This is a genomic window from Inquilinus sp. CA228 (genome assembly GCF_052078665.1).
In the GTDB taxonomy this organism is placed as follows: Bacteria; Pseudomonadota; Alphaproteobacteria; order DSM-16000; family Inquilinaceae; genus Inquilinus.
This window is the reverse complement of sequence record NZ_JBQJIK010000007.1, coordinates 1-111,616: the sequence shown is the minus strand read 5'-3', so window position 1 is coordinate 111,616 and position 111,616 is coordinate 1. Positions and strand designations below refer to the sequence as shown.

Annotated in this window: 101 protein-coding genes (1 of these 101 cut by a window edge); 51 read left to right on the top strand and 50 right to left on the bottom strand. The window is 69.5% G+C overall.

The window, feature by feature from the left end; genetic code table 11:
- The 4 genes in view from deoC to ACTOWL_RS05125 are tightly spaced (at most 28 nt apart) and all read left to right on the top strand, a layout consistent with a single transcriptional unit that may run on beyond the window.
- On the top strand, positions 1–254 hold the 3' end of the coding sequence (gene deoC, locus ACTOWL_RS05140) for a deoxyribose-phosphate aldolase (RefSeq protein WP_441320120.1). Its footprint begins 757 nt before the window's first position; only the last 254 of its 1,011 coding nucleotides appear in the window; the start codon falls outside the window, past its left edge; it ends in the stop codon at positions 252–254.
- A gap of 12 nt (positions 255–266) precedes the next feature.
- Positions 267–2,660 (top strand): aldehyde dehydrogenase family protein, encoded by a 2,394-nt coding sequence (locus ACTOWL_RS05135; protein WP_441320119.1) that lies wholly within the window; start codon positions 267–269, stop codon positions 2,658–2,660.
- Positions 2,661–2,681: 21 nt separating this feature from the next.
- Positions 2,682–3,410, top strand: a complete 729-nt coding sequence (locus ACTOWL_RS05130) for a 4'-phosphopantetheinyl transferase family protein (protein WP_441320118.1) — start codon at positions 2,682–2,684, stop codon at positions 3,408–3,410.
- 28 nt (positions 3,411–3,438) lie between these two features.
- Entirely contained in the window at positions 3,439–3,807 is a 369-nt protein-coding gene (locus ACTOWL_RS05125) for a VOC family protein (RefSeq protein ID WP_441320117.1), read from the top strand.
- Positions 3,808–3,811: 4 nt separating this feature from the next.
- On the opposite strand, the gene ACTOWL_RS05120 is transcribed toward ACTOWL_RS05125, so the two are convergent.
- Complete coding sequence (locus ACTOWL_RS05120) at positions 3,812–4,546, bottom strand: SDR family oxidoreductase (RefSeq protein ID WP_441320116.1); 735 nt, start codon at positions 4,544–4,546, stop codon at positions 3,812–3,814.
- 87 nt (positions 4,547–4,633) lie between these two features.
- On the opposite strand from ACTOWL_RS05120, the gene msrB reads away from it, so the two are divergent.
- Complete coding sequence (gene msrB, locus ACTOWL_RS05115) at positions 4,634–5,041, top strand: peptide-methionine (R)-S-oxide reductase MsrB (RefSeq protein ID WP_441320115.1); 408 nt, start codon at positions 4,634–4,636, stop codon at positions 5,039–5,041.
- 48 nt (positions 5,042–5,089) lie between these two features.
- Here msrB and ACTOWL_RS05110 read toward each other — a convergent pair whose 3' ends face one another.
- From ACTOWL_RS05110 to ACTOWL_RS05080, 7 genes are all read right to left on the bottom strand, one after another.
- Entirely contained in the window at positions 5,090–5,314 is a 225-nt protein-coding gene (locus ACTOWL_RS05110) for a hypothetical protein (RefSeq protein ID WP_441320114.1), read from the bottom strand.
- Positions 5,315–5,418: 104 nt separating this feature from the next.
- Positions 5,419–7,650 carry a molybdopterin cofactor-binding domain-containing protein gene (locus tag ACTOWL_RS05105; RefSeq protein ID WP_441320113.1) on the bottom strand — a complete coding sequence of 744 codons (2,232 nt, stop codon included), beginning with the start codon at positions 7,648–7,650 and terminating at the stop codon, positions 5,419–5,421.
- Positions 7,647–8,153: a (2Fe-2S)-binding protein gene (locus ACTOWL_RS05100; RefSeq protein ID WP_441320112.1), complete on the bottom strand. Its 507-nt coding sequence runs from the start codon at positions 8,151–8,153 to the stop codon at positions 7,647–7,649. The genes ACTOWL_RS05105 and ACTOWL_RS05100 overlap by 4 nt, the downstream gene beginning before the upstream one ends.
- Positions 8,154–8,162: 9 nt before the next feature.
- Positions 8,163–9,545, bottom strand: coding sequence for a c-type cytochrome (locus ACTOWL_RS05095; RefSeq protein WP_441320111.1), 1,383 nt, complete (start codon positions 9,543–9,545; stop codon positions 8,163–8,165).
- 137 nt (positions 9,546–9,682) lie between these two features.
- Positions 9,683–10,393 carry a peptide-methionine (S)-S-oxide reductase MsrA gene (gene msrA, locus ACTOWL_RS05090; protein ID WP_441320110.1) on the bottom strand — a complete coding sequence of 237 codons (711 nt, stop codon included), beginning with the start codon at positions 10,391–10,393 and terminating at the stop codon, positions 9,683–9,685.
- Positions 10,394–10,626: 233 nt separating this feature from the next.
- Positions 10,627–10,914, bottom strand: a complete 288-nt coding sequence (locus ACTOWL_RS05085; protein ID WP_441320109.1) for a hypothetical protein — start codon at positions 10,912–10,914, stop codon at positions 10,627–10,629.
- A 117-nt stretch (positions 10,915–11,031) separates the two neighbouring features.
- On the bottom strand, positions 11,032–12,519 hold the full coding sequence (locus tag ACTOWL_RS05080; RefSeq protein WP_441320108.1) for a PBSX family phage terminase large subunit: 1,488 nt from the start codon (positions 12,517–12,519) through the stop codon (positions 11,032–11,034).
- Positions 12,520–13,449: 930 nt separating this feature from the next.
- On the opposite strand from ACTOWL_RS05080, the gene ACTOWL_RS05075 reads away from it, so the two are divergent.
- Positions 13,450–14,088 carry a hypothetical protein gene (locus ACTOWL_RS05075; RefSeq protein ID WP_441320107.1) on the top strand — a complete coding sequence of 213 codons (639 nt, stop codon included), beginning with the start codon at positions 13,450–13,452 and terminating at the stop codon, positions 14,086–14,088.
- 248 nt (positions 14,089–14,336) lie between these two features.
- On the opposite strand, the gene gyrB is transcribed toward ACTOWL_RS05075, so the two are convergent.
- The 5 genes from gyrB to rpsT all read right to left on the bottom strand — a co-directional run bounded on the left by gyrB (position 14,337) and on the right by rpsT (position 21,543).
- Positions 14,337–16,796 (bottom strand): DNA topoisomerase (ATP-hydrolyzing) subunit B, encoded by a 2,460-nt coding sequence (gene gyrB / locus ACTOWL_RS05070; protein WP_441320106.1) that lies wholly within the window; start codon positions 16,794–16,796, stop codon positions 14,337–14,339.
- 14 nt (positions 16,797–16,810) lie between these two features.
- Positions 16,811–17,995 (bottom strand): DNA replication/repair protein RecF, encoded by a 1,185-nt coding sequence (gene recF / locus ACTOWL_RS05065; RefSeq protein ID WP_441320105.1) that lies wholly within the window; start codon positions 17,993–17,995, stop codon positions 16,811–16,813.
- A gap of 63 nt (positions 17,996–18,058) precedes the next feature.
- The gene (gene dnaN, locus ACTOWL_RS05060; RefSeq protein ID WP_441320104.1) at positions 18,059–19,192 is read right to left on the bottom strand and encodes a DNA polymerase III subunit beta; all 1,134 of its coding nucleotides are present in this window, start codon (positions 19,190–19,192) and stop codon (positions 18,059–18,061) included.
- Positions 19,193–19,378: 186 nt separating this feature from the next.
- Positions 19,379–20,770: a chromosomal replication initiator protein DnaA gene (gene dnaA / locus ACTOWL_RS05055; RefSeq protein ID WP_441320103.1), complete on the bottom strand. Its 1,392-nt coding sequence runs from the start codon at positions 20,768–20,770 to the stop codon at positions 19,379–19,381.
- Between the two features lie 512 nt (positions 20,771–21,282).
- Positions 21,283–21,543: a 30S ribosomal protein S20 gene (rpsT, locus tag ACTOWL_RS05050; RefSeq protein WP_441320102.1), complete on the bottom strand. Its 261-nt coding sequence runs from the start codon at positions 21,541–21,543 to the stop codon at positions 21,283–21,285.
- 165 nt (positions 21,544–21,708) lie between these two features.
- On the opposite strand from rpsT, the gene ACTOWL_RS05045 reads away from it, so the two are divergent.
- The 4 genes from ACTOWL_RS05045 to ACTOWL_RS05030 all read left to right on the top strand — a co-directional run bounded on the left by ACTOWL_RS05045 (position 21,709) and on the right by ACTOWL_RS05030 (position 24,923).
- Positions 21,709–22,815 (top strand): PA0069 family radical SAM protein, encoded by a 1,107-nt coding sequence (locus ACTOWL_RS05045; protein WP_441320101.1) that lies wholly within the window; start codon positions 21,709–21,711, stop codon positions 22,813–22,815.
- Positions 22,816–22,829: 14 nt separating this feature from the next.
- The gene (locus ACTOWL_RS05040; protein ID WP_441320100.1) at positions 22,830–23,054 is read left to right on the top strand and encodes a hypothetical protein; all 225 of its coding nucleotides are present in this window, start codon (positions 22,830–22,832) and stop codon (positions 23,052–23,054) included.
- 81 nt (positions 23,055–23,135) lie between these two features.
- Positions 23,136–23,756 (top strand): ribonuclease HII, encoded by a 621-nt coding sequence (locus ACTOWL_RS05035; RefSeq protein WP_441320099.1) that lies wholly within the window; start codon positions 23,136–23,138, stop codon positions 23,754–23,756.
- 48 nt (positions 23,757–23,804) lie between these two features.
- A complete protein-coding gene (locus ACTOWL_RS05030; protein WP_441320098.1) occupies positions 23,805–24,923 on the top strand; it encodes a site-specific DNA-methyltransferase in 1,119 nt (372 codons plus the stop codon).
- Between the two features lie 95 nt (positions 24,924–25,018).
- Here ACTOWL_RS05030 and ACTOWL_RS05025 read toward each other — a convergent pair whose 3' ends face one another.
- Positions 25,019–26,122, bottom strand: coding sequence for a DmpA family aminopeptidase (locus tag ACTOWL_RS05025; protein WP_441320097.1), 1,104 nt, complete (start codon positions 26,120–26,122; stop codon positions 25,019–25,021).
- Between the two features lie 152 nt (positions 26,123–26,274).
- Here ACTOWL_RS05025 and ACTOWL_RS05020 point away from each other — a divergent pair, with 152 nt between their 5' ends.
- Positions 26,275–27,873 carry an ABC-F family ATP-binding cassette domain-containing protein gene (locus ACTOWL_RS05020; protein ID WP_441320096.1) on the top strand — a complete coding sequence of 533 codons (1,599 nt, stop codon included), beginning with the start codon at positions 26,275–26,277 and terminating at the stop codon, positions 27,871–27,873.
- A 197-nt stretch (positions 27,874–28,070) separates the two neighbouring features.
- Here ACTOWL_RS05020 and cysK read toward each other — a convergent pair whose 3' ends face one another.
- From cysK to ACTOWL_RS04985, 7 genes are all read right to left on the bottom strand, one after another.
- On the bottom strand, positions 28,071–29,045 hold the full coding sequence (gene cysK / locus ACTOWL_RS05015) for a cysteine synthase A (protein ID WP_441320095.1): 975 nt from the start codon (positions 29,043–29,045) through the stop codon (positions 28,071–28,073).
- A 93-nt stretch (positions 29,046–29,138) separates the two neighbouring features.
- Positions 29,139–29,597 carry an RrF2 family transcriptional regulator gene (locus ACTOWL_RS05010; protein WP_429227651.1) on the bottom strand — a complete coding sequence of 153 codons (459 nt, stop codon included), beginning with the start codon at positions 29,595–29,597 and terminating at the stop codon, positions 29,139–29,141.
- 3 nt (positions 29,598–29,600) lie between these two features.
- Entirely contained in the window at positions 29,601–30,059 is a 459-nt protein-coding gene (dut, locus tag ACTOWL_RS05005; protein WP_441320094.1) for a dUTP diphosphatase, read from the bottom strand.
- A gap of 10 nt (positions 30,060–30,069) precedes the next feature.
- Complete coding sequence (gene coaBC / locus ACTOWL_RS05000) at positions 30,070–31,299, bottom strand: bifunctional phosphopantothenoylcysteine decarboxylase/phosphopantothenate--cysteine ligase CoaBC (RefSeq protein ID WP_441320093.1); 1,230 nt, start codon at positions 31,297–31,299, stop codon at positions 30,070–30,072.
- Between the two features lie 125 nt (positions 31,300–31,424).
- Positions 31,425–31,742, bottom strand: a complete 318-nt coding sequence (locus ACTOWL_RS04995) for a CcdB family protein (RefSeq protein WP_441320092.1) — start codon at positions 31,740–31,742, stop codon at positions 31,425–31,427.
- A gap of 8 nt (positions 31,743–31,750) precedes the next feature.
- Positions 31,751–31,996, bottom strand: coding sequence for a type II toxin-antitoxin system CcdA family antitoxin (locus ACTOWL_RS04990; RefSeq protein ID WP_441320091.1), 246 nt, complete (start codon positions 31,994–31,996; stop codon positions 31,751–31,753).
- Between the two features lie 94 nt (positions 31,997–32,090).
- Positions 32,091–32,867, bottom strand: a complete 777-nt coding sequence (locus ACTOWL_RS04985) for a class I SAM-dependent methyltransferase (protein ID WP_441320090.1) — start codon at positions 32,865–32,867, stop codon at positions 32,091–32,093.
- 47 nt (positions 32,868–32,914) lie between these two features.
- On the opposite strand from ACTOWL_RS04985, the gene mutM reads away from it, so the two are divergent.
- The 4 genes from mutM to ACTOWL_RS04965 all read left to right on the top strand — a co-directional run bounded on the left by mutM (position 32,915) and on the right by ACTOWL_RS04965 (position 36,268).
- The gene (gene mutM, locus ACTOWL_RS04980) at positions 32,915–33,745 is read left to right on the top strand and encodes a bifunctional DNA-formamidopyrimidine glycosylase/DNA-(apurinic or apyrimidinic site) lyase (RefSeq protein ID WP_441320089.1); all 831 of its coding nucleotides are present in this window, start codon (positions 32,915–32,917) and stop codon (positions 33,743–33,745) included.
- Positions 33,746–33,784: 39 nt separating this feature from the next.
- Positions 33,785–34,564 (top strand): enoyl-CoA hydratase, encoded by a 780-nt coding sequence (locus ACTOWL_RS04975; RefSeq protein ID WP_441320088.1) that lies wholly within the window; start codon positions 33,785–33,787, stop codon positions 34,562–34,564.
- Between the two features lie 35 nt (positions 34,565–34,599).
- A complete protein-coding gene (locus ACTOWL_RS04970; protein ID WP_441320087.1) occupies positions 34,600–35,349 on the top strand; it encodes a hypothetical protein in 750 nt (249 codons plus the stop codon).
- Positions 35,350–35,521: 172 nt separating this feature from the next.
- Positions 35,522–36,268, top strand: coding sequence for a hypothetical protein (locus tag ACTOWL_RS04965; RefSeq protein ID WP_441320086.1), 747 nt, complete (start codon positions 35,522–35,524; stop codon positions 36,266–36,268).
- A gap of 7 nt (positions 36,269–36,275) precedes the next feature.
- On the opposite strand, the gene ACTOWL_RS04960 is transcribed toward ACTOWL_RS04965, so the two are convergent.
- From ACTOWL_RS04960 to ACTOWL_RS04910, 11 genes are all read right to left on the bottom strand, one after another.
- Positions 36,276–37,157 carry an RDD family protein gene (locus ACTOWL_RS04960; protein ID WP_441320085.1) on the bottom strand — a complete coding sequence of 294 codons (882 nt, stop codon included), beginning with the start codon at positions 37,155–37,157 and terminating at the stop codon, positions 36,276–36,278.
- Entirely contained in the window at positions 37,154–38,203 is a 1,050-nt protein-coding gene (locus tag ACTOWL_RS04955; protein WP_441320084.1) for a stage II sporulation protein M, read from the bottom strand. Before ACTOWL_RS04955 ends, ACTOWL_RS04960 begins: the two co-directional genes overlap by 4 nt.
- Complete coding sequence (locus tag ACTOWL_RS04950) at positions 38,200–39,513, bottom strand: DUF58 domain-containing protein (protein ID WP_441320083.1); 1,314 nt, start codon at positions 39,511–39,513, stop codon at positions 38,200–38,202. The genes ACTOWL_RS04955 and ACTOWL_RS04950 overlap by 4 nt, the downstream gene beginning before the upstream one ends.
- Positions 39,510–40,466, bottom strand: a complete 957-nt coding sequence (locus ACTOWL_RS04945; RefSeq protein ID WP_441320082.1) for an AAA family ATPase — start codon at positions 40,464–40,466, stop codon at positions 39,510–39,512. Before ACTOWL_RS04945 ends, ACTOWL_RS04950 begins: the two co-directional genes overlap by 4 nt.
- The gene (locus tag ACTOWL_RS04940; protein WP_441320081.1) at positions 40,456–41,691 is read right to left on the bottom strand and encodes a DUF4350 domain-containing protein; all 1,236 of its coding nucleotides are present in this window, start codon (positions 41,689–41,691) and stop codon (positions 40,456–40,458) included. The genes ACTOWL_RS04945 and ACTOWL_RS04940 overlap by 11 nt, the downstream gene beginning before the upstream one ends.
- Positions 41,688–42,398 carry a DUF4129 domain-containing protein gene (locus ACTOWL_RS04935; protein ID WP_441320080.1) on the bottom strand — a complete coding sequence of 237 codons (711 nt, stop codon included), beginning with the start codon at positions 42,396–42,398 and terminating at the stop codon, positions 41,688–41,690. Before ACTOWL_RS04935 ends, ACTOWL_RS04940 begins: the two co-directional genes overlap by 4 nt.
- Positions 42,399–42,529: 131 nt before the next feature.
- Positions 42,530–42,934, bottom strand: coding sequence for a DoxX family protein (locus ACTOWL_RS04930; protein ID WP_441320079.1), 405 nt, complete (start codon positions 42,932–42,934; stop codon positions 42,530–42,532).
- 100 nt (positions 42,935–43,034) lie between these two features.
- On the bottom strand, positions 43,035–43,931 hold the full coding sequence (gene iolE, locus ACTOWL_RS04925) for a myo-inosose-2 dehydratase (protein WP_441320078.1): 897 nt from the start codon (positions 43,929–43,931) through the stop codon (positions 43,035–43,037).
- 34 nt (positions 43,932–43,965) lie between these two features.
- Positions 43,966–45,819 (bottom strand): 3D-(3,5/4)-trihydroxycyclohexane-1,2-dione acylhydrolase (decyclizing), encoded by a 1,854-nt coding sequence (iolD, locus tag ACTOWL_RS04920; protein WP_441320077.1) that lies wholly within the window; start codon positions 45,817–45,819, stop codon positions 43,966–43,968.
- Positions 45,820–45,833: 14 nt separating this feature from the next.
- Positions 45,834–47,753 (bottom strand): bifunctional 5-dehydro-2-deoxygluconokinase/5-dehydro-2-deoxyphosphogluconate aldolase, encoded by a 1,920-nt coding sequence (locus ACTOWL_RS04915; RefSeq protein WP_441320076.1) that lies wholly within the window; start codon positions 47,751–47,753, stop codon positions 45,834–45,836.
- Entirely contained in the window at positions 47,746–48,564 is an 819-nt protein-coding gene (locus ACTOWL_RS04910; RefSeq protein ID WP_441320075.1) for a 5-deoxy-glucuronate isomerase, read from the bottom strand. Before ACTOWL_RS04910 ends, ACTOWL_RS04915 begins: the two co-directional genes overlap by 8 nt.
- Before the next feature lie 137 nt (positions 48,565–48,701).
- On the opposite strand from ACTOWL_RS04910, the gene iolG reads away from it, so the two are divergent.
- The 3 genes from iolG (at position 48,702) to betI (ACTOWL_RS04895) (ending at position 51,381) form a co-directional block, all read left to right on the top strand.
- Positions 48,702–49,688 (top strand): inositol 2-dehydrogenase, encoded by a 987-nt coding sequence (iolG, locus tag ACTOWL_RS04905; protein WP_441320074.1) that lies wholly within the window; start codon positions 48,702–48,704, stop codon positions 49,686–49,688.
- 373 nt (positions 49,689–50,061) lie between these two features.
- Entirely contained in the window at positions 50,062–50,640 is a 579-nt protein-coding gene (locus tag ACTOWL_RS04900) for a cold-shock protein (RefSeq protein WP_441320073.1), read from the top strand.
- Between the two features lie 42 nt (positions 50,641–50,682).
- Positions 50,683–51,381 (top strand): transcriptional regulator BetI, encoded by a 699-nt coding sequence (betI, locus tag ACTOWL_RS04895; protein WP_441320072.1) that lies wholly within the window; start codon positions 50,683–50,685, stop codon positions 51,379–51,381.
- A 3-nt stretch (positions 51,382–51,384) separates the two neighbouring features.
- Here betI (ACTOWL_RS04895) and ACTOWL_RS04890 read toward each other — a convergent pair whose 3' ends face one another.
- A complete protein-coding gene (locus ACTOWL_RS04890) occupies positions 51,385–52,419 on the bottom strand; it encodes an alcohol dehydrogenase catalytic domain-containing protein (protein ID WP_441320071.1) in 1,035 nt (344 codons plus the stop codon).
- A complete protein-coding gene (choX, locus tag ACTOWL_RS04885) occupies positions 52,419–53,345 on the bottom strand; it encodes a choline ABC transporter substrate-binding protein (protein WP_441320070.1) in 927 nt (308 codons plus the stop codon). The genes ACTOWL_RS04890 and choX overlap by 1 nt, the downstream gene beginning before the upstream one ends.
- A 158-nt stretch (positions 53,346–53,503) precedes the next feature.
- Between choX and betI (ACTOWL_RS04880) the strand changes: the two genes are divergently transcribed.
- On the top strand, positions 53,504–54,112 hold the full coding sequence (betI, locus tag ACTOWL_RS04880; RefSeq protein ID WP_441320069.1) for a transcriptional regulator BetI: 609 nt from the start codon (positions 53,504–53,506) through the stop codon (positions 54,110–54,112).
- Here the strand turns inward: betI (ACTOWL_RS04880) and ACTOWL_RS04875 are convergent.
- The gene (locus ACTOWL_RS04875; RefSeq protein ID WP_441320068.1) at positions 54,109–54,972 is read right to left on the bottom strand and encodes a LysR family transcriptional regulator; all 864 of its coding nucleotides are present in this window, start codon (positions 54,970–54,972) and stop codon (positions 54,109–54,111) included. The two genes, betI (ACTOWL_RS04880) and ACTOWL_RS04875, sit on opposite strands and share 4 nt — an antisense overlap.
- Positions 54,973–55,077: 105 nt before the next feature.
- Between ACTOWL_RS04875 and ACTOWL_RS04870 the strand changes: the two genes are divergently transcribed.
- Positions 55,078–56,112, top strand: coding sequence for an aldo/keto reductase (locus ACTOWL_RS04870; protein ID WP_441320067.1), 1,035 nt, complete (start codon positions 55,078–55,080; stop codon positions 56,110–56,112).
- A 65-nt stretch (positions 56,113–56,177) separates the two neighbouring features.
- Here ACTOWL_RS04870 and ACTOWL_RS04865 read toward each other — a convergent pair whose 3' ends face one another.
- Positions 56,178–57,200, bottom strand: coding sequence for a substrate-binding domain-containing protein (locus ACTOWL_RS04865; RefSeq protein WP_441320066.1), 1,023 nt, complete (start codon positions 57,198–57,200; stop codon positions 56,178–56,180).
- 213 nt (positions 57,201–57,413) lie between these two features.
- On the opposite strand from ACTOWL_RS04865, the gene ACTOWL_RS04860 reads away from it, so the two are divergent.
- From ACTOWL_RS04860 to ACTOWL_RS04780, 17 genes are all read left to right on the top strand, one after another.
- On the top strand, positions 57,414–58,685 hold the full coding sequence (locus ACTOWL_RS04860; RefSeq protein ID WP_441320065.1) for an extracellular solute-binding protein: 1,272 nt from the start codon (positions 57,414–57,416) through the stop codon (positions 58,683–58,685).
- An 11-nt stretch (positions 58,686–58,696) separates the two neighbouring features.
- Positions 58,697–59,629 (top strand): carbohydrate ABC transporter permease, encoded by a 933-nt coding sequence (locus ACTOWL_RS04855; protein WP_441320064.1) that lies wholly within the window; start codon positions 58,697–58,699, stop codon positions 59,627–59,629.
- A gap of 1 nt (position 59,630) precedes the next feature.
- A complete protein-coding gene (locus tag ACTOWL_RS04850; RefSeq protein WP_441320063.1) occupies positions 59,631–60,482 on the top strand; it encodes a carbohydrate ABC transporter permease in 852 nt (283 codons plus the stop codon).
- Positions 60,483–61,994: an argininosuccinate lyase gene (gene argH, locus ACTOWL_RS04845; RefSeq protein ID WP_441320062.1), complete on the top strand. Its 1,512-nt coding sequence runs from the start codon at positions 60,483–60,485 to the stop codon at positions 61,992–61,994.
- Positions 61,994–63,085: an ABC transporter ATP-binding protein gene (locus tag ACTOWL_RS04840; protein WP_441320061.1), complete on the top strand. Its 1,092-nt coding sequence runs from the start codon at positions 61,994–61,996 to the stop codon at positions 63,083–63,085. Before argH ends, ACTOWL_RS04840 begins: the two co-directional genes overlap by 1 nt.
- Positions 63,086–63,458: 373 nt before the next feature.
- A complete protein-coding gene (locus ACTOWL_RS04835) occupies positions 63,459–64,679 on the top strand; it encodes an aromatic ring-hydroxylating oxygenase subunit alpha (RefSeq protein WP_441320060.1) in 1,221 nt (406 codons plus the stop codon).
- Positions 64,680–64,710: 31 nt separating this feature from the next.
- Positions 64,711–66,339 (top strand): phytoene desaturase family protein, encoded by a 1,629-nt coding sequence (locus ACTOWL_RS04830; RefSeq protein WP_441320059.1) that lies wholly within the window; start codon positions 64,711–64,713, stop codon positions 66,337–66,339.
- Between the two features lie 34 nt (positions 66,340–66,373).
- On the top strand, positions 66,374–67,414 hold the full coding sequence (locus ACTOWL_RS04825) for a hypothetical protein (RefSeq protein WP_441320058.1): 1,041 nt from the start codon (positions 66,374–66,376) through the stop codon (positions 67,412–67,414).
- A 38-nt stretch (positions 67,415–67,452) separates the two neighbouring features.
- Positions 67,453–68,226 carry a transporter substrate-binding domain-containing protein gene (locus ACTOWL_RS04820; protein ID WP_441320057.1) on the top strand — a complete coding sequence of 258 codons (774 nt, stop codon included), beginning with the start codon at positions 67,453–67,455 and terminating at the stop codon, positions 68,224–68,226.
- Between the two features lie 10 nt (positions 68,227–68,236).
- Positions 68,237–68,950: an ABC transporter permease gene (locus ACTOWL_RS04815; protein ID WP_441320056.1), complete on the top strand. Its 714-nt coding sequence runs from the start codon at positions 68,237–68,239 to the stop codon at positions 68,948–68,950.
- Positions 68,951–68,953: 3 nt separating this feature from the next.
- Complete coding sequence (locus ACTOWL_RS04810; protein WP_441320055.1) at positions 68,954–69,700, top strand: ABC transporter permease; 747 nt, start codon at positions 68,954–68,956, stop codon at positions 69,698–69,700.
- Between the two features lie 99 nt (positions 69,701–69,799).
- Positions 69,800–70,633, top strand: coding sequence for a transporter substrate-binding domain-containing protein (locus ACTOWL_RS04805; protein ID WP_441320054.1), 834 nt, complete (start codon positions 69,800–69,802; stop codon positions 70,631–70,633).
- A gap of 4 nt (positions 70,634–70,637) precedes the next feature.
- A complete protein-coding gene (locus tag ACTOWL_RS04800) occupies positions 70,638–71,627 on the top strand; it encodes an amino acid ABC transporter permease (protein ID WP_441320053.1) in 990 nt (329 codons plus the stop codon).
- Between the two features lie 176 nt (positions 71,628–71,803).
- Positions 71,804–73,090: an ABC transporter substrate-binding protein gene (locus ACTOWL_RS04795; RefSeq protein ID WP_441320052.1), complete on the top strand. Its 1,287-nt coding sequence runs from the start codon at positions 71,804–71,806 to the stop codon at positions 73,088–73,090.
- Positions 73,091–73,115: 25 nt separating this feature from the next.
- Positions 73,116–74,420, top strand: coding sequence for an ABC transporter substrate-binding protein (locus ACTOWL_RS04790; protein WP_441320051.1), 1,305 nt, complete (start codon positions 73,116–73,118; stop codon positions 74,418–74,420).
- A 27-nt stretch (positions 74,421–74,447) separates the two neighbouring features.
- Positions 74,448–75,095, top strand: a complete 648-nt coding sequence (locus tag ACTOWL_RS04785; RefSeq protein WP_441320050.1) for a ThuA domain-containing protein — start codon at positions 74,448–74,450, stop codon at positions 75,093–75,095.
- Positions 75,092–76,993, top strand: coding sequence for a DUF2264 domain-containing protein (locus ACTOWL_RS04780; RefSeq protein ID WP_441320049.1), 1,902 nt, complete (start codon positions 75,092–75,094; stop codon positions 76,991–76,993). Before ACTOWL_RS04785 ends, ACTOWL_RS04780 begins: the two co-directional genes overlap by 4 nt.
- Before the next feature lie 46 nt (positions 76,994–77,039).
- On the opposite strand, the gene mdoH is transcribed toward ACTOWL_RS04780, so the two are convergent.
- From mdoH to ACTOWL_RS04760, 4 genes are all read right to left on the bottom strand, one after another.
- Positions 77,040–79,121: a glucans biosynthesis glucosyltransferase MdoH gene (gene mdoH / locus ACTOWL_RS04775; RefSeq protein WP_441320048.1), complete on the bottom strand. Its 2,082-nt coding sequence runs from the start codon at positions 79,119–79,121 to the stop codon at positions 77,040–77,042.
- Between the two features lie 22 nt (positions 79,122–79,143).
- On the bottom strand, positions 79,144–79,632 hold the full coding sequence (locus ACTOWL_RS04770; RefSeq protein WP_441320047.1) for a hypothetical protein: 489 nt from the start codon (positions 79,630–79,632) through the stop codon (positions 79,144–79,146).
- Positions 79,633–79,652: 20 nt separating this feature from the next.
- Positions 79,653–81,185, bottom strand: a complete 1,533-nt coding sequence (locus ACTOWL_RS04765) for a glucan biosynthesis protein (protein ID WP_441320046.1) — start codon at positions 81,183–81,185, stop codon at positions 79,653–79,655.
- Between the two features lie 333 nt (positions 81,186–81,518).
- On the bottom strand, positions 81,519–83,177 hold the full coding sequence (locus tag ACTOWL_RS04760) for a sulfatase-like hydrolase/transferase (RefSeq protein WP_441320045.1): 1,659 nt from the start codon (positions 83,175–83,177) through the stop codon (positions 81,519–81,521).
- A 118-nt stretch (positions 83,178–83,295) separates the two neighbouring features.
- Here ACTOWL_RS04760 and ACTOWL_RS04755 point away from each other — a divergent pair, with 118 nt between their 5' ends.
- From ACTOWL_RS04755 to ACTOWL_RS04730, 6 genes are all read left to right on the top strand, one after another.
- Positions 83,296–84,432 (top strand): peptidase C39 family protein, encoded by a 1,137-nt coding sequence (locus tag ACTOWL_RS04755; protein ID WP_441320044.1) that lies wholly within the window; start codon positions 83,296–83,298, stop codon positions 84,430–84,432.
- On the top strand, positions 84,429–85,892 hold the full coding sequence (locus ACTOWL_RS04750; protein WP_441320043.1) for a RimK family protein: 1,464 nt from the start codon (positions 84,429–84,431) through the stop codon (positions 85,890–85,892). The genes ACTOWL_RS04755 and ACTOWL_RS04750 overlap by 4 nt, the downstream gene beginning before the upstream one ends.
- A 26-nt stretch (positions 85,893–85,918) precedes the next feature.
- Positions 85,919–86,512 carry a DUF4893 domain-containing protein gene (locus tag ACTOWL_RS04745; RefSeq protein ID WP_441320042.1) on the top strand — a complete coding sequence of 198 codons (594 nt, stop codon included), beginning with the start codon at positions 85,919–85,921 and terminating at the stop codon, positions 86,510–86,512.
- A 147-nt stretch (positions 86,513–86,659) separates the two neighbouring features.
- A complete protein-coding gene (locus ACTOWL_RS04740; protein WP_441320041.1) occupies positions 86,660–87,415 on the top strand; it encodes an SDR family oxidoreductase in 756 nt (251 codons plus the stop codon).
- A gap of 117 nt (positions 87,416–87,532) precedes the next feature.
- Entirely contained in the window at positions 87,533–88,729 is a 1,197-nt protein-coding gene (locus ACTOWL_RS04735; RefSeq protein ID WP_441320040.1) for a low temperature requirement protein A, read from the top strand.
- Positions 88,730–88,738: 9 nt separating this feature from the next.
- Positions 88,739–90,829, top strand: coding sequence for a mechanosensitive ion channel domain-containing protein (locus ACTOWL_RS04730; RefSeq protein ID WP_441320039.1), 2,091 nt, complete (start codon positions 88,739–88,741; stop codon positions 90,827–90,829).
- Positions 90,830–90,839: 10 nt separating this feature from the next.
- Here the strand turns inward: ACTOWL_RS04730 and ACTOWL_RS04725 are convergent, their stop codons facing one another.
- From ACTOWL_RS04725 to ACTOWL_RS04715, 3 genes are all read right to left on the bottom strand, one after another.
- Entirely contained in the window at positions 90,840–92,372 is a 1,533-nt protein-coding gene (locus tag ACTOWL_RS04725; protein ID WP_441320038.1) for a SpoVR family protein, read from the bottom strand.
- Positions 92,369–93,679: a YeaH/YhbH family protein gene (locus ACTOWL_RS04720; protein WP_441320141.1), complete on the bottom strand. Its 1,311-nt coding sequence runs from the start codon at positions 93,677–93,679 to the stop codon at positions 92,369–92,371. Before ACTOWL_RS04720 ends, ACTOWL_RS04725 begins: the two co-directional genes overlap by 4 nt.
- A gap of 179 nt (positions 93,680–93,858) precedes the next feature.
- On the bottom strand, positions 93,859–95,805 hold the full coding sequence (locus tag ACTOWL_RS04715; protein WP_441320037.1) for a PrkA family serine protein kinase: 1,947 nt from the start codon (positions 95,803–95,805) through the stop codon (positions 93,859–93,861).
- A 594-nt stretch (positions 95,806–96,399) separates the two neighbouring features.
- Between ACTOWL_RS04715 and ACTOWL_RS04710 the strand changes: the two genes are divergently transcribed.
- The 3 genes from ACTOWL_RS04710 to ACTOWL_RS04700 all read left to right on the top strand — a co-directional run bounded on the left by ACTOWL_RS04710 (position 96,400) and on the right by ACTOWL_RS04700 (position 98,410).
- Entirely contained in the window at positions 96,400–97,281 is an 882-nt protein-coding gene (locus tag ACTOWL_RS04710; protein ID WP_441320036.1) for a LysR family transcriptional regulator, read from the top strand.
- 78 nt (positions 97,282–97,359) lie between these two features.
- Positions 97,360–98,091 carry an AzlC family ABC transporter permease gene (locus ACTOWL_RS04705; protein WP_441320035.1) on the top strand — a complete coding sequence of 244 codons (732 nt, stop codon included), beginning with the start codon at positions 97,360–97,362 and terminating at the stop codon, positions 98,089–98,091.
- Positions 98,084–98,410: an AzlD domain-containing protein gene (locus tag ACTOWL_RS04700; protein WP_441320034.1), complete on the top strand. Its 327-nt coding sequence runs from the start codon at positions 98,084–98,086 to the stop codon at positions 98,408–98,410. The genes ACTOWL_RS04705 and ACTOWL_RS04700 overlap by 8 nt, the downstream gene beginning before the upstream one ends.
- On the opposite strand, the gene ACTOWL_RS04695 is transcribed toward ACTOWL_RS04700, so the two are convergent.
- On the bottom strand, positions 98,407–100,095 hold the full coding sequence (locus tag ACTOWL_RS04695) for a thiamine pyrophosphate-binding protein (protein ID WP_441320033.1): 1,689 nt from the start codon (positions 100,093–100,095) through the stop codon (positions 98,407–98,409). The two genes, ACTOWL_RS04700 and ACTOWL_RS04695, sit on opposite strands and share 4 nt — an antisense overlap.
- Positions 100,096–100,228: 133 nt before the next feature.
- Here ACTOWL_RS04695 and ACTOWL_RS04690 point away from each other — a divergent pair, with 133 nt between their 5' ends.
- Complete coding sequence (locus tag ACTOWL_RS04690) at positions 100,229–101,239, top strand: serine hydrolase domain-containing protein (protein WP_441320032.1); 1,011 nt, start codon at positions 100,229–100,231, stop codon at positions 101,237–101,239.
- Between the two features lie 10 nt (positions 101,240–101,249).
- Here the strand turns inward: ACTOWL_RS04690 and ACTOWL_RS04685 are convergent, their stop codons facing one another.
- The gene (locus ACTOWL_RS04685) at positions 101,250–101,903 is read right to left on the bottom strand and encodes a TetR/AcrR family transcriptional regulator (RefSeq protein WP_441320031.1); all 654 of its coding nucleotides are present in this window, start codon (positions 101,901–101,903) and stop codon (positions 101,250–101,252) included.
- Between the two features lie 138 nt (positions 101,904–102,041).
- Between ACTOWL_RS04685 and ACTOWL_RS04680 the strand changes: the two genes are divergently transcribed.
- Together ACTOWL_RS04680 and ACTOWL_RS04675 are read left to right on the top strand one after the other, a co-directional pair.
- The gene (locus ACTOWL_RS04680; protein ID WP_441320030.1) at positions 102,042–103,295 is read left to right on the top strand and encodes a lipase family protein; all 1,254 of its coding nucleotides are present in this window, start codon (positions 102,042–102,044) and stop codon (positions 103,293–103,295) included.
- A gap of 179 nt (positions 103,296–103,474) precedes the next feature.
- Entirely contained in the window at positions 103,475–103,924 is a 450-nt protein-coding gene (locus ACTOWL_RS04675) for a Dps family protein (RefSeq protein WP_441320029.1), read from the top strand.
- Between the two features lie 56 nt (positions 103,925–103,980).
- On the opposite strand, the gene ACTOWL_RS04670 is transcribed toward ACTOWL_RS04675, so the two are convergent.
- Together ACTOWL_RS04670 and ACTOWL_RS04665 are read right to left on the bottom strand one after the other, a co-directional pair.
- Positions 103,981–105,555: a calcium-binding protein gene (locus ACTOWL_RS04670; protein ID WP_441320028.1), complete on the bottom strand. Its 1,575-nt coding sequence runs from the start codon at positions 105,553–105,555 to the stop codon at positions 103,981–103,983.
- Positions 105,556–105,728: 173 nt separating this feature from the next.
- Positions 105,729–106,628, bottom strand: a complete 900-nt coding sequence (locus ACTOWL_RS04665) for a LysR family transcriptional regulator (protein WP_441320027.1) — start codon at positions 106,626–106,628, stop codon at positions 105,729–105,731.
- 124 nt (positions 106,629–106,752) lie between these two features.
- Between ACTOWL_RS04665 and ACTOWL_RS04660 the strand changes: the two genes are divergently transcribed.
- The gene (locus ACTOWL_RS04660; protein WP_441320026.1) at positions 106,753–107,583 is read left to right on the top strand and encodes an oxidoreductase; all 831 of its coding nucleotides are present in this window, start codon (positions 106,753–106,755) and stop codon (positions 107,581–107,583) included.
- 132 nt (positions 107,584–107,715) lie between these two features.
- On the top strand, positions 107,716–109,128 hold the full coding sequence (locus ACTOWL_RS04655; protein ID WP_441320025.1) for an APC family permease: 1,413 nt from the start codon (positions 107,716–107,718) through the stop codon (positions 109,126–109,128).
- Here ACTOWL_RS04655 and ACTOWL_RS04650 read toward each other — a convergent pair.
- Genes ACTOWL_RS04650 through ACTOWL_RS04640 form a run of 3 tightly spaced genes read right to left on the bottom strand, consistent with a single transcriptional unit; the run spans position 109,125 to position 111,553 of the window.
- The gene (locus tag ACTOWL_RS04650; RefSeq protein ID WP_441320024.1) at positions 109,125–109,466 is read right to left on the bottom strand and encodes an ArsR/SmtB family transcription factor; all 342 of its coding nucleotides are present in this window, start codon (positions 109,464–109,466) and stop codon (positions 109,125–109,127) included. The genes ACTOWL_RS04655 and ACTOWL_RS04650 overlap by 4 nt on opposite strands.
- A gap of 36 nt (positions 109,467–109,502) precedes the next feature.
- Positions 109,503–110,309: an ABC transporter permease gene (locus ACTOWL_RS04645; protein WP_441320140.1), complete on the bottom strand. Its 807-nt coding sequence runs from the start codon at positions 110,307–110,309 to the stop codon at positions 109,503–109,505.
- A gap of 11 nt (positions 110,310–110,320) precedes the next feature.
- Positions 110,321–111,553, bottom strand: a complete 1,233-nt coding sequence (locus ACTOWL_RS04640; RefSeq protein ID WP_441320023.1) for an ABC transporter permease — start codon at positions 111,551–111,553, stop codon at positions 110,321–110,323.
- Between the last annotated feature and the right edge of the window lie 63 nt (positions 111,554–111,616).

The following is a 111,616-nucleotide window of genomic DNA, read 5'->3' as shown; positions in this document are numbered from 1 at the left end:
TGATGGTGCGCGCCATCCGCGACTACCAGGCCCGCACCGGCGAGCGCGTCGGCTTCAAGCCCGCCGGCGGCCTGCGCACCGCCAAGGACGCCATCGCCTGGCTGATCCTGATGAAGGAGGAGCTGGGCCGGCCCTGGCTGGAGCCGGAGCTGTTCCGGATCGGCGCCTCCTCGCTGCTCGCCGATGTCGAGCGCCAGATCGAGCATTTCGTCACCGGCCGCTACTCGGCCGGCTTCCGCCACGCTTCCGCCTGAGGAGCCTCACTTATGCCCCGGATCGCGGAGATTCTCGACACCATGGAGTACGGCCCGGCGCCCGAGGACAGCGGCATCGCCCGCGACTGGCTGGCGCGGCATGAGACGGGCTTCGGCCATTTCATCGACGGCAAGTTCGTCGCCCCGGCCGAGGGCGAGCGCTTCGAGGTGCTGAACCCGGCCACCGGCAAGAAGCTGGCGCAGGTGGCGCAGGGCACCGCCAAGGATGTCGACGCCGCGGTCAAGGCCGCGCGCCGGGCCCAGAAAGGCTGGGCGGCGCTGCCGGGCCATGAGCGCGCCCGCCACCTCTATGCCCTGGCCAGGCACGTCCAGCGCCGCGAGCGGCTGCTGTCCGTGATCGAGACCATGGACAACGGCAAGCCGATCCGCGAGAGCCGGGACATCGACATCCCGCTGGTCGCGCGGCACTTCTACCATCACGCCGGCTGGGCCTCGCTGGTCGAGACCGAGTTCCCCGGCTATCGCCCCGTCGGGGTCTGCGGCCAGATCATCCCGTGGAACTTCCCGCTGCTGATGCTGGCCTGGAAGGTGGCGCCGGCGCTGGCCGCCGGAAACACGGTGGTGCTGAAGCCGGCCGAGTTTACGCCGCTGACCGCGCTGCTCTTCGCCGAGATCGCGCAGGAGGCCGGGCTGCCGCCGGGCGTCCTGAACATCGTCACCGGCGATGGCTTGACCGGCGCGCTGATCGTCGAGCATGCCGATGTCGACAAGATCGCCTTCACCGGCTCGACCGAAGTCGGGCGCCGGATCCGCGAGGCGACCGCCGGCACCGGCAAGAAGCTGTCGCTGGAGCTGGGCGGCAAGTCGCCCTTCATCGTCTTCGACGACGCCGATCTCGACGCCGCGGTCGAGGGCGTGGTGGATTCGATCTGGTTCAACCAGGGCCAGGTCTGCTGCGCCGGCTCGCGCCTGCTGGTGCAGGAGAGCGTGGCCGACCGGATGTACGACAAGCTGAAGCGCCGGATGGCGACGCTCCGGGTCGGCGATCCGCTCGACAAGTCGACCGATATGGGCCCGATCGTCGCCCAGGTGCAGCTCGACCGGATCAAGCATTACGTCGAGCTGGGCAAGAAGGAGGGCGCGGCCTGCTGGCAGGACTCGGCGACGCTGCCCAAGGGCGGCCTGTACTTCCCGCCGACGTTGTTCACCGAGGCCGAGCCGGCCTCGACCATCGCCCAGGAGGAGATCTTCGGCCCGGTGCTGACGGCCTCGACCTTCCGCACCGTCGACGAGGCAGTGAGCCTGGCCAACAATTCGCGCTACGGCCTGGCGTCTTCGGTGTGGTCGGAGACGGTGAACCAGGCGCTGCATGTCGCGGCGCGGCTGAAGGCCGGGGTGGTCTGGATCAACTGCGCCAACATGTTCGACGCCGCGGTCGGCTTCGGCGGCTACCGCGAGAGCGGCTTCGGCCGCGAGGGTGGGCGCGAGGGCCTGTACGAATACCTGGTGCCGGGCTGGGAGAAGGACGCGCCGGCGCTGAAGCCGGTGGCCGCGGCGCCGCTGGCGGCCGTGCCGCTGGGCGGCGACCACGACCTGCCCTCGATCGACCGCACCGCCAAGCTCTATGTCGGCGGCAAGCAGGCGCGGCCGGATGGCGGCTACAGCACCACCGTGCTCGATCCGAAGGGCCGGGCGCTGGGCCAGGTCGGCCTCGGCAACCGCAAGGACATCCGCAACGCGGTCGAGGCGGCGCACAAGGCCACCGGCTGGAGCGGCATGGCCGGGCACAACCGCGCCCAGGTGCTGTACTTCCTGGCCGAGAACCTGGCGGCGCGGTCCGAGGAGTTCGCCCGCCGGATCTCCTCGATGACCGGCGCCACGGCCAAGGCCGCGGCGGCTGAGGTCGAGGCCGCGGTGCGGCGGATCTTCTTCTATGCCGGCTTCGCCGACAAATATGACGGCCAGGTGCATGACGCCCGCGCCCGCCAGGTGACGCTGGCGATGAACGAGTCCTGGGGCGTGATGGGCCTGCTGTGCCCGGACGAGGCGCCGCTGCTCGGCTTCGTGTCGCTGGTGGTGCCGGCGATCGCCATGGGCAACCGCGTGGTGGTGGTGCCGTCGCCGCGCCATCCGCTGGCGGCGACCGACCTGTACCAGGTGCTCGACACCTCCGACGTGCCGGACGGGGTGGTCAACATCGTCACCGGCGAGCGCGACGTGCTGGCCAAGACCCTGGCCGAGCACGACGACGTCGCCGCCCTCTGGTATGTCGGCCCGGCCGAAGGCGGCGCGGCGGTGGAGAAGGCCAGCGCCGGCAACCTCAAGGCCACCTGGACCAACCAGGGCCGCCGCCGCCACTGGCTGTCCGACGCCGAAGGCCAGGGCCGCGACTATTTGCGCCGGGCCACCCAGGTGAAGAACATCTGGCTGCCTTACGGGGAGTAGGGCAGAGGCAAGGAGGGGGCGATGTCCGACACCTGGACGATGCCGTCGGGCTTCCCCGACCTGCCGCCGGGGCAGGTGCAGGTCTGGCGCCTGCGCACCGACCGCGACCCGGCGGCCGGCCTGGCCGTGCTGTCGGCGGAGGAGCGGCAGCGCGCCGACCGGTTCCGCACCGACCTGCTGCGGGCCCGCTACGTCGCCGCCCATGCGGCGCTGCGGCTGCTGCTCGGCCGCGCTCTCGAGGCGCCGGCGGACCGGCTGCGCTTCCGCCAGAGCGCCTGGGGCAAGCCGGAGCTGGCGGAGGGCGACCTGCGCTTCAACCTCTCGCACAGCGGGCCCTGGGCCGTGGTGGCGCTGGCCCGGGGAATCGAGGTCGGGGTCGATGTCGAGACGGTGTCGCATCCGCCGCCGTTGGAGGTCGCCGGCATCGCCTATTCGGCGGCGGAGCGGGCGACGCTCGCCGGCCTGTCCGGCCCGGCGCTGACCGCGGCCTTCTACGCGGTCTGGACCCGCAAGGAGGCGCTGTCCAAGGGCATCGGCCGCGGCTTCTCCTTCGACTTCACCGGCTTCACCGTCAGCGCCGACCCGGCCGAGCGTGTGAGTCGGCCGATGCTGCCGCCGGACCTCGCCGGCGCCGACTGGCACCTGCACGATCTTCCGCCGATCGAGGGCGCTGCGGCGGCGCTCGCCGTCCCGGCCGCCGGCCTCGGCGTCGCCGCGTGGCGCTTCGAGCCGGGGCTGTGGGGGCTGTAGGATAGGGACACAGGCAGGGAAGGTGCTCATGCTGGATCACGTCACCATCCGGGTCGGCGACCTCGATCGATCGAAGGCCTTCTACGACCGGCTGCTGGCGGCGCTCGGCATCGCCCGCCTCTATGCCGATGGCGAGAGCTTCGCCGGCTACGGCGTCGGCCGCCGGGCGTTCTTCTGGATCGGTCAGCAGGACGGCGCCCTCACCGGCACCCATGTCGCCTTCGCGGCGCCGGACCGGGCGGCGGTCGACCGTTTCCACGCGGCGGGGCTGGCCGCGGGCGGCCGCGACAACGGCGCGCCCGGGCTGCGGCCGCACTACCATCCGGACTATTACGGCGCCTTCCTGCTCGACCCCGACGGCCACAATGTCGAGGCGGTGTGCCGAGAGGCGCCTTGACCCGTCAGGTGGCGAGGAAGCCGCCATCCACCGGCACGATGGCGCCGTTCATCATCGCCGAGGCGTCGCCGAGCAGGTACAGGATCACCTCGGCGACCTCCTCCGGCTGGGCGAAGCGGCCGAGCGGGATGCGGCCCAGCATCGGGCCGGACTTGGCCGGGTCGCTCCAGGCCTTCACCGCCATCGGCGTCAGCGTCACCACCGGGTTGACGCTGTTGGTGCGGATGCCGTGCGGCCCCAGCTCCACCGCCATCACCCGGGTGATCTCGTCGAGCGCGCCCTTCGAGGCGCAATAGGCGGTGTGGTCCGGCAGGCCGATCATGGACGACACGCTCGACACGTTGACGATGGCGCCCGTCCGGCCGCGGCGGATCAGGTCGCGCGCCACCATTTGGGCCACGATCATCGGCGCCCGGGCGTTCACCGCCATGATCTGATCGAAATTCTCGGCCGAGGTGTCGAGGAAGGATTCCAGCGTGGTGGTGCCGGCGCAGTTCACCAGCGCGTCGACCGGCAGCGCCTCGATGGCCGCCCGCCGCGTCGCCTCGGCGTCGCCCAGGTCGACGGCGATGGTCTTGCAGCCGGTCTCCTGCTTCAGGCTCGCCAGGTCCTCGGGGCTGCGGGTGGCGGCGATCACCTCGGCGCCGCGCCGGTGCAGCATGACGGTCGTGGCCCGGCCGATGCCCTTGCCGGCGCCGGTCACCAGCACCCGCCGCCCGGCGAAATCCTGCCCGCCCATGCCGCCCTCCCTATGCTCGACTGGCGTCGCCACCTATATCAGGGTCGAGGCGCCGGCGCCTCCCCGGACCGGCCCAGGAGATCGAGCATGCCCGAACCCTATCCCGTGACCCGCAGCGACGCCGAATGGCGCCGGATCCTGACGCCCGAGCAGTACCAGGTGATGCGGCAGCACGGCACCGAGCGGCCCGGAAGCTGCAGCCTGCTCAGCGAGCACCGGCCGGGCGCCTTCTGCTGCGCCGGCTGCGGCAGCAAGCTGTTCGAGTCGAAATGGAAGTTCGAGAGCGGCACCGGCTGGCCCAGCTTCAACGACCCGGTGCCGGAATCGGTCGAAACCACGGTCGACCGCAGCTGGGGCATGACCCGCGTCGAGGCGCATTGCGCCACCTGCGGCAGCCATCTCGGCCATGTCTTCGAGGACGGCCCGCCGCCCAGCGGGCTGCGCTATTGCATCAACGGCGTGGCGCTGGACTTCCAGCCGGAAGAGTCAGCCTGACGGCAGAACAGCCCCGCCGGGGCGGGGCTGTCTCGTCCTGTCGGTCTATCAGCAGCGTCCGACGGCACGGCAGTTCGTCAGGCCGCCGATGGCGGCGCCACCGACACCGCCGATGATCGCGCCGGTGCCGATATTGCCGCCGGTGATCGCGGCCGTGCCGGCGCCGAGTCCTGCGCCGAGCGCGCCGCCCGAAAGGGCCCGGGTGCCGGGGTCGCGGCCGCATGCCGCGAGCGACAGTGCCGCGACGACAATGATCATGGCTGGCTTCAGCATTGCGATCTCCGTGCCTGTTTCCGAAACTCAGACAGGGAAACAATGCGGAGCGCGTGGTCGTTCCCGCTCGCGGTGGCAAAGACAATAGGTGTGGCATGGAAGCCTCACACCCCGATCGCGGCCTTCACCTTGGCGGCGGTCAGCGGCAGGTCGCGCAGCCGCCGGCCGATGGCATCGGCGATGCCGTTGGCCAGGGCCGCGCTGGCCGGGCCCTGGCCGGTCTCGCCGCAGCCCAGGAAGGGCGCGCCCGGCCGGTCGACGATGCGGATTTCGACGCTGTCCGGCACCGCGTCGAAGCGCAGGATCGGATAGGTCGACCAGTCGACCGAGGTGATCCGGCCCCGGTCGAAGCCGACGCTCTCATACAGCGTCCAGCTCATCGATTGCAGCACGGCGCCCTCGATCTGGTTGCGCACCCCGTCGGGATTGACCACCTGGCCGGTGTCGACCGCGGCGACGATGCGCGGCACGCGGACCTCGCCGGTCTCGCGCTCGACCGCGACCTCGACCGCCACGGCGCAATAGGCGGCCAGGTTCTTGTAGCGGGCGAAGCCGAAGCCGCGGCCATGCCCCGGTGCGGCCGGGCGGCCCTGATTCCAGCCGAAGGCCTCGGCGGCGGCGGCGATCACGTCGCGGCCGCGCGGGTCGTCCAGATGCTGCAGCCGGAATTCCACCGGGTCGGCGCCGGCGGCCAGCGCCAGCTCGTCCATGAAGCTCTCGATCGCGAACACGTTCATCTGCGCGCCGAGCGAGCGCAGGGCCGAGATGCGCAGCGGCATGTCCGGCAGGAAATGGTGCACCACCCGGGCGCTGGGCAGGGTGTAGAGCGGGATGGCGTTGCGGTCGCCGCCGCCCTCCGGCTGCGGCAGCGGCCGCGGCGCCGGCACCGGGAAGGGCTTGGCCAGGTGGCGGGCGGCCAGCAGGCTGCCGGCCGGGCCGGGCCGCATCGAATGGGTGTTGCTCCACACCCCGTAATCCCAGTCGGCGATGCGGCCGGTGTCGTCCAGCGTGGCCCGGGCCTGGGCCACCATCGCCGGGCCGTAGGGCTCCCAGGCATGCTCCTGCTCGCGCATCCACTGCACCCGCACCGGGCGGCCGGGCAGGGCGGCGGCCAGCAGGGCGGCATCGGCCGCGGCGTCGTCGGCGCCGTTGTGGCCGTAGCAGCCGGAGCCCTGGACATGGATGCAGCGCACCTGCTCGGGCGGGCGGCCCAGCATCTCGGCGATCGCCTTGCGGTCGGGAAAGACGCCCTGGGTGTGGGTCCACACCGTCAGCAGCCCGTCCGGGTCCTGCTGCGCCACGGCGCAGGACGGGCCGATCGACCCGTGCAGCAGATAGGGCCGGGAATAGCGGGCCTCCAGCGTCCGGCCGGCGGGCGCCGCGGCGTCGCGCCGGTCGAGGATCGGGAAGTCCCTGGCCGGCAGCGCCAGCAGCGCCTCCGGCAGCCGGGTCTGGTCCGGCAGAGTCGTGTCCTCCTGCCACTGCGCCGCGGCCGCCAGCAGCCGCATCGCCTTGACCGCCTGGAACTCCTGCTCCGCCACCACGGCCAGGAAGTTGCCGTCGCGCACCACCTTCACCACCCCGGGCAGGGCCTCGACCGCGCTGCTGTCCAGCGCCGTCAGCCGGGCGCCAGTGCTGGGCGGCCGCACGATCCGGCCGTGCAGCATGCCGGGCAGGCGCAGATCCTGCACATAGGCCTCGCCGCCGGTCACCTTGGCCGGGATGTCGATCCGCGGCAGCGGCCTTCCCATCACCCGGAAGGCGGCGGGGTCGGTCAGCCTCGACTCCGGCTGCGCCTGGACATGCAGCGACAGGCCGGCCGCCAGCGCGCCGTAGGAGCGGCGGTTGCCGTCCGGCGCCAGCACAGTGCCGGCCTCGAGCCGCAGCTGGTCGGCCGGCGCGCCCATCTGCCGCGCCGCCTCGGCCAGCAGGATCTCGCGCACCTGGGCGGCGGCGTGGCGGATGGCGGTGCCGCTGTCCTGCATCGAATGGCTGCCGGCGGTGTAGCCCTCATTGGCGGTCCGCTCGGTGTCGGCGGTGACGATGGTCGGCGCCTCGAAGGCCAGGCCCAGCTCCTCCGCCGCGATCTGCTGCAGGGCGGTGGCGATGCCCTGGCCCAGCTCGGCCTTGCCGGTGAAGACCGTGACCGCGCCCTTGGCATCGACCCGGATCCAGGAATCGAGGAACGGGGCGTCCTCCAGGCTGCCGGGCAGGGCACCGCCCAGTTGCGGCGTCTCGGCCGCCTGCTGGGCCAGGCCGGCGGGGGCGAAGGCGAAGCTGACCACCAGGCCGCCGGCGCCCTGCAGCACGCCGCGGCGGGACAGGCCGGCGCTCACAGCACCGACTCCCGCGGCGCCGTGCCCAGCGGCTCGGCCGAGGCGCTCCGCATCTCCTGCGCGGCGCGGCGGATCGCCCGCAGGATCCGCATATGGGTGCCGCAGCGGCAGAGATGCGGCTGCAGGGCCTGGCGGATCTGGGCGTCCGACGGGGTCAGGGTCTTCCGCAGCAGCGCATGGGCCCTAATCATCATGCCGGGGATGCAGTAGCCGCACTGCGCCGCCTGCTCGGCGATGAAGGCGCGCTGCAGCGGGCCGGGCTCGTCCTCGGTGCCCAGCCCCTCCAGCGTCGTCACCTCCTTGTTCTCCGCCAGCAGCACCGGGACGACGCAGGAGAACGCGACCTCGCCGCCGACCAGCACGGCGCAGGAGCCGCACTGGCCCAGGCCGCAGCCGTATTTGGCGGCGTTGAGCTGCAGCTCGCCGCGCAGCACGTACAGCAGCGGCGTGTCGGGATCGGCGGCGATGCTCTGCCGGCGGCCGTTGACCCTGAGCTCGATCATGACCTCTCCCTAATGGCTGCCCATACTTGAGGATGCCGCCGAAGCCGCGACCTCGCTGTCCCTGGCGGCCTGCACGGCGTCGCCCAGGCCGGTCCAGCCCGGCCGGTCGCTGAAGCGGCCGCGCAGATAGGCCAGCAGCGTCCCGAGCTGGCGGTCCGACAGGGCGGCGGCGAAGGCCGGCATGATCGGGCCGCGGGCGCCGCTCGCCGCCGGGACGCCGTGGCGGATGATGCGGATCAGATTGGCCGGGCTGTCGCCGGTGATGGCGGAGCTGAGCCGGAGGTCAAGCCCGCCGAAGGGCGAGGGCCGGCCGCTCTCATGGCAGGCGGCGCAGGTGCCGGCATAGATCGCGGCGCCGGGGTCCTCGGTCGGGACGGCGGCGGCGATGGTCTGGCTGCCGGCCGATTGCGGCCGGGTGCCGGGACCGCCCGGGTTGGCGGTGGCCGCCGCCAGGGCGTCGCCGCGACGGCGGGCATCCGCGTCCGGCAGCCCCATCACCGAGGCGACATAGGCGGCGATCGCCTGCACATCCGCCTCCGGCACCGCCGCCAGGCTGTCGGCCACCGGCGCCATCGGCCCCTGCGCCGTGCCGTGCTGCCCGTGCCAGCCGTCGCGCAGGTAGTGGAACAGCGACTCCCGGGTCCAGGGCACCGGCGCCGGCGACCCGCTGCCGATCGGCACGGCGTGCCAGCCCTCGGCGTCGCCGCCGGCGAAGCGGCGGTCGGTCTCCTCGGCGCCGAACCGGTTGCGCGGCGTGTGGCAGGCGCCGCAATGGGCCAGCCCCTCGGCCAGATAGGCGCCGCGGTTCCACTGCGAATCATGGGTCGGGTCGGGCGTGTAGGGGCCCGGCTGCAGGAACAGCAGCTTCCAGCCGGCCAGCACGAAGCGCTGGTTCAGCGGGAAGGGCAGGTCGTTGGCCGGCGCCCTTGCCGCGACCGGCTGGCGCGTCATCAGGAAGGCGTAGAGCGCCCGGTTGTCCGCGTCGGTCACCAGGGTGAAGTGGTCGTAGGGGAAGGCCGGGTAGAGGTGCCGGCCCGCGCGGTCGACGCCCTCGCGCATCGCCCGGCCGAACGCCGCCTCCGGCCAGCGGCCGATGCCGGTCTCGGGGTCGGGGGTGATGTTGGTGGTGTAAACGGTGCCGAACGGCGTCGGCAGCTTCAGGCCGCCGGCGAAGGGCTTGCCGCCCGGCGCGGTGTGGCAGGTGCCGCAATTGCCGATCGAGGCCAGCTCGGCGCCCGTCTCGACCAGCGCCGGATCGAAGCTCGCCGCTGCCGGCGGGTCGACCGGGTCGATCACCGGCCGCCAGGCATAGGCGGCAAGCCCCGCCGCGCCGCCGACGATCAGCAGCAGCCCGACTCCCAGCGCGATGCCGCCGGCGCGCAGCAGCCCCATGGAGATCCGTCCCCTGTCCGCCGGCCGGTCCTCTCACGGGCCTTCAGCCGGCACATTCCTGGTTATGCAAGGGTCGGACAAGACGGCCGTCCTGGCCAGGGGCGATTTGTCGCCGCGAACCGGACCGGGGCGGCCGCTCAGTTGGTCTGGGCCGAGACCAGCACCGGGTCGGTGCGGTAGGCGTCCGGGAACAGCCGCTGCAGAGCCTCGACCTTCGGCAGGTCGTTGATCGCGATATAGGGGCTGGTCGGGTGCAGGGTCAGGTAGTCCTGGTGATAGCCCTCGGCCGGATAGAAGGCGTGGCCGGCCTCGATCCTGGTGACGATCTCCGCGTCGAACACCCCGGCCCGGTCCAGCTGCTCGACATAGGCCTTGGCCAGCCGCGCCTGCTCCGCATCCGCCGGGAAGATCGCCGAGCGGTACTGGGTGCCGCTGTCCGGCCCCTGGCGGTTCAGCTGGGTCGGGTCGTGCGCCACCGAGAAGTAGATCTGCAGGATGCGGCCATAGCTGATCCGGCGCGGGTCATAGGTGATCCTCACCGATTCCGCATGGCCGGTGCCGCCGCCGCTGACCGTCTCGTACTGCGCCGTCCGGGCATTGCCGCCGGCATAGCCGGAGACGGCGCTGGTGACGCCCTTGACGTGCTGGAACACGCCCTGCACGCCCCAGAAGCAGCCGCCGGCCAGCACCGCGGTCTCCGTCGTCGCGCCGGGGGCCTCGTCGACCGCCGGCGGCGGCACCAGCCGCGCCTCCTCGGCCGAGGATTGGGTGACCGCCAGCCCGGCGGCGACCGCGAGCAGCGACAGGGCGCCGGCCAGGGCCGGCAGGGAAGGAAAGCGCTTGATCACGATCCGGATCTCCCGTTCGGGCCCGCGAAGGCCCCGACAGCCGGTTCGCCGAAGACGGCCGCCGGGTTACGGGGGGCCGGCGGAACTCATAATTCGGTGACAGTGCACTTAATGAATTCGGTGGTAGTGCGGGGTGGCGCCAACGCTGTCGCCGAACTTAATTCATGCACTGTCATCGAATTCCCGTCGAAACGACGTCTGCTCCTATTGAGATTGAATCAAATAGGAATTGATCACCGCACCGTGGCTTTGTCGATGAATACGGCGGGCGAATTTCCACCTCCAATGACGATAGAATCGCCTTTCGGCGGCTTCAATGGATAATGCACCGATATCGTGGTGCCCTCTTCCTCCAAATCTCGTGAAAATCGATTTAGATCGATGAATGGATATTTCTGTCTCACATGATTGTCGGCAATGATGACAAAGGTTCTGTAATCGCTAAACTCAAGCCCCTGCGCGGAGGAGGCGATCCAAACGACCAACGCCGCCGCAATGAGCGCCCATTTCCTTGCAAGCATGGTGTCTCCACACAGCAACGCCGATCAGGTCGACGCTACACCACGGCAAGCATCCCACTCCAGGCGCATTCCACGAGCCTCATCAACCCGCCCTCGCGGATCAGCCAGCGATACCCCTCATCGGACCCACTTCATCGATGTGTCGTAACCGCCCCGCCGCTGCCCCTCGACGGCATAGCGCAGGGCATCGATGGCGTGGTTCTCGCGGTCCTCCACCTCGGCCAGGATCACGCCGGTCTTCGGGTGGGTGCGATAGCTGTACAGCGCCAGCTCGTCGATCAGGTGCCGGCAGCGCGGATGCACCACGATGTCGTGCGCCTTCAGGAACTCGATCCCGTCCTGCACCGACCCCGCCCCCTTGGTCGATCCCTTGATGCTGCCGAAGCCGTTGCGCTGCATGTAGCTGATGGTCTCCGGCCGGGCGCTGTCGGCGATGATCTGGCCCCGCCGCGACCCCGGCACGGTGTCGAACAGCGCCGGCGTCCGGTCGATCTCGCAGCCCACCTGATAGGCCTCGTGGTCGACGAACAGCGTCCGGCCGGCCACGAAGCAGCGCACCAGCACCGTCGGATCGCGGGCGAAGCCCCAGTCGGCGCCGAACAGGAAGCTGGCATCGGCCGGGGTCTCGAACGCCTCCACCTTCCAGTTCTCGAACACCCGGGCCTCGCTGAAGGTGCGATAGCCGCCGAGCCAGACATGCTGGTGCTTGTCCGGGTCGCGCGCCCGGTCCCACTCCATCTCCGCCTGCAGCACCTCCGGGAAATGCGGGTTGTCGGAATATTTCACCGGCACCAGCACCGACCCGGGCGGCGGCGTCCCGTCGCGGAACAGCGCGTCGACCGGGTCGTCCGACCGGGTCGGGTTCCACGAGAACCACAGCTCCGATCCCGGCTTGCGGAGGGTCGGCCGCAGCAGGTCCAGGCTGCGGATCGACAGCGCCTGCGCCTCCTCGACCCAGGCGATGTCGTAGCCCTCCAGCGACTTGATCGACTCCGCCGTGTGGTTCTGCATGCCCTGGAAGATGATCCGGCCGCCGCCGGGTGTCAGGATGCGGTCGGCCTGCACCCGGAACGCCGCGCCCACGCCCAGCGCCTGGATCTTGTCCTCGATCAGCCGCTTGACCGACTGGTCGAGCGAGCGCTGCACCTCGCGGATGCACACCGCCCGCACCGGCGCCGCCTCGATGCAGCGCCGCACCAGCAACTCGGCGAAGGCATGCGACTTGCCCGACCCGCGGCCGCCATAGGCAGCCTTGTAGCGCGACGGCTCCAGCAGGGGCTCGAACACGGGCGCCAGGTCGATCGGGGGCAGGATGACCGGCGCGTCCTCCGGCGACTCGTCCTGGAAGTCCCGATACGCCCGCTCCAGCCGCAGCCGGTCGGCGCGGCCGGTGATGGCGCCGGAAAGCAGGCGCGCCTCGGCCGCGTCGGCCAGCCGGCGCATCGGCTCCGGCGGGGGCTCTCCCCGTCGTCGACGCCCGGCCACCGCCTCGAAGCACAGGATCAGGGCCTTGGCCCGATTCGGCATGTCACGGCCCAGCGTCCCGGCGTCGGCGTGACCCGTGAAATGCCTGGCGACGTCGACCCAGCCCAGCTTGGTTCCCATCACATCCATCCGCATTCCGCCCTCGCACGAAAAAGCCCGCCGCGGCGGGACCGGGCGGGCGCAACTCTTCGACTCTGCCTGAATTATGCCGAGTGACGTGCCATCGCGTCAAGAACGAATAGCGAACATGAGGCGTGGCGGCCCAATCCCGTCTGCGTCTTTTTGAGGAGATGCCCCCGCGTGAGCAGCCGGTCGGGAAGCGCGGCCGCGCCCGTCCTCCGGTCTGCTTTCGGCTCGTTGCGGACGATCGCTGGCCTCGCTAGCTCCACGAAGCGGATGTTGCCAGGATTCCATCTCTCCCCGAGACGGGACTTGGCGCACCGGGGGCAGGCGATCATCGATCCCTTTTAGATGATGCGCGTGCGAGGAACAGGGGAAGGCTGCCTCAAGCCGACTCTTGGCCCGATCCGTACGGGCGTGGCCGCATGCTTGCTAGGATCCTTATTTGCGCCGCTGCCCATACCACTCGATTCGCCGACGCGCGAAGTAACGCACAACCAGCCCTACCAGGACCCCGCCCAGACCAGCCGCGAGAAATATACCGCCGTCACCACGGCCGCTCAATAATAGCAGAATCCCGTACAAACAAAAAATCAGTCCAAAAATGATCATGACGTATGCACAATAATATATCACCTTGAGTATTACAAATCTATAGCTGTGACGATACGACCAATTATCACTCTTTTTGATCGGAAGACGATATAGGCGGATCCGAATAACAATCCGTTGACCGCAATATTTTGCCACATGAGGATCATCCAAAATTTGAACCGATGGACGACCGGAATATGCCTCGGAAGCTTTCGCCCCCACAAAGCCTATCCGCAGCCCGTAGCGGCGTGGCGGTCCAGCCTGCCGCCGCCCGGGTCGGAATCGGGCGGGGTCAGTTAACACATTGTTTGCTTGTATTAATCTGCGATAATGTTCATGCTACGTTCTATGGACAAGGCGCAGACCGATTCGATTTCGGAGGCCCCGGCCGCTTCCCGTGAGGAGCGGGCGGCGCAGGATCTGCGCATGCTCGCCCGCGCGGCCGAGATCCAGATGGAGATCATGGAGGCGACCCGCACCGAGGCGGTCGAGGCGCCGCAGCCCGGCGTCGACTATTGCACCCGGATCGCCGTCGTCGCCCGGTCGTTGCGGCTGACCCTGCTGCTGAAGGAGAAGTTCGCCGGGCAGCGCGACGAGCGGCGCAAGGTCGCGGCGAAGCGCGAGGCGGCGCAGGAGGACTGGCACGCGCTGCGGGTGAAGCTGGCGATGCTGGCGGCGGCCTACGACGTGTCCGGGGACCAGGAGGAGGTCGACCGCCGCGCCACCGAAGTGTGCGAGCGGGTGGAGCGGCCGGAGGTGGCGGAGCTGGTCGAGGCCAGCCGGGCCGAGGTCGCGGTGGCGGCCTTGTGCCGGCGCTGGGGCTATCCGCCGAATGTGGAGCGCTGGCTCGAGATGGCCGACGAGGCCATGCAGGAGCTGGGCTTCCTGCCGTCGGAGGAGGACGACCCGCCCGAGGATGCGCCGAAGCCCCGCTCGGCGGCTCCCGCCCGCCGCAAGCCGCCGGACACGGGGTAAGGGCGCGGTTCGTCGGTGAGGTGCCCTGGATTCTAAGAGAACCGAGTGTTTTGCCTCTCCCGTTTACGGGAGAGGTCGGAGGCGCTTGCGCCTCCGGGTGAGGGGGTTTTGTCGAGGCCAGGGCCCGCCCTCACCCGGTCTCGCTGCGCGAGCCCGACCTCTCCCGCCAGGCGGGAGAGGCAACGCAGAAGCCTTCTCGGACCGGGGAACCTCTCCCGACCACGTCTCTCTCCAAAAAAACCGCCGGCTCACACGTCCAGGTTCGTCACCTTCAGCGCGTTCTCCTGGATGAAGTCGCGGCGCGGCTCGACCACGTCGCCCATCAGGGTCGAGAACACCTCCTCGGCGTCGTCGGCGTGCTTGACCTCGACCCGCAGCAGCACCCGGGCGTTCGGGTCCAGCGTGGTCTCCCACAGCTGGTCCGGGTTCATCTCGCCCAGGCCCTTGTAGCGCTGCACCGCCAGGCCCTTGCGGCCCTGCTCCAGCACCCGGTCGATCAGGTCGATCGGGCCGGTGATCGGCCATTCCTGGGCGGCGCCCTTCGGGTTCATCCAGGTCAGCACGCCCGGCCGGCGGTACAGCGCCTGCAACTCCCCGGCCAGGCGGTCGAGCTTGTGCGCCTCGATCGAGCGGATGATGTCGGAATCGATCACCCGGCCCTCGGTCACCCCGCGCAGGGTCCGCCGGAACACCAGCCCGCCGGGCTGGTTGCCCTGCGGCGGCAGCTGCGACCCCTGCCAGCCGCGCTCGAACTCCGGCTCCAGCGCATCCAGGCGATGCGAGACATAGGTCGCCGTCTCCGCGGCCAGCGTCGGGTCGTTGACGATGCGCGACGTCAGTGCGCCGGCGATCGCCACCTGCTCGACCACCATGCGGCTGCCGACCTTGCGGATCAGCGGGGTCAGCTGGTGCTTCACCTCCAGCGCCTGCACGATCCGGGCGCGCAGGTCGAGGCCGGCGACCTGGGCACCGTCGAACGGGGTGAACACCAGGTCGCGCATGCCGCTGTCGATCAGATACCCCTCGAGCGCGGGATCGTCCTTCAGATACACCGCCTCCTTGCCGCGGGCGGCGCGGTACAGCGGCGGCTGGGCGATGTAGAGGTAGCCGCGCTCGATCAGCTGCGGCATCTGCCGGTAGAAGAAGGTCAGCAGCAGGGTGCGGATATGGCTGCCGTCGACATCGGCGTCGGTCATGATGATGATGCGGTGGTAGCGCGCCTTGTTGACGTCGAACTCCTCGCGGATGCTGGTGCCCAACGCCGTGATCAGCGTGCCGATCTCGGCCGAGCCCAGCATCTTGTCGACCCGCGCCCGCTCCACATTCAGGATCTTGCCGCGCAGCGGCAGGATGGCCTGGAACTTGCGATCGCGGCCCTGCTTGGCCGAGCCGCCGGCGCTGTCGCCCTCGACCAGGAACAGCTCCGATTCCGCCGGGTCGCGGTTCTGGCAGTCGGCCAGCTTGCCGGGCAGGGAGGCGAAGTCGAGCGCGCCCTTGCGCCGGGTCAGGTCGCGGGCCTTGCGCGCCGCCTCGCGCGCCGTGGCGGCCTCGACCGCCTTCTGGATCACCCGCTTGGCGTCGTTCGGATGCTCCTCGAACCAGGTCGCCAGCATCTCGTTGACCACCGCCTCGACCGCCGGCCGGACCTCGGACGAGACCAGCTTGTCCTTGGTCTGGCTGGAGAATTTGGGATCGGGCACCTTCACCGACAGGACGCAGCTCAGCCCTTCGCGGGCGTCCTCGCCGGTCAGCGCCACCTTCTCCTTCTTCAGGATGCCGCTTTCGGTGGCGTAGGCGTTCACCTGGCGCGTCAGCGCGCCGCGGAACCCGGCCAGATGGGCGCCGCCGTCACGCTGCGGGATGTTGTTGGTGAAGCACAGCATGGTCTCGTGGTAGCTGTCGTTCCACTGCATCGCCACCTCGACGGTCATGCCGTCGCGCTCGGCGGTCACCGTGATCGGCTCGCCATGCAGCGGCTGCTTGGCCTTGTCGAGATAGGCGACGAAGGCCTTCAGCCCGCCCTCGTAATGCAGCTCGACCACCCGCGGCTCCGGCCCCCGGGCGTCGGTCAGGGTCAGCTTGACGCCGGAGTTCAGGAAGGCCAGCTCGCGCAGCCGGTGCTCCAGCGTGCCGAAGTCGAACTCGGTCTTGGTGAAGGTCTTGGTCGAGGGCAGGAAGGTGATGTGGGTGCCGCGGTTCTCGCCCTGCGGCCCGACCGCGGCCAGCGGCGCCTCGGCGTCGCCGTCATGGAACCGGACGAACCATTCGTGGCCGTCACGGTAGATCGTCAGGTCCAGCGTGTCCGACAGGGCGTTGACGACCGAGATGCCGACGCCGTGCAGGCCGCCCGAGACCTTGTAGGAGTTCTGGTTGAACTTGCCGCCGGCATGCAGCTGGGTCATCACCACCTCGGCGGCGCTGATGCCCTCTTCCTCATGGATCGCCACCGGGATGCCGCGGCCGTTGTCGGTCACGGTGACCGAACCCTCGGCGTTCAGCGTCACCGTGATGGTGTCGCAATACCCGGCCAGCGACTCGTCGATGGCGTTGTCGACGGCCTCGTACACCATGTGGTGCAGGCCCGACCCGTCATCGGTGTCGCCGATATACATGCCCGGCCGCTTGCGCACCGCTTCCAGGCCACGCAGCACGGTGATGGAGCTGGCATCGTAGCCGCCGCCGTCGTTCGCGATCTCAGAATCCGACATACTTCTCATCCATTTCAAACGGCTTCCCGGACCGTCACCCGCGCGTCGTCGACGCCGAAGTGACGGGCCCGGTCCCCGAGCGGCGCGAACAGCGCCGGGTCGGTGCCGGTCATCCAAGCCTGGGCGCCGAGCGCCAGGATCTCCTCGTACAACGCTGCCCGACGGGCTTCGTCGAGATGCGCCGCCACCTCGTCGAGGAGGAGCAGGGGCGGGGCGCCGCGTTCCCCGGCGAGCAGGCGGGCATTGGCAAGAACGATGCCGATCAGGAGCGCCTTCTGCTCGCCGGTCGAGCACTGCGCCGCCGGCATCGCCTTGGCCCGGTGGTGGACGGACAGGTCGCTGCGGTGCGGACCTTCCGTCGCGGCCCCGGCCGCGGCGTCGATGCGGCGATTATCGCACAAAAGGTTACGAAAAGCCTCTTCTGCGTCGACCGCCGGCCGATCCTCAAGCCACGCCTCGATCCGGCCGTCCACGGCCAGTTCGGCGCGGGGAAAGGGGCCTTCCACCATCAGCGACTCGGCGCCGCGCAGCCGCGCCACCAGCTCGCGCCGGGCGGCGGCGGCGGCGGTGCCGGCGGTCGCCATCGTGTCCTCCAGCGCCGCCAGCCAGGCCGGGTCGGCGCGGGGTTCCTTCAGCAGCCGGTTGCGCTCGCGCATCGCCCGCTCATAGGCGCCGAGCTGCCCGGCATGGTCGGGGTGGAAGCCGAACACCAGCCGGTCCAGGAAGCGGCGGCGCTGGCTCGCGGCGTCGCCGAACAGCCGGTCCATCTGCGGCGTCAGCCAGACCATCGGCGCCCGGGCGCCGAACGCCGCCTGGCTCGGCGCCGGCCGGCCGTCGATCTGCACGGCGCGGCGGCCCTCGCCGGGCTCCAGCTGGGTGCCCAGGGCGATCTCGCCGGTCGGGGTCAGCAGCCTGGCCGCCACCGCCCAGCCGGCGGTCCCGGTGGCCTGGCGGCGCGTCACCTCCGTCAACGGCGCCCGGCGCAGGCCGCGGCCCGGCGACAGGAAGGACACCGCCTCCAGCAGGTTGGTCTTGCCGGCGCCGTTCGGCCCGGTCAGCACCACCGGGCGCGGGTCCAGCTCGATCCGCAGCTGGCCGTAGCAGCGGAACTCGGTCAGCGTCAGGCGCGTCACCGCGATCCGGGCGGGACGCCCGGATGAGGCGGCTTCCGCCTGCTCCGGCATGGGGTCCTGGGACATGTGGCTCAAGGCATCCGAAGCGGATGCTTCGCCCCACCCGTCCGCATTGCTCGGTTCAAGCCGTCACACCCGCATCGGCATCAGCACGTACAGCGCGCTGGAATCGGCGGTGTCGCGGACGATGGTCGGCGACCCGGCATCGGCCATGGCGAAGCGGGCGCCGTCGCCCTCGATCTGCTGGGTGATGTCCAACAGGTAGCGGCTGTTGAAGCCGATCTCGATCTTCGCCGCCTCGTAGCTGACCTCGATCTCCTCGGTGGCGCTGCCCTGCTCGGCCGAATTGGCCGACAGCGTCAGCGAGCCGTTCTCGATCGTCAGCTTCACCGCCCGGCTCTTCTCGGTCGAGATGGTGGAGACGCGGTCGACCGCCTTGGCGAACTCCTTGGCGTCGACCTCGAGGATCTTGTCGTTGCCGCTCGGGATCACCCGCTCATATTCCGGGAAGGTGCCGTCGATCAGCTTCGAGGTCAGGACCACGCCGTCGCCCGCAGATCCCGGCAGGGTGAAGCGGGTCTTGGTCTCGGACAGCTCGACCTCGACGGTCTCGCCGCTCTCGTCCAGCAGCTTGCGCAGCTCCATCACCGTCTTGCGCGGCACGATCACGCCGGGGATGCCGTCGGCGCCGTCCGGCAGCGGCATCTCGACCCGGGCCAGGCGATGGCCGTCGGTGGCGACGGCGCGCAGCACCGGCACGGTGTCGGCCTTGGCGGCGTGCAGGTAGATGCCGTTCAGGTAGTAGCGCGTCTCCTCGGTCGAGATCGCGAATTTGGTCCGGTCGATCATCACCCGCAGGTCGCCGGCGGCGATGGTGAAGCGGTGGCTCAACTCGCCGCCCGCCATGCTCGGGAAGTCCTCGACCGGCAGGCAGCCGAGCCGGAAGTTCGACCGGCCGGCGCGCAGCGTCAGCGACCCGCCGTCCGGGTTGGTCTCGATCTCGACCTGGCTGCCGTCCGGCAGCTTGCGGACGATGTCGTAGAGGGTGTGGGCCGGGGCGGTGGTGCCACCCGGGGCCTGGATCTCCGCCGGCACGGATTCGACGATCTCGAGATCCATGTCGGTGGCCGTCAGGCGCAGCGCGCCGCCCTCGGCGCGCAACAGGATATTGGACAGGATCGGGATGGTGTTGCGCCGCTCGACGACGCTCTGCACATGGCTCAGGCCCTTCAGAAGGGCGGCCCGCTCGATGATCAGCTTCATCCCGATTCCACTTCGACGATGCCGGCCGCCGGACTGGGTCATCGGGGCGGGCAGACGCCCGGCCGACGCGGCGGGGGCGCACTATAGCCGAAAGCCGGCGGCGGTGGCGAGAGGCAGGCGCAGGGCCGGACACGGTGCCGGGCAGATTTTCCGGCCGCCGTGACCAGTCTCCGGAGTCGGGAGGGTTCAGACCTGCAGCATGCGGCGCAGCAGCTCGACATCCTCGGCGAAGGAGCGGTCCTCGCTGCACAGCTCTTCGATCCTGCGCACGGCATGCATCACCGTGGTGTGGTCGCGGCCGCCGAACTTGCGGCCGATCTCCGGCAGCGAGCGCGGGGTGAGCTGCTTCGACAGGTACATCGCCACCTGGCGCGGCCGGGCCACGGTGCGGGCGCGGCGGGCCGAATGCATGTCGGCGACCTTGATGTTGTAGTGCTCGGCCACCCGCTTCTGGATCTCGTCGATGGTGACCCGGCGGTCGGAGGCGCGCAGCAGGTCGTGCAGCAGCTCCTGGGTCGATTCCAGGGTGATCGGCCGGTGCACCAGCTCGGCATGGGCGGTGATGCGGTTCAGCGCCCCCTCCAGCTCGCGCACGTTGGAGGTGATCTTGTGGGCCAGGAACTCCATCACCTTGCCCGGGATGTCGACCCGCGCGGTCTCCGCCTTGGCGTGCAGGATGCCCAGGCGCAGCTCGTAGGTGGTGGGGTGGATGTCGGCGACCAGGCCCCAGCCGAGGCGGGAGCGCAGCCGCTCCTCCATCCCCTCGAGGTCGGAGGGCGACTTGTCGGCCGAGATCACCACCTGGCGGTTCTGGTCCACCAGCGCGTTGAAGGTGTGGAAGAACTCCTCCTGGGTGGAGTCCTTGCCGGAGATGAACTGCACGTCGTCGATCATCAGCACGTCGACCGAGCGGAACATCTCCTTGAACGTCATCGTGTCCTTGAACCGCAGGGCACGGATGAACTGGTACATGAACTTCTCGGCGGACATGTAGAGCACGCGCCGCTCCGGGTGCTTCTGCCGGATGTGCCAGGCGATGGCGTGCATCAGATGGGTCTTGCCCAGACCCACCCCGCCATAGAGGAACAGCGGGTTGAAGGTGACGCTGTTGGCCTCCGCCACCCGGCGGGCGGCGGCATGGGCCAGCTCGTTCGGCTTGCCGACGACGAAATTGTCGAAGGTGAAGCGCTGGTCGAGCACGGCGCCGAACTCGGTCGCCGACTCGGGCGGGCGCTCCGATTTTGCCGCCGGCGACCCGGCGCGCGAGGCCGGCGCGGTCGCGGCGGGCGCCGCCGCAGCCGGCTTGGCGGCCAGACGGTCGGGCACCACGATCACATCGACACTGTGGATGTCCGGATTCTCGGAATGCCACAGGTTGCGGATGCGGTCGGCGTAATGGGCGGCGACCCAGTCGCGCATGAAGCGGGTGGGGGCGGCGATGCGGACCTCACCGCCCTCGAGATCGACCACGACGACCGGGCGCAGCCAACTCTTGAAGGCGCCCTCTCCCACCTCCTCGCGCAACCGGCCGCAGACGCGGCCCCATTGCTGCTCGATCGATGCGATGACTCCCCCCATCGACGACATGCTGCGTTCCGTCCCCTCTTCGACTCCGGCGGCCGCGACGCGCTGCCCATCCACGACCCGGACTGTACCCGTTCCCACCATCAGCGGCATCCGATCCCCGCTGCGCGGCTGCCATGCTCCAGAACTCAAACTGTAATAATCACAGTATCACGACCGACACGCAGGAACAATTCCTCGCAGCTACTTATAAAGCCGCGAGTCTGATTAATAGAAAGTGTACGAGTGTTGCTCAGGGACGCTCACGGACTTCTGCCAATCTTCATGATGAAGGCTGGTAGCCGGGCAAGTTGTGTCCTGAGGCGATCTTCAACCTGCCGATAGCAGGCGAACGACGATCATATGCAGGGTGGGCAAGGGCTGGCAACGGAACAAATCCGGACCACCCTAAAACGCAAAAAACGGTCCCGGACCGCGGCAGGTTGTGCCGCATCCACCGTTCCCCTGGACATGAGAAAAGCCGTTCCGCGGCCACCGCCGCGGAACGGCTTCTCGGTGTTCCGGGCTTAGAGAGCCTTGATGCGGCCGGACAGGCGCGACAGCTTGCGCGCGACCGTGTTCTTCTGCAGCACGCCCTTGGTGACGCCGCGATGCATCTCCGGCTGCGCCGCCTTCAGCGCCTCGGCCGCGGCGGCCTTGTCGCCGGACTCGATCGCCGTCTCGACCTTCTTGACGAAGGTGCGGATGCGGCTGACGCGGTTGCGGTTGACGACCGTGCGACGCTCGGTCTGGCGGATGCGCTTCTCGGCGGACTTGTGGTTGGCCATTGTCGGTCCCAGTTCGGGCCCACGACGGCCCCAAGAAAATCGAGGGCGCTTGATAGTCCCTTCGCGCCCGGGCGTCAAGACGAGTCTCGGCGCTGCCTGCGGCCGACATGTGGGGCTGCCCGGGGGGTATTGGCAAGCCGGTTCTTTTGTTCTATATTTGTTCTCATGCCGATCAAGCCCCCCGAACTCGACGAACTGCCGGACCAGCCGCGCAAGGGGCGCGGTGCGGTCAGCAACCACACCGGCCGCTTCGAGGCCGCGACCCGGCACCGGGTCGATGACGGCTGGGCGGGAATGGCGCCGGAGGATGAGGAGGAGCCGCCGCTGCGCACGCAGCTGCATGTCGACACCGCCCGCACCATCATCACGCGCAACGACTCGCCGGACATCATGTTCGACCGCTCGATCAACCCCTACCGGGGCTGCGAGCACGGCTGCATCTACTGCTTCGCCCGGCCGACCCATGCCTGGCTGGGCCTGTCGCCCGGCCTCGATTTCGAGACCCAGCTGTTCTACAAGCCGGACGCGCCAGAGCTGCTGGAGGCCGAGCTGCGGCGCCCCGGCTACGTCCCGGCGGTGATGGCGATGGGCACCAACACCGACCCGTACCAGCCGATCGAGCGCGAGCTGAAGCTGACCCGCCGGGTGATCGAGGTGCTGTCGCGCTTCAACCATCCCCTCGGCATCGTCACCAAATCGGCGCTGATCACCCGCGACATCGACCTGCTGGCGCCGATGGCGGCCAAGGGACTGGCGGCGGTCTGCATCTCGCTGTCGACCCTCGACCGCGAGCTGGCGCGGACGCTGGAGCCGCGGGCGGCGACGCCGCCGCGCCGGCTGGAGACGATGCGCCAGCTGACCCAGGCCGGCATCCCGGTGATCGTGCTGACCTCGCCGATGATCCCCGGCCTCAACGACCATTCGCTGGAGCAGGTGCTGGAGGCGGCGGTGAAGGCCGGCGCCACCGCCGCCGGCTGGACCCTGCTGCGGCTGCCGCTGGAGATCGCCGGCCTGTTCGAGGAATGGCTGCAGGCGCATGCGCCGGACCGGGCTGGCCGGGTGATGTCGCTGATCCGCCAGACCCGCGGCGGCCGGCTCTACAAATCCGGCTTCGGCGAGCGGCATCGCGGCGAGGGGCCGGTGGCCGACCTGATCCGGGCCCGCTTCAACCACGCCGTCCGCCGCCTCGGCCTCGACCGCAAGCGCTGGACCCTCGACACCACCCAGTTCTCCCCGCCGCCGCGGCCGGGGGATCAGATGTCCTTGTTCTAAGGAGGGGCGGTCAGATGTCCGTCATCGAGCTTCTGCGCGCCGTCCGCGCCGACGTGGCGGAGATGCGGTCGGAACAGCGCGAGCAGCGCGTCCGCCTTGCGGCGATCGAGCGGCATCTGGCGCATCTGGAGCGCGATGGCGCCGAGTTCCGCGCCGAAATCGGCGGGCGGTTCGATCGCATCCACGATCGGCTCGACCGGATCGAGCGGCGTCTCGACCTTTCGGATCAGCCCGCTTGAATCGCGGCTGAGCACCGGCCCGACGCTTCGGCCTTGGCTCTTCGGCCCGCCGGCGCTATGCCCTCCACCAGGAGGGTGGGCATGCCGGATTGGAGTCTCGAGATCGAGTGCGGCGCCCCGGTGCGGAGCGTCGCCGGGCTGGATGAGGTCGGCCGCGGCCCGCTGGCCGGCCCGGTGCTGGCCGCGGCGGTGGTGCTGATCCGGCCGCTCGACCCCGATCTCGCTCTCCTTATAGATGACAGCAAGGTGCTGACGGCACAGCGGCGCGAGGCGCTGGTGCCGCGCATCCGGGCGGTGGCGCAGGTCGGCATCGGCTGGGCGACGGTCGAGGAGATCGACCGAATCAACATCCTCCAGGCCAGCATGCTGGCGATGCGGCGGGCGCTCGATGCCCTGCCGGAGCGTCCGGAGATCGCATTGATCGACGGCAACAAGGTGCCCGACGGACTGCCTTGCGACGGCCGCGCGGTGGTCGGCGGCGACGCCCTGTCGCTGTCGATCGCGGCGGCCTCGATCCTCGCAAAAGTTGTGCGTGACCACGAGATGTTGCGTCTGTCCACCCTCCATCGCGGCTATGGGTGGGAACGCAACGCCGGCTACGGCACGCCCGAGCATATCGCCGCGCTCGACCGCATCGGGGTCTGCGAGCATCATCGCCGGTCGTTTGCCCCGGTGCTGCAGCGACTCGCCATAACCGGCTGATTCAAACGGGGGATTGACGGCGACTCCGCGGCGAATCATCGTCGCCCTATGAGCGAATCACCCACCATCACCGAGCGCCTGCCGCCGGGCTGCCGAATCGTCCTCGGCGACTGCATCTCGGCGATGCGATCGCTGCCCGCCGGCTCGGTCGATTGCGTGTTCGCCGACCCGCCCTACAATTTGCAGTTGGGGGGCGAGCTGCGCCGGCCGGACGAGAGCCGGGTCGACGGCGTCGATGCGGAGTGGGACAAGTTCAGCGACCTCGCCACCTATGACCGGTTCACCCGGGACTGGCTGACCGCGGCGCGCCACGCGCTGAAGGACGACGGCACGCTATGGGTGATCGGCACTTACCACAACATCTTCCGGGTCGGCGCCATCCTGCAGGATCTCGGCTTCTGGATCCTGAACGACATCGTCTGGCGCAAGGCGAACCCGATGCCGAACTTCCGCGGCACCCGCTTCACCAACGCGCATGAGACGCTGATCTGGGCCGCCAAGTCGCCCGACAGCCGCTACACCTTCAACTACGACGCCATGAAGGCGCTGAACGAGGAACTGCAGATGCGCAGCGACTGGACGCTGCCGATCTGCAGCGGCGGCGAGCGCCTGAAGATCGACGGCCGCAAGGCGCATCCGACGCAGAAGCCGGAGGCCCTGCTGTGGCGCGTCCTGCTGTCCTCGACCCGGGCGGGGGAGACCATCCTCGACCCGTTCTTCGGCAGCGGCACCACCGGCGCCGTGGCCAAGCGCCTGGGCCGCAGGTTCATCGGCGTCGAGCGCGAGGAGATCTATGCCCGGGTCGCCGCCCAGCGCATCGCCGCGATCGAGTCGCCGGCCGACCCGAGCATGCTCGACACCCTGTCGAAGCGCCAGGCGCCGCGCGTGCCCTTCGGCTGGGTGCTGGAGCGCGGCATGCTGCGGCCGGGCGACCGGCTGTTCGACACCCAGCGCCGCTACGTCGCCAAGGTGCGGGCCGACGGCACGCTGATCGCCAGCAACAGCGAGGGCGACCATGCCGGGTCGATCCACCGGGTCGGCGCGGCGCTGCAGGGCGCGCCGTCCTGCAACGGTTGGACCTTCTGGCACTACGAGGCGCAGCGCGACCGGCTGGCCCCGATCGACCTGCTGCGCCAGAAGATCCGGGCCGAGATGGCGGTGCATTGAATCGTAGGTTGGGTTCGCCCCGCGAACCCAACATCTTGCAGCCTGAACTTGCGTTGGGTTCGCAAGAGCGAACCCAACCTACATCTCACCTTAGTTCAGCTTGCCAGCCGATTGTATTTCCTCAGGATCTCCCGCAGCCGTTCATGCAGGATCGCATGCAGCGTGTTGCCGTCGCGGCCGGTCATGGTCTCGGCCGCGACCAGGGCGTTGACGATCGCCTCCTCGGTCGCCTGGGCCGCGGCCTCGATCAGCCCGTCCATGGCGTCGTTCGGCAGCACCTGCACCAGCCGGCTGTCCTTGCGGCTGAAGGCACCGGGATTGGCCGTTGAAAAGGCGAGGAAGATGTCGCCGCTGCCATTGGCGCCATAGCCTCCGGTGCGGGCGATGCCGACCGGCGCGCGCCGGGCCAGGCGCTTCAGCTGGTGCGGCAGCAGCGGCGCGTCGGTGGCGATGACGACGATGATCGAGCCGGTGTCGCGGTCCGAGGCCGGGTCGGGCAGCAGGTCCGGGATCTCGTGCCCGACCGGCACGCCGGCGATCATCAGGTTCTTGCGGCGGCCGAAATTGCCCTGCACCAGCACGCCGACGGTGTGGCCGCCCTCCTCAGGTGAGAGCTGACGCGAGGCCGTGCCGGTACCACCCTTGAATCCGAACAGCGACATGCCGGTGCCGCCGCCGACATTGCCCTCCGCCACCGGTCCCGGCCGGGCGCCGTCCAGGGCCTCGACCGCATGCTCAGCCGTGACGTGGAAGCCGTTGATGTCGTTCAGGGTCCCGTCATAGGTTTCTGCCACCACCGGCAGGCACCAGTAGATGTCGTGGTCCAGCGGCGCCACCAGCCGGTTTCGGCCCTGCCAGCCGACCACGGCGTCGCGCACGGTGCCGACGCTGTGGCTGTTGGTGATCATCACCGGCCCTTCGAGGAAGCCCGATTCCTCGATCCAGATCGTGCCGGTCATCTCGCCATTGCCGTTCAGCACGGCGGTGCCGGCGAAGACCGGGTCGAACACCCGTCCGCGCGGCAGGATGGCGGTGACGCCGGTGCGGGCCGGCCCGCGCCCGACCTCCAGCCTGCCGTCGCCGGTGATGATGGTGGCGAACCCGACCTCGATCCCGGCGATGTCGGTGATGGCGTTGAGCGGCCCGGGCTCGCCGTCGAAGGGGATGCCCAGCTCCCGGGCCCGCGGCTTATGCGTCATCGTCGGCTCCTCGGCTGCGTCGCCCCTCCGGGCTAGCGCGGCGGCGGCACGCTGTCTATGCTGCCGGCCTCGCACAGCAGGAGGGGCCCCGATGGAACGCAGGACGGAACGGCACTTCACCCGCCCCGTCACGCTGCATCCGTCGAGCCGCCATGCCTCTCCTTGCCGCCGAGTCGCTGTCCCACCACACCCCTGACCATCGCCCGCTGTTCGAGGATCTGACGCTCGCCTTCGGGGCGGAACGGACGGGCCTCGTCGGCCGCAACGGCGTCGGCAAGTCGACGCTGCTGCGCCTGCTGCTGGGCGAGATCCCGCCGCAATCCGGCCGGATCGTGCGCCAGGGCCGCATCGGCCTGCTGCCCCAGGCCGTCCGGGTCATGCCCGGCATGACCGCCGCCGACGCGCTCGGCATCGCCCCGGCCCTGGCCCGGCTCGACCGGCTGCTGGCGGGGCAGGGCGACGAGGAGGACCTCGCCGCCGCCGACTGGACGGTGGAGGAGCGCGCGGCCGCGGCGCTGCCCAGGCTCGGCCTGCCCGCCGATCTCGACCTGCGCCGGCCGCTCGGCACCCTCAGCGGCGGCGAGGCCACCCGCCTGGCCCTGGCCGGGCTGCTGGTCGACCCGCCGGACATGCTGGTGCTGGACGAGCCGACCAACAATCTCGACGCCGACGGCCGCGATGCCGTCTGCGCCCTGCTGGAAAGCTGGCGCGGCGGCGCCCTGGTGGTCAGCCACGACCGCGGAGTGCTGCGCCGGATGGACCGGATCGTCGAGCTCTCCAGCCTCGGCGCTCGCTTCTATGGCGGCAACTGGGACGACTACCGCGCCCGGCGCGAGGCCGATGCCGAGGCGGCGCAGCGCGGCCTGGCGCATGCGGAGCAGGAGGCGGCGCGGCTGGCGCGGGAGCGGCAGGCGGCGCTGGAGCGCAAGGCCCGCAGCGATTCCCGCGCCCGGAAATCCCGCGCCGGCGGTGGCCAGGCCAAGATCCTGCTGGACTTCAAGAAGGAGAAGGCCGGGCAGAGCCAGGGGCGCCAGACCGGCCTGCGCGACCGCCGGGAAGAGGGGGCCGAGGCGGCGCTGGCTGAGGCGCGCACCGCGGTCGAGCGGACCGAGACGCTGGCGGCGTCGCTGCCGTCCACCGGGCTGGCCGCCGGCACATCCGTCCTCGCCTTCGAGCATGTCTCCTGGGCGCCGCCGGGCGCGGCGCGGCCGGTGCTGCAAGACCTGTCCTTCGCCCTGACCGGGCCGGAGCGGGTGGCGGTGACCGGACCGAACGGCGCCGGCAAATCGACTTTGCTGCGCCTCGCGGCCGGGGAGCTGGAGTCCGACGAGGGCCGGGTCCGGCGCTTCGGCGGCGGCATCGCCATGCTCGACCAGCGGGCCGGCGGGCTGCGGCCGGAGCGAACCATCCTGGAGAACTTCCGGGCGATGCATCCAGACGCGACCGACAATGCCTGCCGGGCGGCGCTGGCGCGCTTCCTGTTCCGCGCCGACACGGCGCTGCGCCGGGTCGGCGACCTCAGCGGCGGCGAGACGCTGCGGGCGGCGCTGGCCTGCGTGCTGGGCGGGCCGCGGCCGCCGCGGCTGCTGATCCTGGACGAGCCGACCAACCATCTCGACCTCGACTCGATCGCGGCGATCGAGCGGGCGGTGGCCGGCTATGACGGCGCCCTGCTGGTGGCCAGCCACGACCCGGACTTCCTCGCCGCGGTCGGCATCGGCCGGGTCGTCCCGCTGCCGGGGCACAAATGAGAGCTCGTTCGAGACTGCGCTGGCGTGAGTCGGCTGGTGGTGGTTTCGAGAACCGGCGCGCAGCGGACGTTATAGTCCGTGAGCACCGGAAGCGCAGAAACCGCCATCAGGCGGCCGCGCCAGTAGCAGTATCGGGCGGGCTCGTAAGAAGCGGGCCCGAAGGCCCGCTTCCCCCGCACGCACTGAGAAGGCGGAACTTAATCCAGCCCTTCGAACAGCGCGGTCGACAGGTAGCGCTCGGCGATCGAGGGGATGATCACGACGATCTTCTTGCCCTCGTTCTCCGGCCGGGCGCCGACCTCGAGCGCCGCGGCCAGGGCGGCGCCGGAGGAGATGCCGGCCGGCAGCCCCTCCAGCTTCGCCGCCTGGCGGGCGACCTGGAAGGCGCGTTCGTTCGAGATCCGCACGACCTCGTCGATGATCTTGGTGTTCAGGATCCCGGGCACGAAGCCGGCGCCGATGCCCTGGATCTTGTGCGGGCCCGGGTTGCCGCCGGACAGCACCGGGCTGTCCTCCGGCTCCACCGCGATCGCCTTGAAGCTGGGCTTGCGCTGCTTGATCACCTCGGCCACGCCGGTAATGGTGCCGCCGGTGCCGACGCCGGAGATCAGGATGTCGACGCCGCCATCGGTGTCGTTCCAGATCTCCTCGGCCGTGGTGCGGCGATGGATCTCCGGGTTGGCCGGGTTCTCGAATTGCTGCGGGATGATCGCGTTCGGGATGGTCTGGACCAGTTCCTCGGCCTTGGCGATGGCGCCCTTCATGCCCTTCGGGCCCTCGGTCAGGTGCAACTCGGCGCCCAAGAGCTTCAGCATCTTGCGCCGCTCGACCGACATGGTCTCCGGCATGGTCAGGATCAGGCGGTAGCCCTTGGCCGCGGCGACGAAGGCCAGCGCGATGCCGGTGTTGCCCGAGGTCGGCTCGATCAGGGTGCTGACGCCCGGCTTGATCTTGCCCGCGGCCTCCAGCCCTTCGATCATCGCCAGGCCGATGCGGTCCTTGACGCTGGACAGCGGGTTGAAGAACTCCAGCTTGGCCAGGATGTCGGCCCTGGCGTCGTGCGCCTCGGCCAGCTTCTTCACCCGCACCAGTGGGGTCGCGCCGATGGTGTCGAGGATCGAGTCGTAGATCTTGCCTCGGAACTCGGTCTTCCCGGCGGTGGAAGAGGACATATTACTCTCCAAGGGCGTTAAATTGGCGTTCAACATTTATACGCGCCGGCCCTGGGGAAGGCCAGCCGCTCGGATCAACCCGGACGGTCTCTGTCAGATCGAGAAGTCGACGGGGGCAGCCCGCTCGCGCGGGATGCCCTTCTCGCGGGCCTGATTGGCCAGATCCTCGATGCTCAGCGCGTCGAGCCTCTTGACCGCCTCCTCCTGCAGCTCGGCCCAGAGCGGACGGACGACCTCCTGGCCCAGACGGGATCCCGGCGGCAGCGCCTCCTCGTCATCCGCCGCCGTCTCCAGCGAGCGGATGGCGCGGACGATCTCGCCGACCGTGATCCGCCGGCGCTCCCGGGCTAGGCGATAGCCGCCGCGAGGCCCGCGCACCCCGGTCAGGATGTCGACCCGGACCAGCTGCTGCAGCACCTGCTCCAGATACCGGCGCGGGATGCCCTGGCGTTTGGTGATCTCGGCGCTCTGCACCGGCGTGTCGACGGCGTTGTAGGCGATGTCGAGGACCGCCTCGATCGCGAACAGCATCTTCTTCGGCAGGCGGAACATCCGTCAGGCTCCCGTTCCGGTGGATCCATAGCCGCCCGTACCGCGGGCGGTGGCGTCGAGGTTCGGCCGCTCGTCCCAGGCGACGATCGCGTGGCGGGCCACGACCATCTGGGCGATGCGCATGCCCCGGGTGATGGCGACCGGCTCGTCGCCATGGTTGATCAGCACCACACCGATCTCGCCCCGGTAGTCGGAGTCGATCGTGCCGGGCGCGTTGACGATGGTGATGCCGTGCTTGAGGGCGAGGCCGGAGCGTGGGCGCACCTGCGCCTCCCAGCCGCCCGGCAGGGCGATGGCGATGCCGGTCGGGATCAGCACCCGGCGTCCGGGCGCCACCGTCACCGGCTCCGCCACGGCCGCGAGCAGGTCCAGCCCGGCCGACTGCGCGGTGGCGGCGGTGGGCAAAGGCAGGTCGGCGCCATGCGGCAGGCGGGTGACGGCGATGGAGACGGCTTCGGTCATCGGCTCGGGATCAGCCTTTCTCGAAATGGCGGGCGATCGCGCCGGCCAGGCGGGTGCCGATATCGGCCTTGCTCAAGCGCGGCCAGGTCTGGGCGCCCTCGGCGGTGATCAGGTGCAGGATGTTCGAATCGCCGCCGAACGCCTGGGTGCCGGGCGACACGTCGTTGGCCAGGATCCAGTCGCAGCCCTTGCGGGCGCGCTTGGCCTGGGCATGGGCGATCACGTCCTCGGTCTCGGCGGCGAAGCCCACCACCAGGGCCGGCCGGTCGGCGCCGGGCGCGCTCAGCGTCGCCAGGATGTCGGGGTTCTCGGCCAGAGCCAGGGCCGGCGGCCCGCCGGCACCCTTCTTGATCTTCTGGCCGGAGGGCGCGGCGACCCGCCAGTCGGCCACGGCGGCGGCGCAGACCGCGGCGTCGGCCGGCAGGGCGGCGCGGCAGGCGGCCAGCATCTCGTCGGCGGTCTCGATCGGCACCACGGTGACGCCGTGCGGCGCCGGCTCATGGGTCGGGCCGGCCACCAGCGTCACCCGCGCCCCGGCCTGGCGCAGGGCGGCGGCGATGGCGTGGCCCTGCTTGCCGGAGGAGCGGTTGGCGATGTAGCGCACCGGGTCGATCGGCTCATGGGTCGGGCCGCTGGTGACGATGACGTGGCGGTCCTGCAACGGGCCGCCGGTGCCGAAGCGGTCGAACTCGGTGAAATAGGCCTCGACGGCGGCGACGATCTCCAGAGGCTCGGACATGCGGCCGAAGCCGTATTCGCCGCAGGCCATCTCGCCCTGGTTCGGGCCGACCAGGCGCACGCCGCGCCGCTGCAGCAGCGCCAGGTTGTCCCGCGTCGCCGGATGGTCCCACATGCGGACATTCATCGCCGGCGCCACCAGCACCGGCTTGTCGGTGGCCAACAGGGCGGTGGTGGCCAGGTCGTCGGCCAGGCCGGCCGCCATCCGCGCCAGGATGTTGGCGGTGGCCGGGGCCACCACCAGCAGGTCGGCGTCGCGCGACAGCCGGATGTGGCCCATCTCCGATTCGTCGGTCAGCGAGAACAGCTCGCCATAGACCTTGTCCTCGGTCAGGGCCGCGAGGGTGAGGGGGGTGACGAACTCGGCCGCGGCCTTGGTCAGGATGCAGCGCACCCGGGCCCCACGCTCGCCCAGTCGGCGGATCAGGTCCGGCGACTTGTAGGCGGCGATGCCGCCCGCAATGACCAGCAGGATGCGGCGGTCACGCAGCGTCAGCGTCACGGCAGGTTCCCAAGGCGGCGGAGGGCGAATTACATCGCATGAATGTTCTTTAGGGCGCCCAGCCGGATTCGGCAAGTCCTACAATCACCGCTTGCGACGAAATGCGCGACGAGGGCCGTGAAATCCTACCCAAAACCTCGGTTCATCATCCAGTCGATTGCGGCGACGATGGCGTCGCTCTCGGCGGCGAGGTTGGTCACCAGCGGCCCCAGGCGATCTTTCGGAAGGCTGAGAGTGGCCAAGGTCATCAGGGAGAAGGCCTCGCCCTCGATCTCGAACACCGGATTCAACCGCTCGGCTTGGGGAAGCCTGGCGGTGGTCCGGGTCAGCGGAATGACCACGCGCCGCCGCGACTCCTGGAACAGGCTCGACTGCAGAACGACGAGGTAAGGGAATTCCGCCCTCGTCGTTCCGAGATTCCGATGCACATCGAATTGCGCCATCGGCGGCTTCAGATCTCGCAATACTCGTCGGCAGGCGATCCGTATCGAGCCTCGTGCTCGTTCCAGAACTTCATCAAGGCATCGGTTTCCTCTTGGATCCGCCGGCGCTCGGCCTGTTCGATGGCGGTGAGGAGACCGGCTTCGGCAGCAGCGGAGACATTGATCCCCATGGCCTTCGCCCGAGCCACGAGGTCGCTGTTCATGCTGCAGTTGACGGGCTTCTTCGGAGCGTCTTCCCGGTAGCGGGTGAGCATGTCGTCATCCAATCGATGCGCATAAGGCTGGTGAATTTTATGCGCAGTCTTGGATCAATGCAATCATCGGGCCTGGATTGCCCGATCCGAACCCTCAGATCCGCCAGCCGGTGTGAATGGCGGCGATTCCGGCCGACAGGTTGGTCCAGCGCACCCGCTCCAGCCCGGCGGCCTCGATTCGCTCGGCCAGGCTCGGCTGGTCGGGGAAGCGGCGGATGCTCTCGACCAGGTAGCGGTAGCTGTCCTCGTCCTTGGCCACCACCTTGCCCAGGCGCGGGATCACGGCGCGGGAGTAGAGGTCGTAGGCGCGGTCCAGGCCCGGCAGCACGACCTTGCTGAACTCCAGGCAGAAGAAGCGCCCGCCGGGCTTTAGCACCCGCCGCGCCTCGCGCAGCGCGTCGTCGATCCGGGTCACGTTCCGCAGGCCGAAGGAGATGGTGTAGACGTCGACCGACCGGTCGGCGACCGGCAGCGATTCGGCATTGCCGACCATGTGCAGGATCGGGCCGACCCGGCCGCGATCGATCGCCCGGTCGCGGCCGACCGCGACCATGCCCTCGGTCAGGTCGCAGATGATGGCGCGGGCGCCCCGGCCTGTGCTGTCCACGCCGGCGCGGTCGAGGAAGCGGAAGGCGATGTCGCCGGTGCCGCCGGCCACATCCAGCAGGACCTCGCCCGGGCGGGGCCGGATCGCCGCGATGAACTGGGCCTTCCACAGCCGGTGGACGCCGCCGCTCATCAGGTCGTTCATCAGGTCGTAGCGCCTGGCCACGCTGCTGAAGACGCCGTGGACGCGGTGGGTCTTCTCCGTCGGGTCGACCTCGGTGTCGCCGAACCAGCGGGACTCGGGATTGTGGGGCGCGTCGCTCATGGCCGGGACCATAGCGTCCGGCGCCGGGTCGTGCCAGTGTGCCGGCCATGCCCGAGCTCCCCGAAGTCGAGACCGTTCGCCGCGGCCTTGTGCCCGTCCTGGAAGGCCAGCGCCTGGCCCGCGTCGAGCAGCGCCGCCCCGACCTGCGCTTCCCGCTGCCCGAGCGGATGGTCGAGCGGCTGACCGGCCGCCGGGTCGTGCGCCTGGACCGCCGCGCCAAATACCTGCTGATCCATCTCGATGACGGCATGGTGCTGTTGATCCATCTCGGCATGTCGGGCCGGATGATGGTCACCCAGGGCCGACCGCAGGTCGTCAGCCCGCACGACCATGTGGTGTTCGAGACCGAGGCCGGGTCGGTCGTCACCTTCAACGACACCCGCCGCTTCGGCATGTTGGACCTGGTCAGCCAGAACGCGCTGCACACCCACAAATCGCTGGAGGCGCTGGGGCCGGAGCCGCTGTCGGACGAGTTCGACGCCGCCACTCTCGACCAGGCGCTGGCCCGCAAGATCACGCCGATCAAGGCGGCGCTGCTGGACCAGCGCGTCGTCGCCGGCCTTGGCAACATCTATGTCTGCGAGGCGCTGTGGGCAGCGCATATCTCGCCCCGCCGGGTCGCCGCCTCGGTAGCCGGGGTGCGGGCGGCGCGGCTGGTGCCGGAGATCAAGGCGGTGCTGCAGCGCGCCATCGAGGCCGGCGGCTCGTCCCTGCGCGACTATGTCCAGGTCGATGGCGAACTCGGCTATTTCCAGCATTCCTGGTCGGTCTACGGCCGCGAGGGCGAGCCGTGCCGGACGCCAGGATGCCGCGGCACGGTCCGGCGCCTCGTCCAGTCCGGCCGCAGCACCTTCTTCTGCCCGGTCTGCCAGCGCTGACCGGGCGTTCGATCAATCGAAGATGCGGAGGAGCGTTTCATGACCGCAAGCTACGAGACCATCCTGGTCGAGACCCGGGGGCGGGTCGGCCTGATCACGCTGAACCGGCCGCAGGCGCTGAACGCGCTGAACGACGCGATCTTCCGGGATCTCGGCCAGGCCCTGGCGGCCTTCGACGCCGATGACGGCGTCGGCGCCGTCGTCCTGACCGGCTCGGAGAAGGCCTTCGCCGCCGGGGCGGACATCAAGGAGATGGCGTCGAAGGACTTCATCGCCGCCTATCGCGGCAACCTGATCGAGAACTGGACCTGCATCACCAAGCTGCGCAAGCCGATCATCGCCGCGGTCGCCGGCTTTGCCCTGGGGGGCGGCTGCGAGATCGCGATGATGTGCGACTTCATCATCGCCGCGGACACGGCGAAGTTCGGCCAGCCGGAGATCAAGCTGGGCACCATCCCCGGCTCCGGCGGCACCCAGCGGCTGACCAAGCTGATCGGCCGGTCGAAGGCGATGGACATGGTGCTGACCGGCCGGATGATGGATGCGGCGGAGGCCGAGCGGTCGGGCCTGGTCGCCCGCGTGGTGCCGGCGGCCGAGCTGCTGGCCGTGGCCGTGAAGGCGGCGGAAACCATCGCCGGCTATTCGCTGCCGATCACGATGATGGCGAAGGAGGCGGTGCACCGCGCCGACGAGACGCCGCTGGCCGAGGGCATCCTGTTCGAGCGGCGCCTGTTCCACGCCACCTTCGCCACCGAGGACCGGCGCGAGGGCATGGCCGCCTTCACCGAGAAGCGGCCGGCGCAGTTCAAGCACCGCTGACGGCCGCCGCCGCGGATCGGGGAGGGGCTGCGACCATGGCGGAGTCTGCCGCGGCGATGCCAGCACCGGGCACGAGCCCCTTCCGGGTCGACGACGTGCTCGACCGGGCCTTCGACATCTTCCGGCGCCGCTTCGGCGCCTTCGTCCTGCTGGCCGTGATCGCCCATGTCCCGGTCTATCTCTTCATCGCCGCCCGCCTGGCGGGGTGGGTCGGCGGCGGAGCGGGCTTCGCGATCACGGTCAACACCTTCCTGATGCTGGCCTGCGGCTCGATCGCCCACGGCGCCATCATCTACGGCGTCGTACTGCAACTGCGCCGGCAGCCCTTCTCGGTCGGGCATTCGCTGGAGATCGTCCTGGGCCGCCTGTTTCCGATCATCGGCGTCTCGATTGCCGTGTCGCTCCTGACCGTCCTGGCGGCCGTCGCCCTGCTGGTTCCGGGCCTGATCGTGCTGTGTGCCTTCTATGTCGCCGTGCCGGTCTGCGTGGTCGAGGAGGCCGGGATCCGCGCCAGCCTGTCCCGCAGCCGGCGCCTGACCGCCGGCTCGCGCTGGCGGATCCTCGCCATTGCCGTCCTGCTGTTCGTGGTCGGCGTGATCCTGGGTGCGCTCTTCGGTTTCGTCGCCCGCAGGGCGCTCGGCCCGGTCGAGATCGCCGTTGCCCAGCAGCTCTTGCAGGTCTGCCTGAGCGCCTACGGTGCCGTGGTGGTCGGGGTGGTCTACTATCAGCTGCGCGCGGCCAAGGACGGCGTCGACATCGAGACCCTCGCCGGCGTGTTCGACTGACCCCGCATCAATTCCTCGAATCGATGGCTTCGGAGACAATTTGCCGCAATTCATCCCTGAACTCGGTGTAAGTTTCTGAGGGGCCGGAGCGGGGCGGGCCTATGCGGGGGGGCCGTCTCCGGCAGTCGCGGCGGATCCATCGGATCGCCGCCGTTTGCGAGGGGGAGATGATATGGTCGATCCGTCCGTGGCAATGCCCGACCGGGGCATCGGCGATTTCCGCGTCGGCGACGCGTTCAGCCGGTCGTTCGAGATATTCAGCCGCCATTTTGTGGCCTTCCTGGTGCTGGCGCTGCTGTCCAACCTGCCGGTGTTCCTCTACCTCTTCGTCCTGACCCAGGGGGTCGGCGCAGGCAACCCGGGGATGGCCGCCGGCATCAGTGGCTTCCTCGGCTTCCTCGGCTCGCTCATCGCCAATGGTGCGATCATCTATGGCGTCGTCCAGACGCTCCGGAACCAGAGCTTCTCGGTGGGCCGCTGCCTGACGATCGGCCTGAGCGCGCTGATCCCGATCCTCGGCGTCTCGATCACTGTCGGCGTGCTGGTCATGCTGGGCATGATTCTGCTGATCGTCCCCGGCATCATGGTGTTCTGCGCCTATTACGTCGCGGTCCCGGCCGCCGTCGTCGAGCGGCCGGGCGTGTTCGCCAGCCTGTCGCGCAGCGGCGTCCTCACCAAGGGCCACCGCTGGCGCATCTTCGGCATCCTCGTCGTGGTGGTGATCGCCAGCGCCGCCGTCCAGGCGCTCGCCGAAGTGATCCTGGGGACGATGGGGCTGTACGCCGCCGTCTTCGGCCCCCTGGCGCTGACCTCCATCGTCTCCGCCTTCGGCGCGGTGGTGAACGGGGTCGTCTATTACCAACTGCGGGTGGCCAAGGAAGGCGTCGACATCGAGGAGATCGCGCGCGTCTTCGACTGAGGCGGCCTCAGCCCGGCTGGCTGTGCTTGTCGGCCCGCGCCCGCCCGAACAGCTGCTCCTGTTCGAGATGGGCGCGCTCCGCCGTGTAGAACTCGGTCAGGAAGCGTCGGATCTCCGCGGCCGGAACCGGCGCCGTCCACTCGATCTTGCGGCAGATCTTGCCGCAGACATCGGCCAGCAGCCGGTCGGTGTCGGCCGAGGCCGGCCGGCGCAGCAGCTCCTCCAGGATCTGCAGCTCGAAGGCACCGTAGGCGCCGAGCTGCTGCGGCGTGAACCGGTGGCGCGCCGAGGCCTGGACCAGGTCGGCCAGCAGCATCCGCTTCGGCACGGCGATGACGATGGTGCCAGCGATGAAGTCGCCGCCGCGCATGCGGTCGCGGTTGAACAGCGGCAGGGCCGTGAGCAGCAGCAGCCAGGCGACGAGGAACAGATCCGTCCAGGCCCCGGGGCCGAGCGACAGCACCGCGCCGAGCGGCAGGAAGATCTCGACCTCGCGCGTCAGGTTGCGGGCGACGACGGCGGCCGGCGTCAGCGGCCCGCCGCGCCGGTCGATCACGCGCAGGCCGCAGACCCGCTTGCCCGGCGTGGCGCCGCGCCAGATCAGCTCGAAATAGATGAAGTACAGGTTGCGCACCAGGAAGGCGATGAACAGCACCAGGGTGATCACGATCCCGCTGGCGCCGCCGTGCCGCAGCGCGGCGACGATGACGAGGTACAGCACAATCGTCGTGCACAGCCAGATGACCATGTCGATGGCGAAGGCCGCCGCCCGTCCGCCATGCTCGGCCAGGTCCACCGGCAGGGCCACGCCTTCCGGCGTGACGATCTCGCGCCGGCTGCGTCGCACGCCCTCCAGGAATTCCGAGACGCGGTCGGCGGCGACGGTCATCGCGCGACCTTCCGCCCGGCCAGGGTGAAATAGGCCAGCCAGAGGATCGCGGTCAGGCCGGCGATGGCGAGGCGCGCCGGGGTGTCGGCCACGAGCTGCCGCAGCCCGCCTTCGATCAGCCCGGCGATCAGGAACATGAGGACGGCGCCGACCACCAGCTGCGCCGCGTCCTGACCGCGGAAGGCGACATTGGCCAGCCGCGAGCGACGGCCGGGGAACAGGATGTTCTGTGCGACCACCAGGCCGCCGGCACCGCACAGGATGATGGCGCCGAACTCCGTCACCCCGTGGATCGAGACCCAGCCGACGAAGTCGAGCAGCAGCCCGCGGTCCTGGTGCAGGGCAACGAAGGCGCCGAAGACCAGCCCCTGATACAGCAGCAGCAGCAGGGTCGGGATGCCCGCGGCGATGCCGAGGCCGAAGGTCAGGAGGCCGACCAGCGTGTTGTGCCGGAACAGGAAGTTGGCGAACACGATGAAGGATTGGGTGAAGCCGGGCCAGGGGGCGAAGATCTCGTCCTCCAGCAGCTCCTCGCGCGTGCTGCTCTCGGACCGGCCGCCGGCCAGGTCGCCGGGCACCAGGCTGGAGAACCAGGCAGGGTTGCCCGCCACCAGCAGATAGCCGGCGACGATGCCCAGGGCGATGGCGGCGAAGGCCAGCAGGATCGGCCGGCCCGAAGCGCGCACCCGGGCCGGGAAGCCGCGCCACAGGAAGTCGCGGATGCCCTCCAGCAGGCCATGACGCGGCGCGTGCACCAGCAGGAAGGCGCGCAGCCCGAGATTCTCGAGATACAGCCGCAGATTGCGGTCGAGGGCGATGGCGCGGGCGACGGACAGCGAGGACAGTGCCGAGCGGTACAGCAGCGGCAGGCGCTGCAGCTCCTCGGCCCCGAGGGTGCCGAGGCCATGCCGTTCCGCCCGCTCGACCAGCTCCTCCAGCTCCCGCCAGGCGTCTTCCCGCCCATGCCGGAACTCGCTGCTGCGCAGCACGATCGTCGCCGGGTCGCCGGCCCCCTCGGCCGCGTTGGTGTCGGCGGGCGGCGTCATATCAGGCCGCGCTGCTTGATCAGCAGATAGCGGTTGATCAAGGCGACGGAGATCTCCGTGCTGGGCACGTCGATGCAATGCAGCCCCATGCGCTCCAGCCGCTCGAACACCACGCCGCGGTCGCGCTGGAAGCCCTCGGCGATCATCGCCTCGGCCACCGCGGCGAAGTCCTTCGGCTCGGCATCGACCGCCTGCTGCAGGTCGCCGTCGCGCAGCGTCACCAGAACCACGACATGGCGGTTGGCGATGTATTGCAGGCTCCCGATCATCAGCTCCGCCGTCACCGTGTCGACGAACTCGGTGAACAGGACCACCAGGGCGCGCCGCCGCAGCCGCAGGTTCAGCTCGGCCAGGCCGAGCGTGAAGTTGGTCTCCTCGGTGTTGTAGGACAGCGCCGCGATCGCGTGCTGGATGCTGGCGAAGCGCGACCGGCCGCGGGTCGGCGCCTGATAGCTGCGGATCCGGGCGTCGAAGCCGCAGATGCCGACGAAGTCGCCGGCGCGGAGGCAGATCCAGGCCAGCCGCAGCGCCGCGTTGATGGCATGGTCGAGCCGCGGGATGCCGGCGATCCGCTCGCGCATCAGGTAGCCGGTGTCGAAGGCGAAGACGATCTGGTGGTTGCGCTCGATCTGGAACTCCTTGCACAGCAGCCGACGGTGGCGGGCGGAGTGCTTCCAGTCGATGTGGCGCCGGTCGAGGCCGACGGTGAAGTCGCGCAGGGCCTCGAATTCCGAGCCCTCGCCGTGCTGCTGCTGGGTCTTGGTGCCGAACACCGCCTCGTTCGAGAAGAACTGCAGCGCGCCGGGCTGGGCCCCGCGGACATTGGGCACGACGTCGATGGCCGCGTCGACCGCGAAACGATGCATGCGGCGGACCAGGGCGAGGGGGCCCTGCCAGCGCAGCCAGACGGCATCGATGATGATCCGGCCGCGCTGCCGCGGCGTCAGCACCAGGCGGCCCTGCGCGCCGGTGCCGGATGTCGGCTCCAGCCGGTCGAGCCGGGCGGGGTCGAGCGGGCCGTGCTGTTCCGGCAGGACCTCGAACCGGGTCGTGCGGGTGCGGCCGGTGGTGCCGACGCGGATCTCGGCGACGCCGGTCTCGCCGATATGGATCCGGTCCGGCGCCTGCAGCTCGACCGTCAGGGCGCGCCGCGGCACGGCCAGGAGGGCGTCGGTGGCCATCGCCGCCAGCACCAGGAAGCCGTAGCTGACGCCCAGGCTCCACAGTCGCGGGTCGACCACCACGGCCAGCAGCGCGATCGGCACGCCCAGCGCGAACACCAGCACGGCGAGGGGGGTCGGCAGGGTCATCGCGGCGCGGGGATCTGCTCGAGGATGGCGCGGATCACCTGGCCGCCGGTCAGGCCCTGCATCTCGGCGCCTGGCGACAGCACGATACGGTGCCGCAGCAGCGGCTCGGCCAGCGTCTTCATGTCGTCGGGAATGACGAAGTCGCGGCCCTGCAGGGCGGCATAGGCCCGGGCCGACGTCGCCATCATGTTGGCGGCGCGGGGCGAGGCGCCGGTCTCGATCGCACTGTGCTGGCGCGTGGCCCGGACGATGTCGACGACATAGTCGATCAGCACGTCTGACAGGCGGATCTCCGCCACCGCCCGGCGCGCCTCGGCGAAATCCTCGGGGCGGACCACCGCCGCCAGGTCGAAATCGGCCAGCCGCGGCATCGCCGAGCGGTGACCGTGGCGCGCGACGATCGCCCGCTCCTCGTCGCGCGACGGATAGTCGATCAGGACCTTGAACAGGAAGCGGTCCAGCTGCGCCTCCGGCAGCGGATAGGTGCCCTGCTGCTCGATCGGGTTCTGGGTGGCGACCACCATGAACTCGTCGCCCAACGCATAGTCCTTGCCGTCGATGGTGACGAAGCGCTCGTTCATCGCCTGCAGCAGCGCCGCCTGGGTCTTCGGCGGGGTGCGGTTGATCTCGTCGGCCAGCAGGATCTGGGTGAAGATCGGGCCCTTGGTCAGCGAGAAGCTGTTGGTCTGGAAGTTGAACAGGTTGGTGCCGAGGATGTCGCCCGGCATCATGTCCGGCGTGAACTGGATGCGGCCGAACTGCAGCGCCATGCTGCCGGCGAAGGCCTGGGTGATCAGCGTCTTCGCGGTCCCCGGCACGCCTTCGATCAGCACATGGCCGCCGCAAAGCAGGGCGGTCAGCAGCAGGTCGATCACCTCATCCTGGCCGACGACGACCTTTCCGACCTCCCCCCGGATACCGTCCGTGATGGCCTGGATGCGGCTAAAGTCCATTCAGGATCTCCCGTTTCCAGCGATGGATATCGCTCGTGGCCCGGATCAGCGCTGTGCGGTCGGAGGCCGAGGCGGCCGCCGGGTCGAGACCGGCGACGACGCGCGGCAGGTCGATGGTGACGCCGCGCGCGCGGCCGACCCGGTCGAGCCAGTCGATCAGGGTGCCGCCGGCCAGGTCGCGCGGGGCGTGCAGGCGGCGGGCCACGGTGCGGATGGTCGACTGGACATAGCCGGTGGCCACCACCTCCTGATGGCCGGCGAACTCCAGCAGGTTGGCCACGTTGCGCAGCAGCGGCCGCTTGCCCGCGGCGAACAGTTCGGGGGTGGCGTCCGGCTTGCCGAAGCGCGGCATGGCCGCCCACAGCAGCATGGCGACAGCCGCGAGCGCCAGGAGGGTGACCCAGATGAAGGGGGGTCGGATCAGCAGCCGCAGCAGGTCGAGATCCGGGGCCTTGCCGGCCGCGGTGCCGCGGACGGTGGTGTCGAATACGACGTTGCCGCCGCCACGCAGCCCCTCGACCAGCCGCAGGGCCAGGGCGGCGTTCTCGCCCTTCAGCAGCCCCTGGTTCGACAGGATGTCGGGGTCGGCGACGACCCGGATCAACCGCCCGTCCCGCCGTGTCTCGCCGATCAGGATACCCTGCTCCGCCGCGACGATCGGGGTCAGGTCGCTGTCGGCGATCAGTTGCAGCATCGGCCCGGGGCTGGGCGCCGGGCCCAGCGTGTTGGTGGTCCAGGCGGCGGGCGGCGCGACCCGCACGACATGACCTTCGGCGCCGGCGCGCGCCAGCGTCCAGTCGGCGTTGCCGGGCGGCAGCGGGACGGCATCTTCGATCCAGCCGGCATGCGACTGGCTGGGCAGGCCGCGCCACTTCGGCAGCACATACAGCACGCCGGTCGCCCGGCCGATGGCGAAGCCGCTCTCCTCCGCCTCCGCCGAAGGCTGCGGCTCGGCGATGATGACGACGCTGCCCGGCCGCAGCGTCTCGCTCCGGCCGTTGTTCCGCGTCACCACCGGCAGCCCCAGGCGCTGCAGCATCCCCGCCAGGCCGGCATAGCCGATCGCCGAACGGGACAGCGCGTTGGGCCCGCTCACGACCGGACCGGTGTGGTCGCCGGTCCCGCTGCCGGCGCTCATGAAATAGATCGAGAAGGCGAAGGCGGCCGCGATCGCCGCGACCCAGCCGAGCAGGACCCGCGGCGCGAACACCGAGGCGTCGGTCATGCGCGCGCCCCCTCGCGCAGGGCCTGTCGCAGCGCCTCGTAATGATCGCGGCAGGCGCGGTAGTCCTCCGCCCCGGTCGGGTGAGTGCCGAAATAGGCGCGCTCGACCCGTTCGACGATGTCCTGCAGGGGCCGCTGCGCGCCACCCGGCAGGCCGCCCCGCCGCACGATCTCGCGGCTGGTCAGGGAATCGGCGAAGCGCAGGTCCAGGCGTTTGCGCACGTCGCTCAGGCCCTGAAGCAGCAGCGCGTGGATGGCTTCGGCGAAGCGGCCCTGCTGCGCCAGCTGGTCGGCGGCGGCCGGCACCGCCTCGCCGCCGCGCGGCGCCAGCGGGTCGGCCGCGTCTGCGGCCGTGCCCCAGCGCGACCGCCGGGCGATGCCGCCGCGGGGCAGGATGTCGCTGATGAAATAGGCAAGGACCGCGAGGGCGCAAAGGATCGCGATCCACAGGCTGACGTTGAGGGCCGAGCCTGACAGGCTGAACAGCGCTCCGGCCGGCTCGGGGGGCGGCACGGCGGTGGGCAGCTCGGTCTGGATGTCGTCGGCGCGCACCGCTGCGGCGGCGGCCTGTCCGGGGGTGGCCTGATCCGCGGCCCGGGCGTCTCCGATGCCGATGGCCAGAAGCAGCGCCATGGCGATGGCCAGGCGGAAGCGACCCGGTCCTGGTGCTGCGGCGGGACGGCGCCCCGCCACGCAGCCATCCGACATGAAGCAGGTCCCTTCGGATGGGAAAGACTGCCGCCAGGATAGCGTGGCGGCGGAGCGATGCAATGGACGCCGCCGCAATGCGAAACGGCGGGCCCGGGGACCCGCCGTTCGGTTCGTCGTCGGACGACGCCTCAGTCGCGGCCGGGGCCGACCGCCCAGGCGCCGGGGCCGAAGGCGGTGACCATCAAGAGGCCGCCGGCGATGGCGAGATTCTTCATCGCCATCAGCTGGTTCATCTGCATTTCGGCATCGGCCATGGTCCAGAAATGATGGACGACGACGATGGTCAGCAGCGCGAAGCCGGCCATGATGAAGGCGGCCAGGCGCGAGAACAGGCCGAGGATCAAGAGGACGCCGCCGCCGAGCTCGACCAGGATGGTCAGCGCGGCGAACAGCTGCGGCACCGGCAGCCCGTTCGAGGCGACATAGCCGACGAAGCCCTCGAAGCCGGTCAGCTTGCCCCAGCCGGAGACCACGAACAGGACGGCGAGGAAGATGCGGGCGAAGAAAGCGAAGAAAGAGGAAAAGGCCGACATTTCACCATCCGGGTGAGTTGATTCGATGCGTCACTATGACATCAACCGCTTCGACAGGATGGAGAAATCTGCATAAACAGTGTGTTGACCGATCGAGCCTTCAGCTCTTCACCTCGAAGCCGGCGCCGGTCGCGAACTTCCACAGGTTGCGATAGCCCAGCCGGGCGTAGGTCAGCGGATGCGCCTTGGCCGGGTCCTGCTCGGCCTCCACCACCATCCAGCCGCTGTAGCTCTTCGGCAGGGCGTCGAAGATCCGCGGGAAGTCGACCATGCCGTCGCCCGGCACGGTGAACAGCCCGCCGATAACGCCGTCGAGGAAGCTCCAATCCTCGTCGCGCACTTTCTGTAGCACGTCGCGGCGCACATCCTTGGCGTGGACGTGGTTGATCCGGCTGGCGTAGCGCCGGGCCAGCGCCGCGGGGTCACCGCCCGCCACGGTCATGTGACCGGAATCGAGCAGCAGCCCGACCGACAGGCCGGTGTGCTGCATCAGCAGGTCGACCTCGGCCTCGCTCTGCACCAGCGTGCCCATGTGGTGGTGGTAGGCCAGCCGGACGCCGTGCTTCGCCATGTGGTCGCCGACGGCGGTCAGCTTGCGGCCGAACTCCGGCCACGCATCCTCCGGCAGGGTCGGGCGCTGCGACAGGGACGTGCCGCGGTCGCCATGCACGGCGCCGGAGGTGTCGCAGAACACCATCACCTTGCAGCCGAGCGCGGCGAGCAGCGCCAGATGCGGCTCCATTGCCGCGATCTCCTCCTCGACCGAGCGGTCGAGCAGGTTGGCGCTGTACCAGCCCGAGATCAGGGCCAGACGATGCGCCTCCAGGATCGGCCGCAGGGCGTCGGCCTGGCGCGGGAACTTGTTGCCCAGCTCGATGCCGGTGAAGCCGGCCTCGCGCGCCTCGGACAGGCAGGTCTCGAGCGGCGTCTCGCCGCCAAGCTCCGGCAGGTCGTCGTTGCTCCAGGCGATCGGGTTGGTGCCGAGGGTGACGGTCATCGCGGCGGTCTCGTGCGGTCGGATGGTTGATGGATCAGGCGGAACGCCCGGTGATGGGGTGGCCGGCCAACTGCTCCTCGTAGCCGGCGCGGGCCCGGCGCACCGGGTCGCGGTCGGAGACCTCGGGGACGGCCACGTCCCACCAAGTGCCGCCGGCCTCGGTCGTCACCACCGGGTCGGTGTCGATGACGATGACGTTGGTCTGGTCGGTGGCCTTGGCGCGCAGCAGCGCGCCCTCCAGCTCGGCGATGCCGGCCACCTTCTCCGACGCCGCGCCCATGCTGGCGGCGTGCAGGGCGAAGTCGATCGGCTGGGCGCCTTCGATGTCGCGGAACAGGTTGTTGAACGACGCGCCGCCGGTCGCGTTCTGCAGCCGGTTGATGCAGCCGAAGCCGTGATTGTCGAGCACGACGATGGTGAGCTTGACGCCCTGCTGCACCGCGGTCGCGATCTCGGAGTTCATCATCATGTAGCTGCCGTCGCCGACCAGGACATAGACCTCGCGGTCCGGCCGGGCCAGCTTGACGCCGAGGCCGCCGGCGATCTCGTAGCCCATGCAGGAATAGCCGTATTCCAGATGGTAGCCGCCCGGCGCGTCGGTGCGCCACAGCTTGTGCAGCTCGCCCGGCAGGCCGCCGGCGGCGCAGACCACGACGGCGCCGCGCCCGGCCGCCCGGTTGACCGCGCCCAGCACCTGGGCGTCGGAGGGCAGGGGGGCGTTGCTGGCGGCGGTGGCGCGGTCGACCGACGCGGTCCACTCCGTGATCAGCCCGCGGGTGCGGTCGGACTGGGCCTTCGGCGCGGTCCAGGACCCCAGCGCCTCGGACAGCGCGTCGAGGCCACGCCTGGCATCGGCCACCAGCGGCAGGGCGCCGTGCTTGGCGGCGTCGAACACGGCGGCGTTCAGCTGGATCAGCGTCCGCCCCGGCGCCCGGAACAGGGCGCGGGAGCCGGTGGTGAAGTCCTGCAGCCTCGTGCCGACCGCCAGCACCACATCGGCGTCGACGGCCAGCGCATTGGCAACGCTGGAGCCGGTGACGCCGATCGAGCCGGCATTGGCCGGGTGGTTCCAGGCCAGGCTGCCCTTGCCGGCCTGGGTCTCGGCCACCGGCAGGCCGTGGCGCTCGGCGAAGCCGGCCAGGGCCTTGGCGGCGCCGGAATACAGCACGCCGCCGCCAGCGATCAGCAGCGGCCGCTCGGCCGTCTTCAGCGCCGCGACGGCCTGGGCCAGCTCGGCCTCGTCCGGGCCGGGGCGGCGGATGCGGTGGACCTGGTCCTCGAAGAACCAGGCGGGGTAGTCATAGGCCTCGGCCTGCACGTCCTGGCACAGGGCCAGCGTCACCGGCCCGCATTCGGCCGGGTCGGTCAGCACCGCCAGGGCGCGGGGCAGGGCGGTCAGGATCTGCTCCGGCCGGGTGATCCGGTCGAAATAGCGCGACACCGGGCGGAAGCAGTCATTGGCGCTGACCGTGCCGTCGCCGAAATCCTCGACCTGCTGCAGGACGGGATCCGGCCGGCGGCTGGCATAGACGTCGCCGGGCAGCAGCAGCACCGGCAGCCGGTCGACATGGGCCAGCGCCGCGGCCGTCACCAGGTTGGTGGCCCCCGGGCCGATCGAGGTGGTGACCGCCATCATCCGGCGGCGGAACTTGGCCTTGGCATAGGCGACCGCGGCCAGGGCCATCGCCTGCTCATTGTGCGCCCGCAGGGTCGGCAGATCCTCGCGATGGGCGTACAGCGCCTCGCCCATGCCGGCGACATTGCCGTGGCCGAAGATCGCCCAGCAGCCGGCGAACAGGCGCTCGCGCCGGCCCTCGTCGTCCTCGGTCCATTGCGCGGCGAGGTGGCGCACCAGGGCCTGCGCCATGGTCAAACGCACGGTTCCCATCCCTATCGCTCCCTTCAGGCCGCGGCTTGCGCTGCGGCGCGGGCATTCTCCCAGGCGGCGATCAGGCTGCCATAGCTGGCGGCCATCCGTCTCACCGCTTCGTCGTCGTCGATGCGCCCGGCGATCCAGTCCTCGGCGGCGCGGCCGAAGATGGTTCGGCCGACCGCGAAGCCGCGGCACCAGGGCTGGCGCGCGGCCAGGGCGAAGGCAGCCATCAGCTGCTCCTCCGGCGCCTCCAGCCCCAGCAGCAGCACGCCGCGGCAATGCGGGTCGTGCCGGGCGATCACCTCCTGGATCGCCGCCCAGGCGGCCTCCGAAGGCGGCGGCGGCAGCTTCCACCAGTCCGGATGGATGCCGATGCCGTAGAGATGGTCCAGCGCCCGGGCCACGGTGCGGTCGTCGGCCGGTAGGGTCTTCGGCGGGATCACCTCGATCAGCAGCTCGTGCCGGGTGGCTCGGCTGGCATCGAGCAACGCCAGCAGCTGGCGGTCCTGCTCAGCCCGGATCTCCGGCGGGTCGTCCGGATGGTATTGCACCAGGCACTTGACCACATGCTCCAGCGGCCATTCCCGCAAGGTGACGCCGACATCCGGCCCGCCCTCGAAGCGCAGCGGGCGCGACCCCGGCAGCTCGATCGGCCGGCCGATCCAGGCGCCGCTGCCGGCGGCCGCGAACAGCGCCTCGCTGCCCAGCCGCCCATCGATCAGCACGCCGAAGCCGGGCCGGTCGCCATGCGCCTGCTTCGCCGCCCGCCAGGCCAGCAGCTTGAAGTCGCCGATCCGCTCCGGATCGACGCCGTGGCGCGCCGCCATCTCCTCCAGCTGCGACCGGTGGTCGAAGGCCATGGCGTGGACCTCGGGCCAGTCGCGGATCCGGGTCGTCGCCCAATGCACCTGGTTGAGCGCGGGGTCCTCGCGCAGCCGGTGATGGGCGCTGCCCTGGGCCAGGAACTGCGACAGCTCGGTCCAGCTCGGATAGGACGGAGCGCAGCCGTGCCGCGACACGGCGAAGGCGCCGCAGGCATTGGCGTAGCGGCAGGCGGCCTCGACCGGCTCGTCGCGCAGCCAGCCGCGCAGGAAGCCGGCCATGAAACCGTCGCCGGCGCCCAGCACGTTGTAGACCTCGACCGGGAAGCCGGGGCCCTTCACCCCCTGCTCGATGTCGTCCGGGATCGCACCCGGGAACACGACGCAGCCCATCGGTCCGCGCTTGACCACGATCGTGGCCGTGCTGAGCTCCCGGACCCGGCGCAGCGCCGCCAGCGTGTCGGTGGCGCCGCCGGCGATGTGGATCTCCTCCTCGGTGCCGACGATCAGGTCGCAGTCCGGCAGGATCGCCTGCAGATGGGCGCTGACCGCCGAGCTCTCGACGAAGCGCTCCTCGCCCAGCCCGTGGCCGGTCAGGGCCCACAGCACCGGCCGGTAGTCGATGTCCAGCGCCACCTTGCGGCCATGGGCATGGGCCAGCCGCATCGCCTTCCGGCTCATCGCCGCGACCGAGGGGGTGGAGAAATGCGTGCCGGTGACGACCACGGCGCGGGCCGAGGCGATGAAGGCCTCGTCGATGTCGTCCTCGGACAGCGCCATGTCGGCGCAGTCCTCGCGGTAGAAAATCAGCGGGAAGGTGTGGCGGTCGCGGATGCCGAGGATGACCAGCGCGGTCAGCCGCTTCGGATCGCTGATGACATGGCTGGTGTCGACCCCCTCCGCCGCCAGCTGCTCGCGGATGAAGCGGCCCATATGCTCGTCCCCGACCCGGGTCAGCAGGGCGGTGCGCAGGCCCAGCCGGGCGGTGCCGACCGAGATGTTGGTCGGGCAGCCGCCGACGTACTTGGCGAAGGACGCCATGTCCTCCAGCCGGCCGCCGACCTGCTCGCCATAGAGGTCGACCGAGGACCGGCCGATGCAGATGACGTCGAGGGTGGGCTCAGCCATGACGCGAGACTCCCTCCGGGCGCCAGAACTCGGCCTGGGCGTCCATGGTCCAGCGATGCTCCTCGGTGAACTCCGGTACGGTGTAGGGGTTGCCGGCCAGGTGCCGGATCACCCAGGCGTAGTACATGCCGTAGCCGGGCGCCGCGCATTGCGCATGGTCGAAGCCGTCGAAGATCTTGATGGTGTCGTTCGCGCGCACCTTCAGCACGGTTTCTCCCAGCTCGGCATGGCCGTAGCCGCGCGGATCGGTGAAGCGGTAATGGTAGATCTCCGGCTGCGGGTGGTGGTGCGGCGGATAGCTCGACCAGCGGCCGGGGAAGGTCACCACCTCACCCAGCACCAGCTCGGCATTCGGGTCGCTGTTGCGCAGGTCGAAGATGGTGCGGACGTAGCGGTAGCAAGCGTCGTCGACCTGGCCCTTGCCGCGATGCTCGTTCGGCACGTCCGCCGGCTGGAACAGGCGGGAGGGGAAGGGCTTGGCGTTCCTGGTCTCGTAGACCGTGAACTCGGCCTCGGTCTCGGCCTGGAGGCGCACCCGGGCGCCGGCTGCGACATGCACGGCGCTGGCCGATTCATCGAACAGCGAGGCGCGGGAGAGGCGGACAGACTGGTTGTCGACCGCCACCTCGGCGGCGCCGGACATCAGCAGCCAGGCGGTCTCGTTCGCGGTCTCGATCTCGCGGCTCTCGCCCGGCGCCAGCTTCAGCACGGAAACCGCGATGCCGGTGTCGTCCTCGGGCTCGTCGAAGCGGGTGATCTGCGTCAGCCCCGGGCCGAAGCCGCCGCGGTGGCCGGTCAGATGGCGGGTCATTGGCTGGTCCTCCCCAGGGCGATTTCGATCAAATAGAACAAATATTCCATTTGACTGCAACCTCAGAATTCTGATTTTTCTATCGCGGTCGGCGGACGCCGGGCCGATGATCCGGCGCGTCGCGAGGGAGAGGAACCATGCTCAAGATCTGCCAGTTCGGTGCCGGACGGATCGGAAAGATCCATGCCGACAACATCGCCCGGAACCCGCGGACCCAACTGGTCACCGTGGTCGATGTGCACCGCGAGTCGGCTGAAGCGCTGGCCAAGCAGCACGGCGCCGCGGTCGGCGACGGCCTGGCGGCGCTGGACGGCGCCGACGCCGTGGTGATCGCCAGCTCGACCGACACCCATGCCGACCTGATCGAGGCGGCGGCCAAGGCCGGCAAGGCGATCTTCTGCGAGAAGCCGATCGACCTCGACAGCGCCCGGGTCGAGGGCTGCCTCGACATCGTCGCCCAGGCCGGCGTGCCGCTGGCGCTCGGCTTCAACCGGCGCTTCGACCCCAGCTTCGAGGCGGTCCATGCCGGCATCGCCGAGGGCCGCATCGGCAAGGTCGAGCTGGTGGCGATCACCAGCCGCGATCCGGGCCCGCCGCCGGCCAGCTACATCCGCGTCTCCGGCGGGCTGTTCCGGGACATGATGATCCACGACTTCGACATCGCCCGTTGGCTGCTGGGCGAGGAGCCGGTGGAGATCTACGCGACGGCCAGCAACCTGGTCGACCCGGCGATCGGCGCCGAAGGCGACGTCGATACCGCGGTGGTGACGCTGAAGACCGCGGGCGGCGCCATCGCCCAGATCTCGAACAGCCGTCGCGCCGTCTATGGCTACGACCAGAGGGTCGAGGCGTTCGGATCGCTCGGCATGCTGCGGGCCGAGAACCGGGCCGCGACCACGGTGGAATATGCCGGCGCCGACGGGGTGGTGCGGGACAAGCCGCTGCATTTCTTCCTGGAGCGCTATGCCGACGCCTATCGGCGCGAGCTCGACGATTTCATCGACGCGGTGCTGGAGGGGCGGCCGCCCCGGGCCGGCGGCGAGGACGGCAAGCGCGCCCTCCTGCTCGCCGACGCGGCGTGGGAATCAGTCAAGACCGGCGCCCCGGTGCGGCTGTCATGCTGAGTCATCCTCGAATTGTCCTGCGAAAGATTCTCTCCGACCCGGCCGAACGCCTATGGTCAAGGCGCTCGGCCTGAGGTTATAGTTTGTCCGGGTGTCTTCTGTAGGCTCGGCTGAGGGGTAGAGAGGCGTTACTTCGCCCGCGGGTGGTCATCACGCGCGGGCTGGTTGTCTCTAGGTAACGAATGGTCGTCTCGACAAAAACGTTCAGACCGTCCAGCACCGGCGCAAATCCGGTTGCGAGCGGACAGATTCTGGTTTCCGCTCGCGGAAGCCGCACCCTTGGTCCTGGTGCAGCACTTTCTCTTGGAGTTTCAGTTCAATGATGAACCGACGTCATCCGCCGCGCGTCGGAGGCGGCGAATATCGCCGTGACGTGACGGCAGTGGTCAAGTGGTTCAATGCGACGAAGGGCTTCGGCTTCGTCCAGGTGACGGACGGTTCGCCGGATGCGTTCCTGCACGCCTCGGTCGTGGAACAGTCCGGCCATCGCGAGATGTATGAGGGCACGAAGATCGTCTGCGACATCGCAGAAGGTCAGAAAGGCCCGCAGGTCGCGGTGATCCATCGTGTCGAGGAGCTCGGCGCTCCACCCGCCGGTGGTGGTGCCGGCGCCGGTGGCGGCTTCCGGCCCAACCGCTTCGGCGACCGCGGGGATCGCGGTGGCTTCGGCGGCGGCGGTGGTGGCGGCTTCGGCGGTGGTGGTGGCGGCTTCGGCGGCGATCGCGGCGGCTTCAGCGGCCCGGCGACCGAGGTCGAGGGCACGGTGAAGTTCTTCAACGCCGAGAAGGGCTTCGGGTTCGTGACGCCGGATGACGGCGGCAAGGACGTCTACGTTGCCTCGCGCGCGCTGCAGAAGGCCGGCCTGCCGAGCCTGAACAGCGAGCAGCGGGTTCGCCTGACGGTCCGCATGGGCCAGAAGGGCCCGATGGCGGAAGCGGTCCAGCTGCTGTGACGACGGACGCGGCCCGGGGGCGACCCCGGGCCGTTGCCTTTCGTGGCCGAGCCCCGCTCCGCCTCACCTGATCGCGTGCCCGACGATAAATCAGGGCCGCGCGCGAAGTTTACGCGCGAATTGCCGGCGGTTCGACGCCGGGCGCTGATCGAAGCCACGGCCCGATGCCTGGCCGAACGCGGCCATGGCGCTACATCGGTGCGCGAGGTGTGCGCCCGTGCCGGCGTCTCGCCCGGCTTGGTGCGCCATTATTTCGGCGGCATCGACGCCCTGATCGCCGAAACCTACCGTTCCATCGGCAGCCATGTGGCCGAGACCCTGGCTGTCGCACTGGATTCGGCGGACGCCACGCCCGAGGCGCGGCTGCGCGCCTTCATCGACGCCAGCTTCCGGCCGCCGGTGCTGGACCCCGATCTGCTGTCGATCTGGCTGTCCTTCTGGGCCCTGGTGCGCCGCGACGAGGCGATCCGGCAGATCCACCGCGACGTCTACGCCGCCTATCGCCGCCGGCTCGAAGGGCTGATCGCCGAGGCCGTCGCCTCCCACTCCCGCCGGGTCGATACAGCGGTGGCGGCGCTGGCCTTCACCGCCATGCTGGACGGGCTGTGGCTCGAGCTCTGCCTCGACCCCTCGGTGTTCACGCCGGAGGACGCCGTGCGCATCGCCAATGGCTGGGTCGACGGGCTCCTGTCCGGCAACGCCATGGGGCTGTCCCGGGATGATCCGGCGCCGCGCAGCTAGCGCTCAGCCCAGCGCGAAATCGATCACCAGCCGGCCGTCGACCCGCCCGTCCCGCAGGTCGCGCAGGCCGTCATTGATGTCGGCCAGCGCGATGCGGCGGGTCGGGCTGTGCAGCGGCGCCGACGCATGCAGCGCGATCAACTGCTCCATCTCCCGCCGGGTGCCGACGCTGGTGCCGGTGAGGGTGACGCCGGTCGCCGTCAGCCAGTATGGGGTGACCGGCACGGGCGTCGCCACCAGCGCGGCCGCGACGATCATGCCCCGTGGCCGGACGCCGCCGACCATGGCGGCCCAGGTGGCGTCGGTCGGCGCGAAGTTGATGCAGGCCTGCATGCCGCCCAGGCGTTGCAGCGCCTCGGCCGCCGTGCCGTCCGCGACCACGGCGTGGTGGGCGCCGCAGGCCAGGGCGCGCTCCAGCTTCGCCGGCGACACGTCGAGCGCGACGACGGTGGCGCCGGCGCGGACGGCCAGCTGGACCGCGAACAGGCCGAGCCCGCCGCAGCCGAAGATGGCGCAGCGCGACCCGGGGCGCAGCCCGGCCCGCCGCACCGCGCCATAGGCGGTGACGCCGGCGCACAGCAGCGGCGCGGTGGCGACCGGATCGGCATCGGCCGGCAGCCGCACCGCGTAGCGGGCGTCGACCGCGACGTAGTCCGCGAAGGCGCCGTCGACGTGGCAGCCATGGGCGCGCTGGGCCTGGCAGAAGGATTCCGCGCCGTCCCGGCATTCGTCGCACTGGCCGCAGGTGTCGTGCAGCCAGGGCACGCCGACGCGGTCGCCCGGCCGCCAGCCCGTGACCGCCGTCCCGGTCTCGACCACCTCGCCGACGCCTTCATGCCCGAGGATGAGAGGGGAGGGGCCGGGGGCGCCGTCGCTCCACAGATGCAGGTCGGTGTGGCAGACGCCGCAGGCCAGCAGCCGGACCAGTATCTGCCCGGGCCCGATCGCCGGGACCGGCACCGGCCGCACCTCCAGCTTCCGGCCCGGCGCCTCCAGCACCGCCGCCTGCATCGTCGCGGGGCGCCGCCACGCCTTCATCAGCGAGTCAGCGCCGGCCGCACGGCATCCAGCGCCGGGCGGCCGTCCCGGGTGGTGACGCCGTCGAGCCAGGCGGCCAGCCGGTCCGGACGCGCCTTGATCAGCGCCGCCGCTGCGGCCCGGGCGTCCAGCCCCTGGTCGAGGATCATCTGCATGCCGGCATTCTCGGTGTCGATGTCGAAGGCGAGATTGGCGAAGAAGCGCGCCAGGTTCGGGCAGGCGGCGGCATAGCCGGGCCGGGCGATGGTGCGCACCGTCGAGCCGCCGAAATCGGGCCCGAACTCCTCATCCCCACCGGAGAGGTAGGTGATCCTGTAGTTCAGGTTCATCGGGTGCGGCTGCCAGCCGAGGAACACGATCCACTGGTCGCGGGCGACGGCGCGCTGCACCTGGGCCAGCATGCCCTGCTCGCTGGATTCGACCACCTCCCAGTCCTTCAGCCCGTGGCGGCCGGCGGCCACCATGTCGAGCAGCGGCTGGTTCGAGCCCGGCTCGATGCCGTAGATCCTGCGGCCGAACTTGTCGGCGAAGTGGGCCAGGTCGTCGAAGCCGTGCACCCCGGCCTCCGCCACCTCGGTCGGAACGGCGAGGGTGTATTTCGCCCCGGTCAGGTTGGTGCCCAGCACCTCGACCCAGCTGTTGTCGTAATACGCCTTGAACTCGATGTCCTGCGCCGGGCGCCAATTGCCCAGGAAGACGTCGACCTGGCCGTTCTTCAGGCTCTCATAGGTGATGTTCAGGCCCAGCAGCGTGTTGGTCATCTCGTAGCCCATGGCCTCGAGCACGATGGCGGCCGTGTTGGTGGTCAGGGCGATGTCGGTCCAGCCCATATCCGCGCTGCGGATCCGGGCGCAGGACGCGTCCTCCGCCAGGGCCGTGCCCGACCAGGCCAGGCCGGCCAGCACGGCGACGATCATTGTCTTCATGACAGCCTCCCGATGAACGGGCACGGGGCCGTCTGCGCGGCCTTTGTGCCCCGGTCTCTAGCCAATCACGACGGCATTTTTTGTCAATTCAAAATTTTGTACGTTCATACAAAAAACTGAACGCTAATATAGCGGCACACCCGGAACCCGGAAGGACGATGCGCAAGCCGATCGAGGAAATCCGCCGTCGCGAGCTGATCGAGGGGGCCTATCGCGCCTTCCTGCAGCACGGCATCGGCGGCCTGACCACCGCCCGCATCTGCCGCGAGGCCGGCATGTCGCCGGGCATCCTGGCCTACTACTTCAAGAGCAAGGACGAGGTGCTGTTCTGGATGGTCCGCCACGCCAACCGCGTCGTCATGGACGAGGTGGTGCGGCAGATGAAGGCGGCGGGCAACCGTTGGGACCGGCTGATGGCCATCGTCCGGGGCAACTTCCCGGCCGATGTGTTCGACGGCAACACCGCCCGCGCCTGGCTGTCCTTCTCCGCCACGGCCGGCCGGGACCCCCAGCTCGAACGCCTGCAGCGGCTGTTCCACCGCCGCATGGTGTCCAACCTGGGAAGCTGCGTCGAAGGCCTGCTGCGGGGGGCCGAGCTGACCCGTTTCGTGCTCGGGGTCGGCGTGCTGATCGACGGCGCCTGGCTGCGCAAGGCCGGGCCGGGGGTCGAACTGGCGGCGGACGAGGCAATCGGCATGGTCGAGCAGCACATCCGCAGCGTCCTCGGCGACGGGCGGGTGCGGGCGCTGCAGGCGATGCCGTCCTAGCCGTCCCGGCCTTCTCCGCGGAGCAGCGCCCGGTTGTCCCGCATCAGCCGGACGATGCGCTCGATCACCGCCCGCACCGCGGGGTGGCGGCGCTCGTCCTGGTGCAGCACCAGCCATTGCTGGTGGCGCAGTTCCTCGATCTCCTGCAGCCGGTCGAGCTCCGGGTCGGCATCGCCGACAAAGCAGGGCAGCACCGCCCGGCCGATGCCGCGGCGCAGCAGGTCCAGGATCAGCCGCGGGTCGTTGCCGCGGACCACGGTGGCGGCGGCGTGCCGCTCCGCCACCCAGCGGGCCGAGGGGGTGACCGCGCCGTCGCCGGTGACGCCGATCCAGCGCTCCTCCAGGGCATCGCCGCGCCGGCCATAGACGGCGAAGGCGACGTCGCCGGTGCGCCGCCCGGCCAGCCACGGCTCCTCCGGCCGGCGGTTGCGCACGCCGATATCGGCTTGGCCGCGGGCGATGTCGAGCCGGGCATTGGCGGCGACGAAGTCGATCGTCCAGGGCTCGCCGGGCGCCCACAGCGCGTCGATGTGCCAGGCCAGGAACCAGGAGGTCCAGGTCCCGGCCGAGATCCGCACGGTGCGGCGCGGCGACAGGCCGTCGCGCCAGCGCTCGATGCCGGTGGCCGCCGCCTCCATCTCCTCGGCCTGGGCCAGGAACTGGCGTCCCGGCTCGGTCAGCCGGTAGCCCAGCCGCTCCCTGACGAACAGGCGCTGGCCCAGGCTGCGCTCCAGCGCCGTCATCCGCCGCCCCAGCGTGGCCGGGCTGGAGCCCGCCTGCCGCGCCGCGGCGCTCAACCCCTCGCCGCGGGCCACGGCCAGGAACAGGCGAATGTCCTCCCAGTCGACCGGGCTTTTCATTCCTGAAACGTTCATTTCGATACTGCCTGTTTCAGGGCTGGATCATAGCCGATAGCCTTCCCACCGTTGAGCTACATTCTTTTCGATACTGAAAAGGGAAGTGCCATGACCGACCGATCCGCACCGCATCCGGTCCCGCTGATCCGCCTGTGGGACGGGCGCGAGGTGCCGCGCCTCGGCCTCGGCTGCTGGGCGATCGGCGGCCCGTTCTTCGCCGGCGACACGCCGCTCGGCTACGGCACGGTCGACGACGCGGAATCGACCGCGGCCATCCATTGCGCCGTCGATCTCGGCATCCGCTTCTTCGACACCGCCGACGTCTACGGCGCCGGCCATTCCGAGGCGGTGCTGGGCCAGGCGCTGGAAGGCCGCGACGAAGTCGTGGTCGCGACCAAGCTCGGCAACCGCTTCGATCCCGCCAGCAAGCAGTACGGCGGCAGCATCGAGGAGGGCGACCTGCAGCGCGAGGTCCGCAGCGCGGTGGACGGATCGCGGCGCCGGCTGCGGCGCGACCGGCTGGACCTGGTGCAACTGCACCTCAACACGATGGCGATCGACCGGGCGGGCGAGGTGTTCGACGCGCTCGACGCGCTCCGCGCCGCCGGCGCCATCGGCGCCTATGGCTGGAGCACCGATTATCCGGAGCGGGCGGCGGCCCATGCCGAACGAGCCGGCTTCGTCGCCGTGCAGCACGGCATGAACCTGTTCTTCGACGCGCCGACCCTGTCCGGCGTGGTCGAGCGGCACGGGCTGGTCTCGATCAACCGCTCGCCGCTGGCCATGGGGCTGCTGACCGGCAAGTTCGCGGCCGGGCAGGCGCTGCCGGCCGGCGACGTCCGGGCCAACACCTTCGACTGGATGGATTACTTCAAGGACGGCCGGGTCGTGTCCGGCTTCGCCGAGACGCTGGAGCGGATCCGGCACCTGCTCTCCGCCGACGGCCGCAGCCCGGCCCAGGGGGCGCTCGCCTGGCTCTGGGCCAAGTCGCCGCGGACCCTGCCGATCCCCGGCTTCCGGTCGGTGGCGCAGGTGCGGGAGAATGTCGGCGCGCTGGAGAAGGGGCCGTTGCCGGCCGAGGCTATGGCGGAAATCGAGCGCCTGATCGATCGCCCGCCGGAGGGTGTCGCCCGCGAGCGGTGAGGGCAGGGCGGCGCGCGACCTCCCAGGCATCGCTCCACCGCATAAAGCAGCGAGCGCGTCCGGCCCTATGGTTGCGGCTGCGCCAAGGCTACGGAATCGCGCAGGATGAGTTCGAAGGGCAGGATCTCACGGATAGGTTCCGAGACGTTCTTTTCGATCAGCTCGATCAGGATCAGGGCGAGCCGTTCGCCCGCGCCGCGGATCGAGGTCGCAGTTGCCGTCAGCGGCGGTGCAAACTCGGCTGCGCTGCATCCCCTGACGCCGTCATCATGGCAGACCACCGAAACGTCGGCCCCGATCTTCAGCCCATGCTCCCTTATGGCGCGATAGACGCCGCGGGCTTGAAAGACCGACCCGCAGACAAAGGCGGTCGGCCGCTCTCGGCCGTCGAGCCGGCGCCTTGCGGTCTCGTAGCCCGTGGCTTCCGTCATCGAGACGAACTCGATGGCATCCGGCAGCGGGGTCAGCCCGCGAGCGGCGAAGGCGCGCAGGAAGGCCGCGGCGCGTGCCGCGGCGTAACGGAACTTCTCGAGGCCATTCACGGCCACGATGCGCCGATGTCCGTAATCGAGGAGCAGACTGGTCAAGCGTTCGAACGACGTATCGTTGTCCGTGTCGACGAAGGAATAGGAGTCCTTCACCTCGCTGCGGCCATGCACGACGAAGGGCAGGCGAAGCTGGTTCAGCAGGGCGATGCGCGGATCGTCGACGAGGGGGCGCGTGATGATGACGCCGTCGACGGCCTTTGATGACGCTAGCTTGCGCAGGATAGCCGCCTCATCATCCTCGAACGGCGCCAGCAGCAGGCTGTAGTTGCGGCGCGTGACAGCGGTCGAAATGCCCGCCAACACATCCACGAAATTGGTCTCGGGCAGTTGAAGCCGCTCGAGCGGGAAGACGAGCCCGATCGCCTCGGCCCTGCCGATCGCGAGGCTGCGCGCCCGCGCGTTCGGCCGGTACCCGGCGGCTTCGGCGGCGGCAACGACCCGCCGCCGCGTCGTCTCCGGAATGCTGGGATGGGCCCGTAGAGCTCGGCTCACGGTAGATTGCGAAAGACCCAGCTCAAGGGCGAGCGTCTTCAGATCCATCGTGTTTTGATGCAAGCGCTTGTTTTCCCCATGCACCTGAGCCACTTACGGAATCGGTCTGTGGAAACGGCCAAAGCAGCGACGGATAGCCGGATTTAGCTGATATGGCCTCAGTTGACAAACGCCAATGCTCACGTACGATACCTCGTGCTATGCAAGCGCTTGCCTAAAACGCGAGCAAACGATTCTGGTACGGGAGGAACCCTGATGAGCTTGTCGGCAATCGCCCGATCCTCGATTCGTCGGTCGCTCTTGGCCGCGGTCTTTGGCGTTTTCGCGTTCGTCTCGAGCCCGGTGCACGCGGTCGAGATTCAGTACTGGCAGTACGTCTTCGACACTCGTGTCCAGGCGATGACTGAGCTGATCAAGCAATTCGAGGCCGAGAATCCCGACATCACGGTCAAGCAGATGACCTTTCCCTACGCCGATTACCAGACGCGGCTGATCGCGGCCAAGATGGCCGGGCGCGGGCCTGAGGTGATGCAGCTTTTCTATGGCTGGCTCGACACGTTCATCGCGGGCAGGCTGATCCAGCCGTTATCGAAGGCGGCGTTCAGGGATGAGGAGATCGAACGGGACTTCTTCCCCATCGTCTCGGCGATGAAGCGCGACGGCCAATATTACGGCCTGCCGACGGCGGTGCGCGCCATGGCGCTTTTCTACAACAAGAACCTGTTCCAAGAGGCCGGGCTCGACCCGAACAAGCCTCCGCAGACGCTGGACGAGCTCGTCGCGGCCGCCAAGGCGATCGTCAAGCGCGACGCGGCCGGAAACTACCAGCAGGTCGGCATTGCGCTCGATATTGCGCGGCAGGACCACAATTGGTGGCGCGAGATCCTCGTCCGTCAGTATGGCGGCGAGTCCTATTCGGCGGACGGCAGCAAGGTCGCCTACAACACCGAGGCCGGTAGAAGGTCGCTCGAATTCTACACGGGTCTGCAGAAGGCGCATCACGTCGGCCAAGCTGGTTTCATGGACGAGGGCCAAGCGGCGTTCCGCGCCGGCCTCGCCGGGATGGTGGTCGACGGCACATTCCGCGTCGCCTCCTACAAGACGATCCAGGGCTTCGAATGGGGCGTCGCGGAGCTGCCCACCCATGACGGCAAGCGGGCCAATTTCGGCAGCTATTTCGCCAACGCCATCGGCGCGTCGGCTGAGGGCGAGAGGCTGGCGGCGGCCGAGAAGTTCCTTGCGTTCCTCTCGTCCGAGAAGGCGATGGCGATCTGGCTGGAGAAGGTGGGCGAGCTGCCGGCCCGCCGCGCGGTGGCGCTGACCGAAGCCAATATCAAGGACCCGATCTACGGCCCCTTCATCCGTGCGCTCGACTACGCGGCGACGCCGCTGATGGTCGACGAGGCGGCCCAGCGCCAGGTCTCGATCGATATGATCAACGGCGTGCTGCTGCAGGACCAGCCGATCGACGACGCGCTGAGCGCGGCAGCCGCCCGCGAGCAAGCCATCCTCGATAAGTTCAAGGCGAAGTAGGGGGCGGGTGTATGACCGCGACGACGCTATCGCCCCGGGGCACCGGCTCCAGCGGCATCTGGGGGCGGCTGACCATATCGGCGAAGCAGATCGTCTGGGCCTGGGTGTTTCTCGCCCTGCCCGTGTCCTTCTTCGCCGTCGTCCGCTTCTATCCGACGCTGGAAGCCTTCTACCTGTCGGTGACCGACTGGGACCTGCTGAACGAAGCGCGGTTCGTCGGTTTCGACAACTACCGGAAGCTGTTCGCCGATCCGGTATTCTGGCAGGTCTTCCGCAATACCTTCGCCTATCTGATCTTCGGCACGCCGATCGCGATCCTGCTGTCTTTCGCCATCGCCTATTATCTCGACCGCGTGAGGTTTCTGCACGGTCTGATCCGCGCACTCTACTTCTTGCCGTACCTCACGGCCGCCGCAGCGATGGCCTGGGTTTGGCGCTGGTTCTACCAGCCCCCACCGATCGGCGTCATCAACAGCATCCTCGGATTCGCCGGCGTGCCGGCGCAGCCCTTCCTCCGCTCGGTCGACCAGGCGCTGCCGGCGATCATGCTGACCGCGATCTGGGCGCATCTCGGTTTCCAGATCATCATCTTTATGGCCGGGCTGCGCGCCATCCCGACGAGCTATTATGAGGCGGCACGCATCGACGGGCTGGGCGAGGGGGCGATCCTGGCTCGCATCATCATACCGCTGCTGAAGCCGACCACGGTTTTCCTCGTCGTGTTCTCGTCGATCGGGTTCCTGCGGATCTTCGATCAAGTCTACAACATGACCAGCAATGATCCCGGCGGCCCGCTCAACTCGACCAAGCCGTTGGTCCTGATGATCTATCAGACGGCATTCTCGTCTTATCAGATGGGCTATGCGGCGGCCCAGACCGTCGTGCTGTTCACCATTCTGTTCGCGATCTCGATGGCACAACTCTGGATCCTGAGGAGCCGCTGACTTGAGCAGCGACAACGAGAAGCCCGCTCCCGCCTACGGCGCCGTCCGTCCCGGCCGCATCGTGGCCTGGACGGTCCTGTTCCTCGGCGGCGTCGTTATGATAACGCCGCTCCTGTTCATGTTCTCGACCTCATTGAAATCGGCCGGCCAAGTCTATGACCTGCGCCTGATCCCCGATCAGCCGACACTCGCCAACTACGTCAAGGTTCTATCCGATGGGCGCTTCGGCCGCTGGTTCCTGAACTCGGCTCTGATCGCGACGATCGTCACCCTGTCGTGCCTGTTCTTCGACAGTCTCGTCGCCTACACGCTGGCCAAATTCAGCTTCCCCGGCCGGCGGGTGGTCTTCCTGGCGATCCTGTCGACGCTGATGATTCCGACCGAGATGCTGGTCATCCCCTGGTATCTGATGGCGAGCAAGCTCGGCTGGATCGACACCTACTGGGGCATCATGTTCCCCGGCATGATCACCGCTTTCGGCGTCTTCCTGATGAAACAGTTCTTCGAGACGGTCCCGAACGACTTCCTCGAAGCGGCGCGGGTCGACGGCCTCAATGAGTTCGCAATTTGGTGGAAGGTCGCGCTACCGCTGGTCACGCCCGCGCTTTCGGCGCTGGCGATCTTTACCTTCCTCGGCAACTGGACGGCGTTCTTCTGGCCCCTGATCGTGACCACCGATCAGTCGCTCTACACCTTACCGGTCGGTCTTTCGAGCTTCGCGGTCGAGCAATCCATCCAGTGGGAGCTGATCATGACCGGGGCGGCTCTCGCGACCATCCCGACATTGGTGATCTTCCTGTTTTTCCAACGCTACATCGTGCGCGGCGTGATGCTTGCGGGAGTCAAAGGCTAAATGATGAGCATTCTGCAGGCCAAGGACGGGTCACGCTTCCCCGATCCGGTTTACCGGGAGACCGTGCTGCGGCCGCTGTTCGACGGCGCCCGACGCTACCATGCCGAGGCGTTGCGCCGGATCGACCGGGCTCATCTCGTCATGCTGGTCGAGACCGGCGTCCTCGGCGCGGCACAGGGCGCCGCCATCGCCGGAGCGTTGCAGGCGATGGACCGCGAGATCCGCCTGGACGACCTCGCCTATGGCGGCGACGTCGAGGACTATTTCTTCCATATGGAGCGCGAGTTGAAGGCACGCGTCGGGCCCGACATCGGCGGCCGGCTGCACACGGCCCGCTCGCGCAACGATATCGACCACACCTTTCTCAAGCTCGGCCTCAAGCCCCGCGTCGATCGCCTGCTGGCGGCCTGTCGGAAGCTTCTGGCCACGCTGATCGAGGTGGCCGTTCGCGACCGGGATGTCCTGATCGTCGCCTATACCCACGGCCAGCCGGCCCAACCCACCACCTACGGACATTACCTCGCCGCGATGAGCGAGGTGCTGATCCGCGACATGGAGCGGCTCGAAGCCGCCCGCGCGATCGTCGATCTTTGCCCGATGGGGGCGGCGGCGATCACCACTTCGGGCTTTCCGATCAGCCGGCAACGCGTTGCCGAACTCCTCGGCTTCGCGGCGCCGCAGCTGAATTCCTATTCCTGCATCGCCGCGACCGACTATCTAACGTCGGTCTACAGCGCGATCGTGCTCCTGTTCCTGCATCTCGGCCGCCCGATCCAGGATTTTCAGTTCTGGTCGAGCTTCGAGGTCGGTCAACTCTATCTGCCGAATGCCTTCGTACAGGTTTCGTCGATCATGCCGCAGAAGCGCAATCCGGTGCCGCTCGAGCATCTGCGGCATCTGTCCAGTCAGGCTGTCGGGCGCGCTCGGGCGGTCGTCGACGTGATGCACAACACGCCGTTCACCGACATGACCGACAGCGAGGCCGAGACGCACGAGATGGGCTATCAGGTCTTCGACGTCGCTCAGCGCGTGCTCGATCTCCTGACGGCCACCCTCCAGGCCTGCCGCATCGATTCCGAACGCGTCGCCGCCAATCTAAGCCGGTCCTGCGCCACCATAACCGAACTGGCCGACTGGCTCGTGCGCAGCGAGGGTTTGTCCTTCCGACAAGGGCATGAGATCGCCGCCGAGGTCGCCCGCGCCGTCGTGGCCATGTCGGGCGATCTGCCGACGGACGGCTATCCGGCCTTCGTCTTGGCCTTCGAGCGCCATGTCGGGCGCAAGCCAGTGGCCGATGCGGCCGAATTCGCCCGGATGGTCTCGCCCGAGCACTTTGTCGCGGTGCGCGATCGCTTCGGCGGTCCGGCCCCCGCCGCCATGGACCCGGCCCTTGCGGGCTACCGCGTGGCGCTGGACGCGTTCGCGGCCCGTGCCGCGGCGATCGCCGCGCGGGAGGCCGCTGCGGCGGACGAACTCAAACGCCGCATTCAAGACGTCGCGAAAGGTGGATGATGGCCAGGATCGAACTCGAGAAGATCGCCAAGCGCTACGGCAGCATTAGGACCGTGCACGATATCGACCTTATCGTCGAAGACGGCGAATTCGTCGTGCTGGTTGGTCCTTCGGGCTGCGGCAAATCCACGACCCTGCGCATGATCGCGGGCCTGGAGGCGATTTCCGGCGGGACGCTGCGCATCGGCGGCCAGGTGGTCAACGACCACGAACCCAAGCATCGGAACATCGCGATGGTCTTCCAGAACTACGCGATCTATCCGCATCTCACCGTGGCGCAGAACATCGGCTTCGGGCTCTACAGGTCCAAGCTCCCCAAGGCGGAAAAGCAGGCGCGCATCCGTGAAACTGCCCGAATCCTAAGTCTCGATCCCTATCTCGAGCGCCGTCCCGCCGCGCTCTCCGGCGGGCAGAGGCAGCGTGTGGCCATCGGCCGGGCGATGGTGCGCGACCCCGTGGCCTTTCTGTTCGACGAGCCGCTCTCCAATCTCGACGCCCAATTGCGCGGGCAGATGCGGCTCGAGATCAAGCAGTTGCACCAGCGGCTCGGCAGCACGATCGTCTTTGTCACGCACGATCAGGTCGAGGCGATGTCGCTCGCCGACAGAATCGTCGTCATGCGCGAAGGTCGCATCCTCCAGGTCGGCGCGCCGATGGAGCTGTACAATCGGCCGGCGGATATCTTCACGGCGCGTTTCATCGGCACGCCGGAAATGAACATGATCGAGGCGACGATCGATGGCGGGCAGGTGAACCTCGGAGCGAACGCCGCGTCGGTTCGCCTATCCGAGGTGCCGGGCTTGCCCTCGGACATCGGCACCGGCCGATCGATCGTCCTGGGGGTGAGACCGCAGGAACTCACCCTGCTGGCCGACGGGCAGGACAATTTCCCCATCCGGATCGCGGGCACGGTGCGGGTGGCGGAGCCGCACGGCTCGGAAACATTCCTGTTGCTCGATCTGCCCCAAGGGCACGTCGTCGCTCGCGCGCCTTCGAGCATTGCCTTCAAGCCCGGCGATGCGGTCGCATTCGGTGCGGAGGCCGACTGCCTGCGACTGTTTGATAAGGAGACCGAAAAGCTGATCAATTGAGGCGGATTGGGGAAAGCAATCCGTCGCCGTTTCTGGCAGCGCCTGGCCAGCCCGGCGCGCCGGGCAATGGCTTGAAGGAAATCGCCACAGATTGCCGGTCTCTCTCCCGCAAGCGAGACCTTTCGGAAGAGCTTGAACCCAGAGGGGGAACTCGTTGAGTTTGGGACTTTGTCCCAGATCGGCCTTTGCGATCATTCAGCGGACATTCTGAAAAGGCCTCGCTTGCGGGAGAGGTCATCCGCTCTTCCCAACACGGCGCACGCTTCAAAGCTATTGCTCTGCCCGGCGCCGGTCGGCTTGACGGTTGACCGCCCTTCGATAGCTGTTATACGGTCGTATAATAGCCGGCCTGAAGGCCGCGGGAGGCCAGCCTATGATCGAAGCGATGCACCGGCGCGCCGAGACGCCGCCGTCCGATGCGAGCCTGCCGGATGACGATGTCAGCCTGCCGGCCTGGATCTACCGCGATCCCGAGTTCTTCGCGGTCGAGCAGGAGGCGCTGTTCCGCACCTCCTGGCAGGTGGTGTGCCACCTGAACGACATCCCCGAGCCGGGCGACTTCCACACCTTCGAGTTCCTGGGCGAGAATGTGGTGGTGCTGCGCGGCCGTGACGGGGCGGTGCGGGCCTTCCACAATGTCTGCCGGCACCGCGCCGCGCGGCTGCTCGACGGCCCCAAGGGCCAGTGCGGCAGGCGCATCGTCTGCCCCTACCACGCCTGGACCTATGAGCATGACGGCCGGCTGATCGGCATGCCGCAGCGTTCCAGCTATGGCGATTTCGACTTCGGCAGCCACGGGCTGGTCCCGGTCGAGCACGAGGTGTTCTGCGGCTTCATCTTCATCCGCCTCGCCCCCGGTACGCCGAGCGTGGCCGAGATGATGGGCGGCTATGGCGAGGAGATGGCGGCCTACCGGATCGAGGAGATGGTGCCGCTGGGCCGGGTGACGATGCGGCCGCGCTCGGTCAACTGGAAGAACGTCGCCGACAATTATTCCGACGGGCTGCACATCACCGTCGCCCATCCCGGGCTGACCCGGCTGTTCGGCCGCGGCTATGGCGTCGAGGCCAAGCCCTGGGTCGACAAGATGTGGGGCCAACTGCAGGAGCGGCCGTCCGCCGTGCTGTCGGAGCGGGCCTATCAGCACTTCCTGCCGGAGATCCCGCATCTGCCGCCGGAGCGGCAGCGGCTGTGGACCTATTTCAAGCTCTGGCCCAATGTCGCCTTCGACATCTATCCGGACCAGATCGACTTCATGCAGTTCATCCCGGTCTCGGCGACCGAGACGATGATCCGCGAGATCGCCTATGTCCATCCGGACCACCGGCCCGAGATGAAGGCCGCGCGCTATCTCAACTGGCGGATCAACCGCCGGGTCAGCCTCGAGGACAAGACGCTGATCGACCGGGTGCAGGCCGGCATGGGCTCCTCCAGCTACACCGTCGGCCCGCTGGGCACCACCGAGGTCTGCCTGCGCAGCTTCGCCCGGGCGATGCGCCGGCTGATCCCGGAAAGCCGGCTGCACCGGCCGCCGCCGGCGGGCTGGAGCCTGCGGCGCGAGGCCTCGCAGGCGCCGGCCTTCGCGGCAGAGTAAAGTTCAGCAAGACAGGGCCGGGCGGATCTTCATGGCGAATTCACAGGTCTTCGACGTCGCGATCATCGGCGGGGGCCACAACGGCCTGGTCTGCGCCGCCTATCTGGCGGCCGCCGGGCTGAAGGTGACGGTGCTGGAGCGCCGCCGCGTCGTCGGCGGTGCTGCGGTGACCGAGGAGTTCCATCACGGCTTCCGCAACTCCGTCGCCTCCTACACGGTCAGCCTGCTGAACCCGAAGGTGATCCGCGACCTCGACTTGGCCGGCCATGGGCTGAAGGTGGTCGAACGGCGGCTGTCCAATTTCCTGCCGGTCGACGACCACCGCTACCTGCTGGCCGGGCCGGGCCGGACCAAGGCGGAGATCGCGCGCTTCTCGGCCCGCGACGCCGAGCGCTACGACGCCTATGGTGACCGGCTGGACGTCATCGCCGATGTGCTGCGCGACATCGTGCTGCGCACCCCGCCGAACGTCGCCGCCGGCGGCTGGTCCGGGGCGTTGCCGGAGCTGATCAAGGCCGGGTCGCTCGGCAATCGCCTGCGCAAGCTCGACATGGTGATGCGGCGCGACCTGCTGGACCTGTTCACCAAATCGGCCGCCGACATCCTGGAGGGCTGGTTCGAGACGCCGGTGGTGCAGGCGCTGTTCGGCTTCGACAGCATCGTCGGCAACTACGCCAGCCCGCACCATGCCGGCACCGGCTATGTGCTGCTGCACCACGTCTTCGGCGAAGTGAACGGCAAGAAGGGCATCTGGGGTCATGCCATCGGCGGCATGGGCGCGATCACCCAGGCGATGGCGAAGTCGGCGGCGTCGCGCGGCGCCGTGATCCGCACCGACGCCGCGGTGCGCGAGGTGATCGTCGAGGGCGGCCGCGCCGTCGGCGTGGTGACCGAGGCCGGCGACATCGTCCGCGCCGGCTGCATCGTCTCCAACCTCAACCCGAAGCTGCTCTACGGCAAGCTGGTCGACCCGGCGGCGCTGCCGCAGGATTTCCGCGAGCGCATGGACCGATTCAAATGCGGCTCCGCCACCTTCCGCATGAACGTGGCGCTGTCGGAGCTGCCGGATTTCACCTGCCTGCCGGGCAAGACCCTGGCCGACCACCACACCAGCGGCATCATCTTCGGCCCCAGCCTGGACTACATGGACAAGGCCTATCTCGACGCCAAGGCCGCCGGCTGGTCGAAGACGCCGATCGTCGAGATGCTGATCCCGTCGACGCTGGACGACACGCTGGCGCCGCCGGGCCAGCACGTCGCCAGCCTGTTCTGCCAGCATTTCGACCCGAAGCTGCCGGACGGGGCCAGCTGGGACGACCATCGCGAGACGGCGGCCGACCTGATCATCGACACGGTCAATGCCTGGGCGCCGAACTTCAAGGCCTCGGTGCTGGGCCGCCAGATCAACAGCCCGCTCGACCTCGAGCGCACCTTCGGCCTGATCGGCGGCGACATCTTCCACGGCGCCCTGTCGCTCGACCAGATGTTCTCAGCCAGGCCGGTGCTGGGCCATGGCGACTACCGGGCGCCGGTGCCCGGCCTCTACATGTGCGGATCCGGGACCCATCCGGGCGGCGGCGTCACCGGCGCGCCGGGCCACAACGCGGCGCGCGAGATCCTGGCCGATTTCAAGCGACGCCGCCTGAAGCGCGCGGCATGATCGTGCTCCCATCCGACCACGGGGCAGGGCAGGTATGGACCGATCCTGGGACGTGATTCCCGGCGACATGCCGGGCACCGAATGGCGCATCCCGGTGCTGCGCTTCCGGGGCCGCGGCAACGGGCCGCCCGCCCATCTCCAGGCCGCGCTGCATGCTGATGAGCTGCCGGGCGTCGTCACCATCGATGCGCTCTGCGCCAGGCTCCGGCGGGCCGAGGCCGCGGGCGACATCCGCGGCGACATCACCGTCGTCCCCTGGGCCAATCCGATCGGGCTGCAGCAGCAGCTGCACGGTGGCTGGCAGGGGCGCTACGACCTCGACACCCGGGTCAACTTCAACCGCGACTTCCCGCTGCTCGACCGGCCGGACCCGGCGCTGCTGCCGGGCGAGGACGCGGTTCTGCTGGCCACCACCAGGCTGAAGAACCGGCTCCTGGCCCTGGCGCTGCAGTCGGACATCGTCCTCGACCTGCATTGCGACGAGGTCTCGCTGCTCTACCTCTACATCCCGACGTCGCTCTGGCCGCTGATGTCCGACCTGGCCGACGCGATGGATCCCGGGGCCGTGCTGACCTGGGACGGCGATGGCGGCGGGGCCTTCGACGAGGCCTGCGTCGTATCCTGGCTGCGCGGCGGCGTCGAGCTGGCCGGCAAGGCGGTGTCGACGGTGGAGCTGCGCGGCCAGGCCGATATCGATGCCGAGCTCGCCGAGCGCGACGCCGACGGGCTGTTCCGCTTCCTTGCAGGGCGCGGCGTCATCGCCGGCGACCCGCCGCGGCGCCGTTGGTCCGGCCCGGTCGCCGCGCTGGACCATATCGAGATGATCCGGGCGCCGGTCGGCGGTGCCGTCTGTTTCATGCGGGCGCCGGGCGACAGGGTCGAGGCCGGGGACCTGCTGGCCACCATCCTGGTGCGGCCGGGGGAAGAGGGCGGGTCGGTGCCGGTCCGCGCTCCCCAGGCCGGGCTGGTGATGAGCCGGCGCGACCACGGCCGCACCAAGCCGGGCGAGGACATGATGAAGCTGGTCTGCGGTTCGCCGAGCGCGACCGCCCGGTCCGGTCCCTTGGAAGCCTGAGGGGCCATCGTTCAAACAAGAAACAGGGAGCGCAGCAGATGAGCCGTCCGATCCTTTCCGCCTGTCTGGCGATCGCCGTCACCGCCTTCGCCGGCTCGGCCCTGGCCCAGGATGTGGTGCGCCTCGGCACCACGCCGGAATCCTACCCGCCCTTCACCTGGGTCGACGCCCAGGGCAAGCTGAACGGCTTCGAGATCGAGCTCGCCGACGCGCTCTGCGCCCAGATGCAGGTCAAGTGCGAGTGGGTGCTGCAGAGCTGGGACGGCATCATCCCGGCGCTGCAGGAGAAGAAGTTCGACGCCATCATCGCCTCGATGTCGATCACCGAGGAGCGCAAGCAGGTGGTCGATTTCAGCGACAAATACTACAACTCGCCGGCCATCTTCGTCGGCCCGAAGAGCCAGACCATCGATATCTCGCCGGCCGGGCTGCAGGGCAAGACGGTCGGCGTCCAGGTCTCGACCATCCACGCCAGCTACATCGAGGCGAAGTACAAGGGCATCGTCACGATCAAGACCTACGACACGCAGGAGAACGCCAATCTCGACCTGATCGCCGGGCGGGTCGACCTGCTGCTGGCCGATTCCGTGGCGCTGACCGACGGCTTCCTGAAGTCGCCCGAAGGCGCGGATTTCGAGATCAAGGGCCAGCCCTTCACCGACCCGCTGATGGGCGACGGCGCCGGCGTCGCGGTGCGCAAGGGCGACCCGCTCGGCGCGAAGTTCTCGGCCGCGATCCAGGCGATCCGCGCCAACGGCGTCTACAAGGCGATCAACGACAAGTACTTCGCCTTCGACATCTACGGCAGCTGAGCCCAGGGGGATGGAGGATCTCGCCGCCCTGTTGGGCTTCGGGGACAAGGGGTGGGGCGGCCAGCTCCTGGCCGGGGCGCTGGTGACGGTGCAGATCGCCGTCGCCTCCTACCTGGTCGGGCTGCTGCTCGGGCTGCTCGGGGCCTGGGCCAAGCTGGCCGGGCCCCGGCCGCTCCGCGCCCTCGGCAACGCCTACACCACCATCGTCCGCGGCGTGCCGGACATCCTGATCATCCTGTTGGTCTATTACGGCGGCACCAGCGCCCTGCGCTCGTTGATCGGCCTGGTGGTGCCGGGGGTGACGGTCGAGATCGATGCCTTTGCCGCCGCCGTCGCCTCGCTCGGCTTCGTCTCCGGCGCCTATGCCACCGAGGTGTTCCGCGGCGCCATCCTGGCGGTGCCGCCCGGGCAGATCGAGGCGGCCAAATCCCTCGCCCTGCCGCCGCGGGTGATGTTCTTCCGCGTGGTGCTGCCCCAGGCGATGCGCTTCGCCCTCCCGGCGCTGGGCAACCTCTGGGTCGTGGTGCTGAAGGACAGCGCGCTGATCAGCGTGGTCGGGATCCGTGACCTGCTGGGCAGCGCCGCCACCGCCGCCGCGACCACGCGCATGCCCTTCACCTTCTATGCTGTGGTGGCGCTGATCTTCCTGCTGCTGACCATCGCCTCGGTCGGGCTGTTCCAGCTCGCCGAACGCGCCTATGGCCGCGGCTACCGGCGGTCCTGAGCGATGGATCTCGACTTCGTCCAGCGCATCGTCGGCAACCTCCTGAACGGCGTCGTCGTCACCATCATCCTGGTGGCGGCGTCGATGGTCTGCGGCAATGCCATGGCGGTGCCGGTGGCGCTGGCCCGGGTGTCGCCGCGCTGGTGGCTGAAGGCGCCCGCCTTCCTGTTCATCCTGTGCATCCGCGGCACGCCGCTGATCGTGCAGATGTTCATGATCTACTACGGGCTGGCGCAGTTCCCGGCGGTGCGGCAGAGCGTGCTGTGGCCGATCCTGCGCGAGCCGATGTGGTGCGCGGTGATCTCGCTCAGCATCAGCACCGCCGCCTATTCCGGCGAGGTGCTGCGCGGCGCCATCCAGGCGGTGCCGCACGGCGAGGTCGAGGCCGCGCGCTCGGTCGGGATGCGGCGCGGCCTGATGATGCGCCGGATCGTGCTGCCGATCGCGCTGCGCCAGAGCCTGCCGGTCTTCGCCAATGAGACGGTGCTGCTGCTGAAGGCCAGCGCCATCGTCTTCACCATCACCGTGCGCGACCTGATGGGCGAGGCCAACATCATCCGGGCGCAGACCTTCCGCACCTATGAGCCGCTGATCACCGCGGCGCTGATGTATCTGGTCCTGACCTGGATCATCGTCCGCGCCTTCGCCTGGCTCGAGGCCCGGCTGAGCATGCACCGGCGGGCGCTGTCCGCCACGGTGCCCGGGCGCGCCGCGCCGGCCGCGGTGGCGGTGCCGCTCGACGCCCGCTGATCCCGCTTATCACCTGTACGGTGCCGCGGCGCGGGGCTAGGCTTCCTCCGGGCGGACGTCCGGAAGAGGCGCCGTCCTCGCGCCACTGGGAGATCGATCATGCGTTTGCGCAGCCTCGTCCTGGCCGTCGCCGCCACGGGCGTTTTGTTTTCCGGCCCGGCCGTCGCCGGCGCCGTGCTGGACCGGATCCAGCAGAACAAGAAGATGGTGGTGTCGACGGATCCGGAATATCCGCCGCAATCCTCGCTCAACGCCAGCAACCAGTTCGAAGGCTTCGACATCGATGTCGGCACCGAGATCGCCAAGCGCCTCGGCGTCTCGATCGAGTTCGTCACCCCGGGGTGGGAGACCATCGTCTCCGGCAAATGGGCCGGGCGCTGGGACGTCTCGGTCGGGTCGATGACCCCGACCAAGGCGCGGGCCGAGGTGCTCGATTTCCCGGCGATCTACTACTACACGCCGGCCGCGCTGGCGGTGCATTCCGCCAACACCACGATCAAGACCCCGGCCGACGCCTCGGGCAAGAAAATCGGCGTCGGCGCGGCCACGACCTATGAGAACTACCTGCGCGGCGACCTGGTGATCGACGCCGGTGGCGCACCGCCGTTCCAGTTCGTGGTCAAGGACGCCAAGATCCAGTCCTACGACACCGACGTGCCGGCGCTGGACGACCTCCGGCTCGGCGACGGCACCCGGCTCGACGCGGTGGCGACGGCGCTGCCGACGATCCAGGGCGCGATCAAGAACGGCTATCCGATCAAGGTGGTGGGCTCGCCCCTGTTCTACGAGCCGCTGTCGGTGGCGATCGAGAAGGGTGATCCGGAGCTGACCGCCAAGCTCGCCGAGATCGTCAAGGCGATGCATGAGGACGGCACGCTGACCAAGCTGTCGATGAAATGGTACGGGGCCGACCTGACCAAGCCCGCGGCCTGACGGGGTGATCCGCCTGTTCGAGGCCCTGGCGCAGCCGCTGCTGCTGCGCGGGCTTCTGTTCCTGCTCTCCGTCGCCGTGCTGGCCGGCTTCGACTATGGCGAGTTGGTCGCACGGCTGGCGGAGATCGTGCCGGCGCTGGCCCAGCCGGCCGGCCAGGCGGCCGGGCCCTGGCTCGTCATCGCCGCCCTGGCTGCCCTGGTGGTGGTGAATTTCTGGCTGCTGTCCCACCTGCCGTTCCGGGCGCAGGCGACGATCATCTGGGTCGAGCTGCTGGCCCTGTTCGCCGCCTTCTGCTGGAGCTTCGGCCTCAGCTATCCCTTCATGCTCGCCCGGGCGCCGATCCTGCTCGGGCTCGAGCTGCGCGACGGCTTCATCCAGGGCGCGGCGCTGACCCTGTTCATCTGCATCGTGTCGATCGCGATCTCGACCGTGATCGCCCTGGCCGCGGCCCTGGCCCGGCTGTCGGCCAGCGGCCCGGCCTTCGGCGTCGCCACCTTCTACACCTCGTTCTTCCGCGGCACGCCGCTGTTGCTGCAGACCATGCTGATCTATCTCGGCCTGCCGCAACTCGGTCTGGTCATCGATGCCATCCCGGCCGGCATCATCGCCCTGTCGCTGTGCTACGGCGCTTATATGGCCGAGATCTTCCGCGCCGGCATCCTGGCGGTCCCGCTCGGCCAGTCCGAGGCGGCGCTGTCGCTGGGGCTGAAGCCGGCCGAGGTCACCTGGCTGGTGGTGCTGCCGCAGGCGATGCGGCTGATCATCCCGCCGACCGGCAACCAGTTCATCGCCATGCTCAAGGACTCGTCCCTGGTCTCTGTGATGGGGGTCTGGGAGATCATGTTCCTGGCCCGCACCCATGGCCGGGCCGAGTTCAAATACATGGAGATGCTGATCGTCGCCGCGCTGATCTATTGGGCGATGTCGGGTGTGTTCGAGCTGGTCCAGGCCCGGATCGAGAAGCGCTTCGGCAAGGGCGTGTCGGCCCGCTGAGTCGGGCCCGGTCCGCTGCTTACAGTTATATCCAATTGGTTACATCTGGCCGCGCCGCAAGGCAGCGCTTGGCCTGTACATTCCTCATTTGACATCCTCCCGCGACGATCAATAATAAGTAACCAAACGGTTATAACGTGGCGGCCGAACGCCGCCGTGCCAGGGGAGGCAAACCGATGAAGGCTTTCAACCGCCGTTCGTTCCTGCAGGGCTCGCTCGCCGCCGGGGCGGCGCTCTCGTTCGGCGCCGGCCGCGCCATGGCCGCGGAGACGCGGATGCGCATGACCTGGTGGGGGTCGCAGGACCGGGCCAAGCGCACCCAGGGCGTGGCCGACCTGTACAAGCAGAAGGCGCCCGACATCACCATCGTCGGCGAGGCGGTCAGCGGCGACGCCTACTGGACCAAGCTGTCGACCCAGATGGCGGGGCGCAACATCTCCGACATCTTCCAGCTCGAGCCGGGCACCATCTCCGACTATTCCCGCCGCGGCGCCACCATGCCGCTGGACGGATTCATACCCAAGCCGCTCAACGTCGAGGCCTTCGGCACCAAGGTGCTCGACCTGTGCAAGGTCGACGGCAAGATCCACGGCATCGGCCTCGGGCTGAACTCGTTCTCGATGTTCTCGGACACGGCGGTCTTCGCCAAGGCCGGTTTGCCGGTGCCGACGTCGGACATCACCTGGGCCCAGTTCGCCGAGCTGTCGGTCGAGCTGACCAAGGCAGTCGGCAAGGACCAGTTCTGGGGCGCGCCCTACGGCGCCCGCTACGCCTCGGTGCTCGACGTCTGGCTGCGCCAGCGCGGCAAGAGCCTGTTCACGGCGGAAGGGCCGCTCGGCTTCGGCGTCGAGGACGCCAAGGAGTGGTACGCCTATTGGGAGGACCTGCGGGCCAAGAACGGCACCGTCACCCCGGATGTCCAGAGCCAGGAGCAGAACATCATCGAGACCAACCCGCTCAGCCGCGGCAGCTCGGCGATGGGCTTCACCTATTCGAACCAGCTGGTCGGCTACCAGGCGGTGATGCCGAACAAGCTCGGCATCACCATGGTGCCCCAGGCCGGCGGCGGCGCCCCGTCCGGCCACTATTACCGGCCGGCGCTGATCTGGAGCATCGGCGCCACCTCGAAGAACGGCGAGGCGGCGGCCGCCTTCATCGACTTCTTCGTCAACGATGTCGAGGCCGGCAAGATCCTGGGGGTGGAGCGCGGCGTGCCGATGTCGCCGAAGGTGCGCGAGGCGATCCTGCCGCAGTTGAACGAGACCGAGCGGGCCTCGGTCGACTACGTCAACCTCCTGGCCGACAAGGTCAGCGCCTATCCGCCGCCGGTGCCGAAGGGGTCGCAGGAGTTCGACCGCAACGTCGTGCGCCGCACCTCCGACGAGCTGGCCTTCGGCAACCTGACCATCGACCAGGCGGCGCAGCAGCTGGTCGAGCAGGGCAACGCCATCATCAAGCCCTGACCATCCGCAACCGGCGAGGAGACGCATGGCCCCCTCCGATCCCGTGACGATGAGGTTGAACCGGCGATCGCTGCTGCGGGGCTCGGCCGCCGCAGCGGCCTTGTCCTTCGGCCCGGGCCTGGCTCGGGCCGATGAGACACGCCTGCGCCTGGCCTGGTTCGGATCGCAGGACCGCACCAGGCGCACCCAGGCGGTGATCGACCTCTACCAGCAGAAGGCGCCGGGAATCAGCCTCGTCGGCGAGGCGATCAGCGGCGGCGCCTACTGGACCAAGCTGTCGACCCAGATGGCCGGGCGGAACATCTCCGACGTGTTCCAGCTCGAGCCGCGCACCATCTCCGACTATTCCGGCCGCGGCGCTTGCATGGCGCTCGACCCGTTCATCCCGCAGGTGCTGAAGGTCGAGGATTTCGACCCGGGGACGGTCGATCTGTGCCGGATCGGGGGCAAGGTCTGGGGCGTCGCACTCGGGCTGAACTCCTTCTCGCTGTTCTACGACACCACGGTCTTCGCCAAGGCCGGCCTGCCGGCGCCGACGGCGGAGACCACCTGGGCGCAGTACGCCGATTTGGCGGTCGAGTTGACCAAGGCTGTGGGCAAGGACCATTTCTGGGGCTCGTCCTACGGCGCCCGCTACACCTATGTGTTCGACGTCTGGCTGCGCCAGCGCGGCAAGGCCCTGTTCTCGGCGGACGGCCAGCTCGGCTTCGGCGTCGAGGACGCCAAGGAGTGGTACGCCTATTGGGAGGATCTGCGGGCGCGCAACGGCTGCGTCGGCGGCGACATCCAGACCCAGGACCAGAGCATCATCGAGACCAACCCGTTGACCCGCGGCTTCTCGGCGATGGGCTTCACCTATTCCAACCAGCTGGTCGGCTACCAGGCGATGCTGCCGAACAAGCTCGGCATCACCATGGTGCCCCAGGCCGGCGGTGGCGCCCCATCCGGCCACTACTACCGGCCGGCGCTGATCTGGAGCGTCGGCTCGACCTCGAAGAACGGCGAGGCCGCCGCCGCCTTCATCGACTACTTCGTCAACGACGTCGAGGCCGGCAAGATCCTCGGCGTCGAACGCGGCGTGCCCCCGTCGCGCAAGGTGCGCGAGGCGATCCTGCCGACGCTGAACGAGACCGAGCGGGCCTCGGTCGACTACGTCACCTTCCTGGCGGACAAGGTCGGGGCCTACCAGGCGCCGCCGCCGATCGGGTCGTCGGAGTTCGGCGACCATCTCGGCCTCACCACCGACCAGCTCGCCTTCGGCCAGCTGTCGGTCGCCGAGGCGGCGCAGCAGCTGTTCGAGCAGGGCAGCGCCCTGCTGCGCCGGCGATGACGGATGCCGGTTCCGGAGCTTGAGAGGATGCCGATGAAGCGCGCGATGATCGTCTGGGGCGGCTGGGAAGGGCATGAGCCCGAGCCGGGCGCCGCCTATGTCGCCGCGATGCTGCGGGACGAGGGCTTCGAGGTCCGGGTCGAGGGCGACGTCGACGCCTTCGCCGACCCGGCGCTGCGCCAGATGGACCTGATCGTGCCGGTCATCACCCGCGCCGCCATCGCCAACGAGCCGCTGGACAACCTGCTGGCGGCGGTCCAGGGCGGGGTTGGGATCGCCGGCTATCACGGCGGCCTCGCCGGGTCGTTCCGCGAGGCGGTGGGCTTCCACTTCATGGCCGGCTGCCAATGGGTGGCGCATCCCGGCGGCATCATTCCGTTCCGGGTCGAGGTCACCCGGCCGGACGACCCGGTCATGGACGGGATCGGCGACTTCGACTACCGGTCGGAGCAGTATTTTCTGCATGTCGACCCGGCGGTGGAAGTGCTGGCCACCACCACCTTCTCGGGCGAGCACGCGCCCTGGATCGACGGTGTGACCATGCCGGTCGTGTACAAGAAGCACTACGGCGCCGGGCGGGTGTTCTACACCGCGCTGGGCCATGTGGTGCGCGAATTCGAACACCCGCAGATGCGCGAGATCCTGCGCCGCGGCCTGCTCTGGGCATCCCGATGACCGACACCGCCGACCGCATCCGCGCCAATCCGCTGGCCTCCCGCGCCGATGTCCAGCGCCTGCTGCGCGACCTGTCCGCGCCGCTCGAAAGCGGCTTCAGCCCGGGCCGGGCGCAGATCCGCCTTGGGCTCGATTCCGCCCATTTCAACCGCAAGGCGCAGTGGTTCGAGGGCTATGCCAGGCCGCTCTGGGGCCTGGCGCCGCTGCATGCCGGCGGCGGCGGCTTCGAGTTCTGGGACAAGTTCCGTGAGGGCCTGGCCAGCGGCACCGATCCGGATCACCCGGAGTACTGGGAGACGGTGACCGACCACGACCAGCGCTCGGTCGAGATGGCGGCGCTGGGCTTCGCCCTGGCGCTGGCGCCGGACAAGCTGTGGGACCCGCTGTCGGACACGGCGAAGCGCCGGACCGCCGAATGGCTGGGCGGCATCCAGTCGGTGCAGATGTCCGACAACAACTGGCACTTCTTCCCGGTCATGGCCGGGCTGGGGCTGGAGCGGGTCGGCGTCGGCATCGACACCGCCTCGCGCGACCGGCATCTGGACCGGATCGACGCGTTCATCGGCGCCGAGGGCTGGTACGGCGATGGCGAGGGCGGCTGGATCGACCACTACAACGGCTTCGCGCTGCATTTCTACGGCCTGATCTACGCCGCCCACAGGGCCGAGCAGGATCCGGCGCGGGCGCAGGCATACAAGGACCGCGCCGCCGCCTTCGCCCAGGGCTTCCGCCACTGGTTCGGGGCCGACGGCGCGGCGCTGGCGATCGGCCGGTCGCTGACCTACCGCTTCGCCATGGCCGGGTTCTGGGGGGCCTTGGCCTATGCCGGGGTCGAGGCGCTGCCCTGGGGCCAGATCCGCGGCCTGTGGGCCCGGCAGATCCGCTGGTGGATGCAGCAGCCGATCCTCGACGCCGCCGGCCGCCTGCCGGTCGGCTATCGCTGGCCGAACTATTTCATGAGCGAGGAGTACAACTCCCCCGGCTCGCCCTACTGGGCGTTCAAGGCTTTCCTGCCGCTGGCCCTGCCGGACAGCCATCCGTTCTGGACGGCGCGGGAGGAGGATCTCGACGCGCCGGACGGCACCGCCACGCTGCGCGGCGCCTCGATGGTGGTGCGGCGCAGCGGCGGCGACGTGGTGGCGCTGCCGGCCGGCCCGGTGCGCCTGGAGATGCGCGGCTCGGTCGATAAATACGGCAAGCTCGCCTACTCCTCGCGCTGGGGCCTGGCGGTGGAGGGGGACCGCTGGCTGGGGCATGGCTTCTGCGGCGACAACATCCTGGCGGTCAGCCGCGACGGGCAGGAGTTCCGCAGCCGCGGCGCGCTCACCGCCTCCCGCGTCGGCGAGGGCTGGATCGAGACCGTCTGGCAGCCCCTGGCCGGGGTTCGCGTCACCACGCTGCAGGCCTTCGCCGGCGACTGGGAGCTGCGGCTGCACCGGGTCGCCGCCGACGGCCCGCTGGCGGTGATCGAGACCGGCCACGCCGTGCCGGCGCACAGCCGCACCCGGGGCAAGCTGAAGCAGGCCTTCGACATCCGGGTGCCGGGGCCGTCGGGCCTGACCATCGCGGTCGCCGACGGCCATGCCTCCAGCCTGGCCGATCTCGGCGGGCTGCGCCGCGCGGTCGAGGCGGATGTGGCGCCGAACACCCATCTGGTGTTCCCGCAGGCCTCGGTGCCGGCCCTGGTCGGCCGGATCGGCGCTGGCGAGACGCTGCTGGTCACGCTGGTGCGGCCGACCTACGGCCTCGATCCGGCCGCGCTGGCGGCATCGCTGCCTGCGGCCGACGACCTGCGCGCCATCGCCGAGGCCGCCGGCTGGAACGCCGCCATCCTCGACTGGGCGACCGTGCCCGGCAGCCTGGAACTGCGCCGCCGTCCGGTCGCCGAGTGGGGGTGAATCTCGTCGCGTGAGCTTCTGCGTTGCCGGAGGGGTGGAGGGCGTCTCAGACCCTCGGCGCGGCCTGCAGGCGGCCGCCGGCCAGGGCGGTCAGGTGCAGCTCGCTCAGGGACCGCGGGTCGAACAGCAGCGCCGTCTTCTCGTCGCGGCTGAGCGCGCCGGTGTTCAACGTGCCGGGGCCGCCGGCGGTCAGCTTGCGCCGCGCCGCCTCGACCACCTTCGGATCCTCGCGCCCGGCCTCGGGCGACCCGGTCAGCAGCGTCATGTGGATGGCGTTGGCCAGCGGGTCGCGGATCACCATCGCCAGCCCGTCCTCAACCGGCCGGGTGGTGGCGGAGAGTTGCTCGACCAGCGCCGTGGCCTCGACCACGATCTGCGGCTTCTGCCGCTCCTCCGGCGTCACCAGCAGGCCGAGCTTCCGGGCCCAGACTCCGGTCGACTGGCGCGAGGTTATCACCGACAGCGGGATCGACAGCAGCAGGCCGATCACCAGCGGCGACAGCCAGGCCAACATCGAGGGCGAGATCCACAGTGCCACCACGCCCAGCACGGCGCCGAAGATGGTGTGGCCGCGATGCATCTGCATCGCATCGGCCCAGGTCGTGCCGCGGTCGTCGCGCGACTGCGTGCCCCAGCCGGAATCGCGGCCGAGGAAGGCCTGCAGCACGAAGCTGGAGTGGAACAGCATCATCACCGGCGCCTGGAAGATCGAGAAGAAGGTCTCGAACAGCAGGCTCAGCAGCGCCCGGAAGGCGCCGCCATAGCCGGCCGCCAGGCGGCGGTCGAACAGCAGCAGGATCCAGCCGAAGATCTTCGGCGCCAGCAGCATCAGGAAGGAGATCACCAGCAGTCGCACCGCCAGCGTCTGGTCCTGCACCGGCCAGACCGGGAACAGCGCCTCGCCCTGCGGGAAATAGACCGGGATCTCCAGCTTGTGCTCGAGCGCCGTCAGCATGCCGATGCAGATGAAGATCAGCCACAGTGGCGAGGAGACGTAGCTCATCACCCCCATCGCCATGTGCTGGCGGGAGAGGGGGTGCAGGCCGCGCGCCACCATGATCCGCAGGTGCTGCATGTTGCCCTGGCACCAGCGCCGGTCGCGCTTGGCGTGGTCGATCATCGTCGGCGGGCATTCCTCATAGCTGCCGCCGAGCTCCGGCACCAGCCAGGCGGTCCAGCCGTTGCGCCGGATCAGCGCCGCCTCGACGAAGTCGTGCGACAGGATGTGGCCGCCGAAGGGCGGCCGCCCGGACAGGATCGGCAGGCCGCAGCTCTCGATGAAGGCGCGGGTGCGGATGATGGCGTTGTGGCCCCAGTAGTTGCCGTCGCCGAGCTGCCAGAAGGCCAGGCCGGCGCCGACGATCGGGCCGTACAGGCTGCCGGCGAATTGCTGCATCCGGGCCCACAGCGTGTTGCGGTTCACCACCAGCGGCGGCGCCTGGATGATGCCGGCGCGCGGGTTGGACTGCATCAGCCGGGCCATGGTGACCAGCGTGTCGCCGGCCATCAGGCTGTCGGCGTCCAGCACCACCATGAAGTCGTAGCGGGCGCCCCAGCGGGTGCAGAAATCGGCGATGTTGCCGGCCTTCTTGGCGACATTGTGCCGGCGCTTGCGGTAGAAGATGCGGCCGCTGCCCTCGGTGCGGCGGCACAGCGCGCTCCAGCCGATCTCCTCCGCCACCCAGACGTCCGGGTTGGTGGTGTCGCTCAGGATGAAGATGTCGAAGGCGCCGAGATGGCCGGTCCGCGCCAGGCTGTCATGGATCGCCTGCAGGTTGGCGGTGATGCCGTTCGTGTCCTCGTTGTAGACCGGCATCAGCACCGCGGTGCGGGTCCGCAACGGCGCCACCGCCTCCGCCCCCTGCGGCCACACCAAGCCGGGCTGGCCCCAGCGCAGCAAGAGGGTCAGGAAGCCGGGCAGGGCGGTCCAGAAGGACAGCGCGATCCAGGAGAAGTTGATGGCGAACATCACCACCAGGGCCAGCTCCAGCCCGGTGACGCCGCCGACCGACAGGAAACGATAGAGGGCGAAGGCGGCCGCCAGGGTCGACAGCGCGGTCGCCCCGAAGACCGCAAGGCGCCGCCAGCGGGCCGCGGAGGCGTAGGACGCCGCTTCGAGTCCGGTCATCGGCTAGGAGATTGCCTTTCCGTCAGGCCGGGCGCCGTTCGGCGGCCTCGGGCGACCACCAGCCGAAGATGCGCTTCAGCGGCTCGCCGGCCCAGACCGGGTCGAGCGGCTGGTCCAGCATCGGCGTCGGCTTGGCGCGCGGCACCGGCACCGGCGACACCCGGCGCAGGGCCTGCTCCATCGCCTGCGGCAGCGGCTCCTCGGACAGGAAGTGCTCGGGCCAGCGGCGGGCGGCGTCGGTCAGCAGATAGGCGGCGCGGCCGATGGTCAGGATGGCGTCGTCCTCGCGCTCGCTGCGGTTCAGCACCACGGCGAACCAGTCGGCGGTGCGCCGGCGGGCGTGGTCCAGCAGGGCGGGGGCCGGCATCGTCGCCGGATCGACGTCGCAGAACGCCGTCTCGATCGCGCCGGACAGCGCGGCCGGATCCGTGAATCCTAGGCCCTGGAAGAAGGCGATGACGTTGTCGGGCATGTTGATGTTGACCGGGGTGTGCAACCCGACCTGGGACATGGGACGATTCCGATGAGTCGTCAAGGCGTCCATTGGAAACTCCATGTTTCGGTCAGGGCGTCGCTGCCCTGCCGTAAGAAGCACCGAAGCTCGGCCGGGTCGTCGCCGGCAGGCTTCAGATCGAAGAACGCCCGCCAGCCGCCGAGTTCCGGATTCCGCTGTGCCACGGGGAACTGGATTTCCCCGGCAGAAGCCGTGACCACGGCTTCCAATGTCGCGTCTTGCGACAGAGAGTCAAGCGCGCCGCCCCGGAAGTCGATCACGAACTTGCGGGTATCGCTGGACTTGCTGTCGCCGCCGGACACGCCGCCGGCGCCGGTGCGGGTCGACACCACGGTGCCGCGGTCGCTGCTGACCGGGGGATTCATGCCCCAGTGCAGCCGGTAGGACAGCTTCCATTCCTGGCCGGTGTCGACCGGCTGCTTCGGCACCCAGAAGGCGACGATGTTGTCGTGGATCTCGGCGTCGGTCGGAATCTCGACCAGTTGCACCACGCCCGGGCCCCAGCCGCTCAGCGGCTCGACCCACAGGCTGGGCCGGCGCTCATACATCGCCTCCAGGTCCTGGTAGCTGCTGTACGAGCGCTGGCGCTGCATCAGGCCGAAGCCGCGCGGATTCTCGTCCATGAACGAACTGATCAGCAGCCGCGACGGGTTGCGCAGCGGCCGCCAGATCCATTCGCCGGCCCCGGACCACATCGACAGCCCGTCGCTGTCGTGCACCTCCGGCCGGAAGTCGTCGAAGGTCCGATGCTCCTGCGGCCCGAACAGGAACATGCTGGTCGCCGGCGCGATGCCGAACTTCTCGATGGCGTGGCGCGGATACAGCGTCGCCTCGACATCGACCGTGGTGATCTCGCCCGGCTTGATCAGGAAGCTGTAGGCGCCGCTGACGCCGGGGCTGTCGAGCAGGGCGTAGAGCCGGATCTGCTTGGCGTCCGCGGCCGGGGTCTCGACCCAGAACTGGCGGAAAACCGGGAACTCCTCGCCGCGGGTCGAGCCGGTGTCGATCGCCAGGCCGCGGGCGGACAGGCCGTAGATGTTCTTGCCGCCCAGGCAACGGAAATAGCTGGCGGCCAGGAACACCGCGATCTCGTCCAGGAACTCCGGCCGGTTGATCGCATAATGCAGCCGGAAGCCGGCGAAGCCGAGATGGTCGGACGGGGTGTCGGGGAACTTGTTGCCGCCCAGGTCGAACAGATCCTGGCGGTACAGGATCTCGCGCGCCTGATAGCCGTCGACCTGGAAGATGTGGACCGGCTTGTCGAACAGGGCGCCGAGATGGAAGAACTGCATCTGGAACGGCAGGTTCTCCTGCCGCCACAGCGCCTGCTCGGGCAGGAAGCGGATCGCCCGATGCTGGTCATAGGTCAGCTGGGTGATCTCGGCCGGCAGGTTCTCGTCCGGCGGCACGAAGGGCGCCTGCGACACGGTCTTGGCCCGGTCGATCAGCCAGGTCATGCTGAACGGCGTGGTCTCGCCCAGGCTGGGGGCGGCGACGGCGGGCCGGCCGGACGCGAACAGCGACGACGCCGCCAGCGCGGTCGTGCCCATCAAGATCTGGCGTCTGGTCAGCCCCACGTCACCACCGGATTTTGCACTGCAACATAACGGCACAATCGATCGCGATTGTGGCGGTTCCTGGACAAACATCATCGCGCGCGACAGCCGCTGCGCCGCGCGGCCCAAACCCCCGCAACCCGGTTCCCGCCCACAGCGCTTCTGCCGGCGCCGCCTGCAGGGACCGTTCGATCAACGCAACCTTCGTGAATTTGTTCCGACGTTACCCTAGCCGCTTCGTCAGGCGCGCAGAAGCTGGCGAACCCAGGCGCAGCGGCAGGTGCAGCTCTGCATTTTCACAGATTGACATGCGCAATTGGCTCGCTTTTACGGCGAGAAGGATCTGGCGAACGCATCCCGGAACGTCGCCATCGGCGCCACCGGCCCGGTCTGCGGGGGATTGAGCCCGTCCACGAAGCCCCAGTCGTGGAACCGCGCGACCAGGTCCGGGTCGCGGCTGAAGACATGCACCGGCACGTCGCGCGGCGTGCCCGGGCCGGTCACGATCGGCGCCGGCTGGTGGTCGCCCAGCACGACCATCAGCGTGTGGTCGCCCATGATTCGGGCGGCGTAGTCCAGCACCGAGCGCAGCGAATAGGCCATGGACTGGCCGTATTGGTCGCGGATCCGGTCCGGGTCGCTCCACACCTCCTCCGGCGTGCCGCCGGTCGCCGGCAGGCCCCGGTACAGGCTGCCGTCGCCGATCTTGCCCCAGTCGTCGACCAGGGTCGGCACCGGGGTCCAGGGCGCGTGGCTGGACACCAGCACGACCTCGCTGAACAGCGGCTTCGGCTGCTGCTGCCGCCAGCGGTCATAGGCGGCCAGCGTGTACTGGTCCGGCATCGTCACCCAGCCGAAGGGCGGGCCGGCATAGCCGAGATCGTCGGCGAACAGCGTCTGGTCGAAGCCGAAGAAGCGCTTCGCCTCGGGCTCGCTGCCGGTGATCGCCGGGGCGATCAGCCCGGTGTGGTAGCCGGCCTTGGCGAACAGGCGGGGCAGGGTCATGCGCTTGCCGGTGACCAGCAGGTCGTAGCGCATCTGGTCGTCGATCTGCATGCCGCTCGCCAGCGTCGCATGGGCCAGCCAGGACTGGCCGCCGCGGGTCGGCGAGGCCAGCCAGCCGGAGGCGGTGTAGACCCCGGCGGCGGTCAGCTTCGGCGCCATCTCGGCCAGTGCGGCCTTGGGCAGGGCGTCGAAGCGCGGATCCTCCAGCGCGCTGCGGCCGTAGGATTCGAGGAAGACGACGGTGACATCGGCGCCGCCCAGACCGCCCAGCGGCGTCCTGGACACCCCGCCGACCAGCGGGTCCACCGCCTCCTCGGCCCGGAACCGGCCCTCCATGAACAGGGCCGGAATCAGGCGGCTGACCTGGTCGGCGACCATGAAGCTGGCGGTGTCGTTCACCGAGCGGGCCGCGCCATAGGCGCCCGGCACGGCCTGGCCGACGGCGAAGACCAGGATCGCCAGCGCCGCCAGGCCGCCGGCGACGCCGCGCCGGGCGGCGGTGGCGGACAGGGCCTGCTGCAGCAGCCGCACCGACCGGGCCGTCGCCCGCCAGATGCACCAGCCGGCGACGATCGCCCCCAGGGTGATGCCGATCAGGCCGACGGCGCCGAGCACCCCGGTCGCCAGATGCATGCCGTTGACCAGCAGCAGCCGGTCGACATAGAGGCTGACCGGCCGGCCGAAGGAGACCTGGGTGACGAGGTCGGCCAGCTTGATTGCCGCGACCAGCAGGCCGAGGCCGCCGAGCACGGTGGCGAAGCCGCGCGACCGCCGCAGCTTCGGCACCAGGATCAGGGTGGCGACCACGACCGCCAGCTCGACCGGGACCGAGGCCAGGCCGTAGACCTGCCAGCCATCCGGGGCCGACGGCGCGCCGAGCAGCAGCACCAGCCACAGCAGCGCCGCGGCCACGCGCAGCCCGCCGATCAGCGGCGCGAGTCGGCTGCGGGGGCGGGGCAGGGTGGTGTCGGTGGCGGCCATGGCGCGAGACGATGGCACAACTGCCCATGGCCGATGGATGAATTCTCCGTCAGCTTCCGAATGACCCTGGTGCCGGACCGGTATCGGCGCGATAACCGGATCGAAATTCGACCGCGCGATGCCCGACGACAGACCCGCCGCCCCGACCGCAGAGACCATCCGGCTCGCCACGTCCGACGACGTGCCGCGGCTGCTGGAGATCGAGTCCCGTGCCTTCGACCATGACCGCATCAGCCGGCGCAGCTTCCTGCACCTCTTGACCCGCGGCCACGCCGTCTGCCTGGCGGCGGAGGCGGGGGGCCAACTGCTCGGCTATGCCCTGGTGCTGCTGCGCCGGACCACGGCCCTGGCGCGGCTGTACTCGCTGGCGGTCGACCCGGAGGCGCGCGGCCGCGGCCTCGGCGCCCGGCTGCTGGAGGCGGCGGAGCGGGCGGCGCATGACGAAGGCGCGCTGCTCCTGCGGCTCGATGTGCGGCCGGACAACGCCAAGGCGATCGCGCTCTACCAACAGCACGGCTACCGCCATTTCGGGCGCTATCTCGACTTCTACGAGGACCATGCCGACGCGCTGCGCTTCGAGAAGCGGCTGGGCATCGAAGACCAGCCGCAGATCGACCTGCATGTGCCCTATTACGCCCAGACCACCAACTTCACCTGTGGGGCGGCGACGCTGCTGATGGCGCTGAAGGCGCTGGACCCGGCGACGGAGCTGAGCCGGGCGCGGGAGCTCAGGCTGTGGCGCGAGGCGACGACGATCTACATGACCTCGGGCCATGGCGGCTGCGACCCCTACGGCATGGCGCTGGCGGCGCATGACCGCGGCCTGCGGGCGCGGATCTTCGTCAGCGACGATTCGATCCTGTTCCTCGACGGCGTGCGCAGCCCCGACAAGAAGGCGGTGATGACGGTGGTGCAGGAGGATTTCCGCGCCCGCTGCGCCCGCCGCCGGATCGAGGTCGCGCACCGTGCCCTCGGATTGCCCGAAATGTGCGCCTTGATTACCGAAGGCGCGATCCCGATCGTGCTGATCAGCTTGTTCCGGGGCTATGGCGAAAAAAATCCGCACTGGGTGGTCGCAAACGGCTTCGACGAGCGTTTCATCTATGTGCACGATCCCTGGGTCGCCGTGACGGAGATGGAGAGCGCCTCGACCAAGGCGAACCTCCCGATCCCGCGCCGGGAATTCGAGCGCATGGCCCGCTACGGCCGCACCCAACTCAGGGCCGCGGTCGTGCTCAGCAGGAAGGCCCAATGAGCGGTTGGATCATCGTCGTCGACCGTATCGGCGACTTCAAGGGCGACCCGGACGGCCGCCAGCTCATCACCACCCGGGACTACATCGGCCGGCCGCAGACGATCAAGGGAGGGGACGCGAAGGTCATCAACCTGTCGCGATCCACTGCCTACATGACGCGGGGCTACTACGTCTCGCTGCTGGCCGAGGCCCGCGCCCACCGGGTCATTCCGATGGTCGAGACCATCCTCGATCTCGGCCAGAAGACGCTCTACAAGATCGCCCTTCCGGATCTGGAGGACGACCTCAACCGCCGGATCAAGCGGCTGTCGCCGCCGCCGGGCGGCCCGTTCAAGCTGATCATCAGCTTCGGCCGCGCCGACGACGACCGGTTCCAGGATTTCGGGCGCCGGGTGTTCGACTGGTTCCGCGCCCCGATCCTCGAGGTCAAGGTCCGCTTCACCGACCGCTTCCGCATCGCTTCGATCGGCGAGCTGTCGATCTCCGACATCGCGGGCGAGACCGAGGCCTTCTTCTACGAGACGCTCGACCTGTACACGCGCCAGAGCTGGCGCAACCCGAAGGAGAACAAGCCGGCGAAATATACCCTCGCCGTGCTGTTCAACCCGAAGGAGGAGTTCGCGCCCTCGACCCAGCGCTCGCTCATGAAGCTCGCCCGCGTGGCCGAGACCATGGATATGGAGGTCGAGCTGATCGAGAAGAAGGATCTGCTGCGCCTGGCCGAATACGACGCCTTGTTCATCCGCGAGACCACGGCGATCGACAACCATACCTTCCGCTTCGCCCGAAGGGCGGAGCAGGAAGGCATGCCGGTGATCGACGATTCCACTTCGATCCTGCGCTGCACCAACAAGGTCTATCTCTACGAGCTCCTGTTCGCGAACAAGATCCCGACGCCGAAGACCGTGGTGGTCGACAGCCTGAAGAACATCGAGCGAGTGGAGGAGGAGTTCGCCTACCCGATCGTGCTGAAGATCCCGGACGGGTCCTTCAGCCGCGGCGTGTTCAAGGCCAATGACCGGCGCGAGCTGGAGCAGATGGCCGAGCAGCTGCTGGATGATTCCGACGTCATCCTGGCGCAGGAGTTTATGCCGACCGACCATGACTGGCGCGTCGGCGTGCTGGACGGCGAGCCGCTGTTCGTCTGCCAGTACATGATGGCGAAGAAGCACTGGCAGATCGTCCGCCACTCCCCGGACGGCAAGGTCGGCTGGGGCAACTTCAAGACCTTCGGCCTCGACGAGGTGCCGCCCGAGGTGCTGGACGTGGCGGTGCGCGCGGCCAAGCTGATCGGCGACGGGCTCTACGGCGTCGATCTGAAGCAGACCGAGAAGGGCGTGTTCGTGATCGAGATCAACGACAACCCCAATCTCGACCATGGCTGCGAGGATCTGGTCGCCAAGGACGATCTGTGGCGGCGGCTCTGCCGCTGGTTCATCGACCGCATCGACGCCGGCTGATCCGGCCGCGCGGAAGGGGAGGGGGAATGGCACGTCGCGCATGGCTTCCGCTGGTCCTGGTCCTGGCCGGCGCCTGTCCCGCCTGGGCCGACGGCACGCTTCCGGGCAAGCTGTCGGCTGACGACCGGCAGCGGCTGGAGTCCTTCGATTCCGTGCGCGGCGAGGCGATCGGCGCCGCCCGCGAGAGCGGCGACAAGGCGGCGCTGGCCACGCTCGACGCTATCCTGTCGGGCCGGCCCGAGACCATCCGCGGCACCACCGACCTCGCCGGCGACTGGCGCTGCCGGGTGGCGAAGCTGGGCGGCAACCTGCCGCTGGTGATCTATGGCTGGTTTCGCTGCCGCATCACCGACGACACGGCCGGGCTGCGGCTGGACAAGGTCTCCGGCTCGCAGCGCACCGCCGGCGCCTTCTACGACGACGCCGATGCCGAGCGGCTGACCTATGTCGGCGCGCTGTACTACGGCCACGAAGACAAGCCGAAGGCCTATGGCAGCGACGCGGAGCGCGACCAGGTCGGCTATCTGGTCCGGGTCGGGCGCGACCGGCTGCGGCTCGAATTCCCGTCGCCGCGTCTCGAATCCCAGTTCGACATCATGGAGCTGGAACGCGGCCGCTGACGCCCGCGGTCAGACGTCTCGCGCCAGCGCCGGCAGCCATCGGACCCGGCGCAGCCGCCGGGCGACCACATGGCGCCCGAGGGCCGACGCGGGCAAGATCCACCGGTCGGCCGGGATTTCGCTCGGCCTCGATCGCAGGAGCATGCCATGACCCACCAGCCCCTCAAGGACAAGGTCGTCGTCATCGGCGGCGGCGCCAAGAATCTCGGCGGCCTGATCAGCCGCGACCTGGCCTCGGCCGGCGCCCGCATCGTCCTCAACTTCAACAGCAACGGCACCAAGGCCGCGGCCGACGAGACCGTCGCCGCGGTCAGGGCGGCGGGCAGCGACGCCTTCGCCCTGCAGGGCGACCTGACCAAGGTGGCCGAGGTCGAGCGCCTGTTCGCCGAGGCGAAGTCGCGCTTCGGCCGGGTCGACATCGCCGTCAACACCGCCGGCAAGGTGCTGAAGAAGCCCTTCGTCGAGACCACCGAGGCGGAGTACGACGAGATGTTCGCGGTCAATTCCAAGGCCGCCTATTTCTTCATCCGCGAGGCCGGCAAGACGCTGGAGGATGGCGGCCGGATCATCACCATCGTCACCTCGCTGTTGGCCGCCTTCACCGGGCTGTACTCGACCTATGCCGGGGCCAAGGCGCCGGTCGAGCATTTCACTCGCGCCGCGGCGAAGGAGTTCGGCGCCCGCCGCATCTCGGTCAACAACATCGGCCCCGGCCCGATGGACACGCCGTTCTTCTACCCGGCCGAGACGCCCGATTCCGTGGCCTACCACACCGCGGCCTCGGCCCTGGGCGGCCTGACCAGGATCGAGGAGATCGTGCCGATCATCCGCTTCCTGGCGACCGAGGGCGGCTGGATCACCGGCCAGACCCTGTTCGCCAATGGCGGCTACACCACCCGCTAGCGGGCAGGGAGGGATGGGCGCTGCTGGTGCGGCTGCCGCCGCCGCCGCGCGGCATCTCGCGCGGATGCAGGGCCGGGCATAGGATCGGGAACCATCGGGATTCGGGGGATTCTTCAGATGACACAGGCCCGGCCGCGGACCCTGCTCCGCCCGCGCAAGGCGCATGAGCACGGCAAGGTCACCTTCGTCGAGCTGTTCTTCGACCTGGTCTTCGTCTTCGCCATTACCCAGCTCTCGCACGGGCTGCTGAAGGACTTCACCCTGCTCGGCGCGGTGCACACGGCGCTGCTGTTCCTGGCCGTCTGGTGGGTGTGGGTCTACACCTCCTGGGTCACCAACTGGCTCGACCCCGACCGCACGCCGGTGCGCCTGCTGCTGCTGGTGCTGATGCTGGCCGGGCTGGTGCTGTCGACCTCGCTGCCCGAGGCCTTCGCCGAGAAGGGGCTGGGCTTCGCCGGTGCCTATGTCTTCATGCAGGTCGGGCGCAGCCTGTTCACCGCGGCGGCGCTGCGCGGCCACAGCCCCGGCAACTACCGCAACTTCCTGCGCATCAGCGCTTGGCTCGTGCTCTCCGGTGTGTTCTGGATCGCCGGCGCCTTCGCCGAGGGGGAGGCACGGCTGGCGCTCTGGGCCGTGGCGCTGGCGATCGAAGTCGTCTCGCCCTCGCTCGGCTTCTGGACGCCGGGCCTCGGCCGCTCCACCACCGCCGACTGGGACATTGAGGGCGGGCACCTGGCCGAGCGCTGTGGCCTGTTCGTGATCATCGCGCTGGGCGAATCCATCCTGGTCACCGGCGCCACCTTCGCCGATCTGGAGCCGGACGCCGCCACCGTCGCCGCCTTCGCCGTTTCCTTCATCGGCAGCGTGGCGATGTGGTGGATCTATTTCGACATCGGCGCCGAGCGCGGCAGCCATCGCATCGCCCATGCCGACGATCCGGGTCGGCTGGCACGCATCGCCTACACCTACATCCACCTGCTGATCGTCGCCGGCATCATCGTCGGCGCGGTGGCGGACGAGCTGGTGCTGGCCCATCCGGAGGGCCATGTCGACAGCAAGACCGCGATCGCCCTGCTGGGCGGGTCGGCGCTGTACCTGCTCGGCAACGCCCTGTTCAAATGGTCGACCGCGGGCCGGATCCCGCTGTCGCATCTGGTCGGCCTTGTCCTCCTGGCCCTGCTGATCCCGGCGGCGGAGGCGCTGTCGCCGCTCCTGCTCGCCACCGCCGTGGCGGTGGTGCTGATCGTCGTCGCGGTGTGGGAACGGCTGTCGCTTCGCGGCGCGCGGGCCCTATCATCGCCCGAGATCGGCTGAGGAACCGTCATGCATCGCCTGCTGCTCCTGTTCGCCCTCCTGCTCGGGCTGGGCGCTCCTGCCCTGGCCCAGGCGCCGGCCCAGCCCAGCCCGGACAAGCTGCGCAGCCTGGCCGAGCTGCTGCAGGACCCGGAGGTCCGCAACTGGCTGCAGAGCCAGGTCGCCGCGCCCGCTGTGGCCCCGGTGGATAGCGGGCCGGCGGCCATGGGCGCGGGGATGCAGCAGAGCATGGCCGGCGGCATCGAGGCGACGCGCGGCTTCCTGCGGTCGCTGATCGCCGCCGTCCCGACCCTGCCGGCGGAGCTCGCCGCCGCCTGGCGGGTCCTGACCGGGCAGTTGATGGCGCAGGGGCTGCTGTGGACCGTCCTGTCCCTGGCGGTCTTCGTCGGCCTCGGCTTCGGCGCCGAGAAGCTCTACTGGTGGCTGTCCGCCAGCTTCCGCCGCCGGCTGATCGGCACCCAGCTCGACACCCTGCACGGCCGGCTGCAGGCGGTCTGGCTGCGCTCGCTCTACGGCCTCGGCCTGATCTTCGCCTTCGCCCTGGGCAGCATCGGCGCCTTCCTGCTGTTCGACTGGCCGCCGCTGCTGCAGGAGGTCGTGCTGTCCTACCTGCTGCTGGTGCTGATCGTGCGGGTGACGCTGGTGCTGGGCCGCATCATCCTGGCACCGGGAGCCGAGAGGTTCCGGCTGGTGCCGATGGCGACGCCGACCGCGCGCTTCTGGTTCATCTGGTCGGCGATCCTGGTCGGCTGGTTCTTCTTCGTGCAGTTCACGCTCGACGTCCTGGCGACACTGGGGCTGCGGCGGGAGTCCTGGTATCTGTTCGGCCTGGCCTGCGGCGTCGTCCTGCTGGGGCTGACCCTGACCGCACTGTGGCGCGCTCCGACCTTCGACGGCCGCGACCGGATCGGCCACGACCACCGGATCGGCACCTGGCTGCTGACCCTCTACATCGTCGGGGTCTGGCTGGCGCTGTTCACCGGCTCGGTCGCGCCCTTCTATGTCGGCGTCATCCTGCTGCTGCTGCCGATCGCCATCCGCGGCACCCATCTCGCGGTCAAGCATGTGCTGCGCCCGCCGGGTGCCGCGGCGGCGGAGGAGGTGCCCTCGGTGCTGGCGGTGTCGCTGGAGCGCGGCCTGCGCGCGCTGCTGGTGATCGGCGGAGCGCTCGCCATCGCCGGCGTGCTCGGGCTCGACCTCAGCGCCCTGACCACGCGCGACACGCTGACGACCAAGCTGCTGCGCGGTGCCATCAATGCCGCGATCGTGTTCCTGGTGGCGGATTTCGCCTGGCACCTGCTGCGCGCCTGGCTGGACCAGCGCATCGTCGCCGCCAATTCGGCCGGCACCGGCGACGACGCCCGGCGCCACGCCCGGCTGCGCACCTTGCTGCCGATCCTGAAGAACGTGCTGTTCGTGGTGCTGGCGGTGATGGCCGGGCTGATCGCCATGGCGGCTTTGGGGGTGGAGATCGGGCCGCTGGTCGCCGGCGCCGGGGTGGTCGGCCTCGCCGTCGGCTTCGGCGCCCAGACCCTGGTGAAGGACGTCATCTCCGGCATGTTCTTCCTGTTCGACGACGCCTTCCGCATCGGCGAGTACATCGAGAGCGGCAGCATCCGCGGCACGGTCGAGGGGTTCTCGCTGCGCTCGCTCAAGCTGCGCCACCACCGCGGCGCGCTGCACACCATCCCGTTCGGCGCGCTGGACAAGATCACCAACTATTCGCGCGACTGGGTGATCGACAAGATGACGATCTCGGTCACCTACGACACCGACCTCGACCGGATCAAGCCGATCGTCAAGGAGATCGGCAAGGCCCTCCTGGCCGACCCGGAGATGGCGCCGCACATCCTGGAGACGCTGAAGATGCAGGGGGTGGAGCAGTTCGGCGACTTCGCCGTCCAGATCCGGCTGAAGATGATGACCAAGCCGGGCGAGCAGTTCGTGATCCGCCGCCGGGCCATGGCGATGCTCAAGAAGGCCTTCGACGCCAACGGCATCGCCTTCGCCTTCCCGACCGTCACCGTCGCCGGCGGCGGGGCGGCCGCGACCTCGGCCGTGGCCCAGCACGCGCTGGACCGCGCCAAGCCGGCGGGGTAGGGCGATCCGCTCAGAAGAACGTCGACCGGGCGCTGGCGGAATGTTCCTTCAGCACGGCGTTGCTGGCCGGGTCGATCTCCTTCAGCAGCACGTCGTAGCCCCACAGATCGGCCAGGTGCTGCAGCACCTGCCTTGTGTCGTTCTCGGCCAGCAGGATGCCGTTCACCACGCTATGGTGCAGGATCAGGCGGCGGTCGCCGGCGAGGTCGACATCGACCACCTGGATGTCCGGGTCGACCCAGGCGACGTCGTAGTGCCGGGCCAGCGCCCGGCGGATCCGGCGGTAGCCGTGCTCGTCATGGATCGCGTCCACCCGCAGCTCCGGCTGGCCGGAATCGTCCAGCAGGTGGAACATCCGCCACTGCCGGATCAGCCGCGGGCTGAGGAACTGCGAGACGAAGCTCTCGTCGCGGTAGTTCGCCCAGATGTCCTGCAGCACCGCGGTGGCGTCGCCCTTGCCGGCGATGTCCGGGAACCATTCGCGGTCCTCGGCGGTCGGGTCGACGACGATCCGCTCGATGTCCTGCATCATCCCCAGGCCGAGGGCGTAGGGGTTGATGCCGTTGTAGTGCTGGTCGTTGAACTCCGGCTGGTACACGACGTTGGTGTGCGACTGCAGGAACTCCATGAAGGCGCCGTCGTTCAGCGCGCCTTGCTCGTGCAGCGTGGTCATGATCTTGTAGTGCACCCAGCAGGCGCAGCCCTCGTTCATCACCTTGGTCTGCGACTGCGGATAGAAGTACTGCGCCACCAGCCGGACGATGCGCAGCAGTTCGCGCTGCCAGGGCTGCAGCCGCGGCGCCGATTTCTCCAGGAAATAGAGGACGTTCTCCTGCGGCAGCTCCAAGAGGGCGCGGCGGCGCTCCTCGCTCAGCACCGGGCCGGATTTGGCCGGCGCGTTCGGCAGGGTGCGCCACAGGTCGTTGAACACCTGCTCCTGGTACTGCAGCCGCTCCTTGGCCCGCCGCTCCTCGGTCTTCAGGTCCGGCCGGCGCGGCCGCGGATAGCGGTGCACGCCGTGGCTCATCAGCGCATGGGCGGCGTCCAGCAGCTGCTCGACCGCCATCTGGCCGTAGCGCTCCTCGCATTGCGCGATGTAGCCCTTGGCGAATTCGAGATAGTCGAGGATGCCCTCGGCGTCGGTCCACTGCTTGAACAGGTAGTTGGTCTTGAAGAAGGTGTTGTGGCCGAAGGCGGCATGGGCGATCACCAGCGTCTGCAGGGTCGCCGTGTTCTCTTCCATGATGTAGCTGATGCAGGGGCTGGAATTGATCACCAGCTCATAGGCCAGGCCGCGCAGGCCCTTGCGGTACAGCACCTCGCTCTGGGCGAACTGCTTGCCGAAGGACCAGTGCTTGTAGAACAGCGGCATGCCGATCGAGGAATAGGCGTCGAGCATCTGCTCGGCGGTGATCACCTCGATCTGGTTGGGGTAGGTGTCGAGCTTCAGCCCCTTCGCCACCTGTCCGACCCGGTCGTAGATCCGCTGGATCGTGCCGAAGTCCCAGTCGGTGCCCGGGAAGAGCAGAGCATCATCCGTCATTCGGCCCCCGCGGTCTGCACGTCGCGACGCTGGAACAGCTCGCGGAACACCGGATAGATGTCGCGGCGGTGCCAGACCTTGCGCATGGCGAAGGGCGCATCGGCCTTCCGCACCCGGTCGTAGGTCTGCCACAGGTCGGTCTGGCGCGGCACCACGCCGGAGGACATCGGGTCCTCGTCGCGGCCGACCTCGAGATAGGCGAAGTACTGGCACAGCGGCAGGATCTCGTCGCTCAGCAGGGCGGCGGATTTGGCGCTGTCGCTCGACAGGTTGTCGCCGTCCGAGGCCTGGGCGGCGTATATGTTCCAGTCCTCCGGCCGGTAGCGCTGGGCGACGATCGAGGCCATCATCTCGAGCGCGGTGGAAACCACCGTGCCGCCGCTCTCGGTCGAGTAGAAGAACGTCTCCTCATCCACCTCCTCGGCCTGGTGGGTGTGGCGGATGAAGACGATCTCGACATGCTTGTAGCGGCGCTTGAGGAACAGGTGGAGGAGGGCGAAGAAGCGCTTCGCCAGGTCCTTCATGTGCTCGGTCATCGAGCCGGAGACGTCCATCAGGCAGAACATCACCGCCTGGGCCACCGGCTTCGGCGTCGCCTCCAGCCGGCGGTAGCGCAGGTCGACCGGGTCGATATAGGGGATGCGCCGGCTGCGCCGCAGCAGGTGGTCCAGCTGCTCCTGCAACTGGTCGATCTTGTCCTGGTCGGCGTCGGCCTCGCCCTCCAGCGCCGCGATCTCGGCCTCGACGTCCTTGATCTCGCCGGATTTCGGACGGCGCAGCGCGATCCGCCGGGACATCGCCCGCTGCATGGTCCGGGTCACCGCCAGGCTGGCCGGGGCGCCGCTGGTGGAATAGCCGGCCCGCCGCCAGCCCACGCTTTCGGACGCGACCAGCTTGCGCTTGGCCAAATCGGGCAGCTCCAGGTCGTCGAGGAAGAGCTCGAGATACTCCTCCTGCGACAGCACGAAGCGGAACTCGTCCTGGCCGTCGCCGTCGGGCGCGCCCTCGCTGCCGCCGCCCCCGCCGCCGCGCTTCGGCCGCTGCAGCGTGTCGCCCTCGACGAACTCCTTGTTGCCTGGCAGCACATGGTCGCGCAGGCCGCCGGAGTTGGAGCGGTGCAGCCGCGGCTCGTTCACGCCGGTGACCGGGATCGAGACCTCGCCGCCCTGCTCCAGATCCTTGATGCTGCGCTCGCGCGAACTGTCCCGGACCGCCCGCTGCACCAGGGCCTTGGCCCGGCGCAGGAAGCGCTGGCGGTTTACGAGGCTCTTGCCACCCGGATTGAGCCGCCGGTCGATGATATGCATGGACATCGTTGCGTCGCTTCCGACCTCCGTCCTCAAGGGCCTTCCGGACATGCGACTGGCATGGCCGCCGGGCGTCGGTTTCCGGGCTTCCGGTGCTCGCGGACCCTCATGGCCGCTCCGCTCCAGTCCTCGAAACCACCGTCCGTCGGCTCATGCCAGAGCATATCCCAAAAGGCCTTTCAGCCTGCCTGCTTCACCCGCATGTACCATTCGACCAGGCGCCGGACCTGCCGCTCGGTGTAGCCACGCGATTCCATGCGCACGACGAACTCCTCGTGCTTCTTCTCGGTGTCGCCGTCCTTCTTCGAGCCGAAGCTGATCACCGGCAGCAGCTCCTCGACCTGGCTGAACATCCGCCGCTCGATCACGTCGCGGATCTTCTCGTAGCTGGTCCAGCTCGGGTTGCGGCCCTCGTTCCCGGCGCGGGAGCGCAACGAGAACTTGACCACCTCGTTGCGGAAATCCTTCGGGTTGGCGATGCCGGCCGGCTTCTCGATCTTGGTCAGCTCCTGGTTCAACAGGTCGCGGTTCAGCAACTGGCCGGTGTCGGGGTCCTTGAAGTCCTGGTCCTCGATCCAGGCGTCGGCGTAGTCGACATAGCGGTCGAACAGGTTCTGGCCGTAGTCGTGATACGATTCCAGATAGGCCTTCTGGATCTCGTGCCCGATGAACTCGGCGTAGCGCGGCGCCAACTCGGCCTTCAGGAACTCGAGGTAGCGCTTCTCGATCTCGGCCGGCAGCTGCTCGCGCTTCACCATCTGCTCGACCACATAGATCAGGTGCACCGGGTCGGCGGCGACCTCGTTGGTGTCGTGGTTGTAGGTCGCGGCCAGCGCCTTGAAGGCGAAGCGGGTCGAGACCCCGTCCATGCCCTCGTCGACCCCGCCGGCATCCTTGTACTCCTGCAGGCTGCGGGCGCGGGGGTCGACCTCGCGCAGGCTCTCGCCGTCATAGACCCGCATCTTGGAGTAGAGGTTGGAGTTCTCGTGCTCGTGCAGCCGCGACAGCACCGAGAAGCGCGCCAGCATCTCCAGCGTGCCCGGGGCGCAGGGTGCGTCCGACAGCTTCGAGCTGCGGATCAGCTTGTCGTAGATCTTCTGCTCCTCGGTCACCCTGAGGCAGTAGGGCACCTTGATCACATAGATCCGGTCGATGAAGGCTTCGTTGTTCTTGTTGTTCTTGAAGCCCTGCCACTCGGACTCGTTGGAATGCGCCATGATGATGCCGGTGAAGGGCAGGGCGCCGATGTTCTCGGTGCCGACGTAGTTGGCCTCCTGCGTCGCCGTCAGCAGCGGGTGCAGCATCTTGATCGGCGCCTTGAACATCTCGACGAATTCGAGCAGGCCCTGGTTGGCGCGGTTCAGGCCGCCGGAGTAGCTGTAGGCGTCCGGGTCGTGCTGCGGCAGCGTCTCCAGGCTGCGGATGTCGACCTTGCCGACCAGCGAGGAGATGTCCTGGTTGTTCTCATCGCCCGGCTCGGTCTTGGCGATGCCGATCTGGCGCAGCCGCGACGGCTGCAGCCGCACCACCTTGAAGCGCGAGATGTCGCCGCCGAACTCGTCCAGCCGCTTCAGGCACCAGGGGCTGACCAGCCCGGTCAGGCGCCGGCGCGGAATGCCGTAGCGCTCCTCGAGCTCGGCGCCCATGGTGTCGGGGTTGAACAGGCCGAGCGGGCTCTCGAAGATCGGGCTGATGTCGTCCCCGGCCTTCAGCGCATAGATCGGATGGATCTCCATCAGCGCCTTCAGCCGTTCGGCCAACGACGACTTGCCGCCGCCGACCGGGCCGAGCAGGTACAGGATCTGCTTGCGCTCCTCCAGCCCCTGGGCCGCGTGCAGCAGGAAGCTGACGATCCGCTCGATCGTCTCCTCCATGCCGTAGAACTCGGAGAAGGCCGGATAGACCCGGATGGTGCGGTTCATGAAGATCCGCCCCAGCCGGGCATCGCGGGCGGTGTCCACGATTTCCGGCTGGCCGATGGCGTTGAGCAGCCGTTCCGGCGCGCTCGCATACATCATCGGGTCGCTGCGACACCCCTTCAGGAATTCTTCGAGGGACATCTCCGCCGCGCGGCGGGCCTCGTAGGACTTCGCATAGCTGGTGAAGAGATCGTCGGTCGGTGCCATTGCCACCCGCCAAAGGTTGGAGGATCGAGACTCAACCTAATCCGTCGTTTCTACCGCAGCTTCTGGGCGTCTGTTGCCGGCACATGATGGGCCGGGATTTGCGGCGAGAATCGGGTGGCCGACGAGGTCCTGCACCATCCCGCCCGCCCGCAGGCCCCGGGAGGGCTGCGCAGTCGGGAACCGGATGAGGCGCAATATCTGACACTACCCCTTCTCCACCGCTCGCTCTGGTTATCAATATAGGGTCGAAACTGACCGATAATACTACTGCCTTAATTTTTATCTGGCCCGGGTGCCTCGCTGATCGAGGTCTTGGCGCGGCCTGCCATTCGGTCCTACGTCTCGTCAATGGTAACAGGGTATGCCCAGTTCGCGAGAAAGGCGATGCGGCTTTTCGGCCGACTCGCCCTAAGCATGATATATGTCCCTGCATGATCGAAAAATCCGATCGATTCGACCCTTATTCACTGTCGGGACGATCGATCACGGGGCGCGCGAGGCCAGCCCCGCGGTCGCCATGACGCCCGTGGCCGCCATGGACTCGAATTCCGAGTCGCGTGCTGGTGGCCCGTCCGGCTGCGCTGGGGTTGGCGCATGACCCTGGAGCAGCTGCGGATCTTCGTCGCCGTCGCCGAGCATCTGCACGTCACCCGTGCGGCGCAGGCGCTGAACCTGACCCAGTCCGCCGCCAGCGCCGCGATCCAGGTGCTGGAGGCGCGCCACGCCACCAAGCTGTTTCACCGCGTCGGCCGCGGCATCGCCTTGACCGATGCCGGCACCGCCTTCCTGCCGGAGGCGCGGGCGGTGCTGGCCCGTGCCGCTTTGGCCGAGCGCGCGCTGGACGATCTTTCCGGGCTGCGCCGCGGCGTCCTGGCGCTGCATGCCAGCCAGACCATCGGCAACTACTGGCTGCCGCCGCTGATGCACCGGTTCCGGACGGCGCATCCCGGGTTGCAGCTCGACCTCACCATCGGCAACACCACCCAGGTGGCCGAGGCGGTGCGCGAGGGCCGGGCCGATATCGGCTTCGTCGAGGGCGATCTCGACCTTGCCGGCTTCGAGCATGCCAGCCTGCCGGGCGACCGGCTGGTGCTGGTGGTCGGGGCTGGCCATCCCTGGGCCGGGGAGAGGATCGTGGCGCCGGCCCGCTTCGCCGACAGCCCCTGGGTGCTGCGCGAACGCGGCTCCGGCACTCGCCAGGTGTTCGAATCGGCGCTCGGGCGGCTCGGCGTCGATCCGGCGGCGCTGCCGGTGGCGCTCGAGCTCGCCAGCAACGAGGCGGTGCGGGCGGCGATCGAGGCCGGGGCGGGGGCGGGGGTGCTGTCCAGCCTGGCGGTCGAATCGGGGCTGCGCTTCGGCACGCTGCACCAGCTCGACCCGCCGTTCCCGGCCCGCCGCTTCCGCGTGCTGCGCCATCCGGACCACTACCGCAGCAAGGCGGTGGAGGCGTTCCTCGATATGCTGGATCTCGGCTAGGCGGGGGTGCCGCGCCGCATTCCCTCCATGCCGGATCGGCATGCCGGCGGGCGCGAGCACCGAACTACAAGCGACTCCATGCCCGACCAGACCCGCGCCTACGCCTCGCCCCGTGCCGCCTTCCGCGGCGGGGCGCGGGACGTCCTGGGCGCGCCGATGCTGGTGCTCGGCGCCTCCTATGTCGGCTTCGGCTCGCTGGTGCGGGCCAGCGGGCTCGACCTGCCGGTCGGGCTGCTCTCGACCCTGACCGGCTGGGCCCTGCCGGGCCAGATGGTGCTGATCGAGGCCTATGCCGTCGGCGCCTCGCTGCTGGCCATGGTCGCGGCGGTGGCGCTGGTCAATGTCCGGCTGCTGCCGATGACGCTGGTGCTGCTGCCCGGGCTGCGCGTGCCGGGCCGGCCGCGCTGGTGGGAGTACGCCGCCGCGCATCTGGTCGCCGTCACCGGCTGGGTGCAAGGGATGCGGGTCTGCCCGACCCTGCCGCCGGAGCAGCGGCTGCCCTATTTCGTCGGTTTCGCCGGCATCCTGTGGGCGTCCTGCATCGCCTGGACCGCGGTCGGCTACTACCTGGTCGAGGCAGTGCCGGCCTCGGTCTCGCTCGGCCTCGTCTTCCTCAACCCACTCTACTTCATCCTGGTGCTGACCGCGGATCTCAGGAACCGGGCGCGGCTCGGCGCCATGGTGCTGGGCGCGGCGCTGGGGCCGCCATTCTACCAGCTCGACCCGGAATGGGGGCTGCTGGCCACCGGCCTGATCGGTGGCACCGCCGCCTTCCTGGCCGACCGCCTGTGGCGGCGCCGCCATGGCTGAGGCGCTGCCCTGGGCCATGCTGCTGGGCGCGGCGCTGGCCACCTATCTCTGGCGGGCGCTCGGCGTCTATCTCGGCGGCCGGGTGCGCGAGGGCGGGGCGCTGCTCGACTGGGTCGGCTGCGTCGCCTACGCCATCCTGGCCGGGCTGATCGCGCGCATGATCCTGCTGCCGGCGGGCCCCCTGGCCGCGACCTCGATGGCCGAGCGGGCCGGCGCCACCGCGCTCGGCCTCGCCGTGTTCCTGCTGTTCCGCCGCAACGTCCTGCTCGGCGTCGCCGCCGGGGCGGGGGCCCTGATGCTGATGGCGGGCTGGGCCTAACCCTTCGCCTGCTGCGCCGTCGCCCGGATCTGGCTCAGGCTGGCGCGCGGGGTGATCGCCTCGGGGTCCAGCTTGATCCAGATCAGCGCCGGCCGGCCGGCGGCGACCGCGCGCTCGAAAGCCAGCGCGAACTCCTCGGTCCGCGCCACCGTCTCGGCATGGGCGCCATAGGCCAGGGCCAGCTGCGCGAAATCCGGGTTCTGCAGCGCGGTGCCGCTGATCCGGGCCGGGTAGTCCCGCTCCTGGTGCATGCGGATGGTGCCGTACATGCCGTTGTCGATCACCAGGAACACCACGGCGGCGTTGTACTGCGCCGCGGTCGCCAGCTCCTGCCCGTTCATCAGGAAGCAGCCGTCGCCGGCGGCGGCGATCACCACCCGCTCCGGATGCTGCAGCTTGGCGGCGACGCCGGCCGGCACGCCGTAGCCCATCGAGCCGTTGGTCGGCGCCAGCTGGGTGCGCCAGCCGCGATAGCGGTAGAAGCGGTGGAACCAGGTGGCGTAGTTGCCGGCGCCGTTGCAGATCATGGCGTCGGGCGGCAGCCGGCCGACCAGCCAGCGCACGATCTCCGACATCTGCACCGCGCCGGGCGACACCACCGGAAGCTGCCAGGCCTCGTAATCGGCGCGGGCGCCGCGCACCCAGTCCTGCCGGGCCTGCCAGTCCTGCCGGGCCTGCAAATCGCCGGCCGGGGACAGGCCGGCGAGCGCCGCGGCGACGGCGGCGGAGCCCGCATTGATCGCCAGCTCCGGCTGGTACACCCGGCCCAGCTCCTCCGCCCCGGCATGGATGTGCACCAGCCGCTGCGCCGGCACCGGCAGGTTCAGCAGGGTGTAGCCGCCGGTGGTCATCTCGCCCAGCCGGGCGCCCAGCACGATCAGCAGGTCGGTGGTCTTCACCCGCTCGGCCAGCTTCGGGTTCGGGCCGATGCCGACATCGCCGGCATAGTGGCTGTGGTCGTTGTCGACATAGTCCTGGCAGCGGAAGGAGACGGTCAGCGGCACCTCCCAGGCCTCGGCGAAGGCCTGGATGTCGGCGCGGGCCTTGGCGTCCCAGCCGCCGCCGCCGATCAGCAGCAGCGGCCGCTTCGCCTCGGCCAGCAGGTCGCGCAGCCGGGCCAGGGCCTCGACGCCGATGCCGGTCTCGACCGGGACGGCGGGACGGGCGTCCGGCGCGTCGGTCTGTTCGACCAGCATGTCCTCCGGCAGCGCCAGCACCACCGGGCCGGGCCGGCCGGAGGTGGCGGTGTAGAAGGCGCGGGAGACGAATTCCGGCACCCGGTCGGCGTCGTCGATCTGCGCCGCCCATTTGGTCATCGAGCCGAACACCTTGCGGACATCGACCTCCTGGAAGGCCTCGCGCTCGAACATGTCGCGGCCGACCTGGCCCATGAACACGATCACCGGCGACGAATCCTGCTGCGCCACATGGATGCCGACCGAGGCGTTGGTGATGCCGGGGCCGCGGGTGACGAAGCAGATGCCCGGCTTGCCGGTGGCCTTGGCATAGGCGTCGGCCATGTAGGCGGCGCCGCCTTCCTGGCGGCAGACCACCAGCTTGATCTCCGGCACGTCGTGCAGCGCGTCGAGCACGGCCAGGTAGCTCTCGCCCGGGACGCAGAAGATGGTGTCGACGCCGTTCAGGCGCAGGGTGTCGACCAGGGCGCGGGCGGCGGTGCGGGACATGATGGCGACCGTTTCTTATGGGCGTTGCGCTGCCGGTCTAGCATGCGGCTCGCGGTCGTCCAACCCGCCCCGGTCTTGCCGCCTCGCCGCCCCCATGCTCTAACGACGCCGTCCACCCCGACGAGCCGTGTCCATGAGCCTCGAGACCCTCGCCGACCATGCTTTCGCTCCCGTGGCCCTGGCCCTGGAGGACGGCCGGATTCCGGGTGCGGCGCTCGGCATCGCCACGGCGGACGGCCAGCGCGCCCTGCGCTGGGGCGGTGTCGCCACCACCCTGCCGAAGCCGGAGCCGCTGGCGCGCGACACCTGGTTCGATCTCGCCAGCCTGACCAAGGTCATCGTCACGGTGACCGAGATCCTGCGGCTGGTGGAGGAGGGGGTGCTGGACCTCGACGACCCGCTGGCCAAGCACCTGCCGGACGCGGCGCCGCTGCACGGCGCGATCCCGCTGCGCCGGCTGATCGACCATTCCAGCGGCCTACCGGCGCAGGAGCGGATCTACCTGTGGCCCGGCCCGGCCGAGCAGCGCCGCGCCGCGGTGATCCGCAAGCACTGGCCGGTGAAGGCCGAGCCGGTCTATTCCGACATCAACTACATGCTGCTCGGCTTCGTCGTCGAACGCTGGCGCGGCGTCGCCTTCAACCAGCTTCCGGTCGGCACCGGCCTGTCCTTCGCGCCGGTGCCGGCGCAGTCGGCGGCGACCGAGGTCTGCGCCGTCCGCAACCGGCTGCTGCGCGGCGAGGTGCATGACGAGAACGCCTGGTCGCTCGGCGGCGCCGCCGGCCATGCCGGGCTGTTCGGCACCGTCCGCGGCGTGCTCGACTTCGCGCTGGAGCTGCTGCGCGGCCGGCTGCTGAGCCCGGCGGCGATGGTCGAGCTCTGCGCGCCGCAATCGACCCCCGGCCGGGCGCTGGGGTGGGAGCGGCGCCATCCCGGCTGGAAGGGCGGCAGCCTGTGCTCGCCGCGCACCATCGGCCATCTCGGCTTCACCGGCACCGGGCTGTGGATCGACCTCGACCGCGGCATCGCCTGGACGCTGCTGACCAACCGCGTGCATCCCAGCCGCGAGGTCGAGACCGGCATCCAGGACCTGCGCCTGTCGGTCGGCAACCGCATCGCCGCGCGCTGGCGCGACTGGGCCTGACCGCTCGCTGCTACGGCAGCGCCAGATAGGGGCGCAGCAGCGCCAGGCACATCAAATCCAGATCCTGCTTCATCCGGTCCCGGACCGGTGCCGGCCGGACGGTGGCGGCGGCGAAGCAGGCATGCCCGGTCTCCAGGATCATCAGCCCCAGCCGGTCCGCGGTCTCCGGGTCCAGCGCCGGGTTGAGGCGCCGGAACCAGTCCGCCTGCGCCGCGACGATGGCGGCGTCATGCTCCTGCACGATCCGGCGCAGCTCGGCATTGGCCTGCATCGCCTCCAGCACCGGCAGCAGGCCGGCGTGGTCGCGGTAGAGCCCGGCCAGGACGTCGCCGAAGCCGCGGAAGCCGTGCTCGAATTCGGCCCAGCTCCGCGCCGGCGGCCGGCTGCGCTGCTCGTCCACCGCCGCGCGGAAGGCCGAAAACCAGCGCCGGGCCAGCTCCAGGATCACCGCCTCCTTGTTCGGGAAGTATTGGTACAGCGACCCGACCGACAGACCGGCCCGCTCGCCGATGGCGATCGTGGTCAGGCCCTTGAAGCCGACCTCCTGCAGCAGTGACCGGCCGGCCTCGAGGATGCGCTCGACCATCTCCCGCGACCGGTCCTGCCGCGGCCGGCGGCGTGGCTCGATCGTGGTCTCCGATTCCTCCTGTCGGCTGCGGGCCATGCCGTTCCTCGTCCTGATGCCGTGCCAGTCTAGGAGGGCAGGCCGGCAGCTCGCCATCGAAAGCGGGCTTGACGGCTGCCAGATCAAAACACGAATATAAATTCGTGTTTTGATCTGGCAATTGGAAGGAGGCGGAGAATGCGTGCAAGCGGCAATCGCGGAGTCCGGCCGAGGCGTCGGTCGGCATGGCTGTGGGCGGCCGGCGGAGTGGTGCTGCTCGGCCTGCTGCCGGCCCGGGCCGACGAGCCCGGCCTGCCGGAGACGGTGCCGGACGCAGTCAAGATGGAGCAGTCGACCGCCCTGCCGATCACCGCCTTCTACGACACGCCGGCAAATCTGGCCTCGACCAAACCGGGCGACCTGCTGCGGCAGGAGGCCTTCACCGGCTACACCCTGCCGGCCGGCGCCTCGGCGGTCCGCATCCTCTACCATTCGGCGGAGCCGGCCGGCGCCGACGTGGCCACCTCCGGCGTCGTGCTGGTCCCGGCCGGCCCGGTCCCGGCCGGCGGCTGGCCGGTGATCGCCTGGGCGCATGGCACCAGCGGCGTCGCCCGCGCCTGCGCACCTTCGGCGATGTCGGACGTCTATTACGGCGGGCTCGGCCTGTCGCAGATGCTGGAGGCCGGCTTCGCCGTGGTGGCGACCGACTATCACGGCCTCGGCACCGCAGGCGCCCATCGCTACATGGACAAGGCGGCCCAGGCGCTCGACGTCGTCCACTCGATCCCGGCCGCCCGATCGGCCGTGCCCAGCCTGGGCCGGAGCTGGGTGGTCGACGGGCATTCCCAGGGCGGGGCGGCGGCCTGGGGCGTGGCCGAGCTGCAGGCGAAGCTGCAGGACCCCGGCTATCTCGGCGCCGTCTCGGTCGCCGGCGCGACCCATCTGGCGCGGCTGGTGAGCCATCCGGAGGAGACCGCGGGGGCCGGCTTCTACCTGGCCTGGATCGCCTATGCCATCCACACCCGGTCGCCGGAGGCCCGGCCCGAGGACATCCTGTCGGCCGCCGGCATGGCCCGCTATCGCGAGGTGACGACCCAGGGCTGCTGGCTCTATGGCTATGCCAGCTACCACGGCGTCGGCACCGCGGCGATGGTCAAGCCGGGCTGGGGCGATGCCGCGCCGGTGCGCAGCTTCTTCGACCAGAACGCGGCCGGCGCCGCGCCGATCAAGGGGCCGATCTTCGAGATCGCGGGCGAGGCCGATTCCGCCGTGCCGCTGCCCGGCATCGTCGAGACCGTGGACCGGGCCTGCCGCAACGGCCAGGCGGTGACCTTCCGCTCCTATCCCGGGCTCGACCACGATCCGGCGATGGGCGAGACGGTGGCCGACCAGCTGGCCTGGATCCGCGACCGCTTCGCCGGCAAGCCGGCGCCGGGCAACTGCCCCGGCTGAGTCCGTCCGGACCCATTCCGGATCACAGGTGGAATTCGACCTGCTTTTTCCGATAAGGAGGGTTGATTGGCCCGATCCGACGGATCGATTGGAACTCCGCCGGATCGGGGCCATTTACCAATCCGTGGCATCGGCTCGGGGCACGGGCCGGAACGCTTCTGAAAAGCAGGAGAAGGGTGATGAGCAAGGCCTCCAATACACCGGTCGTGGACGCGCTGAAGCAGGTGCTGGCCGATACCTACGCCCTCCAGATCAAGACCCAGAACTATCACTGGAACGTGGAAGGCCCGCAGTTCCGCTCGCTGCACCTGATGTTCGAGGAGCAGTACAAGGAGCTGTTCGCGGCGGTGGACGATGTGGCGGAGCGGATCCGCGCCCTCGGCGACTATGCGCCGGGCAGCTTCAAGGCCTTCTCGGAGCTGACCAAGGTGTCGCCACCCAAGGACGGGATCGACGGCTCGGCCATGGTCAAGGACCTGCTCAAGAGCCACGAGCTGCTGTCGGAGCAGGCCAAGGCCGCCCTGGCGGTGGGCGAGAAGGCCGGCGACGATTCGACCGTCGACCTGCTGACCGACCGGATCACCTATCACGACAAGACCGCCTGGATGCTGCGCTCCACCGCGGCGTAGGCAGCCGGCACGCGTCGGACAGGAAAGGCCCGGACCTCGGTCCGGGCCTTTTCCGTTCAGAGCACGAAGTCGGCGGCGGTCAGCGCGGTGGCGGTGACCACGTCGATCGCCAGCTCCGCCACCCGGTCGCCGTCGCGGTCGCCATAGACGGCGGAGAAGCCGTCCCCGGCGACGACGATCAGCTCGCCGGCGAGGCCGGTGAAGGCGCCGCCCGCGGTGAAGGTGAACTTGCCGTTCCAGGAGCCGTCGGCGCCGATGTCCCGCAGGTTGATCCTGTCGCCCTCGGCCGCTGAGAAATCCTCGATCCGGTCGCGGCCGGCGGCGTCCACGGTGCTGTCGCTGAACACCCGGTAGATGAAGCTGTCGGCGCCGGCACCGCCGGTCAGCACATCGGCGCCATACTCCGCGTCCATGCGGTCGTTGCCGCTGCCGCCGAGAAGCATGTCGTCGCCGCCGGCGGCGACCAGCCAGTCCGCGCCGTCCCCGCCTTCCATGCGGTTCGCGGCCCCGGTGCCGCCGAGCGTGTCGTCGAAGGCGGACCCGATCAGGTTCTCGACCTCCCGGATCTCGCAGGTCCGATAGGTCGGATCGGCGCCGATCCGGACATGCACCCCGGCGGTCGCGTCGGCGAAGGTGACCGTGTCGATGCCATCCCCGCCGATCAGCAGGTCCTTCCCGCCATGGCCGTTGAGCAGGTCGTCCCCGGCCTGGCCGTAGAGGATGTTGACCCCTGCATCCCCGGACAGCACGTCGTCATGGGCCGACCCGCGGATATTCGCGATACCGGCATAGGTATCGCCCGCCGCATCGCCGCCCGATGCGGCGCCGGCCGCAAGATCGATCGTCACCGCGGCGGCCGAATGCCGGTAGGACGCCGTGTTGCTGCCGGCGCCGCCGTCGAGCCGGTCGGCCCCCGCACCACCTTCGAGAATGTCGTTCCCGGCGTCGCCGAGCAGGGTGTCGGCGCCGGCGCCGCCATAGAGCGCGTCGATGCCGTCGCCGCCGGAGAGCGCGTCGTCGCCCGCCGCGCCTTGGAGCCGATCGTTGCCGCCGCTGCCGGTCAGGGTGTCGTCATGGGCCGATCCCAGCACCCTCTCGATTCCGGTCAGGACGTCGCCGAGCGCGTCGCCCGCGCTGCCCGTTCCGGTTGCGAGATCGACGCTCACCCCGGTCGCGCTGGTGTGGTACGAGGCCCAGTCCGCCTGATCGGCGGCGCCCACCAGCGTGTCGGCGCCGGGGCCACCGACCAGGATGTCGTCGCCCCAGCTGCCTTCGAGCCGGTCGTCGCCGCTGTGGCCGTAGAGCACGTCGGCGCCGACGCCGCCCAGGAGAGTGTTCGCCCCGGTGTCGCCGGCCAGCCTGTCGTCGTAGTAGGACCCCGTCAGCCCTTCGATGCCGCTGAAACTGTCGCCCTCGGCATCCCCGCCGGTCGCGGTCCCGAGCAGCAGGCTGACGGAAACGCCGCCGCTGGACGGCTGATAGGACAGCGTGTCGATCCCGGCCCCGCCCTCGATCCGGTCGGCGCCCGCGCCGCCGTCGAGCGTGTCGTCGCCGCCATAGCCGTAGATCGAATCGTCGGTCTCGGTGCCGGTCAGGATATCGTCCTGCTCGGTTCCCTCGATAATCGCCATGCCGATGCTCCCCCTTCGCAGGGCGGCGCCGGATATCATGAGTCGCCGGCGCCGCTGAAATCTTCCGAGAGAATTTTGCGGAAGATTTTGTCAGGAGTCTTGAGCTTAAATTCTTTCGACGAGATCAATAATTCTGTAACGGAAGGGTTTCGTGGCGGCTTTCCCCGGTTTCGTCAGGCGTCCGGCCATTCCTCGCGCGCCATGTCGATGAACGCCCGCAGGCCCTGCGGCAGCTGCCGCCGGCTGGGGTAGTACAGGAAGAAGCCGGGGAAGTCCGGGCACCAGTCCTCCAGCAGGCGGACCAGCCGTCCGTCGGCCAGGGCAGGGGCGGCGACCGCCTCGAACACGCAGGCGATGCCGGCCCCGTCCAGCGCCGCCCGCAGCATCAGCTCCTGGTCGCCCAGCGTCAGCGGGCCGTCGACCTCGACCTCCAGCGCCTCGCCGTCCTTCTCGAACTCCCAGCGGAAGAAGGTTCCGCTGTGGAACCGGTAGCGGATGCAGTCATGGCCCTTGAGATCGTGCGGGGTGCGGGGCCGTTCGCGCCCGTCGAGATAGGCGGGCGCGGCGACGACGGCCCAGCACTGACGCGGGCCGAAGCGCACGGCGACCATGTCCAGCTCCAGGCTCTCGCCGAAGCGCAGCCCGGCGTCGAAGCCACCGGCCACGACGTCGACCAGGTCGTCGTCGGCGACGATCTCCAGCCGCATCTGCGGATAGGTCCGCACGAACCTCGCCATGATCGGCGCCAGCACCATCCGCGCCGCCTGGTGGGCGGCGTTGAGGCGCAGCGTGCCGGCCGGCACGTCGCGGAACCGGTTGACCTCCTCCAGCGCGTCGCCGAGGTCGCGGAACATCGGCTGCAGCCGCTGCAGCAGCCGTGCCCCGGCCTCGGACGGCGCGACGCTGCGGGTGGTGCGGTTCAGCAGCCGCACGCCCAGCCGTTCCTCCAGGTCGCGCAGCAGATGGCTGACCGCGGAGGGCGAGACGCCGAGCTCCGCCGCAGCCCGGCGGAAGCTGCGATGGGTCGCCACGGCGACGAAGGCGGAGAGGCCGGGAAAGTCGATCCGCGCCATGCATTGATGACCTTTTCTCAATGACCAATGGAAGATTGAACGGATTATTGTTCAATCTTCCAGCTCCTAAATTCGGAAGCATGAACGGGCCGCGGGGCGGTCCGGCGATCCGAAGGAGGGCATCATGAAGGTCTGGTTCATCACCGGGGCGTCGCGTGGCATCGGCGCCGAGATCACCCAGGCGGTGCTGGATGGCGGCGACGCCGTGGCCGCGGCCGCGCGGGACGCGAAGTCCGTCGCCGAGCGCTTCGGCGATCATCCGAACCTGCTGCCGCTGACGCTCGACGTCACCGACGAGGCCCAGGCCCAGGCGGCGGCGCAGGCGGCGGTCGAGCGCTTCGGCCGGATCGACGTCCTGGTCAACAATGCCGGCTACGGCCTGCTCGGCGCGGTCGAGGAGGCGGATGCCGGCGAGGTCGAGCGGCTGTTCGGCACCAATGTCTTCGGCCTCTTGAACGTCACTCGGGCGGTGCTGCCGCAGCTGCGGCGTCAGCGCTCGGGCCACATCCTCAACATCTCCTCGGTCGGCGGCTACCAGGCCTATCCGGGCTGGGGCGTCTACGGCGCCACCAAATTCGCGGTCGAAGGGTTGAGCGAGGCGCTGGCGGCGGAGCTGGCGCCGCTCGGCATCCACGCCACGGTGGTCGAGCCCGGCTTCTTCCGCACCAACTTCCTGGACGGCAGCTCGCTGATCCGCACCCAGGCCGAGATCGCCGACTATGCCGAGACGGTCGGCCGGATGCGCGACTTCGCGGCCGGGCACAACTATCAGCAGCCCGGCGACCCGAAGAAGCTGGCCCAGGCCCTGCGCGCCGTGGTCGCCGCCGACAAGCCGCCGGTGCGCCTGCCGCTCGGTCGCGACACGGTCGAGCGGATCGAGGCCAAGAACGAATTCGTCGCCCGGGAGCTCGAACAGTGGCGCAGCCTGGCGGAATCGACCGGTTTCGAGGACTGACCGCCTCTCCTCCGGGTGCTCTCCGCTTCGGCGCAGAGCACCCGGCGGCGGTCGCGGGCGGAGCTGGGGCGACATTCCCAGGGAAATGCTGTTTCATGCATATCCGCATACGATCGTCGGAAGGGGGAATTGATGGTCGATATCGCCAAAGAAGGCGGCAGCACGCCGGCCGTGGAGCCGAGCCTGCACCGCGTGATGGGGCCTTGGCTGCTGTTGCTGTTCATCGTCGGCGACATTCTCGGCACCGGCATCTACGCCCTGACCGGGCAGGTGGCGAAGCAGGTCGGCGGCGTGGTCTGGCTGCCCTTCCTGGTGGCCTTCGCCGTCGCCCTGGTCACCGCGTTCAGCTATCTCGAGCTGGTGACCAAATACCCGCGCGCCGCCGGCGCCGCGCTGTACACGCACAAGGCGTTCGGCATCCATTTCATCACCTTCATCGTCGCCTTCGCGGTGATGTGCTCGGGCATCACCTCGGCCTCCACCGCCTCGCGCGCCTTCGCCGCCAACCTGTCGAACGCCTTCAGCCTCGGGCTGTCGCCCGGCGGCGTCACCCTGATCGGCCTGGCCTTCATGGCGGTGGTCGCGATCGTCAACTTCCGCGGCGTCGGCGAAAGCGTGAAGGCCAATGTCGTGCTGACCCTGGTCGAGCTGACCGGCCTCCTGATCATCATCTGCATCGGGCTGTGGGCGATCGGGGCCGGCGAGGGCGACGTCTCGCGCGTCACCCAGTTCGCCACCACCGACCGCGGCGTGTTCTGGTCGGTGATCGCGGCTACCACCCTGGCCTTCTTCGCCATGGTCGGCTTTGAGGATTCGGTCAACATGGCCGAGGAGTGCCGCGAGCCGAGCAACATCTTTCCGAAAGTGCTGCTGGCCGGGCTGTTCATCACCGGCGCGATCTACGTGCTGGTCTCGATCTCGGCCATCACCCTGGTGGCGCCGGAGCAGCTCGGCGAGGGCGAGACGCCGCTGCTCCAGGTGGTGCAGGCCGGCGCCCCCGGCTTCCCGCTGGAGATCTTCGGCTTCATCACCATGTTCGCGGTCGCCAACAGCGCCCTGATCAACATGCTGATGGCCAGCCGGCTGGTCTACGGCATGAGCCGGGAGCGGGTGCTGCCCAGCATTCTGGGCAAGGTCCATGCCGGGCGGCGCACGCCCTACCTCGCCATCGGCTTCACCACCCTCTTGGCCTTCGGCCTGATCGGCTTCGTCGGCGGCGTGCCGGCGCTGGGCGGCACCACGGCGCTGCTGCTGCTCTGCGTCTTCACCGTGGTCAATGTCGCCGTGCTGGTGCTGCGCCGCGACCCGGTCGAGCACAGCCATTTCCGCACCCCGACCTTCCTGCCGGTGGTGGGCGCCGCGACTTGCGCCTTCCTCGCCGGCCCCTGGACCGGGCGCAACCCCGAGCAGTACACGATCGCCGGTGTCCTGCTGGCGATCGGCGTCGGGCTGTGGGTCGTCACCGTGCTGATCAACCGCGCCACCGGCCAGTCGGCCGCGGAGCCGGCGATGGAGGATATCGGCGGGGCGGGGCCGGTGAATTAGGAGGAGGGCTCGTCCGTCGCCTTGGCGAGGTAATCACCAAGGCGGTCGAGCCGGCGGTCCCAGTTCAGCCGCCGGTCGCTGAGCCATTGCTCGGCCGTGTGCAGTGCCGCCGGCTCGATCCGGCAGGTGCGCACGCGGCCGATCTTCTCTGACCGCACCAGGCCGCTGGCCTCCAGCACCGCCAGATGCTGCACCACGGCCGACAGCGACATGGCGAAGGGCCTGGCCAGCTCGCTGACCGAGGCGGGGCCGCGGCTCAGCCGCTCGACCATCACCCGCCGGCTGGGGTCGGCCAGGGCCTGGAACATCAGGTCGAGCGGCTGCGGATGCTGAAGCATGCGCTTCAGTACTCCCGACACGCCGGGGCGGGCAAGTCAGCGCCGGGCCCGCAGCCTTTCGCCGCGGCGGCGCAGCGCCTCGATCGCGACCAGCATCAGGGTCGAGACCACGATCAGCACGCTGGCGGCGGCGGTGATGGTCGGGGTGATGCTCTCGCGGATGCCGTTGAACATCTCGCGCGGCAGGGTGCGCTGGCCCGGCCCGGCCAGCAGCAGCGCCACCACCACCTCGTCGAAGGAGGTGACGAAGGCGAACAGCGCGCCCGACACCACGCCGGGCAGGATCAGCGGCAGCGTCACCTGGAAGAACACGGTGGTCGGCCGGGCGCCGAGGCTGGAGGCCGCGCGCGGCAGGTTGCGGTCCAGCCCCTGCAGCGTGGCGCCGACGGTGATGACGACGAAGGGCGCGGCCAGCGCCGTGTGCGCCAGGATCAGCCCGGCATAGCTGTTGGTCAGCCCGACCGCGGCGAAGGCGAAGTACAGGCCCACGGCCACGATCACCACCGGCACGATCATCGGCGACAGCAGCAGGCCGGTCAGCAGCCCGCGGAAGCGCAGCGGCGCGTGGTTCAGCCCCAGCGCCGCGGGGATGCCCAGCGCGGTCGCCAGCACCGTGGTGGCGCCGCCGACGATCAGGCTGTTGGCCAGCGCCCCCATCCAGCGCTCGGATTGGAAGAACTCCGCGAACCAGCGCAGCGACACGCCGTCCAGCGGATAGACCAGGAACGACCCGCCGTTGAAGGACAGCGGCATGATCGCCAGGATCGGCGCGATCAGGAACAGCAGGGTTGCGCCGCCGGTCAGCCACAGCAGGGCGCGCCAGAACGCGAGGCTTTCGAACATCCTCATGGCGCTCAGCCCAGCCGCATGCGGTCGGCACCCACCAGCCGGGCATAGACCGCGTAGAGGGCGAGGGTGGCGACCAGCAGCAGCAGGCCGAGGGCCGAGGCCATGCCCCAGTTGACCGTGCTGGTGGTGTAGAAGGCGATGAACCAGCTGATCATCTGGTCCGCCGGCCCGCCGACCAGCGCCGGGGTGATGTAGTAGCCGAGCGCCAGGATGAAGACGAGCAGGGCGCCGGCGCCGATCCCGGGCAGGGTCTGCGGCAGGTAGACCCGCAGGAAGGCGCCGACCGGCCGGGCGCCGAGCGAATAGGCGGCGCGCAGATGCGCCGGCGGGATCGAGCGCATGACGCTGTACAGCGGCAGGATCATGTAAGGCAGCAGCACGTGGGTCATGGCGATCAGCACGCCGACCCGGTTGTAGACCAGCTGCAGCGGTTCCCCGACCAACCCGAGCCCGATCAGGATCTCGTTGACCACGCCGTTGGTTTGCAGCAGCACCACCCAGGCGGTGGTGCGGACCAGCAGCGAGGTCCAGAACGGCAGCAGCACCAGGATCATCAGGATGTTGGCGATGCGCGGCGGCCGGGTGGCCAGCAGATAGGCGACGGGGAAGCCGATCACCAGGCACAGCGCGGTGACCGACAGCGCCACCAGGAAGGTGCGCAGGAACACCGCGCGATAGATCGATTCCTCCGGCGGGGAGGGCAGGATCGCCCCGGCGGCGTCGCGGCGCAGATCCAGCGCGGCCAGCAGGTAGAAATCGGTGGTCGGCCCGGCGGCGCGGGCGATGGCGCCCCAGATCTCGGGGTTGCCCCAGGCCGGGTCGAGCGCCGTCAGCGTCTCCTGCCAGCTGCCCTGCGGCGAGTCGGGCAGCTTGCGCGCGGTGTTGGTGACGACCGTGCGCCAGCCGTTGCGGTCGTAGTTCAGCCGCCGGGCAGCGGCCGGCAGGGACTTGTCGGTGCGGGCCTGCGCCAGGTCGGCGGCCAGCGCGGCGAAGGCCGCCTCGCCCGGCAGCCCGTCGCCGTGCCAGCCGGCCAGGGCGGCGACGGTGCGCGGCATCACCGGGGCCACGTCGCGGTCGTCGACGGCGCGCCACAGCATGCCGGCGATCGGCGCCACGAACACCAGCAGCAGGAAGGCGACCAGCGGCGCCAGCAGCAGCCAGGCCTCGATCCGCCGCCTGCGCCCGGCCCGCCGCAGCGACCGCCGGATGGCGCCGCCGTCCTCGGCGAGGGCGGTCATGAGAGCATTCTTGCAGCGGGTGGAACGGATTGCCTCTCCCGCCTGGCGGGAGAGGACGCGCTC

Coding starts and splice junctions, on each gene's coding strand:
- ACTOWL_RS05135 (WP_441320119.1), top strand. CDS start 267: ATGCCCCGGATCGCGGAGATTCTCGACACCATGGAGTACGGCCCGGCG.
- ACTOWL_RS05130 (WP_441320118.1), top strand. CDS start 2,682: ATGTCCGACACCTGGACGATGCCGTCGGGCTTCCCCGACCTGCCGCCG.
- ACTOWL_RS05125 (WP_441320117.1), top strand. CDS start 3,439: ATGCTGGATCACGTCACCATCCGGGTCGGCGACCTCGATCGATCGAAG.
- ACTOWL_RS05120 (WP_441320116.1), bottom strand. CDS start 4,546: ATGGGCGGGCAGGATTTCGCCGGGCGGCGGGTGCTGGTGACCGGCGCC.
- msrB (WP_441320115.1), top strand. CDS start 4,634: ATGCCCGAACCCTATCCCGTGACCCGCAGCGACGCCGAATGGCGCCGG.
- ACTOWL_RS05110 (WP_441320114.1), bottom strand. CDS start 5,314: ATGCTGAAGCCAGCCATGATCATTGTCGTCGCGGCACTGTCGCTCGCG.
- ACTOWL_RS05100 (WP_441320112.1), bottom strand. CDS start 8,153: ATGATCGAGCTCAGGGTCAACGGCCGCCGGCAGAGCATCGCCGCCGAT.
- ACTOWL_RS05095 (WP_441320111.1), bottom strand. CDS start 9,545: ATGGGGCTGCTGCGCGCCGGCGGCATCGCGCTGGGAGTCGGGCTGCTG.
- ACTOWL_RS05085 (WP_441320109.1), bottom strand. CDS start 10,914: ATGCTTGCAAGGAAATGGGCGCTCATTGCGGCGGCGTTGGTCGTTTGG.
- ACTOWL_RS05080 (WP_441320108.1), bottom strand. CDS start 12,519: ATGGGAACCAAGCTGGGCTGGGTCGACGTCGCCAGGCATTTCACGGGT.
- ACTOWL_RS05075 (WP_441320107.1), top strand. CDS start 13,450: ATGCTACGTTCTATGGACAAGGCGCAGACCGATTCGATTTCGGAGGCC.
- gyrB (WP_441320106.1), bottom strand. CDS start 16,796: ATGTCGGATTCTGAGATCGCGAACGACGGCGGCGGCTACGATGCCAGC.
- recF (WP_441320105.1), bottom strand. CDS start 17,995: ATGTCCCAGGACCCCATGCCGGAGCAGGCGGAAGCCGCCTCATCCGGG.
- dnaN (WP_441320104.1), bottom strand. CDS start 19,192: ATGAAGCTGATCATCGAGCGGGCCGCCCTTCTGAAGGGCCTGAGCCAT.
- dnaA (WP_441320103.1), bottom strand. CDS start 20,770: ATGGGGGGAGTCATCGCATCGATCGAGCAGCAATGGGGCCGCGTCTGC.
- rpsT (WP_441320102.1), bottom strand. CDS start 21,543: ATGGCCAACCACAAGTCCGCCGAGAAGCGCATCCGCCAGACCGAGCGT.
- ACTOWL_RS05045 (WP_441320101.1), top strand. CDS start 21,709: ATGCCGATCAAGCCCCCCGAACTCGACGAACTGCCGGACCAGCCGCGC.
- ACTOWL_RS05040 (WP_441320100.1), top strand. CDS start 22,830: ATGTCCGTCATCGAGCTTCTGCGCGCCGTCCGCGCCGACGTGGCGGAG.
- ACTOWL_RS05035 (WP_441320099.1), top strand. CDS start 23,136: ATGCCGGATTGGAGTCTCGAGATCGAGTGCGGCGCCCCGGTGCGGAGC.
- ACTOWL_RS05030 (WP_441320098.1), top strand. CDS start 23,805: ATGAGCGAATCACCCACCATCACCGAGCGCCTGCCGCCGGGCTGCCGA.
- ACTOWL_RS05025 (WP_441320097.1), bottom strand. CDS start 26,122: ATGACGCATAAGCCGCGGGCCCGGGAGCTGGGCATCCCCTTCGACGGC.
- ACTOWL_RS05020 (WP_441320096.1), top strand. CDS start 26,275: ATGCCTCTCCTTGCCGCCGAGTCGCTGTCCCACCACACCCCTGACCAT.
- cysK (WP_441320095.1), bottom strand. CDS start 29,045: ATGTCCTCTTCCACCGCCGGGAAGACCGAGTTCCGAGGCAAGATCTAC.
- ACTOWL_RS05010 (WP_429227651.1), bottom strand. CDS start 29,597: ATGTTCCGCCTGCCGAAGAAGATGCTGTTCGCGATCGAGGCGGTCCTC.
- dut (WP_441320094.1), bottom strand. CDS start 30,059: ATGACCGAAGCCGTCTCCATCGCCGTCACCCGCCTGCCGCATGGCGCC.
- ACTOWL_RS04995 (WP_441320092.1), bottom strand. CDS start 31,742: ATGGCGCAATTCGATGTGCATCGGAATCTCGGAACGACGAGGGCGGAA.
- ACTOWL_RS04990 (WP_441320091.1), bottom strand. CDS start 31,996: ATGCTCACCCGCTACCGGGAAGACGCTCCGAAGAAGCCCGTCAACTGC.
- ACTOWL_RS04985 (WP_441320090.1), bottom strand. CDS start 32,867: ATGAGCGACGCGCCCCACAATCCCGAGTCCCGCTGGTTCGGCGACACC.
- mutM (WP_441320089.1), top strand. CDS start 32,915: ATGCCCGAGCTCCCCGAAGTCGAGACCGTTCGCCGCGGCCTTGTGCCC.
- ACTOWL_RS04975 (WP_441320088.1), top strand. CDS start 33,785: ATGACCGCAAGCTACGAGACCATCCTGGTCGAGACCCGGGGGCGGGTC.
- ACTOWL_RS04970 (WP_441320087.1), top strand. CDS start 34,600: ATGGCGGAGTCTGCCGCGGCGATGCCAGCACCGGGCACGAGCCCCTTC.
- ACTOWL_RS04965 (WP_441320086.1), top strand. CDS start 35,522: ATGGTCGATCCGTCCGTGGCAATGCCCGACCGGGGCATCGGCGATTTC.
- ACTOWL_RS04960 (WP_441320085.1), bottom strand. CDS start 37,157: ATGACCGTCGCCGCCGACCGCGTCTCGGAATTCCTGGAGGGCGTGCGA.
- ACTOWL_RS04955 (WP_441320084.1), bottom strand. CDS start 38,203: ATGACGCCGCCCGCCGACACCAACGCGGCCGAGGGGGCCGGCGACCCG.
- ACTOWL_RS04950 (WP_441320083.1), bottom strand. CDS start 39,513: ATGACCCTGCCGACCCCCCTCGCCGTGCTGGTGTTCGCGCTGGGCGTG.
- ACTOWL_RS04945 (WP_441320082.1), bottom strand. CDS start 40,466: ATGGACTTTAGCCGCATCCAGGCCATCACGGACGGTATCCGGGGGGAG.
- ACTOWL_RS04940 (WP_441320081.1), bottom strand. CDS start 41,691: ATGACCGACGCCTCGGTGTTCGCGCCGCGGGTCCTGCTCGGCTGGGTC.
- ACTOWL_RS04935 (WP_441320080.1), bottom strand. CDS start 42,398: ATGTCGGATGGCTGCGTGGCGGGGCGCCGTCCCGCCGCAGCACCAGGA.
- ACTOWL_RS04930 (WP_441320079.1), bottom strand. CDS start 42,934: ATGTCGGCCTTTTCCTCTTTCTTCGCTTTCTTCGCCCGCATCTTCCTC.
- iolE (WP_441320078.1), bottom strand. CDS start 43,931: ATGACCGTCACCCTCGGCACCAACCCGATCGCCTGGAGCAACGACGAC.
- iolD (WP_441320077.1), bottom strand. CDS start 45,819: ATGGGAACCGTGCGTTTGACCATGGCGCAGGCCCTGGTGCGCCACCTC.
- ACTOWL_RS04915 (WP_441320076.1), bottom strand. CDS start 47,753: ATGGCTGAGCCCACCCTCGACGTCATCTGCATCGGCCGGTCCTCGGTC.
- ACTOWL_RS04910 (WP_441320075.1), bottom strand. CDS start 48,564: ATGACCCGCCATCTGACCGGCCACCGCGGCGGCTTCGGCCCGGGGCTG.
- iolG (WP_441320074.1), top strand. CDS start 48,702: ATGCTCAAGATCTGCCAGTTCGGTGCCGGACGGATCGGAAAGATCCAT.
- ACTOWL_RS04890 (WP_441320071.1), bottom strand. CDS start 52,419: ATGAAGGCGTGGCGGCGCCCCGCGACGATGCAGGCGGCGGTGCTGGAG.
- choX (WP_441320070.1), bottom strand. CDS start 53,345: ATGAAGACAATGATCGTCGCCGTGCTGGCCGGCCTGGCCTGGTCGGGC.
- betI (WP_441320069.1), top strand. CDS start 53,504: ATGCGCAAGCCGATCGAGGAAATCCGCCGTCGCGAGCTGATCGAGGGG.
- ACTOWL_RS04875 (WP_441320068.1), bottom strand. CDS start 54,972: ATGAAAAGCCCGGTCGACTGGGAGGACATTCGCCTGTTCCTGGCCGTG.
- ACTOWL_RS04870 (WP_441320067.1), top strand. CDS start 55,078: ATGACCGACCGATCCGCACCGCATCCGGTCCCGCTGATCCGCCTGTGG.
- ACTOWL_RS04865 (WP_441320066.1), bottom strand. CDS start 57,200: ATGGATCTGAAGACGCTCGCCCTTGAGCTGGGTCTTTCGCAATCTACC.
- ACTOWL_RS04855 (WP_441320064.1), top strand. CDS start 58,697: ATGACCGCGACGACGCTATCGCCCCGGGGCACCGGCTCCAGCGGCATC.
- argH (WP_441320062.1), top strand. CDS start 60,483: ATGATGAGCATTCTGCAGGCCAAGGACGGGTCACGCTTCCCCGATCCG.
- ACTOWL_RS04840 (WP_441320061.1), top strand. CDS start 61,994: ATGGCCAGGATCGAACTCGAGAAGATCGCCAAGCGCTACGGCAGCATT.
- ACTOWL_RS04835 (WP_441320060.1), top strand. CDS start 63,459: ATGATCGAAGCGATGCACCGGCGCGCCGAGACGCCGCCGTCCGATGCG.
- ACTOWL_RS04830 (WP_441320059.1), top strand. CDS start 64,711: ATGGCGAATTCACAGGTCTTCGACGTCGCGATCATCGGCGGGGGCCAC.
- ACTOWL_RS04825 (WP_441320058.1), top strand. CDS start 66,374: ATGGACCGATCCTGGGACGTGATTCCCGGCGACATGCCGGGCACCGAA.
- ACTOWL_RS04820 (WP_441320057.1), top strand. CDS start 67,453: ATGAGCCGTCCGATCCTTTCCGCCTGTCTGGCGATCGCCGTCACCGCC.
- ACTOWL_RS04815 (WP_441320056.1), top strand. CDS start 68,237: ATGGAGGATCTCGCCGCCCTGTTGGGCTTCGGGGACAAGGGGTGGGGC.
- ACTOWL_RS04810 (WP_441320055.1), top strand. CDS start 68,954: ATGGATCTCGACTTCGTCCAGCGCATCGTCGGCAACCTCCTGAACGGC.
- ACTOWL_RS04805 (WP_441320054.1), top strand. CDS start 69,800: ATGCGTTTGCGCAGCCTCGTCCTGGCCGTCGCCGCCACGGGCGTTTTG.
- ACTOWL_RS04795 (WP_441320052.1), top strand. CDS start 71,804: ATGAAGGCTTTCAACCGCCGTTCGTTCCTGCAGGGCTCGCTCGCCGCC.
- ACTOWL_RS04790 (WP_441320051.1), top strand. CDS start 73,116: ATGGCCCCCTCCGATCCCGTGACGATGAGGTTGAACCGGCGATCGCTG.
- ACTOWL_RS04785 (WP_441320050.1), top strand. CDS start 74,448: ATGCCGATGAAGCGCGCGATGATCGTCTGGGGCGGCTGGGAAGGGCAT.
- ACTOWL_RS04780 (WP_441320049.1), top strand. CDS start 75,092: ATGACCGACACCGCCGACCGCATCCGCGCCAATCCGCTGGCCTCCCGC.
- mdoH (WP_441320048.1), bottom strand. CDS start 79,121: ATGACCGGACTCGAAGCGGCGTCCTACGCCTCCGCGGCCCGCTGGCGG.
- ACTOWL_RS04770 (WP_441320047.1), bottom strand. CDS start 79,632: ATGTCCCAGGTCGGGTTGCACACCCCGGTCAACATCAACATGCCCGAC.
- ACTOWL_RS04765 (WP_441320046.1), bottom strand. CDS start 81,185: ATGGGCACGACCGCGCTGGCGGCGTCGTCGCTGTTCGCGTCCGGCCGG.
- ACTOWL_RS04760 (WP_441320045.1), bottom strand. CDS start 83,177: ATGGCCGCCACCGACACCACCCTGCCCCGCCCCCGCAGCCGACTCGCG.
- ACTOWL_RS04755 (WP_441320044.1), top strand. CDS start 83,296: ATGCCCGACGACAGACCCGCCGCCCCGACCGCAGAGACCATCCGGCTC.
- ACTOWL_RS04750 (WP_441320043.1), top strand. CDS start 84,429: ATGAGCGGTTGGATCATCGTCGTCGACCGTATCGGCGACTTCAAGGGC.
- ACTOWL_RS04745 (WP_441320042.1), top strand. CDS start 85,919: ATGGCACGTCGCGCATGGCTTCCGCTGGTCCTGGTCCTGGCCGGCGCC.
- ACTOWL_RS04740 (WP_441320041.1), top strand. CDS start 86,660: ATGACCCACCAGCCCCTCAAGGACAAGGTCGTCGTCATCGGCGGCGGC.
- ACTOWL_RS04735 (WP_441320040.1), top strand. CDS start 87,533: ATGACACAGGCCCGGCCGCGGACCCTGCTCCGCCCGCGCAAGGCGCAT.
- ACTOWL_RS04730 (WP_441320039.1), top strand. CDS start 88,739: ATGCATCGCCTGCTGCTCCTGTTCGCCCTCCTGCTCGGGCTGGGCGCT.
- ACTOWL_RS04725 (WP_441320038.1), bottom strand. CDS start 92,372: ATGACGGATGATGCTCTGCTCTTCCCGGGCACCGACTGGGACTTCGGC.
- ACTOWL_RS04720 (WP_441320141.1), bottom strand. CDS start 93,679: ATGCATATCATCGACCGGCGGCTCAATCCGGGTGGCAAGAGCCTCGTA.
- ACTOWL_RS04715 (WP_441320037.1), bottom strand. CDS start 95,805: ATGGCACCGACCGACGATCTCTTCACCAGCTATGCGAAGTCCTACGAG.
- ACTOWL_RS04710 (WP_441320036.1), top strand. CDS start 96,400: ATGACCCTGGAGCAGCTGCGGATCTTCGTCGCCGTCGCCGAGCATCTG.
- ACTOWL_RS04705 (WP_441320035.1), top strand. CDS start 97,360: ATGCCCGACCAGACCCGCGCCTACGCCTCGCCCCGTGCCGCCTTCCGC.
- ACTOWL_RS04700 (WP_441320034.1), top strand. CDS start 98,084: ATGGCTGAGGCGCTGCCCTGGGCCATGCTGCTGGGCGCGGCGCTGGCC.
- ACTOWL_RS04695 (WP_441320033.1), bottom strand. CDS start 100,095: ATGTCCCGCACCGCCGCCCGCGCCCTGGTCGACACCCTGCGCCTGAAC.
- ACTOWL_RS04690 (WP_441320032.1), top strand. CDS start 100,229: ATGAGCCTCGAGACCCTCGCCGACCATGCTTTCGCTCCCGTGGCCCTG.
- ACTOWL_RS04685 (WP_441320031.1), bottom strand. CDS start 101,903: ATGGCCCGCAGCCGACAGGAGGAATCGGAGACCACGATCGAGCCACGC.
- ACTOWL_RS04680 (WP_441320030.1), top strand. CDS start 102,042: ATGCGTGCAAGCGGCAATCGCGGAGTCCGGCCGAGGCGTCGGTCGGCA.
- ACTOWL_RS04675 (WP_441320029.1), top strand. CDS start 103,475: ATGAGCAAGGCCTCCAATACACCGGTCGTGGACGCGCTGAAGCAGGTG.
- ACTOWL_RS04670 (WP_441320028.1), bottom strand. CDS start 105,555: ATGGCGATTATCGAGGGAACCGAGCAGGACGATATCCTGACCGGCACC.
- ACTOWL_RS04665 (WP_441320027.1), bottom strand. CDS start 106,628: ATGGCGCGGATCGACTTTCCCGGCCTCTCCGCCTTCGTCGCCGTGGCG.
- ACTOWL_RS04660 (WP_441320026.1), top strand. CDS start 106,753: ATGAAGGTCTGGTTCATCACCGGGGCGTCGCGTGGCATCGGCGCCGAG.
- ACTOWL_RS04655 (WP_441320025.1), top strand. CDS start 107,716: ATGGTCGATATCGCCAAAGAAGGCGGCAGCACGCCGGCCGTGGAGCCG.
- ACTOWL_RS04650 (WP_441320024.1), bottom strand. CDS start 109,466: ATGCTTCAGCATCCGCAGCCGCTCGACCTGATGTTCCAGGCCCTGGCC.
- ACTOWL_RS04645 (WP_441320140.1), bottom strand. CDS start 110,309: ATGTTCGAAAGCCTCGCGTTCTGGCGCGCCCTGCTGTGGCTGACCGGC.
- ACTOWL_RS04640 (WP_441320023.1), bottom strand. CDS start 111,553: ATGACCGCCCTCGCCGAGGACGGCGGCGCCATCCGGCGGTCGCTGCGG.